We start from the raw sequence: 109,299 nt of genomic DNA, 5'->3' as shown, positions 1-109,299 counted from the left end.
CGCCATCCGCTGGCGGCGCTGATGGCGCGCGCGGCCGCGCCGGTCGGCGCGGTGTTCGCTGCGGTCTGCCTGCTCACCGGCTCGCTGTGGGGCCGGCCGATGTGGGGCACCTACTGGGTGTGGGACGCGCGGCTGACCTCGATGCTGCTGCTGTTCTTCCTCTATCTCGGCCACATTGCGCTCAGCCGCGCCTATGACGATGCCGAGCGCGGCGACCGCGCCGCCGCCATCCTGGCGCTGGTCGGCGTGATCAACCTGCCGGTGATCAAGTTCTCGGTCGATTGGTGGAACACGCTGCACCAGCCGGCGTCGGTGATGAAGCTCGGCGGCCCGTCGATCCATCCCGCGATCCTGACGCCGCTGATGGTGATGGCGGCGGCCTTGCTGCTGCTGTTCGTGGTGCTGGTGATGGTGCGCACCGAGACCGAGATCGATCGCCGCCGCCTCGACGCCGCCGAGCGGGCCCAGTAGGCGGGAAAGATGAGCCACACGCCGTTCATCATCGGCGCCTATGTCGTGGCGCTCCTGGGCTTCGGCGGCCTGCTGGTCGCCTCGCTGCTGGCGCGCCGCCGGATCAAGCGCGAGCTCGGCCACCGCGGGCTGGAGCGGCGATGACCCCGCGTATGTCTCCAAAGCGCAGGCGGCTGTGGCTGCTGGTCGGCTCGCTGGGCGTGCTGGGCGCGGCAGTGGCGCTGGTGCTGACGGTACTCAACGACAACATCGTCTTCTTCTATTCGCCGACCCAGGTCGCCGAGAAGCATCCCGGCCCCGAGCGCCGTTTCCGCCTCGGCGGCCTGGTCGAGCAGGGCAGCGTGAACAAGAACGGGCAGGAGGTGCGCTTCACCGTCACCGACCTGCAGAAGACCGTGCCGGTGGTCTATCGCGGCCTGCTGCCGGACTTGTTCCGCGAAGGCCAGGGTGTGATCGCCGAAGGAACGCTCGGACCGGATGGCACGTTCACCGCCCGCGACGTGCTCGCCAAGCACGACGAGAACTACATGCCTCCCGAGGTCGCGAAGGCCCTGAAGGAGTCGGGCCGCTGGCAGGAAGGAGCGGGAAAGAAATGACTGACTCCGTGGCCGGCCGCACTGTCCTCACGCTGCGCGATATGGTCAGCGCCACCCTGTGGTCCAAGAATCGCGTCCTGCTCCTGATCTATCTCGGCGTCGCGGTTGCGGCCGTCGGCTATTCGCTTCTGTTCGATCCGCCGGGCGCCGGCCTCGTGACGATCATGATCGTGGTGGCCATGACCGTCGGCTTTGTGGCCTTGATGCTGGCCGCTACCAGCTTTCTCTTCTGGCGCCTGAGTGAAAGGCAGCGGGAGATGCACTACGTCGTCGATCGCACGGCCGTCACGCTTCGCGATGCGACGGGCGCGGCGGTCGTCCTGCCCTGGCGCCAGGTGAAGGTGTGCCGCGAGCACGGCTCGGGCTTTGCGCTTTTCGCCAGGCCCTGGGGCGCTCGCTGGCTGGTCAAGCGGGCCTTTGCGGCATCCGATGTCCAGGCGTTCCGGGAGCTTGCGCGATCGACGCTGGGCGGTGCGGTGCGTTTGCAGGACGTGAAATGATCCCCGAGCTCGGCCACTTCGCGCTGATCCTTGCGCTCGCCGTCGCGCTGGTGCAGGGCACGCTGCCGTTCGTCGGCGCGGCGAAGGGCGACATCCGGCTGATGGCGCTCGGCCGTTCGGCGGCGCTGACGCAGGTGCTGCTGATCGCGCTCGCGTTCCTGGCGCTGATGCAGGCGTATGTGGCGTCCGACTTCTCGGTCGCCAACGTCGTCGCCAACTCGCATTCGGCCAAGCCGCTGCTCTACAAGATCTCGGGCGTCTGGGGGAACCACGAGGGCTCGATGCTCCTGTGGTCGCTGATCCTCGCCGTGTTCGGCGCGGCGGTCGCGGTGTTCGGCAACAATCTGCCGGATTCGCTGCGCGCTCGCGTGCTGGGCGTGCAGGCGCTGATCGGCGTGGGCTTCCTCGCCTTCATCCTGTTCACCTCCAATCCGTTCGAGCGCGTCTCGCCCGCGCCTGTTGACGGCAACGGCCTCAACCCGCTGCTGCAGGACCCGGGCCTGGCGTTCCATCCGCCACTGCTCTATCTCGGCTATGTCGGCTTCTCGGTGACCTATGCCTTCGCCATCGCGGCGCTGCTCGAGGGCCGGGTCGATGCGGCGTGGGCGCGCTGGGTGCGGCCGTGGACGCTGGCGGCCTGGTGCTTCCTGACCTGCGGCATCGCGCTCGGCTCGTGGTGGGCCTATTACATCCTGGGCTGGGGCGGCTTCTGGTTCTGGGATCCGGTCGAGAACGCCTCGCTGATGCCCTGGCTGGCCGGCACTGCGTTGCTGCATTCCGCGATCGTCGTCGAGAAGCGCGATGCGCTGAAGAGCTGGACGGTGCTGCTGGCGGTGCTCGCCTTCTCGCTCAGCCTGCTCGGGACGTTCCTGGTGCGCTCGGGCGTGCTCACCTCGGTGCATGCCTTCGCCCAGGACCCGGCGCGCGGCATCTTCATCCTGGGCTTCCTGCTGCTGGTCACCGGCGGTGGGCTCGCGCTCTATGCGTGGCAGGCGCCGAAGCTCTCGGGCGGCGGCCTGTTCCAGCCGATCAGCCGCGAAGGCGCGCTGATCCTGAACAACCTGCTGCTCTGCACGCTCGCCGCGACGGTGCTGCTCGGCACGCTCTATCCGCTGTTCCTTGATTTGCTGACCGGCAACAAGGTCTCGGTCGGGCCGCCCTTCTTCAACGCCACCTTCGTGCCGATCTGTGCGCCGCTGTTTGCCGCGCTCTGCGTTGGCCCATTTCTCAACTGGAAGCGCGCCGAGCTGGGACCGGCGCTGGTCCGCCTGCGCGCCGCCTTCGCCGTGTCGGTGATCGCCGCGATCGTTGCCGCTGTCGCGGTCGACGGTCGCGCGACCCTGGCGGCGGTCGCCTTCGGTTTCGGTGTCTGGTTGATCCTGGGCAGCCTGGTCGAGTTCGCCGGCCGCGTGCGGCGCGGCCGCCTGCGCACCCTGCCGCGCGCCACGGTCGGCATGACCATCAGCCACGCCGCGCTCGGCGTCGTCGTGCTCGGCGCGGTCGCGACCGCGTCCTGGAACGTCGAGCTGATCCGGACCATGAAGCCCGGCGACAGCGCCGAGTTCGCAGGCTTCGGCGTGAAGCTCGAGTCGATCGTGCCCGGGCAGGGGCCGAACTACATCGCCGAGCGCGCCACGCTGGTGCTGACCCGGAACGGCCAGCCCTACACCACGCTGACGCCCGAACGGCGGCTGTTCACCGTGCAGCGCCGGCAGATCTCCGAGACCTCGATCCACACCAACCTGCTGCGCGACCTTTACGCCACGCTGGGCGAGGGCGACGCAGACAAGGGCTGGACCATCCGCCTCTACTGGAACCCGCTCGCCCCGTGGATCTGGCTGGGCGCGGGCCTGTGCGCGCTGGGCGGATTCGTCTCGCTGAGCGACCGGCGGCTCAGGATCGGCGCGCCCAGGGGATCAAAAGGGCGCTCTCGGACAGCCGTGCAGGCGGCAGAATGACTCTCTGTCGTCCTGAGCGTAGCGAAGGACCTAAGGGTCCAGCATCGCGGTGTCGACGCGCCAGGTCCTTCGCTGCGCTCAGGACGACAAGGCCATGAACCGCACGCTCTTCCTCCTCCCCCTGATGATGCTGGTCATCCTGGCGGGCTTCTTCGGCTGGTCGCTGCTGTCGGGCCGCGATCCGGCGTCGATCGGCTCGGTGATGGTCGGCCGCGCCGCGCCGCGGCTCTCTGCCCCGTCATTGCGCGAGGGCGAGCCGGCGCTGACCGAAGCCCTGCTCAGGACCGGCAAGCCGGTGCTGGTGAATTTCTTCGCGAGCTGGTGCGCGCCGTGCCTCGCCGAGCATCCGCTGTTCACGCGGCTCAAGGAACGCGAGGGTGCCACCATCATCGGCATCGCCTGGAAGGACAAGCCCGAGGCGACGCGCGCCTGGCTGGCAAGGCTCGGCGATCCCTTCGCCAAGGCGGGCTACGATACAGACGGCAAGCTGGCGCTCGACTGGGGCCTGTCGGGCGTGCCGGAGACCTACCTGATCGACGGCAACGGCATCGTGCGGCTGCATTTCCGCGGGCCGATCACCGAGCGCGATCTCAGCGTCATCCTGCCGCTGCTGCGGGGCGGGTCATGACCCTCTGTCGTCCTGAGCGCAGCGAAGGACCTAGCGCTTCGACATCGCGGTGTTGGGCCCCTAGGTCCTTCGCTGCGCTCAGGACGACAATCGTGCTGATCCTTTGCCTCGTCACTCCGGCTCTGGCGGTCGAGCCGTCGGAGATGCTGAAGGATCCAGCGCTCGAGGCGCGGGCGCGCGAGATCGGGCGGGCGCTGCGCTGCGTGGTCTGCCAGAACCAGGCGATCGACGATTCCAGCGCCGAGGTGGCGCACGACATGCGCCGCGCCGTGCGCGAGCGGCTCACCGCCGGCGACAGCGACCGCCAGGTGATGGACTTCATGGTGGCGCGCTACGGCGACTACGTGCTGCTGAAGCCGCCGTTCAAGGCGGGCACCTGGCTGCTGTGGCTGGGCGGCCCGCTGGTGCTGCTGCTGGCGGGCGGCGCGTTGCTGCTCGCGGCGCGCAAGCGCCGGACGATCGCGACGGCCCCCGCGCCGCCGCTCAGCGACGAGGAGCGCGCGCGGGTAGCGGCGCTGCTGCGCGAGCCCTCTCAAGGACGATAGGGCCCATGCTCGAATTCCTCCTGGCGCTGTTGACGACGGCCACGGTGGCGGCGTTGCTGGCGCCGCTGCTGCGCCGCCAGATCGTGCGCCGCGACCGGCTGGCGAGCGATACCGCCGTCTATCGCGATCAGCTCGCCGAGGTCGAGCGCGAGCGCGGCCGCGGTGCGCTCTCCGTTGCCGAGGCCGATGCCGCGCGGACCGAGATCGAGCGGCGTCTGCTCGCCGCCGCCGACCGGGACAAGGCCGAGCCCGAGGCTGATGCGTCTTGGCATCGCTTCCTGGTGCCGGCGATGTGCCTGCTGATTCCCTTGTTCGCGCTCGGCCTCTATCTGCGCATCGGCCAGCCCGGCCTGCCGGCGGCGCCGTTCGTTGCCCGCTCGGTGCCGGCGGCAACACCCGACCAGAGCCGCGACGTCGCGCAGGCGGTCGCCGCCCTGCGCGCCCGACTCGCCGAGAAGCCGGACGATGTCGAGGCGCTGTCGGCGCTGGGCGAGGCGCTGACCCATCAGGCGGACGGCGTGGTGACGGCGGAGGCGCAAGGCCTGCTGCGCCGCGCGCTGGAGAAGAATCCCGACGATGCCCGCGCGATGTTCTATCTCGGGCTGGCCGACGCGCAGGGCGGCGACAGCCGGGCCGCGCTCAAGCGCTGGGGCGAGCTGGAGCAGCGCTCGCCGCCCAATGCGCCGTGGCTGGCGACCCTGCGCGAGGAGATGCAGCGCGTCGCCCGCGCCGCCGGCTTGCCGGCGCCGGCTGCGCCGACACCGCCGCCCGGGCCGACACAGGATCAGATGCAGGCGATGCAGAACCTCTCGCCTGCCGACCGCCAGCAGGCGATCCGCGGCATGGTCGAGGGGCTCGAAGCGCGGCTGCGCGCGTCTTCGGGCAAGCCGGAGGATCGTGACGGCTGGCTGCGCCTGGCCAACGCGCGCCGGGTGCTGGGCGAGAACGACAAGGCGGTCGAGGCCTATGCCAAGGCCGACGCCCTCGGCACCCTGGAGCCGCGGCTGCTCGCCGACTGGGCCGAGGTGCATGTCCGCCAATTGCAGCCGGGCACCGCGCCCTCTGCTGCCGCGGTCGCGGTGCTCGAGCGGCTGGAGAAGGCCGAGCCGCGCAATGCGCTGGCGCTGTTCTATCTCGGCGCCGCCGACTTCGCCCGCGGCGACAAGCCGTCCGCGGTGCGGCGCTGGAAGACGCTGCTCGCGTTGCTCCCCGCCGACGCGCCGATCCGCGCCATGCTCGAGGGCAAGATCAAGGAAGCGGAGTAGCACCCCCTGTACCGCCTATTTCGGTGCGCCGGCCAGGATCAGGTGCTCGCCGAACAGCTCGCGTTTGGCGGGGTCGCGGAAGGCGTGGGTGCGGACGAAGGCCTCGGCGCTGAAGCCGGGATCGACGGCCAGCAGCTCGGCCACGGCGGTCTTCGCCGCGTCGAGCTGGCCGGTGGCGGCGAGGCCGGCGACAAGGAACCGGAGGTTCGCGGTGAAGCGCGGATTGAGGGCGTGCGACTTGCGCGCCCATTGCACGGCGTCGGCCCAGTCGCCGGCGGCGTAGCTCGACAAGGCCAGGATGGCGTAGGTGTAGAACACGTGCGCGTCGTACGGCGACAGGCGCAGGCCGATGTCGGCGCGGCGGCGCCCCTCGCGCGTCTCGCCGATATAGCTGAAGGTCGGGCTGGAGCGTAGCCAGGCGATCGCCGAGCTGGGGTTGGCGGCGAGCGCCCGGTCGAACAGCTCGATCGCGTGCTCGTACTCGCGAAACGAGAAGGCCTGCACGTGCCCGCACAGGGAGAGCGCGCGGGGATCGAAGCGGTCGAGGGTCAGCGCGAGCTTGCTGAGCCGCTCGACCTCGCGGAACTCGGCGATGCTGTCGGCCGAGCGGCCCTGGCCGATGCGCACGGTGTGCCAGTCGGCCGCGAGCGCATGCGCGGCGGCGTAGCTCGGATCGAGCGTCATGGCGCGCTCGAACATCGGCAGCGCCTGCATGAACTGGTCGTCGTCGAAGCGGTAATAGAGGTCGAGGCCGCGCAGCACGTACTCGTAGGCGTCGAGGCTCTCCGGCCGCTTGCGCAGCACGCGCCGCAGCTCCGCCTCCTGGACCTGCGGCGTGATGGTGGCGACGATCCGCGCCGACAGCTCGTCCTGCAAATCGAACAGATCGGCCGCCTCGCCGGCGAAGCGGTCGCTCCAGATCGTGCCGCCGGTGTCGCAATCGGCCAGCTCCGCCGACAGCCGCACGCGGTTGCCGGCGCGCCGCACGCTGCCCGACAGCATGTAGCGCACGCCCAACTCGTGCTGCACCTGGCGCGGATCGGGCGCGGTGCCGCGATAGCGCAGCACCGAGCTGCGCGAGATCACCACCAGCTCGGGCAGGCAGGAAAGGGCCGCGATCACGTCCTCGACCAGCCCGTCGCTGAAATAGGTGCTGGGAGGTCCGGCCGACGGCTCGCTCTGAAGCGAGTGATCGGCGAAGGGCATCACCGCGACCGACGGCCGCCGCCGCTCGAAGCTGTCGATCGCGGGCGCGGTGGCCGCGCGCTTGCCGGTGCCGACGATGTAGGCATGCACCGGCCGGCGGATGTTCTTGAGCTGTAGCGTGCCGAGATCCTCGACCGGTGCGTCGATGCGGCCGCCGATCAGGTCGAGCACGGCCGACGACACCAGCACGCCGCCGATCGGCGCATGCTCCTGCAGGCGCGCGGCGACATTGATGCCGTCGCCCAGCAGGTCCTCGTCCTCGACGATGACGTCGCCCATGTGGATGGCGCAGCGCATCTCGAAGCGCACGTCGCGCACCGGCGGCAGCTTGGCGGCCTCCTCCTGGATGTGCAGCGCCGTGCGCGTGGCATCGACCGGGCTGGTGAACTCGACCAGCAGGCCGTCGCCCAACGACTTGAAAATCCGGCCGCCGCCCTGCGCCAGCAGCGGATCGATGTGGCGGCGCAACGCGCGCCAGGCGGCGAGCGCATTCTCCTCGTTGGCCTCGACGGCGGCGCTGAAGCCCACGACATCGAACACCGCGACGACCACCAGCCGGCGTTTGCCGTAGTCGCCGTCATGAACGGCGTCGACGTGTCGCGAAGCCATGCGGCGACAGTAGCCCACGACCCCCGACGCGACACCGAACGAAAGTATGTCGCGCGCGATACGGATTGAAGCGCGCAGCGAACGCGCATCGTCCGGTTGCGGCGCGTCGGCCAAGGGATACTGTTCACAGGCTAATCGTGTACCTGGAGGGCGGGGGGCAGCAGCGCGCGCAATGGCCGATGGGGGCACCATGTCCATTCACAGCGACAACCTGAACCTCAATCTAAATCTCGATCTCGGAGCCTCGGGCGCGGCGGGCGGCGACACCGGCTACGGCCGCGCGCGCTTCAACACCGAGGACATGGACAAGCTGATGCCGGTGCCGCCGCCGGCGACGCTGACGATGCCGCAGAAGCCGTATGCCGAGTACTGGGACGGCGAGCTGCGCGCCTGGGCCTACGTCGCCGAGTTCATCTCGGCGATCGCATGGCCTGCGCCGGCGGCGGTGGCGCCGGCGGCCTGGCCGTTTCCGCTGCCGCCGCCGGTCAACAACGCGCCGATCCTGTACTTCATCGGTCAGATCGCCGCCCAGACCGGTGTGGGCAGCTTCCCGGTGCCCGACCCCACCGCGACCAACAGGCTCGATGCCAACAAGCTCGCCGACCAAGCGGTCGGAGTGGTCAACGCCTCGCTCGACCGGGCCGACCGCGCCCTCGAGATCTGCGATCAGGCGACGGCGCCGGGCGCGCTCAACTACTGGACCGGCCTGATCCGCATCAACCCCAGCCAGGACCGCAGCGCCTGGCTGCTGATGCTGGTGGCGCGCAAGATCGGTGAGTACGTCGCCATGGGGCTGAAGGCGCATTACCGCATGCGGCGGCCCTCGCAGGTCTACCCCTACATCCTGCCGATCATCGATCCGCCGGATACGCCGTCCTTCCCCAGCAGCCATTCGCTGCAGGCGCACCTGATCTCCAACGTGCTGATGGCGGCGCTGACTCCGCCGGCGGCTGGGGCGTCGCAGACCGCGGTCGCCCTGGACCATCTCGCGCACCGCGTGGCGCGCAATCGGGAGATCGCCGGCGTGCACTATCCGATGGACAGCGCCTGTGGCGCGTTCGTCGCCAGGGGGTGCATGGCCCAGCTGCTGACCCTGCCGGCGGGCAGCCTGTTCGCGGACCTGCTGGCCGCCGCCAAGGGCGAGCTCAGCGACCTGCCCTGACCTTCCCGATCCCGAGCACGGGGGCACGCCATGCCGGAATTCCTACCCAACGACTATGACGTGATCGTCGGCTTCGAGGCCAGGCAGTTCGGCGCCGACTTCGACATCTTCGTCAAGCAGGTCCACGACACGATGGCGGACCTCAAGAACCAGGGCGCGGTGAAAGCCGCGACCATGATCTTCCGCCGCGGCAAGCACGGGGCGGCGCTGGGGGCGCTGCTGCTCGATCCGCAGAAGCTCACGCTGGCCCAGCTCCAGGAAGAGCTGCCGACCTGGAACAAGAAGGGCGTTGCCTGGTTTGAAGCCAATGCGGGCCTCGCCCTCACCGACTGCCCCCCGGGAAGCGAGGACCCGCTGCGGCGCGATCAGTGGGCGCTCGATCGCCTCGGCGTGACCGGGACGTGGGACGACGTCCCGACGCCGATGGACAAGACCCTCGTCGCCATCGTCGACTCAGGCCTGCGCCGGCCCGACGGCTCGCTGCCCGAGGATATCGGCGACACCCTGCCGGTGAATCAGTGCCAGCCGGCGTTCGAGTTCGACGGCATGCTGTGGACGATGTTCCCCGACGGCGTCGACATGAACGGCCACGGCACCATGCTGGCCGGCACCATCGCCGCGGTGCCGTGCAACGGCCTTGGCGTCGCCTCGGCGGTGCCGGTCGACTGGAAGATCGTGCTGATGCCGATCAAGTTCTTCGGCGCGGCGCAGTCGCCCACCATCCTGGGCGCCACGATCGCGATCTACTGGGCGGCGGCGATGGGCGCGCGGGTGATCAACGCGAGCTGGCACGTCGCCTATGGCCAGGGCGGCGTCCTCTCAGTGCAGAGTGCGATGCAGTGGGCGACCCTGGTCGGCGCCGTGGTGGTGGCGGCGGCCGGCAACGACGGCACCGACAACGGCACCTACCCGACCTATCCGGCCAATTACGGCCATGGCGTCATGACGATGCCGGGCCTCAGCATCCTGACCGTCGCCGCCACCGACCGCGACGACTGGAAGTCGGGCTTCTCGAACTACAGCCCGGCGCTGGTCGACATTGCCGCCCCGGGCCGCGACATCGTCACCACCGGCGCCTACTGGATCGGCGCGGCACGCTATCCGGACTACAGCGGCACCTCGGCGGCGGCGGCCTTCGCCTCCTCGGCGGCCGCGCTGGTGGCGGCGCTCAACCCGACATGGGGCCCGATCGAGGTGATCCAGCATCTCAAGGACTCGTCGGACAAGCTCGCCTCGCTGGCCCTGGTCTGCAACGACGGCAACCGGCTCAACATCTGCCGCGCCGTCGAGGGCCCGCTCGTGCTCACGGCACCGGCCGCCGGCGCGACGCTCCAGGTCGGCCAGACGACGAAGATCCGCTGGGCCAACGCCTACAAGAGCGCCCGGTTCGACAAAGTCCGGATCGAGCTCTCGCGTGACGACGGCGCGACCTGGCCGGTGACGCTGAAGGCCTCGACCGCCAACGACGGCAAGTGGAACTGGAAACCCACCGCCGCCCAGAAGACGCAAAAGGGCCGGATCCGGGTGACGCCGCTGGCGGGCAACTTTCCGAAGGTGTCGGGGACGTTCAAGGTGGTGTAAGCGGCGGCGCGTTCATTATGTCGTAGACAATCGCCGCTCGCCTCGGTCCGCGCTTACCTCGCGTGCATCGCCAACCTGCACGGAGGAAGCCATGTCCACCCAACCCACCGCCGCCTCGACCGCCGCAGCCGACACCGTCGAGGCCTACGTCGCCACCTGGAACGAGACCGACGCCGGCCGCCGCCAGGTCGGCATCGCCCGCGCCTGGGAGGCCACCGGCCGCTATCGCGATCCGCTGATGGCGAGCGACGGCCATGCCGGCATCGATGCCATGCTGGCGGGCGTCCAGGCCCGCTTCCCGGGCTTCGCCTGCCCTGAGCGCAGTCGAAGGGTGCTCAAGCGCACCTCGGCGGTCGACTGCCACAACGATTGCGCCCGCTTCGCCTGGTCGCTCGGTCCCGCCGCCGGCCCCGCGATCGTCGAGGGCATCGATTTCTGCGCCCTCTCGCCCGAGGGGCGGCTCGTTTCGGTCGTTGGTTTCATCGATCGCATGCCCGCCTCGTCTTGAGGCGGACATCCTCGCCGCCTTGTGGAAGACCCGTGCGAGTCTCGTTATGGGCAATCGACCGCGAATCGGCCCTTGTGTTTGCGCGCCAAAAATCGCGGCCATGGCTTGGCCCTCCAGCGCGTGAAACGGTTTGGGACTCCCCCCGGCACCGGCGGCCTCCGCACGCCCGAATCGTCTCCGCCGTCAGTTGCCCGTCATCTCCTTGCGGTAATGAAAGTTGCGCCGTCGCGGTGTGGGCCGCGGCGGGCGAGACGACACGACAAGCGAACGATCGCCATCCGTCTGGGGCTGGGGGCCGATGTTGCGCGAGTACCATATCCGCGACCCGCGGGGGTCGAGGTCCTTTTACGTCACGGCGTCGACCCGCCTGTGGCTGGCGCTGTTCGGCCCGCTCGTGGTCTGGCACCTGGTCGGCGGGCGGGCCGCGCTGCTGGCCCTGGCGAGCAGCCTCGCCGTCCTGCTGTTGGCCGCGGCCGCCGTGGTCGTCGCCTCCGCCCTGCAGCCCCACCAGCAGTTCGGCGTGATCGTCGCCGGTATCGTGGCCTTCCTCGGCGTGCAATCCTTCGCCGGCATCCGTCTCATCAAGCGCAGGGCGCTGCGCCGCGGCTGGCTGGTCAAGCGACTCTGAGACGGGATCGGCAAAACTAATTGCAGCCTCTCGTCCGCCGCGTCCGGCGCGTCCGCCAGCGTCCGGCCCTGGGGGGTGGTGCCGGATTCCCGGATTCTCGATGAAAACCCTTATGGCATCGGCATCGGGAGTGTCCGGGCTCAGCCGGATTCCGGGCCGGACGCCGGTGGAGCGCCCTGCTGATGTCGGCCGCCCGAGGGCACCGTCCGTCCGGCTGATTCCCGTCGGATGGAATATGCTTTAGCGTCGCCGGCCTTGCCGCCCGATGCCGCCCCTCCTGCTCCCGCCCCGCCGCTGCGCGCGGTCCGGCCGCTGATGGCCTCGCGCAAGGATCTCGCCGCGCTGCTGCTGCTGGCGCTCAGCCTCGGCATGGTCGTCGCCTGGGCCTCGCTCAACCTGCGCGCCGACACCCGCGCCGACACGCTCCACAACCTGCACGCCGTGCTGGACGGCGCGCCCTTCCGCACCGGCGACGACGTGCGCAGCGACCTGCCATTCTACAACCGCGTGCTCTTCCCGCTGCTCCATCGCGGCCTCGCGCGCGCGCTGCCCTTCGCGTCGGAGAGCCAGTGCTACCTGCTGCTGCGCGTCCTGTCCTTCCAGGCCGCGTTCGCTGCCTTCGCGCTGGTCTGCCGGCGGGGCCTCGGAGCGGCGCAGGCGACGGCCGCGCTCGCGACCGCCCTGCTGGCCGTGGCGACCATCGCCAGCTTCAACTTCCCCTGGGAGGAGCCGTCGGATGCGTTCGACCTGGTGGTCCTGGCCCTTGGCGTCGGCGCGGCGGTGCGCCGCCGCTTGCTGTGGGGCCTGGGGCTTGCGATCGTCTTCGCCGCCAACCGCGAATCGGCGGCCTTCCTCGGGCTGATCTGGGCCGCCGTCACCGTGTCGCGCGGCGACGGGTCGCGCAGTGACTGGCGGCGCCGGCTGGTCGAGGGCGGCGCGATCTCCGTGCTGAGCTACGGCACCGCGATCGGGCTCAAGACCGCGCTCGGCCCCGACTTCATCGCCAACTACGGCACGCCGGCGATCAACCTCGCCCGGCTGCACGAAAGCCTCGGCACGCCCGATCCGTTGAACTGGCCGGCGATGCTGGCCACGCTCGTGCTGCTGTTCGTCGCCTGCGCCGATCTGCGGGCGCCGCTGGGCCGGCGCTTCCTGGGGCTGGCCGCGCTGTTCGCCGGCCTCGCTTTGCTGTTCGGCCTGATCAACGAGCTGCGGGTCTTCCTGCCGACCTTCGTCATGCTGGGCTTCGCCGTGGCGACCCCTCGGCGCGCCGCCGAATAGCCGACGAAGCCGCCGTGCGCCTCCGCTCGAGCCCGATCTCGGGTGAGGTGACGGCGACCAGGGTCGAGCGGCGATCGGGCGACTGCGCGTCGATCGCGTGCAGGGTGTCGAGCACCGCGCTATCGGCGATCAGATGGCGGAAGCCGCGCCCGCCCAGGGGATGCGCGAGGTTCACCGCGGCATGTTGCGCCGCCGACGCCACGCCATAGACGCCCGCGCCCGCGACTGCTGCGGCGAGCAGCCGGCGCGGCCATCCGCTGCCGAGCAGCGCCTGGACGATGCCCGCGAACAGCACCAGCGAGACGATGCGCAGATGCCGCTTCTCGGTGCCCAGCGCCGCGCCGCGGGTCGCCGACACCACGATCACCCGCCCGACGCCCAGTCCCAGGAACAGCGCGAAGCGCAGGTACTCGGGGTAGTCGCGGCGCAGCCGCCAGCCGACGAAGGCGAAGGTCGCGAGCGCCGCCGACAGCAGCAGCGCGTACATCGCCAGCGGATCGACCAGCGGCCGCGACGGATGGGCCAGCAGGTACATCGCGAGATCGCCGATCGACAGCGCGCCGCCCCACGCCGCCGCCGTCACGTAGGCCACGGTGCCGGGCAGCGCCGACCAGGCGATCGGGCTGTCCGCCGCCACCGGCGTGCGGCCGAGGGAGAACCAGCCGACATAGAACAGTGTTCCCATCAGTCCGAGCGTGACCCCGGCGACCACGCCGCGGCCGATCCGGTCACGCGAATACCACAGGCCCGGCGGCGCCATCACCGCGGCTGCGATGGCCGAGGCGGCGATCACCAGGCCCGACAGCTTGGCGAACACCATGGCCGCGGCGCCGACCCGCAGGACGGGCACGGCGCAGCTTCGGCTTTCCGGCCGCGACCAGTGCCCCGGCGGTCGCCGCCGTCCACGAAGAACCCCCCAATCGGGGACTGGAGGGCTCCGTGGAGGACTGTCTCGCCCGGCCGCGCGATACGCAGCGCGGCCGGGCTTCACGCTGGCGCCACCGGTATGCGCGGCGCCCCGGACCCCTCAGGGTCCGGACAGTTCGCCTACTGCTTGCCGATGTCCGACGGCGCCGCCGGGGCCGGGGTGGCCGGGGCCGGGGTAGCCGGCGCCGGGATGGCCGGGGTCGTCGTCGCGGCACCCGGGCCAGCACCCGGCATGGTCCGCTCGATCGCCGGACGGTTCGGGGCCTGGGCCACGTTCTCGCCGTCCTTCGGCGCGCCGTTGAAGTACAGCAGGCCGCCGATCAGGCCGATCGCGACCAGCAGGCCGAGCAGGATGTACGGGCCCTTGCCCGTGTCATCCGCCGGCTCGAAGCGGGTATTGCCGTAACGGTCGTAGCCGCGGGGATCGTTGGGACCCAGCGGGTCCTTCGGGATATAGTCGCTCATGGGGGTTCTCCTCGTGCGTGTTCACTGCCGTCCCAACGCACCCCGGAAGCGAGGAGTTGCCCATGGAATGGGGCGGTTTGGTATCGTGCGCGACATAGGGGAGCCGCATTCATGCCCGATTCTGTTCTCGTCCGCCCGGTCGCGGTGCTCTCGCCCGATGACGCCCGCACGCTGGTCGCCTCCTACGCCGCCGTCAGCCCGACCGCCGCGATGAAGGACATCGGCCGACTCGATCCGCATCTCGGCCGCTTCATCGCGATGGCGCCGATCTGCTTCGTCTCGACCGCCGACGCGTCGGGCAAGCAGGACGTCACGCCGCGCGGCGACCCCCCGGGGAGCTTCAAGGTGCTCGACGAGCACACGCTCGCCTTCCCCGACCGGCCGGGCAACAACCGGCTCGATACGCTGAAGAACCTGCTGGAGAACCCGGAGATCGCGCTGATCTTCCTGCTGCCCGGCACCAGCGAGACCGCGCGGTTGGCCGGCACCGCCCGCCTCTCGACCGATCCCGAGCTGCTCGCCTCGATGGCCGTGCAGGGCAAGGAGCCCAAGTGCGCCATCGTCGTGAGCGTGCGCCAGGCCTACTTCCACTGCGCCAAGGCACTGCTGCGCTCCAAGCTGTGGACCGGCGAGTACGCCCAGCCCAAGGGCACCTTCCCCTCGATCAGCCGCATGGTCGGCGACCAGATCGGCCTCAGCGAAGAGGAGAAGCAGAAGCGCGAGGCGCTCACCGAGCGCGCCTACCGGGACGGTCTGTGGGCTCCCCTCTCCTGAGCAAATATGTCGTAACCGGCGAGCGCGCGCGCCAGATGCGGGTGGTGCCCGCGGCGGTGCTGAAGCGGCTTTATGCCCGCTCGAACAAGGCAGGCGCGCAGCAGGCGCTGGCGCATCTCGGCCTGCTGGTGGCGGGCGGCGGGCTGATCCTCGAGACGCGCGGCACCTGGTGGGTGCTGCCGGCGCTGCTGCTGCAGGCGATCTTCGTCAATGCGCTGTTCGGGGCGATGCATGAGTCGGTACACTACGGCTCGTTCCGCACGCGGCGGCTGGCCGATCTGCTGGCCTTCTTCTCGGGCGCGGCGATCCTGAACAATGCCGGCTTCTACCGGCACTATCACATGGCGCATCACCGCTACACCCAGGACCCCGCCCGCGATCCCGAGTTGATCACCTCGGGCACGCCCAGAAGCTGGGGCAACTACCTGCTGCGGGCCAGCGCGCTGCCGTTCTTCGCCGTGCGCTTTCGCGACATCTTCCTGTTCCCGTTCGGCTTCCGCGGCAACGTGAACTACATCCACGAGAAGGCGTGGCCCGAGGTGCGCCGCTGGGGCCGCTGGCTGCTCGCCTTCTATGCCGTGCTGCTGGTGGGCTCGGTCGCGTTGCAGACCGACGTGCTGGTCTGGGTGTGGCTGCTGCCGCTCGCCGTCGGCGCGCCGCTGCTGCGGCTCTATCTCCTCTGTGAGCACACGCTCTGCCCCAACTCCGACGACGGCTTCGCCAACACTCGCACGACGCTGTGCAATCCGCTGCTGCGCTTCCTGATGTGGAACCTGCCGTACCACGCCGAGCATCACCTGCTGCCCAACATCGCCTTCCATCACCTGCCGGAGGCGCACCGGTATCTGAAGCCGCACCTCAAGTTCGTCGCGCGCAGCTACTTCCAGACCAACCGCGAGATCGTGCGCTCCTTCCGATGAGGACGCGGGAGGACGCCTTCGACTGCGGTGACGTGCTGCTGCAGCGCGGCGGCACCCTGCGCAAGGCGCGCATCGTCTACAAGACCTTCGGCATGCTGAACGCCGCGCGCGACAACGTCATCGTCTACCCAACGTCGTACAGCGCCCAGCATCCCGACATCGAATGGCTGGTGAACGTCGAACGCTGCCTCGACCCCAGCCGCTACTTCGTCGTCATCCCCAACATGTTCACCAATGGGCTGAGCACCTCGCCGTCCAACTACGACGGTGAATTCCCGCAAGTGACGACCTACGACAACGTCACCCAGCAGCGCCGGCTGATGAACGAGGTGTTCGGCGTCGAGCGGGTGAAGATGGTCTACGGCTGGTCGATGGGCGCGCAGCAGGCCTATCACTGGGCTGCCCTGTTCGGCGCCTCGGTGGAGCGCATCGTGGTCAATTGCGGCTCGGCCAAGACGGCGCCGCACAACTTCGTCTTCCTCGAGGGCGTGCGCGCGGCGCTGATGGCGGCGCGCACCGAGGAGGAAGCCAAGCGCGCCATGGGCCGCATCTATGCCGGCTGGGCGCTGAGCCAGACCTTCTATCGCCGCGAGCTGTGGCGCGGCCTGGGCTTCGCCTCGCTCGAGGACTTCCTGGTGCGCTCCTGGGAAGCTGGCTTCGTCCGCCGCAACTGCCGCGACCTGCTGGCCCAGCTCTGGACCTGGCAGAATTCCGACATCTCGGCCAACGACCTCTATCGCGGCGACCTCCAGATGGCGCTCGCCGGCATCACGGCCAAGGTGCTGCTGATGCCTTCGGCGACCGACCTCTATTTCCAGACCAACGACAATCTCGAGGAGCTCCCGCACCTCAAGCACGCCCGGTTGATCGAGATCCCGTCGATCTGGGGCCATCGCGCCGGCAACCCGCGCGACAATCCCGAGGATGCCGCCTTCATCGACCAGCAGGTGACGGCGCTGCTCGAGAGCTGACGCGATGAAGCGCCGCCATCCCGTCCTGCACCGCATCGACTGCTGAACATCGAGCCCGGATCCTTCTAGATCGCCCAGGTCAACAATCCCGACAGCCGGCTCACCTGGTCGGACCTGATTACTTCTCCTTCACCGTGCTGACCTCGACCGGGTTCGGCGAGATCACGCCGGTCACCCCGATGGCCCGTAGATCAGCATCACTCGCGCGCGCATTTCGGGCCTGATGGAAGCACTTGCGCTTCCATCAGGCCGGAAATCGCTCTAGCGTCGGGCCATGCCCGATTCACTTCTGCCGCACGACGGTCTGGTGATCGTCGCCAAACGTGACTGCCCGACCTGCGTGCTGGTCGAGCCGGTGATGCAAAGTCTCGACCGCGCCGGCCCGCTGATGGTGCTGAGCCAGGACGACCCGACCTTCCCGTCCGGCGTGCGCTCCGTGGTCTACGACGACAGCCTCGAACGCTCCTTCCATCTCAAGATCGAGGCCGTGCCGACCCTGATCCGCTTCGCAGGCGGCCGCGAGATCGGCCGCGCCGTCGGCTGGGCGCGCGACGAATGGCTGAAGATTGCCGGCGCCGCGGCCAAAGGCGACGGCCTGCCGGCCTGGCAGCCCGGCTGCGGCTCCAAGAGCCTCGATCCCGGCGTGCAGGAGGCGCTGATCGCGCGCTACGGCGAGACCGGCCTGAAGTCGCGCGCCATCTCGGTCGGCAACTGGGACGACCCGATGGAGGCCTGCTTCGAGCGCGGCTGGACCGACGGCCTGCCGGTGGTGCCGCCGACCGACGAGCGCATCCTGCGCATGCTCGCCGGCACCGAGCGCAAGCCCGGCGAGATCGTCGGCAACATCCCGCCGAACCTCGCGCCCTGCACGGTCGAGAAGGTGGCGATCAACGCCGTGATGGCGGGCTGCAAGCCCGAGTACATGCCGGTGGTGCTGGGCGTGCTCGAGGCGGCGCTCGATCCGCTGTTCACCATGCACGGCCTGCTCTGCACCACGCACTTCTCCGGCCCGCTGGTGATCATAAACGGCCCGATCGCCAAGTCGATCGGCATGAATTCCGGCGTCAATGCGCTGGGCCAGGGCAACCGCGCCAACGCCACCATCGGCCGCGCCCTGCAGCTCATCGTGCGCAATGTCGGCGGCGGCATCCCCGGCGCGATCGATCGCGCGACCTTGGGCAATCCCGGCAAGTACACCTTCTGCTTCGCCGAGGACGAGAGCGATCCCGACTGGGAGCCGCTGGCCGAGCGCCGCGGCATCCCTGCGGGCAAGAACGCCGTCACCCTGTTCCATGGCGAGGGCGTGCACGGCTTCATCGACCAGAAGTCGCGCACGCCGGAGGAACTGGTGCGCTCGCTGGCGATGGGTCTCTTTGGAGTGGGTCATCCAAAATTGGTTCGCGCCGGCAATGCCGTGCTGGTGCTGACGCCCGAGCACTACAAGATCTTCAAGGATGGCGGCTGGTCGCGCCGCCAGATCGAGGACGCGCTCTACGAGGCGCTGAGGCGTCCGGGCAAGGACCTGGTGTACGGCGCGCAGGACGTCGCCGAGGGCGTGCCCGAGGCCTACGCCGACAAGATGCTGGACAAGTTCGATCCGCCGCCCGACGGCGTGCTGATCGTTCGCGCCGGCGGCCCGGCCGGGCTATTCTCCGCCATCATCGGCGGCTGGCCCGGCCAGCGCGTGCGCGAGGAATGCCAGGCCGTCACTCGCGAAATCAGGTAAGACTGTCGTCCTTCGCTCAGGATGACATGAATGGGAGTCCATTTATGAGCTCTACGACGAAACTGCGCGATCCCACCGCCGAGACCTCGCCGACCCGCCGCGCCCGGCTCGCGCCGCCATCCTCGCTCGAGGGCAAGACCGTGGCGCTGATGGATATCGGCAAGTCGCGCGGCAAGGAGTTCATCGACCGCCTCGAAGGCCACTTCAGGAAGGCCGGCATCGCCACCAGGCGCTACGCCAAGCCGACCAACACCAAGGTCGCGCCGGTCGCGGTGATGCAGCAGATCGCGGCCGAGGCGCAGCTCGCGGTGATCGCCTTAAGCGATTGAGGGTCCTGCACATCGTGCAGTCTGCACGACCTCTACAATCTCGATAGCCGCGGTCTCCCCGGCGTCAACATCGTCACCACCGAGTTCGTCGACGGCGTCACCGCGCAAAGCGATTCGCTGGGCTTCGAGCCGGCCGTCGTCTACGTCCCGCATCCGATCCAGAACCGTACCACCGCCGAGATCGAGGCGATCGCCGACCAGACGTTCGAGAAGGTGCTGGCGGCGCTGACTGGCTAGTCTTCGGGCCGCCTAGTCCTTCTCCGGGATCACCGCCGGCGCGACCTGCTCGCTGGGCACGGCCGGCGGCGGCGGCGTGGGCATCTGCGGCGGCTCGGTCGGCAGGAAGGCCGCGACCGCGGCCGCGGTGCCCTTGGGGTCCTCTTCCATCGGGTTGTGGCCCGGCTTCTCGAAGACCGCGAGCCTCGAGCCCTTGATGTCGTTCTGCAGCCGGAAGGCGTCGGCGATCGGCACCCAATGATCCTGCGCGCCCCAGATGATCAGCGTCGGCACGTCGAGCCGCTTGAGCGGCGTCGGATCGAGCGGCTCCTGGTTGCGCGTCCGCTGCAGCGTGGCCTTGCGGTCGCCGGGGAAGCGCTGCAGCTCGCTGAAGCGGCGCACCCGCTCGGGCGTCACCATCGCCGGGTCGGCATAGACGTCCTTCAGCGCCCGCCGCGCCATCCACTCCGGCTTGAAATGGATCCCGATGTCGCCGATCACCGGTGCGCGGGCGAGCCGCGTGCGCCATGGCATCTCGCTCTCGCGCGGATAGGCGGCGGCATCGACCAGGATCAGGTGGCTGATCCGCTCCGGCCGCGTCGCGGCGAAGGTCCAGGCGACGGCGCCGCCGATCGAATGGCCGGCGATCGCGAAGCGGTCGAGCTGCAGCGTGTCGGCCAGCACCTCGATGAAGTCGGCATAGGCCTCGATCGAATAGTCGCCGCGCGCCCAGGGACCGGTCAGGCCGTGGCCCGGCAGGTCGACCGAGATCACGCGATAGCGGTCCTTGAGCTCGCCGGCCCAGCCCCGCCACACGTGCAGCGACTCCAGCGAGCCGTGGATCAGCAGCAGCGGCATGGCGTCCGGCTTGCCCTCGTCGCGCACATGCGCCCGCGTGCCGCCGACATCGACGAAGGTCGAGGGCGGCTGGCCGTAGCGGGCGATCAGCACGTCGGGCGGCAGGTCGGGCGCATAGGCCCACAGGACCGCGCCCGCGAGTCCGCCGAGCACGAACAGCAGCACCAAGGGCAGGTGCCGCAGGTGCCGCCAACGCGAGGTGCGCTCCTCAGCGCGACGGCGGCGGGACGCCATGATCGTTCTCGCGGCCGCGCAGGGCGTCGGCCAGCAGGTCGAGGTTGCGCAGCTTGAACTCCGCCGCCGGCGCGGGATCGAGGATCTTCTCCTCGATCAGCCGGGCAAGGATGGTCTTGTTGAGATCGTTGCTGACGACCAGCCGGTCCTCGAGCTGGGCCACGAACACCATCAGCTCGAACTCGAGCCCGCCGGGGCCGACCCGCAAGAAGCGCACGATCGGCTGCGGCACCCGCAGCACCCGGGCATGGTTGAGCGCCGATTCGCGCAGGATGCCCTCGAGCTTCGCCACGTCGGTGCCGATGCCCACGGTCAGCGCGATCTCGAGGCGGCTCGAGGTGTCGGAGTAGGTGCGGTTCACCACCGGGTTCTGCAGGAAGATGCTGTTGGGCACGATCACATGGGTGCGCTGGAAGGTCTCGATCTCGGTGGCGCGGATGTTGATGCGCCGCACGAAGCCTTCGTGGCCGGTGACCGACACCCAGTCGCCCGCCTTGATCGGCCGCTCGAGCAGCAGGACGACGCCCGAGATCACGTTGTTGGCGATGTTCTGCAGGCCGAGGCCGATACCGACCGACAGCGCGCCGAGCACGATCGCCAGATTGGTGAAGTCGATGCCGAGCGCGCCGACGCCGACCAGGATGGCGATGATCACGCCGGCATAGTTGAGGCCGGCATCGATCGATTGGCGCAGCGGCATCGGCGCGTCGACGGTCGGCATCACCCGGTCGCGCACCACCCGGCGCACCAGCCGCGCCAGCAGCATGGCGACGCCGAACGTCACGATCGCCATGCCGATATTGGCGAGCGAGATGGTGACGCCGCCGACCCGGACGCCCTGCAGCAGCTGGTCGAAGCCGCGGGTGATCGAATCGACATCGAAGCTCCACGCCGCCGGGATGGCGACGATCAGCACGACCACGAGCAGGAGGTCGATCAACAGCAGCGCGATGTGCTGGCCGCGCAGCTGGAAGTCGGGCGGCAGGCCGAAGCGGGCACGCACCCAGCGGCCGATCGGCAGGTCGGGGGCGGCCATCGCCTCGAACAGGTCGCCGGCCAGCTGGTGGGCGACCAGCGCCGCCGCCGCCCACATGCAGCTGCGCGCAATGCCGGTATGGATGTGCGCCGCCAGGATCGCGTAGCCCAGCAGCGACATCACGATCGAGGCGAGCAGGGTCGTGCCGATCAGCAGGCGCAGGATCGACCACCAGGTGCCGCCGACCATGGCCGGTGCTGCGGCGCCCGCCGGCCGCGCGGCTTGCCAGCCGCGATTGGACATCACCGGCAGCGCCAGCAGGGCGATCACGGTGGTGAGCACCAGCGATCCCACCGAGGCCGCCGCGTCGCGGTCCGGCCCCTGGATGAGCGCGTGGTAGAGGAAGTCGAGGATCGCGCCGGCGGCGAACAGATGGCGCATCGACAGGGTCAGGTGCTGGGCGCTGCTGTCGGTGAAGGGCAGCACGCGCCACGCCGGCCGGTACGGCGCCAGCATCGTCGTGGTCACGCCGACCACCAGCAGGAAGGTGATCAGCTGCCGCATGAACTCCGCCAGCAGCGCATCGACCGGCGGCGGCGGCAGGGTCGCCGCCAGCAGCTTGCCGACCAGCCAGACCGCGAGGATCGGCACCAGCACCACGCCGATGCCGTCGATCACGGCGGCGAAGGTGCGATCGCGCGGGCCGGGCTCGGTGAGCTCGCCGCGGCCGAAGCGGCGGCGCAGGGCGTGGCCCACCCCCCACAGCGCGACGGTCAGCACCGCCCAGAAGGCGAGCGGCGTCAGGTCCTGGTCGCCCGAGCGCAGCGCGCTCAAGCCCTCGCGACCCCAGGCCGCGAGGGCCGACGAGATCGCCGCCCAGGCTCCGGCGACCTGGGGCCCGAGCTTCCGCCAGACCTCAGGCGACAGCGGCGGCTCGCTCCGCTGCAACAGGTGGCGCAGCACGACCTCGCCGCGCAGCTTGGTCATGCGCTCGAGCAGCTGGTCGGCGCGGGCGATCACGACCTCGGACTGCTTGACCCGGCTTTCGCTGATTGTCGCCTGGTCGGTCAGCCGCTCGCGCTCGGCCTTGACCGCGTCGGTTTCGGCCGGCTGGTCGGTGCCGGGCTTGACCTCGAGCGGGGCGAGCAGGCGGCGGACATCGGCCAGGTCGTTGCGGGCGAGCTGGGCGGCCGCCTGGGCCGCGGCGCGAACGTCGGTGGTCTGCTCGCGCAGCGAATCGATCTCGGAGGCCAGGATGCCCGGCTGGTCGACGCGCGCCGCGATGCGGTCGAGCTGGCGGGTCCACAGCTCGACCAGCTGCGAGAACGGCCGCTGTGGCGGCACGGCCTGGGCCCATGCTGGCGCCGAGGCCGCGAGCGCGCCAACCATCAGCAGCAGAAGCCAGGCGAGACGAAAGGAACCCCGCATGGCGCTGTGGTACCACGTTAGCCCGTTGATAATTGTGGTTAATCCGCGCCTATCCCAAGTGCGCCGGGAGTGCGTCGGGCCGAGTTGACAGGCCGGACGGGCCGGGGAACCTTTCACCCGAAATTAACAATGTGCTGGGAGTAATCAGATGGCCGACGGGCAAGGGGTTGGGGAAGTCAGGGTCGCGCCCGACCGGCTGCACGCCTTCACCATGTCGATCTGCCGGGCCGACGGCAGCTCGGACCAAGAGGCGCGGCTGGTCGCAGACCATCTGGTCCTGGCCAACCTCTACGGCCATGACAGCCATGGCGTCGGCATGATGCCGGCCTATATCCAGAACACCACTACAGGACGTTGTGTCCGTAACCATCATGCAAAGATCGTGAAGGATAATGGCGCGGTCATCGTGATCGACGGGGGAGTCGGCTACGGCCAGGTGATCGCGAAGGAGGCGATGGATTTCGGCATCGAGCGCGCGAAGAAGCACGGCGTCTGCGTCGTCGGCACCACCAACTCGCATCACATCGGGCGCATCGGCCATTGGGCCGAGCAGTGCGCGCGCGCCGGCATGGTCTCGACCCACTGGGTGAACGTGCACGGCCACAAGTCGCTGGTGGCCCCGTTCGGCGGCGCGGAGCCGCGCTATTCGACCAACCCCTATTGCACCGCCGTGCCGCGCCCGGGCAAGGAGCCGATCGTGCTCGACTTCGCCACCAGCCAGGTGGCGATGGGCAAGGTCCGGGTCGCCAACAACAAGAAGGTGCAGATGGAGCCCGGCCTGCTGATCGATGCGGGCGGCGAAGACACCACCGAACCCGGCGTGATGTACAACCCGCCGTTCGGCGCCATCCTGCCGTTCGGCCTGCACAAGGGCGGCGGGCTGGCGGTGATCTGCGATCTGCTGGCCGGCGCGCTGACCGGCGGCAAGACGCATTCGCCGCGCACCATCAAGGACGGCACCGACATCGTGAACAACATGCTGTCGATCATCATCGATCCGTCGGCGATGGGCGGCACCCAGGCGTTCGAGGACGAGGTCGAGACCTTCATCACCTGGGTGAAGTCGGCCAGGCCGCGGCCGGGCGTTGCCGAAGTGCTGGCGCCCGGTGAGCCGGAGCGCGCCCGCAAGATCGACCGCGAGAAGAACGGCGTGCCGATCGACACCACGACCTGGCAGCAGCTCATCGACGTCGCCGCCAAGGTGCGGCTCAACGACACTGAAATACCGAAGATTGCGGCCTAGGGGAGACGATCAATGGCCAAGATGAAGCTCTACTACTCGCCCTCCTCGCCCTACGCGCGCAAGGTCCGCGTCGTGGCGATGGAGACCAAGCTCGACAAGAAGATCGAGTTGGTCAACGTCGCGCTGACGCCGGTCGCGCCCAACGCCGACGTCGACAAGCACAACCCGATCGGCAAGATCCCGGCGCTGTCGGTCAAGGGCATGGACCTCTTCGACTCGCCGGTGATCTGCGAGTACCTCGACACCCAGCACAAGGGCCGCAAGCTCTTCCCGCGCAAGGGCCGCGACCGCTGGGTGGCGCTGCGGCAACAGGCGATGGCCGACGGCCTGCTCGATGCCGCGCTGCTCGCCCGCTACGAAGGCGCGCTCAGGCCCGAAGAGAAGCGCTGGACCGAATGGAGCCAGGGCCAGCTCAAGAAGATCAACGGCGTGCTCGGCCAGCTCGAGGCGGAGGCCAAGGCGCTCAAGGGCAAGCTCACCATCGGCACCATCTCGGTGGCCTGCGCTCTCGGCTATCTCGACCTGCGCTTCGGCGACATGGGCTGGAAGGACAAGTATCCCAAGCTCGCCAAGTGGTTCGCCCAGACCTCGAAGACGCCGTCGATCAAAGCGACCGCTCCGCCGGCGGCGTGAAGACCGCCGACGAGATCATCGCCCGGCTCGGGATGCGTCCGCATCCCGAAGGCGGCCACTATGTCGAGACCTTCCGCGCGCCCGATGGCCCGCGCGGCGCCTCGACTGCGATCTATTTCCTGCTGAGATCGGGCGAGCGCTCGCACTGGCACAAGGTCCTCGATGCCGACGAGCTCTGGCACTACTACGCCGGCGCGCCGCTCGAGCTGGCGCTGAGCGAGGACGGCCGTTCGGTGCGCCGCCTGCGGCTCGGCATCGATTTCGAGGTCGGCGAGCAGCCTCAGGCGGTCGTGCCGCGCGGCGTCTGGCAGGCCGCACGCTCGCTCGGCGCGTGGACGCTGGTCGGCTGCACCGTGGCGCCCGGCTTCCTGTTCGAGAAATTCGAGATGGCGCCGCCGGGCTGGGGGCCGTCAGAGAAATGACGCGAGCACCGCGCCGACGGTGACCAGCACCGCGGCCAGCAGCAACGTGAGAGTAGGCGGCGCGAGCCCGCAAGCGACCAGGAGAGCGGTCGACAGGATCGGTGCGGCGTAGCTCAAGGCGCCGAGCGCGCGGATGTCGCCGCGCTTCACCGCGTGGTCCCAGAGATAGAAGGCGCCGCCGGTCGGCCCCAGGCCGAGCGCCAGCACCGCGAGCCAGGCGACCGGCGTTGCCGGCCACACGGTCGGCTCGAACAGCCAGTGGCAGAGCAGCGACAGGGCAGCGGCGGCGGCGCAGAACGAGGCGATGGCATCGGTCGGCGTCTCGCCGAAACGGCGCGACAGCACCGAGTACAATGACCAGGCGAAGGCGCAACCCAGCGCCAGCGCGTAGCCCAGCGCATAGGTGCCGGCGAAGCTGACGCCGCGGCCGAAGGCCAGCACGGCGACGCCGGCGAAACCCAGCAGGGCGCCGACCAGGTGCGGCCAGCCCAGCCGCCCTCTTTCGTGCTCTGGGGCCAGCGGCGCCGACAGGAGCACGATCAACAGCGGCCACAGGTAGTTCACCAGGTTCGCCTCGGCCGGCGGGGCGAGCTGGAGCGCGGCGAAGTAGAGGGCGTGGTAGCCGAACAGGCCGCCGACCCCCAACAGCCAGACCGCCGCCGGCCAGCGCAGCAGGTCGAGCCAGGCCAGCCCGCGGACGCGGGCCCGCACGATGCCGATCACGGCCCCGATGGCGAAGGTCATGGCGACCATCTGGAAAGGCGGGATCGGGCCGGCGAGGACCGACAGGGTGGCCAGCGCACCCCACAGCGCGATGGCGCCGAGCCCCGCCGCCATCGCCCGGCGTCGCTCGGCGGGGACAACTGTCATCGTGGCCCGCATAGACAACCCGGTCGCTTGTGTCGATAGAGCCGGTTACCATCCTCGCAACAGGATGGGATGTTCCATCGTCCGACCAACCCGGTAAGCCATCGCCTGGCGCGACTGGCGTTCTATCTGGCCTGCCTGGCGGCGCTGACGGTCGCGGCCTGCGGGCCGGCGCATCGTTATCTCCGCATCGATCTCGACATCGTGCTGATCGTCTTCCGCTTCGGCTTCTACCTGGCCGCGGCGTCGGTCGCGCTGGCGCTCGCCACCATCGTGCCGGCCCGGCCGGGCGACCGGCGGCGCGGCTTCGTCGCCGCCATCCTGGCGCTGGGAATCGGCGTGGCCGCCGCCTGGATGCCGGCGCAGTGGCTGCTGCGGGCGCGGGCGGCGCCGCGCATCAACGACGTCACCACCGACACCGCCAACGTCCCCGCCATGGTCGTGACCCAGCAGATGCGTCACGGCTCGCCCAACCCGCCGGCCTATCCCGGCCCGGCGACGGCGACGCTGCAGCGCGCCGCCTATCCCGACATCGTGCCGATCGTGCTCAACGCGCCGCCGGCCGACGCCTTCCGCAAGGTCGACGCGGCCGCCATGGCGCTGGGCTGGGAGGTGGTGGCGCGCGCGCCCGCCGACGGCCGGATCGAGGCGACCGACACCTCGGACTGGTTCGGGCTGACCGACGACATCGTGATCCGCATCCGGCGCGAGGGCGCCGGCGGCAGCCGCATCGACATCCGATCGAAGAGCCGCGTCGGCGAATCAGATTTCGGCGTCAACGCGCGCCGCATCCGCGCCTTCATCGAGCGGGTGCGGCAGGAGGGATGAGCGTCTTTCTCCTCTTCCCCGTTAGGGGGCTTTGCACAATAACCGCCGTTTGCACAAAAACGTAAACCCCTGCACAAATAATCCGAACGGGGGAGCGCATGGAAACGGGCATCGTCGTGGCGGTGATCACTGCCGGGGCCTCCCTACTGGTGGCCCTCGCCAGCATCGTGTTCTCGCTTCGGCGGGAGCAGGCCGGGGACTGGCGCAAGGTCAAGTTTGAGCACTATCGGGAGTTCATGTCCGCATTGTCCGGAATTGTCGGCGCAGACGTGACCCCGGAAGGTCAACGCCGATTCGCTCAAGCCTGTAACACCGTGCAGTTGGTCGCCTCCAAGCAGGTCATTGAGGCGCTGCACGATTTCCGGGATGAGATTTCGGGATCAAATCCTCATCGATCCAAGGAAAGACACGACGCGCTTCTCTCCAGACTGATCCGAGAGATTCGCACGGACCTTGGCCTTTCCCAGAGGTCGAATCCTCCGGGTCTATCGATCCGGCTCTGGCACTCCGGCGTGGACAGCATAGAACCGGCCAAGGAGGCCGACCCGCCCCGATAAATACCGGAATGAACACGATTGACCCCGAAATACGAGCCGATCTGATTGCTTGCGACGCTCGGTTTGGGACCTACTTCGAACTATGCGCGCTTGGCGACAATGGCATCCGGGCTCTATTGGAGGTCGAATGCGACCTCGATGGCTCGAATGCACGTAATGCTCGCTTCACATTTATGGACGAGTCAGGGGTTGAGTGCTCGGCCGACTGCCTGACCGAGCGACTGACACACGTAGTTGTCCGCGATGCCGACTGTCTGGCCCTTTCGTAGGGGCATGTCGGTACAGAATTGAACGAGGTCTGTCGCATCAACGCTGATCTTCAAGGGATCGCGGCTGATCACGTTTACTTCGATTTCGTGCTTACACGTCTCACAGAAGACTTTCATTCGCGCCTCTTCCGACCAATCAATTCAAATCGGGCTGTAGGCTTGTAACCTTTCCGTTCGCGAGGTGAAAGGACACGCCCAGTGGCGATCTGGAATCGTACTTCATGTACACGAACGTCTTCTGGGTGTTCGCCACGCACTGAATGTTGGCCTGCTGCTGTTTGCCGAAGTTGTCGATCTTCTCCGTGATGATGAAGTCCGTGTAGTAGCCGACCAAACGACCATCGGAGTGACGGGTCAGTTCGCCGGACCCGACTTGCTGGTATGAAGTATCAATCGAGGGAGCAAATTGCCCGAGATGATCCCGGTACAGCGAGCGGCACTGGCTGACGTAGGTGGGATCGCCGAACCCGCCGTGCCACCATCGGGGGAGGGGAGATACTGCGATGGCCTATTTCGTGGTCACTTACGATCTCGTGACAGAAGAGGAATTCGACTATCAGCGTTTGTGGGATGCGCTTGCTGCGTTTGATTCCCAGAAGTACCAACTCTCTTGCTATCTGGTGGACGCAAATGCCACGGCCACTGGTCTCTTTAATCACCTGAGACAGTTCATGCACGATGTTGACCGTCTGATGGTGGTAGAGTTCTCGAAGAAGCCCGCATGGAAAAAGGGACTTCCGGGAACAAAAGCGTGGCTCGACGCTCGATTCCCCTAGTGTCAGTCCGGTTCAGATGTGAGGCCATTGTTGCCTCGGCCGAACGGGATGCCATTCACATGTACGAGGATGCCGAGTAACGCTGCCGCTCGGTCGATCAGCCACAGCTTCCATCGGGGCAACGGGATATCGTAAGTCCGCAACATGGCGAGTTCCTTCACAGGGGTGCTCTCCTATTTAGGAATTTCTCGTGGCAAGCGGCTTAGTCCGGTTCTCCTCTGCGGCACGAACAGCGTCGTACTCCTTGACCGCTTCCTGAACCAGTTCGTCAACGTCGACTCGGTCCAGACCGGTGTGCTTGATCCGGCGTGTGCCGACCAAGATACGTTCGCCGTCGATCTCGCCCCATTCCCGCACGTCATCGGTGTGCCGGTTCACGAACACGATGCTCGCCACCACGCCCTCGATCGATGCCGACCGCACCGGTTCGTGCGCGGCTACGCGAATCCGCAAATGGGTACTGCCGGGCCGCGCCAAGTAGCAGGCCTCCGACTGATTTGAGCGGCCGATCTGCACGAATCCGGCCTGCTCCAGCATGTCTCGGGCTAGGAACGTCGCCTTCACTGCATTGATGTACTCGGGGTCGTCCTCGGCCTCGCCAAGGCCAATCCGATATGATCTTGTGGCTTCGAGTAGCGTACACAGGTGCATGCCCTATTTAGGCGACACTCCCGAGGCCCTTGGGTGACCGACGCGACGATTCTTGCGCTGCTCGGCGTAACGATCTCCCTGCTATCTCTGGGCGTCTCCGCGACCACGATGTGGTTCGCATGGTTGCGTCGGGGCCGGTTGGCGATGACCAAGCCGACGCTGGTGTTCTTCGGATACGACGAGGTTCCTAGGACCATTCCCAAGGTCTTCCTGCGCACGCTCCTCTACTCCACCTCACCACAGGGCAAGATGGTGGAGCACATGTACGCGAAGCTGGTTCGGGCCGAGACCGAGAAGGTGTTCGGATTCTGGGGCTACGGACCCGAAAGCAAACTCACAGCGGGCGGCGGCCTGTTCGTGGGCCAGACCGGCGCGTCCCTGTATCACCACTTTGTCCTGTCCGTTCACGATCCCGGATATGAGTTCGTCGCGAGCGAGTACACGATTCAGGTCTACGCGCAGGAGGCCGGGCAGTCGGCTGCGGCTCTCCTGACCGAATTCAAACTGAGCCTCAGTGATGGGCTCGCTTCGGCTCTCGCCCAGCACCAAGGCGTTCTCTTCGAGAGAGACCCGAGCACCCTTGGGTACCTCGGTCATGTCCGGGATCGTCCATAGTGAGTTTTTGTGCAGAATCCTCTCCTGCACAAAAACTCAGGTTCAGGCCGGGGTTAGTGTGCAAAGCCCCGTTAGGGGGAGAGGAACATGAAATCAGTGCGCCGTGGCCGGTAACGTGAAGCGGAAGGTCGTGCCGGTGGGGCCGGTCGCGGTCATGGCGATCTCGCCGCCATGGGCGCGCACCAGGTCGCGGGCGATGGCGAGGCCGAGGCCAGCGCCGCCGGCGCGGCCGCCCTTGGTGAAGGGCTTGAAAAGCTGCGCCGCCACGTCCTTCGGCACGCCGGGCCCGTTGTCGGCGACGTCGACCAGCACGTAGGCGCCGCCGTTCTGCGACCTCACCGTCACGGTGTTGGCGCCGGCATCGAAGGCATTGCGGCCGAGATTGATGAACACGCGATAGAGCAGGTCGCGATCGGCCCGCACCTTGCGCTCGCCGAGCCCGTTCACCCAGTTGCGCAGCAGGTTGGGATCGGCATCCTCGCCCTGCTCCTGCAGGGTGATGCCGACCTCGTCGACCAGGTCGGCGAGGTCGAACTCCTCGAGCCTGGGCGTCGGCCGGTCGCGCACGTACTCGATCGCTTCGCTCGCCATGCGCGTGGCGCGGTCGATGGTGCTCATGATGGTCGGTGCGAACTTGCGCGTGCGCTCGTCGTCCGAGTGCGCCAGCCGGTCGGAGAGCAGCCGCGCGGTCGACAGGATGTTCTTGAGGTCGTGGTTGATCTTGTTCGAAGCGGCGCCGACATCGGCCAGCCGCGACTTCTGGCGCAGCGAGGCGCGCAGCTCGCGTTGCAGGTTCTGGAACTCGCGGTCGACCACGCCGATCTCGTCGTTGCGCGTGCTGCGCGGCCGGTCGATGCCGCCTTCCTCGGGATCGCGGCGGAACGCCACCATGTCGGCCGACAGGTCCTGCAACGGCCGGATCACCAGCCAGCGCAGCGCGAGATAGAGCAGGGCTGCGGTGAACAGCGCGATGATGATCGACAGGATCAGCACGCGGACGCTGTACTCGTACATCGCGAGCCGCATCGGCAGCTCGTCGACCACGATCCACACCATCGCCCGCGGCAGGCGCATCGATTCGCCGCCGACCCGCGTGTAATAGGCGCCGTCGCGCGCCATTGCCGCCAGCGCGTCCCAGATCAGGCCGAGCGCGCCGCGTTCCTTGAGGTTGAAGGTCGGCATGTCCGGCCGCGGCGGGATGTTGAGCAGAGCGCGACGCGGCTTGTTGGGCTCGACCAGCACCACGGCATCGACGCGCGCATGGTTGAGCAGCGAGCGCTTGACGTCCTCGGTCACCATGTTGTCGGGCGTGGCGTCGAGCGCCAGCGCCGCGAGCGTGCCGCTCTCGATCAGCTGCTCGAGATAGACCAGCCGGTAGCGCGCGATCGACGGCAGGAACAGCAGCAGCTCGGCCGTCATCACCGCCACGATCACCAGACCCAGGATGCGCCACGACAGCCCGAAGGTGGGCAAGCGACGACGGCGCGCCACCAAAGGTGCCGCTCCGGCGCGAAGGGTGATGTCGGCGGGCATGGCCTGCGGACTCTACCGGAGCCGGAGGATGGGGCCTAGCCGGGCGTCACCCTCTCTTCATGACGGCTGCGGCAAGCCGGGGTCGGTGACCGCGAAGCTCGGCCGTGTCGAAAGACGCCGCCACCACGCGGCGAGGCGCGGATGCGGGGCCAGCGCCGCCGCCCCTTCGGGCGCGAGCGTGAAGTAGGCCATCATCGCCCCGAGATGCAGGTCGGCCAGGGTGAGGCCGTCGTCGCCGACCAGCGGCCCCATGAGCGGATCGAGGGCTGCCAGCACCTTGGTCGAGGCGGCGAGGCCGCGAGCGATCTCGGCCTCGTCGACCGGCTGGCGGGCGCGGGCGCGGAATACCCGGAGGGCGAAGACCTGCCGGACCATCGGCCAGTAGCCGTAGGAATCGACGATGCCGATCACCTGGTCCATCCGGGCGAGCGCCTGCGGGCCCGCCGGCTGCAGCGCCGGGCCGGGAAACGCCCGGTCGATGTAGCGGGTGATGGCGCCGGTTTCGTACAGGGCGAAGCCGTCATGGACCAGGGTCGGGACCCGGCCGAAGGGATGCAGGGCGAGGTAGGAGGCCGGCACGTCCGGAGCGAAGGGATTCACCTCGACCCGGTCGTAGGGTATCCCCTTCTCGGCCAGGGCCAGCCGGGCGATGCGGTTGTAGACGCTGTAGCGGTAGCCATGCAGGACGAGCGACATGGCGCCATCCTAGCCTTTCATTGACTCTGCCGGCCTGCGCGACTATTACCCACCGCTCACGAATTTCGCCCCCGGCGGCAGCGCTCGGGGGCTTGTGTTTGAAGGAGTTTCGTCGTGAAACGCACTTATCAGCCCAGCAAGCTGGTCCGTAAGCGTCGGCACGGCTTTCGCTCGCGCATGGCCACGGTCGGCGGCCGCAAGGTCATCGCCAACCGCCGCCGCTCGGGCCGCAAGCGCCTGTCGGCCTAGAGCCGGGGCCTTTGCCCGTGGCGCCGGTTCGCCCCGGGCGTTTGCCAAATCGTCGGGATTTCCTGCGTGTCCAGGCCGGGCGGCGCTGCGCCATGCCCGGTTTCGTGCTTCAGGCCGCGCCGGCGCCGGCCGATCAGCCGCCGCCCCTCGTCCGGGTCGGCTTCACCGTCAGCAAGAAGGTCGGCAACGCCGTGGTCCGCAACCGGGTCCGCCGCCGGCTGCGCGAAATCGCCCGCCAGATCATTCCCGAACAGGCCCGGCCGGATCTCGACTATGTCCTGGTCGGCCGCCAGGGCGCCCTCGAGCGCGATTTCGCCGTCATGCGCCAGGAGCTGGTCGAGGCGCTGAAGCGCCTGAAAGCCCTGGCCGTCGCGACGCCATGACCCTCACCTCACGCCTTGCGCCAGCGCCGGTGAATCGCCAGTTTCCGGGCCGCATGCTTGCCCTGCTCCTGCGCGGGTTGGTCCGTCTTTACCAACTGACGCTTGCCTACTTCTTCGTCGGCGCCTGCCGCTTCGAGCCGTCCTGCTCGGCCTACGCGGCCGAGGCGGTGACGCGCCACGGCGCGCTGAAGGGAAGCTTCCTTGCCGCGCACCGTCTGTGCCGCTGCGGTCCGTGGACCCGCGGCGGCTACGACCCGGTGCCGCCGGTGTCTCTGTCCTGCCATTCCGCCGAGCGCCTCTGAAAATGGATCAGAAGAACTTCATCGTCGCCATCGTGCTCTCGGTGATCATCATCATGGGCTGGCAGACTCTGTTCCCGCCCAAGCACACGCCGCCGCAGCAGCAACAGACCACCAGCCAGTCGAGCCAGCCCAACGCCCCGACCTCCGGGCAGGCTGGTAATCAACCCGGCGCGCCGCAGGCGCCGGTCACTCAGGCGCCGGCCCAGCAGACGGTGAGCCGCGAGGAGGCCCTGGCCCGCTCGCCGCGCGTCACCTTCAGCACGCCCGAGCTGATCGGCTCGATCGCGCTCAAGGGCGCGCGCATCGACGACGTCCGCCTGGCCAAGCATCGCGAGGAGCTCGATCCCAAGAGCCCGCCGGTGCCGGTGCTGTCGCCGGTCGGCGGCGATCATCCCTACTACTCCGAGTTCGGCTGGACCTCGTCCGATCCGGGCGTGAAGGTCCCGGGCCCCGATTCGGTATGGACGTCGAGCCGCGAGACGCTGGCGCCGGGCAAGCCGGTGCGCCTTACCTGGGACAACGGCGCAGGCCTGATCTTCGCCCTTGACGTCTCGATCGACGAGAACTTCATGTTCGCGGTCAAGCAGAGCGTCGAGAACAAGACCGACAAGCCGGTGACCCTGTATCCCTGGGCCCTCGTCGTGCGCTTCGGCGAGCACAAGGCTGAGGGCACCTACGTGCTGCACGAGGGCCCGTACGGCGTGTTCAACGGCAGCCTCAAGGAATTCAGCTACTCCGACTTCAAGGACAACAAGAGCCAGAAGCTTTCGACCACCGGCGGCTGGGTCGGCATCACCGACAAGTACTGGATGGCGACCCTGGTGCCCGACCAGAAGAGCAAGGTCGACGTCACCCTGAAGGGCACCGGCGCGGGCAACGACATCAAGTACCAGATCGACTTCGTCGGGCCGGCCGTCACCGCCGCCCCGGGCGCCACGGGCAGCGCCGATGCGGCACACCTCTATGCCGGCGCCAAGATCGTCCGGGTGATCGACGCCTATCGCGAGAACCTCGGCATCGACCGCTTCGACCTGACGATCGACTGGGGCTGGTTCTGGTTCTTCACCAAGCCGATGTTCTGGCTGCTCGAATGGCTGTACGTGCAGATCGGCAACTTCGGCGTCGCCATCCTGATCCTGACCGTGATCGTGAAGGCGGTGTTCTTCCCGCTCGCCAACAAGTCCTATGCGGCGATGAGCAAGATGAAGGCGCTGCAGCCGGAGATGGAGAAGCTCAAGCAGCGCTACGGCGAGGACAAGCAGCGCATGAACCAGGAGCTGATGCAGCTCTATCGCCGCGAGAAGGTCAATCCCGCGGCCGGCTGCCTGCCGATCCTGGTGCAGATCCCGGTGTTCTTCGCGCTCTACAAGGTGCTCTACACCACCATCGAGATGCGCCATCAGCCGTTCTTCGGCTGGATCAAGGATCTGAGTGCGCCCGATCCGCTGACCATCCTGACAGGCTTCGGGCTGTTCCACTGGCAGATCCCGGAGATCCTGCACTTCTTCAACATCGGCATCTGGCCGCTGATCATGGGCGTGACCATGTACCTGCAGCAGAAGCTGAACCCGGCGCCCGCCGATCCGGTGCAGGCGCGCGTGTTCCAGTTCCTGCCGATCATGTTCACCTTCATGCTGGCGCCGTTCTCGGCCGGCCTGGTGATCTATTGGGCGTGGAGCAACACGCTGTCGATCGCGCAGCAGTACTACATCATGCGGAAGCACGGCGCGCCGATCGGCGGCAAGGCTCAGCCGAAGGCCGTGGCCGCGACGCCCGAGCCGGTCCCTGCCAACGGCAACGGTGGCGGCGGCAAGAAGGGCGGCAAGAAGAAGGCCTGATGGAGCGCGCGCCGGAAGCATCTGAGGGCGCGCGCAAGCTCTTCGCGGGCCCTTGCGAGTTCGTCGCCGGTGCGGCGTCCTTCGAGTCGCTGATCCCGATCTCACTGCCCGAGGTGGCGTTCGCCGGCCGCTCCAATGTCGGCAAGTCGAGCCTGGTCAACGCCCTGACCGGCCGCCGCACGCTCGCCCGCACCTCCTCGAGCCCGGGCCACACCCGGCAGATCAATTTCTTCGACCTCGGCGGCCGACTGATGCTGGTCGACCTGCCGGGCTACGGCTTCGCCCAGGTCTCGCGCTCGATGAAGGAGACCTGGCAGGACCTCGCCTCGGCCTACCTGCGCGGCCGCCCGACGCTCAAGCGCGTCTGCCTGCTGATCGATTCGCGCCACGGCGTGAAGGACACCGACCGCGAGACGATGAAGAACCTCGACGCCGCCGCGGTGTCCTACCAGCTCGTCCTGACCAAGGCCGATCACCTCAAGCCGGCGCAGATCCCCAAGGCCGTCGCCGCGGCCGAAGCGGTCGCGCGCAAGCACGGCGCAGCGCATCCGCAAGTGCTGCCGACCAGCAGCGAAACCGGATTCGGCATCCCCGAATTGCGCGCGGAGATCATGGACGTGGCGCTCGGCCATTAGGCCGCTGTCGCGTGCGGGCGCGGCACTCCAGCGGCTTCTGGAAAATTGCAGTCTCTCGTCCGGCGCGTCCGCCGCGTCCGGAGGTGTCCGGGCGTGTCCGGCCTGGGGGGTGGCGCCGGATTCCGGATTCTCGGCTAAAACCCTTATGGAATCGGCATCGGATGTGTCCGGCCGCCGGCCAGATTCCGGGCTGGACGCCTCTGGTGCGCCCTGTCTACGCGGCGTCGTGGAAGATGATGCCCAAGGTGAAGCGCTGACCGCGGCGCAGGCTCGACACGCCGTGGCGCATGGCGGTGCGATGCCAGCCGCGGCTGCCTTTCGCCGGCCGCTCGTTGACCGCGAACAGCACGGCGTCGCCCTGGGCGAGCGGCACGACCTCGCCGCGCGACTGCATGCGCGGCCGCTGCTCGACCAGCATGAACTCGCCGCCGTCGAAGTCGTGCGCGGGCCGGCTCAGCAGGATGGTGGCCTGGATCGGGAAGACCAGGTCGCCGTAGAGGTCGCGGTGCAGGCAGTTGTAGTCGCCCGGCCCGTAGCGCAGCAGCAGCGGCGTCGGCCGCTTTTGGCCGCCGGCATGGCACTCGCGCAGCCAGCCCTTGAGCGTCGGCGGGAAGCGGCGCTCGATGCCCAGCACCTCGTTCCAGCGGTTGGCCACCGCCGCCAGCTCCGGATAGAGCGCCTGGCGCAGCCGCTCGACCGGCTCGGGCAGCGGATAGCGGAAATACTGGTACTCGCCCTGGCCGTAGCCGTGGCGCTGCATGATCACATGGCTGCGGAAACAGTCCTGCTGCGGCCACAGCGCGGCCAGCGCGCGGCAGTCGTCGGGGCCGACCAGCCCGCGTGCCACGGTGAAGCCACGGTCGGCGAGAATGTTGCGGTCGAACATCAGGACATCCTGACGCGCCGTGCGGTCTTCTTCTATCCGCGCCCGGCCTGATATAGGATGCCGTCTTAGCCCTCTCCCGGTCCGGGTAGAGGGCTTTTGCTAACCGCAAGGGTTTTCAGGACATGCCGGATATCGCGGTCCAGACGGACAAGGAGCAGAAGCGGCTCATCCGCATGGCCGAGACCATCTCGAAGGCCCTGCCCTACATGCGCCGGCACAACGACGCGACCTTCGTCGTGAAGTACGGCGGCCATGCCATGACCGATCCCAAGCTGGGCGACCTGGTGGCGCGCGACGTGGTGCTGATGAAACAGGTCGGCATGAACCCGATCGTGGTCCATGGCGGCGGCCCGCAGATCAACAAGATGCTGGAGCGGGTCGGGCTGAAGAGCACCTTCGTCAACGGCCTGCGCGTCACCGACGCGGCGACCATGGAGATCGTCGAGATGGTCCTCGCCGGCTCGATCAACAAGGCGATCGTGGCCGACATCAACGAATGCGGCGGCATCGCCGTCGGCATCTGCGGCAAGGACGGCAACCTGATCCTGGCCCGCAAGGTCAGCGAGATGCGCGATCCCAAGACCGGCGAGCTGCTCAAGGTCGATCTCAAGCAGGTCGGCGAGCCGGCCAAGATCAACGTCATGGTGCTGGAGCAGCTGCGCCGCGCCGACGTCATCCCGGTGGTGGCGCCGATCGGCTTCGGCGTCGACGACGAGCTGACCTACAACATCAATGCCGACACCTCGGCGGGCGCCATCGCCGGCGCCATGAAGGCCAAGCGCCTCCTGTTCCTGACCGACGTGCCGGGCGTGCTCGACAGGGACGGCCAGCTCATTTCGGAAATGACGGTCGAGCGCGCCCGCTCCCTGATCGCCGATGGCACCATCTCGGGCGGCATGATCCCCAAGGTCGAGAACTGCATCGACGCCGTGAACAGCGGCGTCGAGGCCGCCACGATCCTCGACGGCCGGGTGCCCCATGCCCTGCTGCTGGAGGTCTTCACCGAGACTGGCCTCGGCACCATGGTCAGGCGCTCCTGACCGGTCGCAATCGGGGGCCTCCGATCTTGAAATCGTTGATTTCGCTGCATATTTAAACGGTCATGGCCATTCGGACCATCCTCACGGCGCCCGACCCGCGTCTCAAGAAGAAGTCCCAGCCGGTCGCCTCGGTCGATGCCGAGGTGCGCCAGCTGATGGATGACATGCTGGAGACGATGTACGACGCGCCCGGCATCGGCCTCGCCGCGCCGCAGATCGGCGCGCTGAAGCGCGTCATCGTGCTCGACATCGACCGCGAGGACGTCAAGACCGGCCCGATCTTCATGGCCAATCCGGAGATCATCGAGGCCTCCGACGAGGACGCGACCTACGAGGAAGGCTGCCTGTCGGTGCCCGAGCACTATTCCGACGTGGTGCGTCCGGCCAAGGTGACGGTGCGCTACCTCGATCGCGACGGGCAGGCGAAGGAGCTGGCCTGCGAGGGCCTGCTGGCGACCTGCGTGCAGCACGAGATCGACCATCTCGACGGCATTCTGTTCATCGACCATATCTCGTCGCTCAAGCGCAACATGATCCTGCGCAAGCTGCTCAAGGCCCGCAAGGAGCAGGAGCGCGACGAGGCCGAGGGCAAGCCGGCCAAGCCGAAAACCAAGAAAAAGGAATCCGCCGGCGCGATCTGACCGTTAGCCGTGCCCGTAGGTCCAGTTCGCCGCCACGGTCTTCCACTCGGCGTCGGTCACCCAGACGATCGGGCCGGCTTCGATCTCGGCGAGCAGAAGAAGAAGCTGATGGCGATGCTGGGCGCCGCCACAAGGGCTACGGCGTCACCGCCGACCACTATGTTCCGGTCGGACCGAGGCCTACACGGCCCTGGTCGGGGTCATGACGTCGGCCTGACCCGAGACGCCGTGCTAGGCTCGCCTGCGGAGGCGAGCCTTTGGCCGGACTTCCGAGCAAGCCTGCGACGTTCCTCCTGCTGGCGATCGGCTTCGCCGCCCTGCTGGCGTGGTTCGTCGTGCCGTTGCTCATCCGGGAGAAGACCCCGGTTCTCTCCGACTTCCTCGACGGGCTTCACCAGCGGTCGCGGGAACTCGAGCCGGCCGGCCGGCGGCCGGTGACCTTGCCGCGCTTGCATGCCGGCGAGTCGATCGTATTCACGATGGGGCCGTCGGCCACGACACTGCGCCCCGATCTCGACCTGTCGAAGAGCGCCTTGTCGACGATGCGCGCCGACCTCTCGGCCGACGGCGCCGATCTCACCTTCATCTACTTGGTGGTCAAGGGCGAGGTGCGGAGCCGCATCCCCGTGTCGCGCTGCAACCTCTCGATCGCCGGCCGCGAGCCGCTGGTCATCACCTCGGCCCAGCGGACCGCCGTCCTGGAATGCGGTCCGGTCTCGGCCTGGTCGCCGGGCGAATGCCGCGACTTCGCCGGGCTCTGGAACGAGCGCTGCGCGCCGCGGCTGGTGCTGCAGTAGCCTGCGGCGAGACAGTTACTGCGCCGCGATCTTCGCCGCCGGTGAGAAGGCCTGCTCCATCTCGCGGCGCAGCTTCACCGCGGTCAGGCTCTCGTCCATTGCCACGTCGGCATAGGTCAGCGACTGGCCGGCCTTGATCGGCTTCAGAAGCTTGACGTTGTGGGCGAGGCCGAGCGGCAGGCTGCCGAGGCCGGTCGACTTCTCGGCCGGGAACAGCTTGCCGTAGACGGTGTAGCCGCCCTCGCCGTCGAGCATCTCGCCCGCCTTGAGGTCGCGCTTGGCGGTCGCGATCACGTCGGCATGGAAGCCGATCGGGCAGCCGGTCGGCTCCTTGCGCAGGCCGACCGAGGCGACCGAGATGCCGACCTCGAGCCCGATCAGGTGCCAGCGCTTGTACATCACCGAGTGCCGGCCGCTCGGGTCGGTCTGCAGCATGTACTCCTCGAAGCAGTTCTTCTGGTACTCGGTGGAGGCCTCGAACACGACCCACACGCCCTTGCGGATCTCGTAGGGGATGGCGCGGCCGTCGCGCTCCAGCGACGACGCGACCTCGACCTGGCCCTTGTGATGCAGGTGGCCGCCCTCGGAGGCCGGGCGCATCACGAACGGCAGGTCCTCGACCGAGCAGGGCGGGAAGGCGAGACCGTCCGGCGCCGGCGTCAGGCCGGTGGCGTTGGACACGGCCGTCGATTCGATCGCAGGCTTGGAGCCGTCGAGGAAGCTGTTGAACATCTTGGGATTGAGGCCGCCGCGCTTGGCCTGCTCCTCGTTGAGGCCCCAGTACTTCCAGACCGTCTCCGGCGTCGACTGCGCGTAGTGCGGCAGCCATTTGTGGCCGCGGCCCGCCGCCGTCACCGAGAAGCCTGAGGCGCGCGCCCAATCGACCAGTTCGCAGATCAGCGCCGGCTGGTCGCCATAGGCGAGGCTGTAGATCACGCCGGCCTCGGCCGCGCGTCGCGCCAGCAGGGGCCCGCAGAAAGCGTCGGCCTCGACCGTCACCATCACCACGCTCTTGCCGTTGCGGAAGGCTTCGAGCGCATGCTCGACCGCGGCGATCGGATCGCCGGTCGATTCGACCACGACGTCGATCTCGGGATGAGCGACCAGCGCCCGCCAGTCGTCGGTCAGGAAGGTGTTGCCGTGCGCCTTCGCCTCGGCGAACGAACCGGCCGCCGTGACCTCGGGCTTCCAGCCGAGCCGCGCCAGGTTCTCCTTGGCACGCGTCGGCGAGAGATCGGCGATGCCCAGCAGATGGATGCCCGGCGTGGTCGGGATCTGGCTGAGATACATGGCGCCGAACTTGCCGGCGCCGATCAGGCCGATGCGCAGTGGCTTGTTCTGGGCCGCGCGCTCCAGCAGCATGCGATGCAGGTTCATCGTTTCCTCCGAAGGGTTGTTATTCCGCGGCGGCCTTGCGGCGCGCGGCCTGCGCCACGGCATCGTCCTGCCAGGCGTCGATCGGCGTGAAGTCGCGATGCGCGATGTAGGCCGGCCGCTTGTAGCGGCGGATCGCGTTCGAGACGGCGTTGTAGGTCACGTAGATGATCTGGCGGTCCCACGGCGACATATTGGGCGGGCTGCCATGCACCAGCGTGCCGTGGAAGAAGATCGCCGAGCCCGGCCCGCCCTTGGGCGCGACGATGCCGCCCTGATTGACCAGCTTGGCGATGGTGTCGTTGTCGATCACCCACAGCGGATAGGACGTCGTGGTGAGGTCGTGCTTGGCCTCGATCGCGCCCTTCCTGTGGCTTTTCGGGATGAACCACAGCGGGCCGTTGAACTCGTTCACCTCGTCGACGAACACCGCGAGGTTCATGGCGCGCGCCTCGGGCATGTCGTCGTCGGCCTTCCAGGTGCCGTAGTCCTGGTGCCACTGCCAGACGTCGCCGTCGAACGCGGCCTTTCCGTTGATCTTGAACTGGTGGATGTATGTCTTGTCGCGCAGGAGCTGCTCGGCCGGCTCGACGAAGCGCGGGTGGTGGATCAACGCCTCGAACACCGGGTGATAGGTATGCACGGCAAAGGCGGTGCGCACCACGTCGCCGGTCTTCTCGCGCACGTTCTCCTCGCGGCGCTGCTGGAACACGCCGGGGATCTCGCTCTTCAGGATCTCGGTCTCTTCCGGCGAGAAGTAGTCGGGGAAGAAGAGGTAACCCTCCTCGTCGAACTGCCGGAGCTGTTCCTTGGTGAGCTTCATCGTTGCCTCCTACGGTGTCATTCCGAGCGAAGCGAGGAATCTATGAGGCCACCAACATAGATCCCTCGCTTCGCTCGGGATGACACGAATCATGCGCATCAGGCTGCCCGCGAGATCACGACCTTGAGTCGGCCGGTCAGGATGTCGGCCATCTGCTCGGCATGGCCGCGGCAGAGCGCCTCGGCCTCTTCGACCTGGCCCGCTTCCAATGCGCGCAAGATGCCTTCGTGCTCGTCCCACACGCTGACGCGCAGGTCGCCTTCGCTCAGCGCCGCCGCCATCACGCGCCGCAGGTGCTGCCAATGCGGCTGCGCGGTCTCGCCGATCAGCGGATTGCCCGACGCCTCGTAGATGAAGAGATGGAAATCGATATCCGCCTCGATGGAGGCCGGCACGTTGTTGCTGGCGGCGGCGCGGCGACCGACATCGAGCAGCAGCCGGCCGCGATGCGCGAGCTCGCGCGTGTAGTTCGCGGCGGCGAGCCGCGCTGCAGCGCCGTCGAGCGCGGCGCGCACGACGTAGAGGTTCCGCACCTGTTGCATGTCGAGCGGCGCCACCTGCACGCCCTTGCGGCCGGCTTCGATAAGAAAACCCTCGCGCCGCAGCAGCATCATCGCCTGCAGCACCGGTTGTCGGCTGACGCCGAATTTGTTGGCGAGCTCTTCCTGGGTGAGCCGCGTGCCGGCTTTGAGCTCGCCGGAGCAGATGGCTTCGAGGACGGCGTCGTGGATGCGTTCGCTGAGATCGGGTTCGGGGAGGAAGGCGCGCATGGTGGGGTCTGTATACAGAACACCGAGCCGCCGGAGTCAATGAATTAGCGGGTTTTCAGGCCTTTTTCCGCGAGGATCGCCAGGCCCTGCTCGGGGTAATCGGTGATCAGGCCGTCAACTTTGCGATCGATCAGCCGGGCCATGTCGGCCGGTTCGTTGACCGTCCAGGGAATGACCTTCAGGCCGAGCTTGTGGGACTCGGCCAAGGTCTCGGGCGTGAGGTTGCGCCAGAACGGCGACCACACGGCACAGCCCGCCGCCCGAGCGAGCCGCGGCACCGAGCCGCCATGGGCCTTGAGGTCGAGGCCGCCCAGCCACGGCGAGGGCACGGCATCGTTGCGCCGGATGGTGTTGCTGTTGGCCGTCTCGATAGTCAGGCAGGCGGTCGCGATCTTGGGTGCCATCTTGCGAACTTCATGCAACGTGCGCCAATCGAAGGACTGGATCATGGTCCGGTCGGCCGCTTTGGCGGCCTTCACCTGCTCGACCGCGAGGCGCACGAAGGTGACCGGATCGACGGTGTTGCCGGGTCGGGTCGGGTCGATCTTGGTCTCGATGTTGAAGCGCATCGGCGCGGGCGCGATCGCATAGACCTCGGCCAGCGTCGGAAAGCGCTCGCCGTCGGCCGGCCGCTGCAGCGGGAACTGGCGGCCATAGGCCGAGGCCGGATTGAGCCGGCCGATGTCGTAGCGCTTCAGCTCCGCCAGCGGCAGCGAGCGGATGGTCGGCCCGATGCCCTGCAGCCACTGGCCGTCGAGGCGCGCCAGATCGGGATTGAGCCGGGGTTCGTGGCTGACCACCACGACATCGTCCTGCGTGATGGCGAGGTCCAACTCGAGCGTCGTGACGCCGAGCGCGATGGCCTGGCGGAAGGCGGCGAGCGTGTTTTCGGGCGCGAGACCCCGACCGCCGCGATGCGCCTGCAGGTCGAAGGCCGCGGCGACCATGGCGCTAGCCGCCCAGATTGCGCAGGCGAGCGATGCGATCGGCGATGTCGGGATGCGTCGCCATGAGCGCCGAGGATTGGGCGGTGAAGGTCTGGATCGGGTTGACGATGAACAGGTGCTGGGTCGCACGGCTCACTCCGGGAAAGGGCGCGGCGGCGGCCGCGAGCTTGGTCAGCGCGGCGATCAGGCCGTTGGGATTGCGCGTGAACTGGACCGAGGTCGCGTCGGCCAGGTACTCGCGCTGGCGCGACACCGCCATCTGCACCGCCTTGGCGGCGATCGGCGCGACGATCGCCACGACGAGCAGCACGATCACCAGGATGCCGGCGCCGCTGCTCTTCCGGTCGCTGCTGCTGCGCGAGCTGCTGAAGCTGCCCCACCGCAGCCCCCGCAGGGTCATGTCGGCGATCAGGGCGATCAGGCCGACGGTGACGCCCACCACCGTCATGTAGCGGGTGTCGAGGTTGGCGATGTGCGCCATCTCGTGCGCGACCACGCCCTGCAGCTCGTCGCGATTGAGTTGGTCGAGGAGGCCGCGGGTCACGGCGATCGAGGCATTCGACGTCGAGGTTCCGGTTGCGAAGGCATTGAGCGCCTCGGTCTCCATGATGCGCACCCTGGGCATCGGCACGCCGGCGGCGATCGACATCTCCTCGACGACGTTGAAGAGCTGCGGCGCGTCGTCCTTGGCGATCTCGCGGGCCTCGGCCATGGCGTTGACCAGGCGGCTGCCGAAGGCGAGCGACAGCAGGCTCCAGCCGATGCTCGCCGCCGCCAGGGCCCCTGCGGCCGTCACGCCGAAGCTGCTGACGGGGGCGACATCGTCGGTCGCCTGGCTCTGCAGGACCCAGCCGATCAGGTAGCCGAACAGGGCGGCGAGCACGGTCAGCCCGGTCAGCAGCAGCATCGTGTTGCGGCGATTGGCCTGCTGCGCCGCGACGAAATTGGTGGTGGCCATCGCCTAGCGCAGGGCGACCTTCGGCACCTCGCGCTCGCTCTCCGGCATGTTGAACAGCTCCATCCGGCCGAAGCCGAGCGAGCCCGCGGCCAGCACCGCGGGGAAGCTCTGGCGGCGCACGTTATAGGAGGCGACCGAGTCGTTGTAGAACTGGCGCGAGAAAGCGATCTTGTTCTCGGTGGTGGTGAGCTCCTCCTGGAGCTGCTTGACGTTGTCGTTGGCCTTGAGCTGCGGATAGCTTTCGACCAGCCCGAGCAGGCCGCGCGTCGCCAGGGTGAGTGCTGCCTCGGCCGGTGCGGCCTGGGCCGGGCCGGCGGCATTCGCCGCCACCGCCGCGTTGCGCGCCTGGATCACCTTGGTGAGCGTCTCCTGCTCGTAGCCCATGGCGTCCTTCACGACCTGCACCAGGTTGGGAATGAGATCGTGTCGGCGCTTGAGCTGCACGTCGATCTGGCTCCACGCCGTTTGCGCCTGGGTGCGGCCGCCGACCAGGCCGTTGTAGATCATGATCAGCCAGAGCGCGATCAGGACGACGATGCCGAGGACGATCCAGAAAGTCATGCCGACGGCTCCTTGCTGCAGGGCCGGGGAGTCTACTCTGCAGGTCGGTCGGACGGAATTGCCGCCGGGCAGGTCATGGGCCGGTATCCCAGGCTGGCGATCCTCGGGCCGCCGCGGGTGCGGGCCTCGACGGCGACGTCGAGGAAAGAGCAGCCCACAAGTTCATTCATGCCGACATGCACCCGCTTCGTCTGCAACGGGATGCTGTAGCGGCAGCCGGCGACGGCGGCCTCTGCGCAGGCTGTACTGGCCGGCATCCCGGACTGGGCGTTGACGACGGCGCTCGGGATCGAGTCGACGCGCTCCCGGTCGGTGGGCGTCGACAAGGCCCGCGCCAGCGGATTGTCGCGCGGCGGCAGGCTCGTGACCCGGATGGTCGGGCAGCCATACATGCCGCACGGCCCGAACAGCAGCCAGGCGCATCCGGTCGTGGCGACGATGGCCAGCACGCCCGCGGATACCGCAGCGAATATGGCCATCGGGCGCTTCGACCGGTGTCGCTTCGCGGCGATGGGCATTCCGGGCGACTATAGGGCGCGGCACCCGCCGCCGCGACAACCTCCGGCTGCAAAATGGCGGGCGTGCGCGATAGAATGCGGGCTGGAGGAGACCGATGAACGCCACGGAGTTGCTCAAGGAGTTCACCTCGGCGGTCGAGCACCGCGACGGCAAGCGGTTCGCGGCCTTGTTCACCGAGGACGGCGTCTATCACGACGTGTTCTATGGCGCCTTCAAGGGCCGCGAGAAGATCGCCGAGATGATCGACGACTGGTTCCACCGCACCGCACGCGACTTCCGCTGGGAGATGTTCCGGCCGGTCAGCGACGGCACGATGCTCTACGCCTATTACACCTTCAGCTACGTCTCGACCCTGCCCGAGGCGCAGGGCAAGCGGGTCGGCTTCGACGGCGTATCGATCCTGCGGCTCAGCGACGGCAAGATCGCCGAGTACCGCGAGGTCGCCAACGCGGCGATCGGCCTGCTCGACATCGGCTTCGCACCCGAGCGCGTGGCCAGGATCCTCGCCAAGGAAGCGGCGCAGATCAAAGCCCGGCCGGAGTGGCAGCGCCACACGGAGTGATTGGGAAGATCCCTCGATGCGCTCGGGATGACAGCTGTCATCCCGAGGCGAAGCCGAGGGATCTTTAATCGCGCAGCAGCTCGTTGATCGAGGTCTTGGAGCGGGTGCGCTCGTCGACGGTCTTCACGATCACCGCGCAGTAGGTCGACGGGCGATCCGGGCCGCCGCCGATGTTGCCCGGCACGACCACCGAATAGGGCGGCACCTTGCCGATATGGATCTGGCCGGTCGCGCGATCGACCACCTTGGTGGTGGCCGAGATGAACACGCCCATCGACAGCACCGCGCCGGTGCCGACGATCACGCCCTCGACCACTTCCGAGCGCGCGCCGATGAAGCAGTTGTCCTCGATGATCACCGGGTTGGCCTGCAGCGGCTCGAGCACGCCGCCGATGCCGACGCCGCCCGACAGATGGCAGTTCTTGCCGATCTGGGCGCACGATCCGACGGTCGCCCAGGTGTCGACCATGGTGCCCGAATCGACATAGGCGCCAAGATTGACGAACGAGGGCATCAGCACGACCGACGGCGCGATGTAGGAGCCGCGGCGCACCACCGAGCCTGGCACCGATCGGTAGTTGGCCTTGGCGAAGCGGGCGGCATTCCAGCCGGTGGTCTTGAGCGGCACCTTGTCGAACCACGGCGCGGCGCCCATCCCCGGGAAGGCGGCGCCGCCGTCCATCGGGACCGAATCGTAGAGCCGGAAGGAGAGCAGCACGGCCTTCTTCAGCCACTGGTGGACCACCCATTCGTCGCCGAACTTCTCGGCGGTGCGGTAGGTGCCGTCGTCGAGGCCGGCGATCGCCGTCTCGACCGCCTCGCGGACCTCGCCCCTGGTGGCGCTGTTGATGCCGTCGCGCTTCTCCCAGGCCGCGTCGATGGCGGCTTCCAGCTGCTTGCTCATTTGTCCCCTCAAAATAGGCCGGCGGACCTTATATGTTGGGCCCAATGGCGTTCAAGCTCCCCGAATCGGTGCTGGTCGTGGTCCATACCGCCGCACTGGACGTGCTCCTGATCGAACGTGCGGCCAATCCCGGCTTCTGGCAGTCGGTGACCGGCTCGCGCGAGCCGGACGACCCCGACCTCGAGGCGACGGCGCGCCGGGAATTGCTCGAGGAAACCGGCCTTTCTGCAGGTACGCTCACCGACTGGCGGCTGACCAACCGCTACGAGATCTGGCCGCAATGGCGGGCCCGCTACGCGCCGGACGTGACGCACAACACCGAGCACGTGTACGGATTCCTGGTGCCCGAGGTCACCGTCGCCACGCTCGATCCCGCCGAGCACGCCGCCCAGCTCTGGCTGCCCTGGCAGCAGGCGATGGAGAAGGTCTTTTCGCCGACCAATCGCGACGCGGTCCGGCAACTGGCGCAGCGAGCCGGCCGATGAAGAAGCAAGAGGCGTTGCCGCTCGGCCGCTTCGGCTGGGCGCTGTTCGACTGGGCGAACCAGCCGTTCTTCACCGTCGTCACGACGTTCATCTTCGGCCCCTACGTCGCTTCCACGATGATCTCCGACCCGGTCAAGGGCCAGGCGACCTGGGCGGTGACGCAATGGGCCTCCGGCATCGTCATCGCCGTGCTGAGCCCGTTCCTCGGCGCCATGGCCGACGCCGGCGGCCGGCGCAAACCTTATGTCTTCTTCTTCCAGATCCTGGTGGTGCTGGGCTGCGTGCCGCTGTGGTGGGCCTATCCCGGCCGGCCCGAGCTGGTCTGGCCGATCGTCTTCGCGGTCGTGCTGGCCACCATCGGCGCGGAGATGTCGATCGTGTTCAACAACGCGCAGCTCCCCGACATCGTACGGCCGCAGCGCATGGGCCGGCTGAGCGGCTTCGCCTGGGGGCTGGGCTATATCGGCGGCCTGATCGCCTTGGCGATCGTGCTGGTCGCGCAGGCCGTGCTGGGGAACGGCGACAGTCACGCCATCGAGCGCGCGACGGGGCCGGCCTCGGCATTGTGGCTGGTCGTGTTCGTGCTGCCGATGTTCCTGTTCACCCCCGACCTTGCCAAGACGCGGTCGCTGTCGCTCTGGCAGTGCGCGCGGCAGGGTGGCGCCTCGCTGCTGACGACGCTGCGCGAGCTGCGCCATCATCGCAATGCGTTCCTCTATCTGATCGCCTTCATGCTCTACAACGACGGGCTGGCGGCGATCATCGCGTTCGGCGGCGTCTACGCCAAGGCGGCGTTCGGCTGGGATATCCGGACGCTCGGCATCTTCGGCATCATCATCACGTTGCTCGCCATTCCGGGTGCCATGCTGGGCGGCTGGCTGGACGATACGCTGGGCAGCAGGCGGACGGTGCGGCTGGCGACCGCCGGGGTGATCGTGGCGACCATCGGCATCCTCGGCATCACCGCCGACCGCGTGCTGTATGTCGTGACCGCCGGTCCGCTCGACCCGACGCGCGGCCTGTTCGGCTCGGCGCAGGAGCTGGCCTTTATGGGCTTCGCGCTGCTGCTCGGCTTCTGCATGGGGCCGATGCAGGCGGCGAGCCGCACCCTGGTCGGCCGGCTGGCGCCGCCCGGCATGACCGGCGAGTTCTTCGGCCTGTTCGCGCTCAGCGGCCGCGCCACCGCATGGATGGCGCCGCTCGCGGTCGACCTCGTGACCACCCAGACGCAGTCGACCCGCTGGGGCATCGCCTGCGTGCTGGTCTTCCTGGTCGCGGGCTTCGTCCTGCTGGGCCGCGTGCGCGAGGAGCGGTCCTAGAGCGCGACCGTCTTGGCCTTGAAGGTGCAGAGGTCGCTGACCACGCAGCGCGGGCATTCGGGCTTGCGCGCCTTGCAGGTGTAGCGACCGTGCAGGATCAGCCAGTGATGGGCGTGCAGGCGGTATTCCTCGGGCACGCGCTTCAGCAGCTTCAGCTCGACCTCGAGCGGGTTCTTGCCGGGCGCCAGGCCGGTGCGGTTGCCGACCCGGAAGATGTGGGTGTCGACCGCGATGGTCGCCTCGCCGAACGCCACGTTCATCACGACGTTGGCGGTCTTGCGGCCGACGCCGGGCAGGGCCTGCAATTCCTCATGGGTGTGCGGCACCTCGCCGCCGTGGGTGTCGACCAGCAGCTTCGAGAGCCCGATGACGTTCTTTGCCTTGGTACGGAACAGCCCGATGGTCTTGATGAAGCCGATCAGCTTCCTCTCGCCGAGCGCCAGCATCTGCTGCGGCGTCTTGACGATCTTGAACAGCGGCGTGGTGGCGCGGTTGACGCCGACATCGGTCGCCTGGGCCGACAGCACCACGGCGACCAGGAGCTGGTAGACATTGTCGTATTCCAGCTCGGTCTCCGGTTCCGGCATCGCCTGCTTGAGGCGGGCGAAGAACTCGGGGATGACGCTGGGCTTCATCAGGGCCATATAGGTTCATAGCATGGCCGAGACGGTGCACTTTTCCACGCTTTTGCGGCCCCACCGCAGCTTGTCGCCGGTGGGCTTCAAATGGCTGATCCGGGCGGTCCTGCTGGCCAACCTGCTGGTTGCGCTGCCGATGTACTGGCTGGGCGCCTGGCCGATCGCGGGTTTCTGCGGCCTCGATGTGGTGCTGCTGTGGTGGCTGTTCGACCGCAACTATTTCGACGCCCGCCGCAGCGAGACCCTGACCCTGACCGACCGCGAGCTGGTGGTCGAACGCGTGTCGCCCGAGGGCGAGCGCGAGGTGCAGCGGCTGGAGGCCTACTGGCTCAAGATCTATGCCGGCGAGCGCCTGATCCTGACCTCGCGGCGCGACCGCGTGGTGATCGGCCGCTTCCTGGCGCCGGCCGAGCGGGCGAGGGTCGCGGAAGAACTGCAGGTCGCCCTCGCGGCGATGCGCGCGCCGCGCTTCGAGCATCCCTGGGACAACGAGCCCTAAAGCCCCAGCACGTCCTTCATGCCGTAGAGCCCGGGGCTCTTGCCGCGCAGCCACAACGCGCTGCGGACGGCACCCGAGGCATAGGTCTCGCGGCTGAAGGCGCGATGGTTGAGCTCCAGCCGCTCGCCGGCCGCGGCGAACATCACGGTGTGCACGCCGACCTCCTCGCCGCCGCGCAGGGTGGCGAAGCCGATCTCGCCCGACGGCCGCGCGCCGGTATGGCCGTCGCGGCTCTTGCGCCAGACATCCTCGAGCTTGACCTGGCGGCCGGCCGCGGCGGCGCGGCCCAGCGCCAGCGCGGTGCCCGACGGCGCGTCGATCTTGTGGCGGTGGTGCATCTCCAGCACCTCGATGTCGTAGGCAGGATCGAGCATCGACGCGGTCTTCTCGACCAGCGCCAGCAGGATGTTGATGCCGATCGACATGTTGGCCGCCCACAGGATCGGGATCTTCCTGGCCGCCTCGTGGATCGCCGCCGTCTGCTGCGGATCGAGGCCGGTGGTGCCGATCACCATCGACACGCCCTTCTCGACCGCGACTCGGGCATGCTCGACCGTCGCCGCCGGCACGGTGAAGTCGATCACCGCGTCGGCGCCGCCGATCGCGGCGCCGACGTCGGCGACGATCTTCACGCCCTTGAGGCTGCGATGGCTGGTCCCGACGCCCGCCACCTCGCCGGCGTCGCGGCCCAGCAGGTCGCTGCCCGATCCTTCGAGCGCACCGGCCAGGGTGGCGCCCTCGGTGCGGGCGATCTCGCGGATCAGCATCTGGCCCATCCGGCCGGCCGCGCCGGCGACAGCGATCTTCATGTGTTTCCCCGTGGTCTGCTTCGCCTAGACTAGCCTTTCGGACGGGGAGTCGCACATGCTGTTCATGGTGGTCGAGAAGTTCCGCAATCAGGACGGCAAGGCGGTCTATCGCAAGCTGCAGCAGGGCCGCGGCCTGCCCGATGGCCTGAAGTTCGTCGCCAGCTACGTCAGCGCCGACTTGAGCCGCTGCTTCCAGCTCATGGAAGCCGACGACGTCACGCTGTTCCAGCGCTGGATCGCCGACTGGCAGGAGCTGGTCGAGTTCGAGGTCGTGCCGGTGACCGAAGGCAAGACGACGCGCGCCGCGCTGGAGCCGCTGCTGTGACCGACAGCACCGCCGGTTATGCCAACGAAGCGTCGACCCTGCTCAAGACCTACGAGGCGATCGCGGTCGAGGACATCCATCGTCCGGTCTGGCACCTGATTCCCAGGACGCCGGCGCGCCTGCTCGACATCGGCGCCGGCAGCGGCCGCGATGCGGCGGCCTTCGCCGCGATGGGCCATCGCGTCGTGGCCGTCGAGCCGGTCGACGCGTTGCGCGAAGGCGCGCGAAAGCTCCATCCCTCGCCACACATCGAATGGTTGGCTGACGGGCTGCCGGGTCTCGCGGTCGTGCGGGCGCGCGACGAGATGTTCGATGTCGTGGTGGCGACCGCGGTTTGGATGCATCTCGACGCGGCACAGCGCGCCCAAGCCATGCCGGCGGTCGCGTCGCTGGTCGCGCCGGGCGGCGTGCTGATCCTGTCGCTGCGGCACGGGCCGGTGCCTGCCGGACGGCGGATGTTCGATGTGTCGGCCGAGGAGACGATCGCGCTCGCGGCCCGCGAAGGGCTCGCTTGCGTGGTGAACACCGTGACCGGCTCGGTTCAGGCCCAGCCGGACGTCACCTGGACGCGGCTGGCCTTCCGACGCACCTCACCCTGAGGAGCGGCCCGAAGCGCCGCGTCTCGAAGGGTGGGCCACGAGCACGGTGCGCGTTGCCATCCTTCGAGACGCCGCGCTATGCGCGGCTCCTCAGGATGAGGTGGTCCAGGGATCGGCCGTCTTGGGCCAGAACGGCGTCTTGCGCTTGGTGTAGGGCCAGCGCGTGACGTCGGGATCGGCGGCGCCGGGCGAGGCGACGTAGAGGATCTCCTTCGCGAGCCCGACGAAGCCACTATAAAAGTGCTGCGCGCTCTTCACGATCACGACGCGGTAGTCGGCGGGCTCGGCGCCGACCGCGCGGAAGGCGTCGGCATGGAAGGTCTGGTTGCGCCGCGTGCAGATCGCGACGTCGACGTGCTCCGACGACAGCAGCGCCATGTCGCCCAGCGGCGACATCACCGGCCCGTAGGGCTGGAAGACGTCGCGCGCGATCCTCTTCACCGTGACGTCGAGATCGACCGGCGCGCCGCTCACCGCGCCCGACTTGCCGCCGAGTCTCATTCGGATGCGCGCGCCCTCGCCCGCCTCCTCGGCGATCTGGAACGCCATCGGGTCCCACATCACCCCGAACAGCGCCGGACCGATCCGGCGCTCGATGAGAGCCTTCAGCACGAAGGTCGAATCGCCCGGCGCGCCCGAGCCCGGATTGTCGGCGCGGTCGGCCAGCACCAGCGGGCCCTGGTTGTGCGAGGCGGCGCGGTCCATCGCCTCGTCGATGGTGAGGTACTTCGTGGCGTAGCGCTCACGGTTGGCCCACAGCTCCTCGCCGAGCTGCTTCGCCAGTTTCTCCGCCTTGGCGGTGTCGCCGTCGGCGACGACCAGCGTGCGGGTGCCGACATCCTCGACGTCGGCGAAGGAGAAGCCGTGGCTCAGCGACACCGACAGGATGCCGTCCTTGCCCTCGAGCGACTTCATGCGTTCCACGAACTCGCTGATCGGCGGCACCGAGGTGCGGTACTGCGCGATCATGCGGCAGTCGTAGCGCGCCATCACCGGCTTCACCTTACCCGCGACCGTGTCGGCGACGATGGCGAACAGCTCTGCCGCCCGTTCCATCGTGTCGGTGTGCGGGTATTCCTTGTAGCCGACCAACGCGTCGGCGCTGTCGAGCATCAGGGCGCTGAGATGGCAATGCAGGTCGAACTCGGCCCCGATCGCGACCTTGGGCCCGACGATGGCGCGAATCCTCGACAGCAGGTCGCCCTCGCAGTCGTCATAGCCGTCGGCGACCATCGCGCCGTGCACGTTGATCAGCACCGCATCGAGCGGCAGCGCCGCCGTCACGCCGGCGAGGATCTCGTCGCGGAAGCCCTCGTAGACCGAGCGCACGGTCGTGCCGGACGGGGCGGCGAAGGTGCTGAGCCCCTCGATCACGGTCCAGCCGCGCGTCTCGGCCTCGCGCCGCCAGACATGGACCGGGGCGGTGAAGTTGGTCGGCTTGGCCTTGGTCGCGTCGCCGCGCCAGATGCCGTGCTCCTGGTAGCCGCGCAGGCCGGTCGGGAAGGGCACGAACTGGTTGGTCTCGGTGCCCAGCGCACCGATGTAGACGCGGGTCACGGCTTGCTCCGGTGGCAGCCCGCGACATGGTCGTCGACCATACCCGAGGCCTGCATGAAGGCGTAGCAGATGGTCGAGCCGACGAACTTGAAGCCCGCCTTCTGCAGCGCCTTGGACAGGGCGTCCGATTCGGGCGACTTGGCCGGCACGTCCTTCGGGGTCTTGGGGTGGTTCTTCTTCGGCTTGCCGCCGACGAAGCTCCACAGGAACTTCGCGAACGAGCCCTCGCGCTCGACCAGCGCGAGGTAGGCCTTGGCATTGCCGATGCTGGCTTCGATCTTGCCGCGATGGCGGATGATGCCGGGATCGGCCAGCAGCTTCGCGACCTTGGCGGGGGTATAGCGCGCGATCTTCCTGGGATCGAAGCCGTCATAGACCTTGCGATAGTGCTCGCGCTTGCGCAGCACCGTGATCCAGCTCAGGCCGGCCTGGAATCCCTCCAGCGACAAGAGCTCGAACAGCGCCTGGTCGTCCCTGAGCGGCCGGCCCCATTCCGTGTCGTGATACCGCTGATAGAGCGGGTCGGCGCTCGCCCAGCCGCAACGCGCCTTGCCGTCGGTGCCGGTGACCGTATTGTTCTTCCAAGCCATGTGGAGGAACTAATGCCCAAGGATCTCAGCGACCTCAAGGTCTGCATCTTCGACGTGTTCGGCACGGTGGTCGACTGGCGCGGCAGCCTGATCAAGGACCTGCCGAAACTGGGCAAGAAATACGGCCTCGAGACCGACTGGACGAGCTTCGCCGACGACTGGCGCGGCCTCTACCAGCCGCAGATGACCCGCGTGCGCAAGGGCGAGCTGCCGTGGACGCGCATCGACGACCTCCACAAGGAGGCGTTCGAGATGCTGCTGAAGAAGCGCGGGCTCAAGCATCCCGGCGAGGCGGGGTCGTGGGAGTTCACCCACCTCTGGCACAAGCTCCGGCCGTGGCCCGACTCGAACGAGGGCATCGGCATGATGAAGAAGAAGTTCGTCGTCGCCACGCTCTCCAACGGCAACGTCGCGCTCCTGATCAACATGGCAAAGAACAGCGGCATCCCCTGGGATCACTGCTTCTCCGGCGAGACCTTCAAGCACTACAAGCCCGACCCCGAATCCTATCTCGGCGTGGTCGACAGCATGTACCTCAAGCCGCACCAGGTGATGCTGTGCGCCGCCCACAACGGCGACCTGGCGGCGGCGCAGAAGTGCGGCCTGTCGACCGGCTTCGTGATTCGGCCGAACGAGCATGGCCCCGGCCAGAAGCGCGATCTCAAGCCCGAGGGCGAATGGGATGCCGTCGGCAACACCATGATCGAGCTGGCGAAGAAGATCGGCGCCTGAGCCTCATTTCCCCTCCCCGTCTTACGGGGGAGGGTTAGGGAGGGGGAAGGCGATCGTCCAACCGTCCATCCATCTCCGGCCGATTCAATGCCTCGAAGATGGTATCGACGACCGACCCGATCTCGGCCTGTACATCGTCGTTCCAGAACCGCAGGATGCGAAAGCCTTCCGTTCTCAGGAAGTCGTCTCGCCTCATATCATGCGCAACGCGCTCGGCGTGCTGACCGCCGTCCAATTCGACGATCAGCCCCGCCTCCAGGCACACGAAGTCGCAGATATACGGGCCGATCGGTCGTTGCCTGCGAAATTTGAATCCGCTTAGTTGTCTGCGACGCAGGTGATGCCAGAGACGGCGTTCGGCGTTGGTCGCGTTGTTGCGCAGCTCACGAGCAAAGTCGCTCATGCTGCAAGCTTGCGAATTCGATTTGGCGAAATTATGGTGAGGATACAGCTTTTGGTTGCTTACCCCCTCCCTAGCCCTCCCCCGCAAGGCGAGGGAGGGAAAATGAGCTAGACCCCGATCGTCGTCAGGTCCTGGAACCAGTGCTGGGCCTGGACGTACGACTTGATCTTGGGCGACAGCGCATGCGGGTTGGTGTCGTGGACGACCCAGATCAGCACTGCGTCGTCGACCACCTTCTCGTGCACTTTAGCCATCAGGGCGTCCTGCTTGGCCGAGTCGAAGGTGTTCAGCGCCTCGGTGACCAGCGCGTCGACCGCGTCGTTCTTGTAGTAGCTCCAGTTCACGCCGACCGGCGCCGCCTGGTTGGAGGCGAAGAAGCGGGTGATGGCGTAGACCGGGTCCGAGGTGACGTAGGCGATGTTGTTGGCGGTGATGTCCTTGTTCATGTCGGCTTTCGCGCCGGCGCGCCAGGCCGTGTACATCGCCTCGAGCTCCACCACTTTGAACTCGACGTCGATATAGACCTCCTTGAACATCTCCTGGATCGCCTCGTTCATCGGCAGCGACAGCATCTGGCCCGTGCCGCCCGAGGCGACCACGAACCTGGTCTTGAGCGGGCTCGCCTTGCTGAAGCCCGCCGCGGTCATGAGCTTGCGCGCCTCGTCCGGCGCGTACTTGAGCTCGAACGTCGGCTTGCCGAACCACGGATTGGTCTTGTCGACCTGCCCGTAGGCCGGCCGCGCGAGGCCGTTCAGCAGCTTGACGATCGCATCGCGGTCGATCGCCAGGTTGGCCGCCTTGCGCAGGCGGATGTCGGTCCACGGTGAGCCCTCGACCATCGACGGATGGTAGTTCCAGACATGCGGCGTCACGTTCTGCTCGATCTTCATGCCGCCCTGCTTGAGGCGCGCGACGGCATCGGGCGGCGGCGTCTCGATCATGTCGACCGCGTTCGACAGCAGCGCCGCGGTGCGTGACGAGTCTTCCGGCGCGACGATCAGGATCAGGCGATCGGTCTTCGGCACGCGGCCGGGATTCCAGTAGCCCTCGTTCTTCACCAGCTCGGCGCGCTCGCGCGGCACCAGGCGGGCCAGCTTGAACGGGCCGGTGCCTGACGGTTCGGACGCGAACTTGTTCCAGTCCTTGCCGAGCTTCTCCCATTGGGTCGGGCTCGACACCAGAAACCACAGCATCTGATAGGGAAAGAGCGCGTCGACCGCCTTGGTCTTGATCTCGACCTCCCTGTCGCCGGTCTTCTTGTAGGAGGCGATCGAGGGCAGCCGCGGCCGCACCTGCGCGGCCTGGCGCTGATCGAACTGGGCTGAGTCCTTGTTGAACACCTTCTCGAGGTTCCAGATCACGGCATCGGCGGTGAAGGCCGAGCCATCGTGGAACTTCACGCCGTCGCGCAAGGTGAAGGTCCACAGCGTCTTGTCGGTGTCGTTGACCTTCCAGCCGGTGGCGAGGCCGGGGATCAGCTTGCCCGGCCGGTCGGCGACATCGAGCTCCCAGGCGACCAGAGGATCGTAGAGGGTGAGGCCGGTGAACTTGTAGGCACCGGCCCCGCGATCGGGTTGTCCTGTCGTCAACGGCACGTCGGCCATTGAGATGCCGAAGCGCACCACCTTCTCCTGCGCCAGCGCCGGGATCGGCAGGGCCGCGAGGGCGCTGGCGGCCACGAAGGAACGACGGGACAGCGTCATCGAGGACTCCGGGTCAGAGTTTTGGTCGGTGCGAGCGCCACGACGTGGCGCGTTCGTAGGCAGCGCCGGCGGCGAACACCGACGCCTCGTCGAAGGCGCGGCCGGCGAGTTGGAAGCTGAGCGGAAAGCCGTCGCTGCCGAAGCCGCAGCAGATCGTCGCCGCCGGCTGGCCGGTGACGTTGAACGGCATGGTGAGCGACGGCTTGCCGAAGAAGTGGAAGATCGGCTGCGGCTCCTCGAACTTGTCCGGCGCGCCCCAATGGTTGGCGCACATGACGAGGTCGTAGCCGCGCATCGCCGCGCGGGTATCGAGCGTGAGCTGCCGGCGGAAGCGCAGCGCCGAGATGTACTGCTCGGCGGTCAGGAAGGCACCGAGCTGGAAGCGCCGGCGCGTCGTGTAGCCGAACTTCTCCGGCGTCTCGATCACCTCCTGGCGATGGATGGCGTGCGCCTCGACCGTGATGATGGTGCGGCCGCAGATGTGATAGTCCCGGATGTCGGGGAAGGTGACTTCGTCGACCGTCGCGCCGAGGTCCCTCAGCACGCGCACCGCCTCGTCGATGCCCTTCTTCATGTCGGGCGTGACCTGGTCCTTGCCTTCGTACCAGTGCCGCGCCAGCGCGATCCGCATGCCCTTGATCGGACGATGACAGGCCGCGCCGTAATCGACCTTCGCCGCCTTGGCCGAGCCCTGATCGTTGGGATCGTGTCCGGCCAGCACGTCGAGCATCAGCGCGCAGTCTTCCATCGTCCAGGCGAGCGGGCCGGCGGTGTCGAGGCTGAACGAGAGCGGAAAGATCCCGCAGCGGCTGACCAGCCCGTAGGTCGGCTTGATGCCGGCGGTGCCGCAGAAGCCCGCCGGGTTGCGGATCGAGCCGCCGGTGTCGGAGCCCATCGCCCCCATGCAGAGCTGCGCCGCGACCGCCGCGCCCGAGCCGCTCGACGAGCCGCCGGGCTGGTACTTGGTGTTCCACGGATTGAGCACGGCTGGGAACGGCTGGTCCGGCGTCATCGCGCCGTTGGCGAACTCGTGCGTGCCGAGCTTGCCGAGGATGACGGCGCCGGCATCTTTCAGTCGCCGCACGGTCTCGGCGTCGATCGTCGGCACGTAGTCCTTCCTGAGCGCCGAGTGCCCGGTCGTGCGCACACCGGCCGTCTCGTAGATGTCCTTGAGCGCCACAGGTATGCCGTGCATCGGGCCGCGGCGCAGGCCGCCCTTGAGCTCCATGTCGGCCTGGCGTGCCGCACTGCGGGCCAGGTCGGCGGTGACGGTGATGTAGCTCGCGATCTTGTGATCCACGGCGTCGATGCGCTTCAGGAACGACTCGGTGAGCGCCGTTGCGGTGATGTCGCCGCGCGCCAGCAGGCGGCCGGCCTCGGCGATGCCGAGCAGGGTCAGATCGGTCATATCGATCCCCTACTCGTCGGCCCGGAAGACCTGCGGCGGCTCGGCCGCCCAGGCCCAATGGGTGGGGATGCGCTGCATCAACTCGAGCAGCCCGACATAGCCCTTGTGCAGGTGCTCGATGTCCTCCGGCGTCAGGGGAAGCCCGGTCAGCGCGGCGTGCGCCCGGAACTCCTCGAGTGATGGTGCCTTCGGCGACGACATTGTACCCTCCCGGCGCCAGAGCTCATGCAAGCGTTATGCCGCGTAGCTTGGCTTGGCCCTTGCATATCCCGCTCTCGAACAGGGGAGTAGTGAATGTTCAAGCGCCTTCGCCTGGCCGCTGTGGCCGGGCTCTTCGCTGCGACTGCAGCACCTGCCTTCTCACAAGGCACCTTGCGCATCGGCATGACAGCCGCCGACATCCCGCAGACCACCGGTCAGCCCGACCAGGGCTTCGAGGGCTATCGCTTCGCGGGCTACACGATCTACGACGCGTTGGTGAACTGGGACCTCAGCAAGGCCGACGTGCTGGCCGACATCAAGCCGGGCCTCGCCACCGAATGGTCGGCCGTCGAAGGCGGCGACGGCAAGCGCTGGATCTTCAAGCTGCGCCAGGGCGTGAAATTCCAGGACGGCACCGATTTCGACGCCGACGTCGTGGTCTGGAACCTCGAGAAGATCCTGAACGACAAGTCGCCCCAGTTCGATCCCAAGCAGGCCGCGCAGTCGCGCCAGCGCGTGCCGACGCTGGTCGGCTGGAAGGCGATCGACAAGTACACCGTCGAGCTCACCACGCGCATCGCCAACGCGCTGTTCCCCTACGACATGTCCTACATCCTCTATTCGAGCCCGACCCAGTGGGAGAAGCTCGGCAAGGATTGGGTCAAGGTGGCGCTGCAGCCGATCGGCACCGGTCCGTTCAAGGTCGATCGCGTCGTGCCGCGCGAGCGCATGGAGCTGTCGCGCTTCGACGGCTACTGGGACAAGGCGCGCGTGCCGAAGCTCGACAAGATCCTGCTGTTCCCGATGCCGGAGGCGGCGACCCGCACCGCGGCGCTGCTGGCAGGCCAGGTCGACTGGATAGAGGTGCCGGCGCCCGACGCCATCCCGCGGCTCAAGCAGGGCGGCATGTCGATCGTCACCAACAAGTATCCGCACAACTGGGCCTATCAGCCCAGCATGGTCGAGGGCTCGCCGTGGACCGACATCCGCGTGCGCAAGGCCGCCAACCTCGCGATCGACCGCGCCGGCCTCACCAAGCTGCTGGGCGGCCTGATGATTGAGTCCAAGGGCGTGGTCTATCCCGGCCATCCGTGGTTCGGCACGCCGAGCTTCGACATCAAGTACGATCCGGCGGCGGCCAAGAAGCTGCTGGCCGAGGCCGGCTACAGCGCGACCAAGAAGCCCAAGATCAAGATCGCGATCTCGACCTCGGGCTCGGGCCAGATGCTGCCGCTACCGATGAACGAGTACGTGCAGGAGAACCTCAACGCCGTCGGCTTCGACGCCACGTTCGAGGTGATGGAGTGGAACGCGCTGGTGACCTTCTCCTTCCAGCCGGTGACCGGCGACGCCTCGACCAAGGCCGGCACCAACGGCATCAACATCAGTCGCGCCACGGTCGATCCCTACTCGGCGTTCATGCGGCTCTATCACTCCGACTTCGTGCCGCCGCGCGGCGCCAACTGGGGCATCCTCAAGGACCCGAAGCTCGACGCCCTGATCAACACCGCGCACAGCTCGTTCGATAGGGCGGCGCAGACCAAGGCGCTGGCCGACGTCCACACCTACATCGTCGACCAGGCCTATTGGGTCTACATCGCGCACGATCTCAACCCGCGCGCCATGAGCCCCAAGGTGAAGGGCTTCGTGCAGGCCCAGAGCTGGTTCCAGGACTTCACGCCGATCACGATGCAGTAGCGCGATGCTTCTCTACGCGCTGCGCCGCCTGATCTACCTGGTGCCGGTCGCGTTCGGTGTGTCGCTGCTCGTGTTCGCGCTGGTCCATCTGGCGCCGGGCGACCCGATCTCGGCGATCGTGCCGCCCGACGCGCCCAAGGAGGTCGTCGACAAGCTCAAGGAGTATTACGGCTTCGACAAGCCGCTGCCGGTTCAGTACGGCCGCTGGCTACTGGTCACCTTGAGCGGCGACTTCGGCACCTCGATCGGCACCGGCCGGCCGGTCGCGCAGGAGGTCGGCTCGGCCTTCGGCAACACCATCATCCTGGCGATCGCGGCCTGCCTCGTCGCGTTCTCGCTGGCCATCGTCCTCGGCACGGCGGCGGCCTATGCCAAGTCGCGGGTCGTCGATCGGCTGGTGACCTCGATCGCGCTGGTCGGCGTGAGCGTGCCGCACTTCTGGCTGGCGATCGTGCTGGTGATCATCTTCTCGGTCGAGCTGGGCTGGCTGCCGCCGATGGGGCTGGGGCCGGAGAACGCCACCGGCTGGCGGCTCGACTGGCCGCACATCAGGCACATGATCTTGCCGACCATCGCCCTGTCGGTGATCCCGCTCGGGGTGATGACCCGTACCGTGCGCTCGACGATCAAGGAAATCCTCAGCATGGAGTTCGTGACGGCGCTTCAGGCCAAGGGCATGAATGACCGCCAGATCCTGTTCCACGTGCTGAAGAACGCCGCGCCCGTCTGTCTCGCCGTGATGGGCCTGCAGGCCGGCAACCTGATCGGCGGCTCGATTTTGATCGAGACTGTCTTTGCCTGGCCGGGCACGGGCTTCCTGCTGAACAGCGCGATCTTTCGCCGCGACCTGCCGATCCTGCAGGGCACCACGCTGGTGCTCGCCTTCTTCTTCATGATGCTCAATCTCACCGTCGACGTGATCCAGACCTTCGTGGATCCGCGCATCAAGCGGGGCTGACATGGCGATCCAGAGTCCCTCGCTCGATCTCGGAGCCGGCGCCGCGGTGTGCGCCACGCCTGCCGCACACGCGCGCGGCTATTGGCAACAGGTCGCCCGCCGCCTGCGCCGCGATCCGGTGACCCTGGTGTGCGCCGCCATCCTGCTGTTGATCGTGGCCTCGGCGCTGGCGGCGCCATGGCTCGGCCTCGCCGATCCCTACAAGACCTCGATGATCCGCCGGCTCTATCCGATCGGCTCGCCCAACTTCTTGCTCGGCACCGACGAGCTTGGCCGCGACATGTTCGCCCGCCTGATCTATGGCGGGCGGCTCTCGCTGTTCATGGGCGTGACGCCGGTCGCGTTGGCACTGCTGATCGGCGGCACGCTCGGTATCACGGCTGGCTTCCTCGGCGGGCGCGTGAACATGGCGATCATGCGCGTGATGGACGTTTTCTACGCCTTTCCCTCCGTTCTGCTGGCGATCTCTCTGTCGGGCGCAATGGGAGCGGGTGCCGAGAACACGTTGCTGGCGCTGACCATCGTCTTCATCCCGCCGATCTGCCGCGTCTCGGAGAGCGTGACCACGCAGGTGCGCGGCTTCGATTTCGTCGACGCCGCCCGCGCCTCGGGTGCCGGCACGCTCACCATCGTGCGTGTCCACGTGCTGGGCAACGTGCTCGGCCCGATCCTGGTCTATGCGACCTCGCTGATCAGCGTCGCCATCATCCTGGCGGCGGGCCTGTCGTTCCTCGGCCTCGGCGTGAAGCCGCCCGAGCCGGAATGGGGCCTGATGCTCAACACGCTGCGGCAGGCGATCTACGTCAATCCGGTGCTGGCGGCGCTGCCCGGCGTGATGATCTTCATCACCTCGATCTGCTTCAACCTGATGAGCGACGGCCTGCGCGCCGCCATGGACGTGAAGGCCTGACATGGACACGGTGATGAAGGATCGTGGCGGCCCGGCCCAGCCTCTCCTGCTCGCGCGCGACCTGCGCAAGCACTTCCCGATCCCCGGCGGCCTGCTCGGCCGCGCCACGCGCGTGGTGCGGGCCGTCGACGATCTCAGCCTGTCGGTCGAGAAAGGCGAGACCCTGGGCGTGGTCGGCGAATCGGGCTGCGGCAAGTCAACGGTGGCGCGCCTGCTGATGCGGCTGCTCAAGCCCGACCGCGGCACCATGGTGCTCGACGGCGATCCGGTCGACGAGCCGCACGGCATCACCGTCAACGAGTTGCGCCGCCAGGTGCAGATGGTCTTCCAGGACTCCTACGCCTCGCTCAACCCGCGGCTCACCATCGTCGAGACGCTGGCCTTCGCGCCCAAGGCGCACGGCCTGCCCGCGGCCGAGGCCAGGGCGCGCTCGCGCGACCTGCTGGCCAAGGTCGGGCTCGATCCCAACAGTTTCGCCGACCGCTACCCGCACGAGCTGTCGGGCGGCCAGCGCCAGCGGGTCAACATCGCCCGCGCCCTGGCGCTCAGGCCGCGGCTGGTGATCCTCGACGAGGCGGTGTCGGCGCTCGACAAGTCGGTCGAGGCGCAGGTGCTGAACATGCTGGTCGATCTCAAGAACGAGTTCGGCCTGACCTACGTCTTCATCAGCCACGACCTCAACGTCGTGCAGTATCTCAGCGACCGCGTGATGGTCATGTATCTCGGCAAGATCGTCGAGATCGGCTCTGTCGACGCGATCTACGGCGATCCGCAGCATCCCTACACGCAGGCGCTGCTGTCGGCGCGGCCCAGCATGGACCCGCGCAAGCGCACCAGGGAGGCGCCGATTCAGGGCGATCCGCCCAACCCGATCGACCCGCCCTCGGGCTGCCGCTTCCGCACCCGCTGCCCGTTCGCCGAGGATGTGTGCGCCAAGGCCGAACCGCTGCTGAACGCGTCGGGCGCACAGGAGGTGGCCTGCCACATGCGCATCCGTGGCTCGGGCCATACGAAAGCACCCTGACATGAGCGATCTTCTCTCGGTCCAGGATCTGCACGTCACTTTCGTCACGCCCGATCGTACCGTGCATGCGGTGAACGGCGTCAGCTTCAGCGTGAAGCGCGGCGAGACGCTCGGCATCCTGGGCGAATCCGGGTCGGGCAAGAGCGTCACCCTGCGCTCGATCCTGAAGCTCCATCCCGAGCACCGCACGCGCTGGTCGGGCAGCATCAAGCTCGAGGGCGACGAGGTCCTGTCGATGACCGGCGGCGCGCTGGCCGACCTGCGCGGCAACCGCGTGTCGATGATCTTCCAGGAGCCGGCGACCGCCTTCGATCCGGTCTTCACCATCGGCCACCAGATCGCCGAGACCATCAAGCGCCACACCGGCAAGTCCGAGAGCGACGCCTGGAAGCGCGCGAAGGAGCTGCTCGAGCTGGCCCGCATTCCCTCGCCGGCGCAGCGCCTCAAGGCCTATCCGCACGAGATGTCGGGCGGCATGCGCCAGCGCGCCATGATCGCGCTCGCGCTGTCCTGCAATCCCAGCCTGCTGCTGGCCGACGAGCCCACGACCGCGCTCGACGCGACTGTCCAGATTCAGGTCCTCCTGCTGATTCGCGAGCTGCAGCGCGAGCTCGATCTCGGCGTGATCTTCGTCACCCACGATATCGGCGTGGCGGTCGAGGTCTCCGACCGCATCGGCGTGATGTATGCCGGCAAGCTGGTCGAATTGGGCGGCGTCGAGCAGATGGTCGATGCGCCGCGCCATCCCTACACCCGCGGCCTGCTCGCCTCGACGGTGCATGGCGGCATGCGCGGCCAGCGGCTCGAAGCGATCCCCGGCGCGCCGCCCGATCTTGCCGAGGTGCCCGCCGCTTGCAGCTTCGCGCCGCGCTGCAAGTACGCCGAAGCCCAGTGCCTTGCCGCGCCGCCGCCGTTGACGGCGGCCACCGAGGGCCATCTGGTACGCTGCGTCGGAAGGATTGATAGAGCGATTTCCGGCCACTTGGCCGGAAATGCGCGCACGCACATTGTTGATCGCACAGGGCATATTCCGCCCGGCTGATTACAGCCGGACGGAATATGCCTTACCCTCGCGGCGTGATCGTCCGCGAGATCCACGCTGCCCACTACCGCTCCCTGCGCTCGATCCGCTTCCCGACCGGACGGCTGACCGTGTTCGTCGGCGTCAACGGTGTCGGCAAGACCAACCTCTATCGCGCGCTGCAGCTCCTGCAGGCGTCCGCCGCCGGCACGTTGGCGCGCGAGCTGGCGGCCGAGGGCGGCATGCAATCGGCGTCCTGGGCGGGCACGCGCCATGTCGGCGAATCTCCGCGCATCACGCTGGCGGCGGGCTTCGGCGAGCCGGCACTGGAAGGCGTGATCTACACGTACGAGGTCGAGGTCGGCGTGCCGCCGCCGCTCGGCCGGGGCACCTTCCCGCTCGAGCCCGACATGAAGGAGGAGGCGCTGCTGTTCCACCATCGCGGCCGCAACCACAAGCTCCTGGAGCGGCGCGGCGGCTCGGTGATGGCGCGGGACGCGGACGGCAAGCGCACCGAGATCCGCCGCGACCTGCTGCCGTCCGAGACGGCGCTGGGGGCGTTCGACGCGCCCCAGAGCTTCCCCGACGTGCACGCCATCAAGCAGTTGATGCTCGACTGGCGCTTCTATCACGACCTGCGCACCGACCAGGACTCGGCCCTGCGGCGGCCGTGCTTGGCGGTGGCGACGCCGACCATGGCGTCGGATGGCTCGAACCTCGCGGCGGCGCTGGCGACCCTGATCCATATCCGCCGCGACACGATCGACCTCGACCGCGCGATCGAGGATGCCTTTCCCGGCGCCCGCCTCGACGTGCCGATGCCCGGGCAGACGGCATCGTTCGGCATGGTCTTCCCCGATTACCCGAAGCGCGTATTCGAGGCGCGCGAGCTGTCGGACGGCACGCTGCGCTATCTGGCGCTGGCCGGGGCACTGCTGTCGCTGCGCCTGCCGTCGTTCGTCGCCCTGAACGAGCCGGAGAGCAGCCTCCACCCCGATCTGCTCGAGCCGCTGGCGCGGCTGATCGCCAGGGCATCGGAGCGGACGCAGATCTGGCTGGTGACGCATTCGGAGCGCCTGGCGGCGGCGCTGGAGAAGCACTGCGGCGTGGCGCCGCGCACGGTGATCAAGAAGGACGGCGAGACCTGGATCGAAGGCCTCAGGACGATCGGCCGCTTCGACGACGAGGACGATTAGGGACTTCCCACGGACTTTCCGATTCTGGGGACAACTACGGCGGTAGCGTCTTCAGCGTGTCGTTGAGCGTCGCCCCCGGCTCGTGGGCGAGCGCCACCTCGAACGGCGCGTCGAACACGGCGATCAGTACCAAGCAGAAGATGAAGGCCACGGTGAAGAAGCCGACCGAGACGCGCAACGCCCGGCGATTGCCGATATGGACCAGCATGATGGCGATCTGCGTGAGCGCTCCCAGCACCAGCACCGACGCCCATTTGATCGCGGTGGTCTCGTCGTCGGCAAGGTAGAGCCGCCGGTCGCGGGCGCGACGCAGCTCGACCCCGTTGGCGAGCAGGACGTTGCGCGCCGATTCGCCGAGGCCGGGGGCGGCGACCAGAGCGCCCTGCAGCACCTCGTAGGCACGGTCGGTCGCCTCCCGGGGCTTGGAGCCGACGCGGGAGAAGGGGCTTTCCCGGATGGCGGCTGCAATGTAACCCTTGATCGGCGGCGCCACCGTGGTTTCCAACCGATGCACGCGCGCGAGATGCATAAGCGCGCGGAGCGCGTCGTCCTCGGCCTGCACGCTGAGGCGCGCCGCATTGTCCTTCTGCCAGACCTCGGTGAGCATCTGTGCGGTCACCAGCGCGAACAGCAGCGCAACGCCGGTGAAGTAGGGGCCGACGATGCCGGTCGTCTTCTGCAGCGGCGCGGCGAGCGGGCCCCGCACCTCGGCGAGGCACGTCAGAACGGCCACCAGCGCCGGCGTCACCACCGACAGGACGATCTGCCAGGGCGAGAAGGCGAGCCAGCTCATCAGTCGTCGCCGCCGAACATCTCCTTCACCTTCGAGAAGAAGCCCTCGGCCTCGGGGCTGGTCTTGCCCGCCTTCTCGAATTCCTTGAGCAGCTCTTTCTGCTTGGCCGTCAGGTTGGTCGGCGTCTCGACAGTGATCTCGATGTACATGTCGCCGCGCTGGGTCGAGCGCATGATCGGCATGCCCTTGCCGCGCAGGCGGAACTGGTGGCCGCTCTGGGCGCCGGCCGGGATGTTGATGCGCGCCGCCTTGCCGTCGAGCGTCGGCACCTCGATGCCGGCGCCGAGCGTTGCCTGCACCATCGAGATCGGCACACGGCAATGCACGTCGGGACCTTCGCGCTCGAACAGGCCGTGCCGGCGCACCGTCAGGAAGACGTAGAGATCGCCCGCCGGTCCGCCGCGCGTGCCGGCCTCGCCCTCGCCGCTGAGCCGAATGCGGGTGCCGTCCTCGACGCCGGCCGGGATGTTGACCTTGAGCGTCTTCTCGCGCCGCACCCGGCCCTGGCCGGCGCAGACCTTGCACGGCTTGTCGATCACCTGGCCCGCGCCGTGGCAGGTGTGGCAGGCGCGCTCGACCGTGAAGAAGCCCTGCTGCGCGCGGATGCGGCCGCGGCCGTGGCAGGTCGGGCACTGCTGCGGCTTGGAGCCGGGCTCGGCGCCCGCGCCGTGGCAGGCTTCGCAGGAGACCGAGCTCGGCACGCGCACCGTGGCTTCGGTGCCGCCGTAGGCCTGCTCCAGCGTGATCTCGAGATTGAAGCGCAGGTCCTGGCCGCGCATGTCGGCACGGCCGCCGGGGCGCCCGCCGCCGCTGCGGCCGCCGTTGAACATCTCGTCGAAGATCTCGCCGAACACCGAGCCGAAGTCGAAGCCCTGGGCGTTGAAGCCGGCGCCCGGCCCGTTCGGGCCGTTGCCGCCTTCGAAGGCGGCGGCGCCGTAGCGGTCGTAGGCCGCGCGCTTCTCGGGATCCTTCAGGACATCGTGCGCGTGATTGATTTCCTTGAACTTCTTTTCCGCGTCCTTGTTGTCCCGGTTGCGGTCGGGATGATGCTGCATGGCGAGCTTGCGGAATGCCTTCTTGATGTCGTCGGGACTCGCCGTCCGACCGACGCCCAGCAGCTCGTAATAGTCCTGCGCCATGATCCTCTACGCTTCCCCGCTAAAACACATTCCCGGAGGGAATGTGTTTCCTTCAACGACCATCACCTTTTCGCGCATTTCTGGTTGGATGGAACCGCGCGCGGTTCCATCCAACCAGAAATCGCTCTAGCGCCGTACGCTTATGAAACCGGCCTCCCGCAGGTGCGGGAGGCCGGATCGGTCTATCTAGGCCAGGGCGCCCTTAGCTGCCCGAACCCGTCTTCTTGTTCTTGTCGGTGACGTCCTCGAACTCGGCATCGACGACATTCTCGCCGCCAGGCTTGCCGCCTTGGCCTTCGTTCGCGGCCGTCCCCGGACCCGCGGTGCCGCCGGCCGCGCCCGCCCCACCAGCCTGGGCGGCCTCGGCCTGCTGCGCCTTGTACATCGCCTCGCCGAGCTTCATCGCGGCCTGGCTGAGCGTGTTGGTCTTGTTCTTGATCGTCTCGACGTCCTCGCCCTTCAGGGCCTCCTTCAGCCCTTCGAGCGCACCCTCGATCTCGGCCTTCTCGGTGGGGCTCACCTTGTCGCCGAACTCCTTCAGGTGCTTGTCGGTCGAGTGCACCAGCGCCTCGCCCTGGTTGCGGGCGTCGATCAGCTCGCGCTTCTTCTTGTCCTCCTCGGCGTGCAGCTCGGCGTCCTTCACCATCTTCTGGATCTCGGCCTCGCTGAGGCCGCCCGAAGCCTGGATGCGGATCTGCTGCTCCTTGCCGGTGGCCTTGTCCTTGGCCGAGACCTGCACGATGCCGTTGGCGTCGATGTCGAAGGTCACCTCGACCTGCGGCATGCCGCGCGGCGCCGGCGGGATGCCGACCAGATCGAACTGGCCCAAGAGCTTGTTCTGGGCGGCGATCTCGCGCTCGCCCTGGAACACGCGGATGGTCACCGCGGTCTGGTTGTCGTCGGCCGTCGAGAAGGTCTGGCTCTTTTTCGTCGGGATCGTGGTGTTGCGCTCGATCAGGCGGGTGAACACGCCACCCAGCGTCTCGATGCCGAGCGACAGCGGCGTCACGTCGAGCAGCAGGACGTCCTTGACCTCGCCCTTCAGCACGGCGGCCTGGACCGCGGCGCCGACCGCGACGACCTCGTCGGGGTTGACGTTACGCGCCGGCTCCTTGCCGAAGAACTGCTTCACGACCTCGATGACCTTGGGCATGCGGGTCTGGCCGCCGACCAGGATGACCTCGTCGATCTGGCCGGCCTGCAGACCGGCGTCCTTGAGCGCCGCCCGGCAGGGATCGAGCGTCCGCTGCACCAGGTCGTCGACCAGCGACTCGAGCTTGGCGCGCGAGAGCTTGATCACGAGATGCTTCGGGCCGGTCTGGTCGGCCGTGATGAACGGCAGGTTGATCTCGGTCTCCTTGGAGTTGGAGAGCTCGATCTTGGCCTTCTCGGCGGCTTCCTTCAGACGCTGCAGCGCCAGGCGGTCGTTGCGCAGGTCGATGCCCTGCTCCTTCTTGAACTCGTCCGCGAGGTAGCTGATGACGCGCTGGTCGAAGTCCTCGCCGCCCAGGAAGGTGTCGCCGTTGGTCGCCTTCACCTCGAACACGCCGTCGCCGATCTCGAGGATCGACACGTCGAAGGTGCCGCCGCCCAGGTCGTAGACCGCGATGATGCCGCTCTTGCGCTTGTCCATGCCGTAGGCAAGGGCAGCCGCCGTCGGCTCGTTGATGATGCGCAGCACCTCGAGGCCGGCGATGCGGCCGGCGTCCTTGGTGGCCTGGCGCTGGGCGTCGTTGAAGTAGGCCGGGACGGTGATCACCGCCTGCTCGACCTTCTCGCCGAGATAGGACTCGGCGGTCTCCTTCATCTTGCCCAGGATGAACGCCGAGATCTGGCTCGGGCTGTAGTGCTGGCCGTCGACATCGACCCACGCGTCGCCGTTGCTCGCCTTGTCGATCACGAAGGGGACCAGCGACTTCTCCTTCGCGACCATCGGGTCGTCGAAGCGGCGGCCGATCAGGCGCTTGACCGAATAGAGGGTCTTCATCGGATTGGTGACGGCCTGGCGCTTGGCGGACTGGCCGACCAGCCGCTCGCCTGACTCGGTGAACGCGACCATTGATGGCGTCGTCCGGGCGCCCTCTGAATTCTCGATGACCTTGGTGTCGCCACCCTCCATCACTGCGACGCAGGAGTTGGTGGTGCCCAGGTCGATACCAATGACTTTGGCCATGATGCTACTCTTCCTTTTCCCAGCAGGCCGGCCCAGCCCTGAACAGGCACCGGTCCGACCCCCGATAAATGTTACCTGCCGGAAAGACCGGGTCAGGACAGGGGCTATATAGGTCCTAAGGGCCTGCCTGCAATGCCGGCAAACGCCGAGGACACTAAAATCACCCTGGCGGATATCAGATAGGCATTGAAGGGCCTAAAAGCGAGCGTCCATGCGCCTTTTGCCCAACCATCTCGACCCCGACCGGCAGCGCCTGCTGATGGCGGAAGTGCGCCGGATTCTCGACCGCGCGCCGCTCTACAGCCCGGCCATGCCGCGCTCCGGCAACCCTCTGTCGGTCCGCATGTCCAACTGCGGTCCGCTGGGCTGGCTGTCCGAGCGCAGCGGCTACCGCTACAGCCCGACCCATCCCGTCACCGGCGAGCCTTGGCCCGCGATCCCGGACATGGTCCTCGATCTTTGGCGTGCGGCGACCGGCGTCGGCTATCTGCCCGAGGCCTGCCTGATCAACTACTACGGGCCGGACGCCCGTCTCGGCCAGCATCGCGACCAGGACGAGGACGCGCCCGAGGCTCCCATTCTTTCCATCTCGCTGGGCGACACGGCGCTGTTCCGGCTGGGCGGTCCCGAGCGCAAGAGCCCGTCGCGGTCGGTTCGGCTGTCGAGCGGCGACGTGGTCGTGCTCGAGGGACCGTCGCGGCACTGGTACCACGGCGTCGACCGCATCCTGCCCGGCACCAGCCGGCTGTTGCCGGAGGGTGGGCGCTTCAATCTGACGTTGCGGCGGGTGACGAAGCCTTAGCCGTTCTCGTTGCTGGCTTCGGGCGCGGGCGCGCGCGGCGGGCCGCCCTTGGAGACGGCGACCATGGCGGCGCGCAGCAGGCGGCCGGCCAGCAGGTAGCCCGGGATCATCTCCTGCACCACGGTGCCGGCGGGCACGGACGGGTCCTCGATCTCCATCATCGCCTGATGAAGGTTGGCGTCGAACGGCTTGCCCAGCGCGGCGATACGGGTGACGCCGTGGCGCTCCAGCACCGACAGCAACTCGCGCTCGGTCGCCTGCACGCCGACCACAACGTTCTTCATCGCCGGATCGAGATCGGCCGGCACCGCGGTGAGCGCCCGGCCGAGATTGTCCGCCACCGACAGCAGGTCGCGCCCGAAGCGCTCGATGCCGAACTTACGTTCCTTGTCGACGTCCTGCTGGGCGCGGCGGCGCACGTTCTGCGACTCGGCCACGGCCCGCAGGTACTTGTCGTTCAGGTCGGCATTTTCCGTCTGCAGCCCGTCCACGACCCGCTGGAGCGTCTCCACGGTGGGCTCGGGGCCGTCGAACGGCATCTCTTCCGGGGCGCCGTCGGCGTTGTTCTGGCTGGACATCCTTTGTCCCTAACAAAAGTGGTTTCTTTAGGCGGCCTTCACTTAGGGACGAGGCAGCCCCCGGTCAACCCGCCCCGGTCAACCCGCCCGCGAACCGCCTCAGACCGCCTCCAGCGGCGCGTTCAGCCGGGTGCCGCGCACGATGATGCCGCCGCGGTCGCCGATCTCGACGCTGCCGTAGCGCTGGGCATAGACCGGCGGCAGCGGCCGCGCCTTGTCGGCTGCGAGCCACAGGCGCAGCAGATGGCGGCGCTTCTCGGGCTCGGCCCAGTCCTCGAAGCCGGTGCGGTCGTGCAGCAGGGTGTGGTTGTGCACCAGCTGCACGTCGCCCGGCTTGAACTCCATGAACATGTTGAGCGCCGGGTCGTTGGTCAGCGCGTCGAACATGTCGAGCGCCTCGACATGCGCCGGCGTGAGCCGCGGCGCGTCGGGGAAGCGCTGCGCCGAATCGATGTACTGCCGCTGATAGATCGCGCTGAGATGGCCCTGGTACCAGTTGAACAGCGGGATCTCGAAATAGGGCTTCTGGCCTTCCGGCACCTCGCCGCGGCGGTCGGTGGCGGCGGGCTCGAACAGGAGCTTCAGCAGGTCGGGGCGCCGTCGGTGCATCTCGTTGAAGATGGTGGTCGAGCTGACCAGCGCCGACAGGCCGCCCGACTTCGCGGTCTTGAGGCACAGCAGGCCGACGATGTCGCAAGAGTCGGTATGGAACGTCTGGCGCTCGTGCGTCTGGTAGATGCGCACGTTGGGATCGTTCGAGGCGAGGCCGAGATCCTGCACGTGGCCCAGCACATGGCCCTTGCCGTTCTGCGAGCGCGCGCTGCCGAGATGGGCGCCGAGGCCGTAGAACGCCGTCGCCGCTTCGCGCATCGTCCAGCGCTCGACCGGCAGGCCCCGCAGCAGCAGGAAGCCGCGGCCGTTCAGCACCTCGTCCTCGACCCGCGCCTGCAGTTTCGGCGCGAGCGTCGGCAGCGGGAAGTCCGCGGGCGTGATCGCGGCGATGTCGCCTTCGCGCGCGGCGAGCGCCTTGGTGACCTGCTCGACCTCGGCGATCTCGCTCGGGCTGAGCGGCATCTGCCAGTCGGTGCGCTTGGCGATCTCGGGCCCGTACCAGGCGGCGGGGCCGGTCTGCTCCGGCGGCAATTCGAACGACATGATGACTAGGCGGCTTCCCAGGGAAATCGGGGTGCGAAGAGCTGATCATCAGCCACGGAGAGGCGATAGCTCTCGGTGGCGTTGACCAGCGCGGCGCGAATGCCGGGCTCGAGCGCGCTGTGGCCGGCGTCGGGCACGATCACGAAGCGCGCCTCGGGCCACGCCCGCGACAGGGTCTCGGCGGTGACCGGCGGGCAGACGATGTCGTAGCGGCCCTGCACGATGGTGCAGGGCAGGTTGCGCACCCGGTTCAGCTCGTCCCAGGGCCAGCCTTCCGCGAGGAAGGTGTTGTGGCGGAAGTAGTGTGCCTCGACGCGCGACAGCGCGAGCGCGAAGCCGCCGTGATCCGATTCGAACGGTGCGCGCGCCGTCGGGTAGAGCGTCGAGCAGGCCGCCTCGTAGCGGCTCCAGGCGCGCGCCGCCGGACGATGCACGTCCGGATTGCGATCGATCAGGCGGCGATAGTAGTTGCTCAAGAGGTCGGTGCGCTCGCTGGCCGGCAGGTGCTCGGCGAAGTCGCGCCATGCCTCGGGGAAGATCGACCGCATGCCGTGCAGGAACCAGTCGATCTCCGAGCGCGTGCCGAGGAAGATGCCGCGCAGGATGAAGCCCATGGTGCGCTCGGGGTGGCGCAGGCCGTAGGCGAGCGCGAGCGTGCTGCCCCACGAGCCGCCGAACAGCAGCCAGCGTCCGACGCCGAGATGGCTGCGCAGCTTCTCCATGTCGGAGACCAGATGCGCGGTGGTGTTGTCCTGCAGATCGCCCAACGGCATCGAACGGCCACAGCCGCGCTGGTCGAACACCACGATCCTGTAAAACTGCGGGTCGAAGAATCGCCGATGCACGGGCGCCGAGCCGGCGCCCGGCCCGCCATGGAGGAAGACGACCGGCACGCCCTCGGGATTGCCGCTCTGCTCCCAATAGATCGTGTGCCGCCCGTCGACTGCCAGCATTCCGCTGGCGTAGGGCGAGATCTCCGGGAACAGGTCGGAGCGAAGAGGGGTCTCTGAACGCGGCATGCGATTTCCGCCCCTAGGAGTGCCATAGCAGAGCCGCGCATGCCAGCCTCGCGAAGATTTGCCTGTGCGGCGCGCGGGCGCATAAGCTGGTATCGGGCGTTACGGAGGAACAGTGTTTTTTCGCAGTCTTGCCGTTCTCCTCGCGCTGTTGGCCCTGGCCGGCGGTTGCACGCCTTCCAACGCCCCGCAAACCACCGTTGCGGCCGCGGGCGCCCCGGCCGGCGGCGCCCTGCCGAGCGACGTCCAGCGGCTGGTCGGGCCGGTCTATCGCGCTCCCGAGCTCGAGGCGCTGGTCGACCGAGTCGGCCAGCGCCTGGTGACGCGCGGCGGCCTCAACGGCAGCTACCGCTTCTTCATCCTCGACCAGCCGGTCGCCAATGCACATGCCCTGCCCAGCGGCTACGTCTTCGTCACGCGCGGGCTGCTCGCCCTGCTGGACGACGAGGCGGAACTCGCGGCGGCGATGGGCCACGAGCTCGGCCACATCACCGAGCGCCACGCCGCGCAGCGCGAGCAGCAGCGACGCCACATCATGGATCAGGCGATCGACGCGGCGATGAAGAGCGGCTCGGTCTCGGTCGGCCGCTCGGTGGCGCGCGACGGCCTGGTGAAGCTGCGCAGCTACTCGCGCGACCAGGAGCTCGAGGCCGACCGGGTCGGCGTCACCACCCTCACGCGCGCCGGTTTTCGCGGCGACGCGATGATCACCTTGATCGAGAAGCTGCAGCGTCAGACCCGGCTCGAGGAGCAGCTGATGGGCCTGCCGGAAAGCCGCGATCCCAGCGCGCTGTCGACCCATCCGGGCGCCGCCGACCGGCTGGTGGCGCTCAACACCCTGCCGGTCGCGCGCAAGACCGGCGAAAGCGACCGGCGGGCCTACCTGGCGGCGATCGACGGCCTGTCGGTCGACGATTCGCCGGAGGAGGGCTTCGTGCGCGGCCCGGCCTTCCTGCACCCGATCATGCGCATCGCCTTCGCCATGCCGCGCGACTTCCGGCTGTACAACGATCATGACGGCGTGCTCGGCATCGGCTCCGACCGGTCGCTGATGTACTTCTCCTGCAAGGCCGGGACGTTCGAGGGACGGCTCGACGACTGGATGCGCAACCGCATGCAGCCGACGCCGACCGACATCCATTCGACCGAGATCGGCGGCGCCGAGGCCGCGATCGGTGCCCGGCCGCGCGGCTCCGACACCGGCCTGGGCCAGGTGCGCTACGTGCTGATCCGCCGGCCCGACGGCGTCTGCTACTTCAACCTCCTGAGCGACGGTCCCGACCGCGACCGCCGCATCGAGGCCATGGTCCAGGCCGCGAGCGGCTTTCGCGACCTGACGGTGGCCGAGGCAGGCGCGCTCCGGTCCTATCGCCTGAAGATCTTGCCGGGCGGGACACCGGCGGCGACCCTCGCCGCGCGCATGCCCTATCCCGATTTCAGGCTGGAGCGGCTGCTGGCCCTGAACGGCGTCGACAGCGCTGCCGAGCTGGCGCAGCGCGATCAGGTGAAGACGGTGGACCCTTAATCTTGTCGGACCGCGGGCCGGAGGCCCGCTCATGATTCATGAGGCGGGCCTCCGGCCCGCGGTCCCGGAAGAACATGAAAAAAGCGGCCGAAACGGCCGCTTTTTCCTCGAAGTTCTATTCGCTGAAGCTTAGGCGACCTTCGTCAGGACGCTGTTCAGCTTCTGGGTGGCGGAGTCCTTGTCGATCCGCTCCACCGCCGCGAGCTCGCGCGCGAGACGGTCGAGCGCGGCTTCGTAGATCTGCCGCTCGCTGTAGGACTGGTCGGGCTGGCCGGCATTGCGATGCAGGTCGCGCACGACCTCGGCGATCGACACCGGGTCACCCGAGTTGATCTTGGCTTCGTATTCCTGGGCGCGGCGATTCCACATCGCGCGGGAGACGCGGCTGCGGCCCTTCAGGGTCACCAGCGCGTTCTCCATGATCTTGCGCGAGCTGAGCTTGCGCAGACCCGAGATCTTCGCCTTCGCGACCGGCACGCGCAGCATCATGCGCTCCTGCTCGAACGAGATGACGAACAGGTCGAGCTTGTGCCCGGCGATCTCCTTCGCCTCGATGTCGATCACGCGACCCACGCCGTGGGTCGGATAGACGACGAAATCGCCCTTCTCGAAAGCAAATTCCTTCGCCTTCGCCGCTGGCTTCTTCGGCTTGGCCATGTCTAGTTCCTTCACACTCAATCCCCGCAAAAGCGACACCGCGACCCGCCGCGCACGCTTCCCCAACGTGCTTGGCTCGGCAGCCGGTATCCAGTAAGTTGCTTTCGGATACCTGATTCGGCGACCGAGCCAGCGGCAATCCTGATCGGACCGCTCCAGCGGGGAAATTTATATCAGAAAATTGGGCCGGAGTCGCGGCCTATGTTGCATTTTCGCAACGGCACCCCATGCAGAACCTGCATGGCTTGCACAAAAAAGCGCTCAAAAGGACTGTATAGCGCCCAAATCTAGGGGTTAGCGCCCGATCAGCGCTTCCCGGGGTTCTTGCTGAAGTACTTTTCGAACTTGCCAGTCTCTTCCTTGAACTGCTCGGCGTCGGCCGGCGCCTCGCCCTTGCGGGTGATGTTGGGCCATTCGGCGGCGTAGGTCCGGTTCACCTCCAGCCACTGCTCCATGCCCTTCTCGGTGTCGGGCACGATCGCCTTCGGCGGGCATTCCGGCTCGCAGACGCCGCAGTCGATGCATTCGTCCGGATTGATGACCAGCATATTCTCGCCCTCGTAGAAGCAATCCACGGGGCAGACTTCGACACAGTCCATGTACTTGCACTTGATGCAAGCCTCGGTCACGACATAGGTCATCAACGGCTCCAGGCACGAGCGGCGGGCTGCTTAACGCGCGCAGGGGGCGGGCGCAAGGCTGGCATCATGCCGCTTCGATCTCGTCATACAACGCGCGCGCTTCCGGCGCCGGCCCGCGACGCTCGCCCAGGGCCACGATGCGGACCACACGCACCCTGGGCCCGAGCGCGAAGGTCAGCACCATGCCGGGCGAGACGTTGGTGTGCGGCTTGTCGGTCACCCGGCCGTCGATCCGGCAGCGCGCCTTCTCGACATAACGCGCGGCGAGCGATCGGGTTTTGAAGAAGCGAGCGTGCCAGAGCCATTTATCGAGCCGCATGGACTAACGAGGGGCAACCTCATCCTGAGGAGGCCGCGTAGCGGCCGTCTCGAAGGATGGCAACGGGCGATCTGCCGGTTGCCCACCCTTCGAGACGCGGCCCAATGGGCCGCTCCTCAGGGTGAGGTGGGTTCGCTGCATCCGCCTGCGGCCTACTTCTTTCCGCCGAGCTTGAGCTCAAGCAGCTTGGCGAACGGCGAATCGGACACCGCATCGCCCTTCTTCTCGGTCGTGGCATAGAGGCGCAGCGCCGGTCCGTCGGCGTCGCGGCGCGGTCCGCGCGGCCCGCGGCGGTCGTCGCGCGGCGGCCGGTCAGGGCGCGGCCCATCCTGGCGCGGCCCGTCCTGACGCGGCCCGTCCTTGCGTGGCCCATCCTGGCGATCGGGCCGCGGTCCTTGGCCCTGCGGCCGATCGCGCCGCGGCGCGTCGGCGAAGAACTGGCGCTCGTTCGGCCGGTCGGGGCGCTCGCGGCGGCGCTGGTCGCGGCGATCGCGCTCCTGCTGGCGCTGGCGGGCGCGCTGCTCCTCGCGCTCGCGCACGAAGCGCGGCTTGACCGAGAAGGCGTGCAGCGGCCCGTGCTCGTCCGACGGCGGATGCACGCGATAGCCCAGCCCGCGCATCACGTCGGCCATCTCGGGCTCCGAGCAGCCGACCAGGGACATCATCTGCGGCGTGGCGCGGAACCAGCCCGGCGGCAGCGGCCGCGGGCCCGCGGGCCTGGTCTCGTCGGCCGCCGGTTCGGCCACGGGCGCCGGTTCGGAGGCCTCGGCCGCTTCGGCTGTCGACTCTTCGGAGGCCGCTTCCGTCGCGGCGACAGGCGCCTCGTCGGTCGCGGTCTCCTCCGCCGTGCCTTCTTCGATCGGCGCCACTCCGCTCCGGGCCTCTCCGGCCGACTCAGGTTCGGTCGACTGGGGCGGCGTCTCCTCGGCCGCGTAGGCGGTCGGCTCGGCCGGTGCGGTTTCGGGCGCGGCCTCCTCGGCCTTCGCCTCCGGCGCGGGTTCCGGCTCGCTCTCGCCGAACGCCGCGGCGACGATCGCCCATTCGCTGATCTCGTCGGCCGGCGGCGATGTCGAAGCGGCGGGTGTCGCCGTCGCCGCTGCCGGCGGATCGGCCTTCGGCTCGGGCTTGCGCTCCCTCTCCTGCTGCGGCCGGCGCGCGGTCTCGCGGCTTTCGCGCACGGCCTGGCGGGCCATCGCGGCCAGCCGCTCGACCATGTCGGCGCGGATGGCGTGATTGCCGAGCGGCGCGTAGCCGATCGAGGCGTAGAAATCGCGCTCCGCGCCTTGCGGCAGATCCATCGAGGTGCGGCCCTCGGCCGGCAGCGGCGGGATCGAATCGCGACCGTGCGCCACCATCCAGAGGCCGGCGCGCAGCCGGATCGGCACCGGCTTCAGCATGCTCGGGAAGTAGAGCGAATAGACGCCGACCCGGACGCCGAGCTTGGCCAGCGCCTTGCGGTCCTCCTCGCTGAGCTCGGCCATCTGCTGCTCGATCGGCCGCCGCGGCAGGACGCCGAGATGCTCGCAGAGCTGGAAGACGATGCCGCGCGCGCCGGCCGGCAGCTGCTCGAGCGTGGCGCGGGCGTCCATCAGTTCGGAGAGGCCGAGCCGGATGCGCGTCTCGACCCAGGCGGCGGCGCGCTTGCGCACGTCCTCGCGCGCCGGCCCGTCGAGCAGGTCGGACGGCAGCGCCTCGACCTTGGGCGCCAGCACGTCGCCGCTCGGCATCAGGCGCGCGATCGGGCCGCCACCCCAGCAGACGCGCAGCTGCGAATCGAACACCAGCTCGCCGTCGGGCGCGTTCGCGAACGCCTGCAGGCGCGTCGGCAGGTTCTCGCGCAGCGCGCGCAAGGCAGCGCTCAGCACGGCCTTCTGGTCCGTCTGGCCCTCGGTCGCGTCGGGAACGAACCGGAAGCCCTCGATGCGGCCCAGATGCTCGCCCTCGACAATGACCTCGCCGGCTTCGGCGACAGACGTCGTCATTTCACCCTCATCCCGCAATCTTCGTACAAGCAGTGCGGCCCGTCTATCGACAAACCTTTGAGTCAAACGCTGGTGCAGCACATCGGACAACCGGTCCTCGATCGCCCGCGCGCGTTCTTGCCAGTGTTGTGCCCTCTGAATCCAGTCCGCGCGATGCGAAATGTAGGTCCACGTCCGAACATGCGCGATGCGTGTCATCAAGGTGTCGATGTCGCCGTCGAATCGTTCCAGTCTTTTGACGTGACTGTCGATCCAGTCTTCCGGCAGGCGCTCGCCGCCCTGCGTGAGATGCTGGAAGAGCTGGCCGAGCAGCGCGGTGTGCTCCTCGGTCATCGTCTTGCGGAAGTCCGGCACCTGACAGACTTCCCAGAGCAATTTCACGCGCCCGGCGGCATGCAGCCGCGGCAGGAACTCCGAATGCTGCGACAGCGTCTGAAGCGCAAGCTGGTCGTCCTGCTCCCGCACCCGCTGCAGCGCGGCATGCGGCGGCGGCTGGTTGAGCGAGCCGAGCAGCGCCGCGGCCGAGCGGAAGTCCAATTCGGTGTTGCGCCATTGCAGGTCGCGCAGCGGATCGAAACGATGGTTCTCGATCGCCTCGACCGTCTCCTCGTCGAGGCCGCCGATGTCGATGGTGGTGCCGAAGGTGCCGTCGTTCATGTGACGGCCGGCGCGGCCGGCGATCTGCGCGATCTCGACGTTGCGCAGCGGCCGGAGCTGCCGGCCGTCATATTTGCGCAACGAGGCGAACCAGACGTGGTTCACGTCCATGTTGAGGCCCATGCCGATCGCGTCGGTCGCGACCAGGTAGTCGACCTCGCCGGACTGGAACATCTCGACCTGGGCGTTGCGCGTCCGCGGGGAGAGCGCGCCCATCACGATCGCCGTGCCGCCGCGCTGGCGGCGGATCAGCTCGGCGATGGCATAGACCTCGTTGGCCGAGAAGCCGACCACGGCGGAGCGCGCCGGCAGTCGCGTCGCCTTCTTGGGCCCGACATAGGACAGCTTGGAGAAGCGCGGCCGCGCCACGACATCGATGTCGGGCAGCAGGCGATTGAGCACCGGCCGGATGGTGTCGGCGCCCAGCAGCATGGTCTCGTCGCTGCCGCGCGCGTTCAGGATGCGGTCGGTGAAGAAGTGGCCGCGCTCGGGATCGGCCGCCATCTGCACCTCGTCGACGGCGAGGAAGGAGACCGGCCGGTCGAGCGGCATCGATTCGACGGTGCAGACGAAATAGCGCGCGCCGGGCGGCGCGATCTTCTCCTCGCCGGTGATCAGCGCGACCTGGTGGGCGCCCTTGATCTTGACCACGCGATCGTAGTTCTCGCGCGCCAGCAGACGCAGCGGGAAGCCGATCATGCCGGACTCGTGGCCCAGCATGCGTTCGATGGCGAGATAGGTCTTGCCGGTGTTGGTCGGCCCGAGGACGGCGGTCAGGCGGCCGGACGCGCTGGCGAGCGACATTGGCTGAACTTGGCCCGCGCCGCTCGCGGACGCAAGGCTTGCCGGCGCAAGGCTAGCCGGCGATCACCGGCTCGAGCTTGTTGGCGCCCAGGACGGGGCCGTGGTCGGGTTGCTGCACGATCGCTGCCAGCCCCTGCTCGGGCTGGAAGCGGTCGGCCGCCACGGTCCAGTGCGCTTGCGCACCGTCCCATTGGCCCAGTACCTCGAAGTGGCGCACGACATTGAAGTTGTCGAGCCGCCGGCCCTCGTTCTCGCCGCGCTGTATCGGCGTCGCATGACGGCGGTCGTAGACGAACAGCGCGACGTCGGCCGGTCCTTCGATCTTCGCCGCGTCGAGCGCGATCCTGAGCGTGCCGTCGGCCACGCGCTTCAGCATCGGCGTGGTGCGGGCGGTCGCCTGGCGTTTGGCATTGGCCAGCATCGACTCGATCTGGCCGTCGCTGATGCCCGGTTGGTGCACGCGGCCGTCGACGACCATCTCCGGCGTGTAGATGTACTTCTGCCGCAGCGTGCGGGCATAGGCGCGCTGCCGCGCCGTCGTCTCCTTGGTGGCGAAGCGATCCTTCCAGCCGATGTAGTCCCAGTAGTCGACGTGGAAGGAGAGCGCGACGATGTCGGGCCGCTGCGCCAGCCTGCCCAGCATGGCGTCCGCCGGCGGGCAGGAGCTGCAGCCCTGCGAGGTGAACAGCTCGATCGCCCAAGGCCCGCCGTTCTGGCCGGGCCTGCTTTCCGCGGCAGCGTCGGCCCCGACCAGCAAGCCGGCGCCTCCGATCAACACGGAACGTCTACCAAATCCTGACATGGCCCGAACGTGGGCGCGGGCCCCGCTCTCCGCCAAATCAACAAACGGTTAGACTCGCTTTACGTAATATTATAACAATTCGGTGCATGCACGGCTCATCCTCCTCGCCCGGCACGGCCCTTCTGGGCATGGCTGCAACCCAGCGCATCGCCTGGGCGCTCGGCGTCGCGGCGGTGCTGTGGCTCGCCGTGTGGTGGGCGCTGTGAGCGCGGCGCTCAAGCTGGTCGACCTCACGGTCTCGTATGACCGGCACCCCGCCGTGCATCATGTTTCGGCCGAGATTCCCGCTGCGGAGATCACCGCCATCGTTGGCCCCAACGGCGCCGGCAAGAGCACGCTGCTCAAGGCGATGCTGGGCCTGGTGCGGCGGGTCGAAGGCAGCATCGAATGCAGCGCGCGACGGATCGCCTACCTGCCGCAGCAGGCGGAGATCGATCGCTCCTTCCCGATCTCGGTGCTCGATACGGTGCTGCTCGGCCGCTGGTCGCGCTTCGGCGCCTTCGGCAAGGCCGCCAAGGCCGACGTGCACGATGCGCAACACGCCATCGACTCGGTCGGGCTCAGCGGCTTCGAGCGCCGGCCGATCGACACGCTGTCTGTCGGTCAGTTCCAGCGCGTGCTGTTCGCGCGGCTGCTGCTGCAGGACGCGGATCTCGTCTTGCTGGACGAGCCGTTCGCCGCCATCGATTCCAAGACCGTGTCCGACCTGATGGGGGTGATCCATCGTTGGCGCCGTGAGCAGCGCACGGTGGTCGCGGTGCTGCACGATCTCGACCAGGTGCGGCGCGAGTTCCCCAACAGCTTGCTGTTGGCGCGCGAATTGGTCGATTCGGGCCCGACCGGCCGCGTGCTGTCGGCCGAGAACCTCCTGCGCGCCCGCGCCATGGCCGAGGCCTGGGACGAGCGGGCCGGCGCCTGCGAGGTGCCGCTCAGGCAGACCGCGTGATGGCTCGTCGTCCCCGCTCCGCTTCGCTCAAGCGCGGATCAGATCCGCGCGACTCGGGGCGACGGTAGTGTACGACTTTCTCTTCGCGCCGTTCGCCGATTTCGGATTCATGAAGCGCGCGCTGGTGGCGTGCCTCTGTCTCTCGCTCGGCGGCTCGTCGATCGGCGTCTTCCTCATCCTGCGGCGCATGAGCCTGATGGGCGATGCGCTGGCCCATGCCCTGCTGCCCGGCGCGGCGCTGGGCTTCCTGCTGGGCGGCCTGTCGCTGCCGGCGATGAGCCTCGGCGGCTTTCTCGCGGGCATCTCCACGGCGCTGGTCTCGGGCGCGATCGCCCGCTTCACCTCGATGCGCGAGGACGCAAGCTTCGCCGCCGCCTATCTCACGGCGCTGGCGCTCGGCGTGCTGATCGTGTCGCTGCGCGGCTCGGCGGTCGACCTGATGAACATCCTGTTCGGCGCCATCCTCGCCGTCGACAGCCAGGCGCTGCTGCTGGTCGCCGGCACGACGACGCTGACCCTGGTCGGGCTCGCCGCGATCTATCGCCCGCTGGTCGTCGAATGCTTCAATCCGGGCTTCCTGGCCGCCATGGGCGTGCGAGGCGCGCTCTATCACTATCTCTTCCTCGGCCTCGCGGTGCTGAACATGGTCGCGGCCTTCCAGGCGCTCGGCACCCTGATGGCGCTCGGCCTGATGCTGCTGCCGGCGGTGGCGGCCTCCTTCTGGGCGCGCGAGGTCTGGTCGATGACGGCGATTGCCGCGCCGCTGGCCCTGCTGTCGGGCGCGATCGGCCTCTTGGTCTCGTTCCATGCCGGGCTGCCGTCGGGGCCGCTGATCGTGCTGGTGGCGAGCCTGTTCTTCCTCGGCTCCCTGCTGTTCGGTACGCGCGCGTCGGTGCGCGCACGACTCTCGCATCCGGTGCATCTTCGCGGCTAATCTGCCGCGCATGGCATTGGACATGAATACGGAGGTCGCGCTGGCCGGGTTCGCGGTCGGCATCGGCTTCGGCGCTCTGGCGCGCTGGTCGGGATTCTGCTTGCGCGGCGCGGTCGAGGATGTGCTGACCAAGCCCGACGCGCCGCGCGCCCGCGGCTTCCTGCTGGCGATGGTGGTGGCGCTGATCTCGGTGCAGGCGCTGGTGCTGACCGGCCATCTCGATCTCGGCAAGGCGGTGGTGCTGCCGAATCAGCTGTTCTGGGGCGGCGCGCTGCTGGGCGGCCTGATGTTCGGCGTCGGCATGGTGCTGACCGGCGGCTGCGGCACCCGCATGCTGGTGCTGGCGGCTGGCGGCAACCTGCGGTCGGTGGTGGTGTTCATCGTCTTCGGCTTCGTGGCCTACGCCACCATCCGCGGCATCCTGGCGCCGACTCGCGCGGCGATGATGGCCACGACCTCCGTCAACCTCGCGCACCAGACCCTGCCGCCGCTCGTGGGCGGCATCGTGCTGGTCGCCGCGGTGGTGTTCATCGTCTGGCGTCCGATCTCGGCCGAGCACCTGATCGGCGGCGCGCTGATCGGCGCGCTGGTCGCGGCGGGCTATCTCGTCACCGGCGTGCTGGGCCGCGACGAGTTCGAGCCGACCACGGTCGAGAGCATCAACGTCACCCGCGGCGGCGGCGATTCGCTGATCTACCTGCTCACCTGGACCGGCTCTAAGGTCAATTTCGGCATCGCCTTCGTCGGCGGCACGCTGGTCGGCGCGACCCTGGTCGCCGCCCTGCGCGGCGACTTCAAGCTCGAAGGCTTCGAGCGGCCGGCCGACATGCTGCGCTACGCATCGGGCGCGGCGCTGATGGGCGCGGGCGGCGTGCTGGCGCTGGGCTGCACCGTCGGCAACGGGCTGACGGGCATCGCGTCGCTGGCGCCGACCTCGTTCATCGCCCTGCCGGCGATGGTGGTGGCGGCCGGCGCCACCCTGAAATGGCGGTGGAGGAAAAAGACATGACCGAGCTCAAGACGCTTCAGGCCAACCACATCCACATGCGCTACGCCGACGTGGGCAGCGGCCCGCTGGTGCTGTTCTGCCACGGCTGGCCGGAGAGCTGGTACTCGTGGCGCCATCAGCTCGAAGCGGTCGGCGCCGCCGGCTTCCGCTGTGTCGCGCCCGACATGCGCGGCTACGGCGGCACCCAGGCGCCCGAGCCGATCGAGCACTACACGCTCCACCATCTGGTCGGCGACATGGCCGAGCTGGTGAAGGCGCTCGGCGAGACCCAGGCGGTGATCGTCGGCCACGATTGGGGCGCGCCGGTCGCCTGGCATGCAGCACTTTGGCGGCCCGACCTGTTCACCGCGGTGTGCGGCATGAGCGTGCCCTACGCGCCGCCCGGCTACATCGACATCCTGAGCGCGCTGGAGAAGCTCGAGATCAAGGACTTCTATCTGCAGTACTTCCAGAAGCCCGGCGTCGCCGAGGCCGAGCTGCAGCAGGACATCAAGGGCGCGCTGCGGCGGCTCTACTACACCGCCAGCGGCGACCTCGAGGAGAAGGGCAAGGGCTTCGGCCGCCTGCCCACCGGCACGCTGCTCGGCAACACCGTCGATCCGCAGGAGCTGCCGAAGTGGCTGAGCGAGGCCGACCTCGACTATTACGCGGGCGAATTCGCGCGCGCGGGCTTTCGCGGCGGGCTGAACTGGTACCGCAACCTGCGGCGCAACTGGGAGCTGGGCGGCCCGTGGCGCGGCCAGCCGGTCCGCGTGCCGTCGCTGTTCATCGCCGGCAGCAAGGACGGCGTGCTGCGCTTCCCGGCAGCGCAGTCGCAGCTCGACGCCTTCCCGAAGACTCTGCCCGGTCTGCGCGGCAGCCACATCCTCGACGGCGCCGGCCACTGGGTGCAGCAGGAACGCCCGGACGAGGTCAACCGCCTGCTGATCGAGTTCCTGAAGGGCTTTTCATCTTGATGATGACGATCATTCTTCCTATCTTCCATATGTAGGAAGACAGGAAGAATCATGGCTCTCAACATCAAGGATCGCGAGACTGAAGAGGTCGTCCGGCGTCTTGCCCAGCGCACGGGCCTGTCCATTACCGAGGCGGTCAAGCAGGCGGCGGCCGACAAGCTTCGGCGCATGGACGCCGACTATGCCGAGACGGTCGCGCGCCTGACGCCCGAGCAGCTCGTGAAGCTGCGCAAGCTCGAGGAGATCGGCAAGCGCGCGGCGGCGTTGCCGGTCCATGACGACCGACCGGCCGATGAAATTCTCGGATACGACGAGCGCGGCATCTGGAAGTGATCGTCGTCGATAGCTCGGCGATCATCGCCATCCTGTTGGACGAGCCGGACGCCGCCGCATTCCGTGGCGTCTTGGCATCGGCGAGCGATGCGCACATTTCTGCCGTCACCAGCTATGAGATCCGAACGGTTGCCTTTTCTCGCGGGCGCGAGCGTCTGCTCGAGGAATATGAACTGCTCTTCGCGGCGGCAAGTCTGACGATCGCCGCGTTCGACGCGCAGCAGTCGCTGCTCGCATTCGAAGGTTTTCGTCGTTGGGGAAAGGGTATCCATCCCGCCGGCTTGAACTTCGGCGACTGCGCCGCGTACGCGTTGGCAAAAAGTCTGGATGCGCCGCTACTGTTCAAGGGAGAGGATTTTGCGCGCACCGACGTGCGGCGCGCTCTCAGCAGTCCTACTTCTTCTCGTCGAACTTGAGCGCGGCGCCGTTCATGCAGTAGCGCTGGCCGGTCGGGCGCGGGCCGTCGGGGAAGACGTGGCCGAGATGGCCGCCGCACCTGGCGCACGTCACCTCGGTGCGGACCATGCCGTGGCTGGAGTCGCTCGACGTCTCGACCGCGTCGTCCTTGGGCGCCCAGAACGAGGGCCAGCCCGAGCCGCTCTCGTACTTTGTGCTGGAATCGAACAGCGGCTCGCCGCAGCCGGCGCAGCGGAAGACGCCGGCGCGCTTCTCGTTGTTCAGCGGGCTGGTGAAGGGCCGCTCGGTGCCGTGGTTGCGCAGGACGTGGTGCTGCAGCGGATCGAGCTCCTTCTGCCACTCTGCGTCGGATTTCCGGATCTTGTCGCTCATGATGGCCTCCGAGATGGCGATGATCGCCGCTCAGACAAGGGACCGCAACTCGCTGGCCGCGACCGACAGCATGGCCAGATCGATCGGGCCCGCGGTCGCCAGCTCTTCCTTCAGGCGGTCGACCCGCTCGAGCGCCAGCGGCCGGCCCTCGCCCCAGCGCTGCAGCATGGTTTCCGTGTCGCCCTTCGTCCGCAGCACCGAGTTCAGGAGATCGGCGCGCAGTCCCGCCAGCTCGTCGTGCATGGCGACGGCCGCCTGGGCCGGCCACTGGCCCTCGCGCGGCAGCTTGTGCGCGGCCGCCTCCAGCCGCGCCAGCGCCAGCCGCTCGCCCAGCCGGTAGTAGAGCCGCGCCGCCTCCTCGATCGAGCAGCCGTTGGCCTTGGCCGCCAGCATCAGGTCGCCGGCCGAGGCCAAGGCCTCCAGCGCCGAGGCCCGGCGCGCGACGTCCGGCGGCGCGCCCAGCATCTCGAAGGCGGCGGCGCGCTCGTCGAGCGCCGCGCTCTCCGCCTCGCCGATCAGCGACGTCGGCAGGTCGCCGAGCGCGGCGACGGCGGCGCGGAGCTGCTCGGTCGCGGCCAGGGTATCGATGGGCTGCGGCAGGCGGCGCTGGGTCCATTGCACGGTGCGCAGTAGGAAGCGCTGCGAGGCGACCAGCATGCGGATCTGCGCCTCGGCCTTGAGCGTCGAATCGAGCGCCTCGATCTCGGCCCACAGCTCGCGCAGCTTCCAGGCGTCGCGCACCACGGCGAAGGCCCGCGCGATCGTCGCGGCATTGGCGCCGGTGCGCTGGCCGACGGTGCGCACGAAGGTCGGGCCGCAGCGATTGACCAGCGAGTTCACGACCTGCAGCGTCGCGATCTCGCGGCGCAGCCGGTGCGCGCGGATCTGCTGGTCGAAGCGCTGGTGCAGGGTGGTCGGGAAATAGCGCACCAGCTCGCCTTCCAGCAGCGGATCGTCGGGCAGGTCGGAGTCGAGGATCTCGTCGGTGAGGTCGATCTTGGCGTAGGCCAGCAGCACCGACAGCTCGGGCCGGGTCAGGTACTGCTTGTTGTTGCCGCGCGTGCGCATTGCGATGGTGTCGGGCAGGTACTCGACAGCTCGATCGAGTCGGCCTTGCCGTTCCAAGGCGCGCATGAAGCGCTCGAGCCGGTCGTGCTCCTCGGCCGCCTGCTCCTCGGCGACGCTGATCGCCTGGCTTTGCTGGTAGTTGTGGCGCAGCACCAGGGCGGCGACCTCCTCGGTCATGGCGAACAAGAGCGGATCGCGGTCGGCGACCTTGCCGATCGCGATCTTGATGTTGACCTCGTGGTCGGACGTATCGACGCCCGCGGAATTGTCGAGCGCGTCGGTATTGATCTTGCGCCCTGCCAGAGCGGCCTCGACGCGGCCGCGCTGGGTGAAGCCGAGATTGGCGCCCTCGCCGATCACCTTGGCGCGCAGGTCGGGCGCATCGATGCGCACGGCGTCGCTGGCGCGGTCGCCCGCGTCGGCGTTGCTCTCGCTCGACGCCTTCACATAGGTCCCGATGCCGCCGAAATAGAGCAGGTCGGCCGGCGCCTTGAGGATGGCGCGCATCAGGTCGACCGGCGTCAGCGACGGCTGGTCGAGATCGAGCGCCCGCCGCGCCTCTTCCGACAGCGCGATCGACTTGGCGCCGCGGTCGAACACGCCGCCGCCCGCCGAGATCAGGCTCTTGTCGTAGTCCATCCACGACGAGCGCGGCAGGTCGAACAGCCGCTGGCGCTCGGCCCACGAGACGGCCGGATCGGGCGCGGGATCGATGAAGATGTGGCGATGGTCGAAGGCGGCCAGCAGCTTGGTCTCCTTGCTGAGCAGCATGCCGTTGCCGAACACGTCGCCCGACATGTCGCCGACGCCGACCGCGGTGAAGGGCGTGCGCTGGATGTCGGTGCCCAATTCGCGGAAATGCCGCTTCACCGATTCCCACGCGCCGCGGGCGGTGATGCCCATCTTCTTGTGGTCGTAGCCGGCCGAGCCGCCCGAGGCGAAGGCGTCGTCCAGCCAGAAGCCGTACTCGCGCGCCAAGGCGTTGGCGATGTCGGAGAAGGTGGCGGTTCCCTTGTCGGCCGCGACCACGAGATAAGGGTCGTCCGGATCGTGACGCACGCAGTCGGCCGGCACGACCTTACCGTCGTCGCCGATATTGTCGGTGATGTCGAGCAAGCCGCGGATCAGGGTCTGGTAGCAGGCGATGCCCTCGGCCTGGACCTGCTCGCGCGTGCCGCCGAGCGGCGGGCGCTTCACATAGAAGCCGCCCTTGGAGCCGGTCGGCACGATCACCGCGTTCTTCACGATCTGGGTCTTCATCAGGCCCAGGATCTCGGTGCGGAAGTCCTCGCGCCGGTCGGACCAGCGGATGCCGCCGCGCGCCACCCGGCCGCCGCGCAGATGGATGCCCTCCATACGCGGGCTGTAGACGAAGATCTCGAACAGCGGCCGCGGCGCCGGCAATTCGTCGATGGCGCGGCTGTCGACCTTGAAGGAGATCCACTCCCTCTCCTGCCAGTAATTGGTGCGCAGGCTGCAGCGCACCGCGTTGAGGAACCGCCGCAGGATGCGATCCTCGTCGAGCGTCGCCACGCTTTCCAGCGCCTCGGTCAACGTCTGCTCGACCCGCTCCAGCGCGGCCTGCCGTCCCGCGCCCAGCGCCGGATCGAAGCGCGCCTTGAACAGCTCGACCGTGCCGCGGGCGATCGCCGGGTAGGCGACCAGCGCGCGCTCCATGTAGTCCTGGCTGAACGGGATGCCGGCCTGGCGCAGGTACTTGGCGTAGCCACGCAGCAGCGCGACCTCGCGCCAGGCGAGCCCAGCCTTCAGCACCAGCTTGTTCAGCCCATCATTCTCGAGCGTGCCGGCCCACAGATGCTCCAGCGTCTCGACGAAGCGCGGCCCGGCCTCGCCCAGGTCGACCGGCGACTTGTCGGCGGTCTCGACCCGCAGCACCTGCAGCGCCACGCCCTCGCTGCCCTTCTCTGTGCCCTGGGCCTGGAGCTGGAACGGCGCCTCGCTCAGCACCCTCAGGCCGAGATTCTCGGCGAGCGGCAGGATGTCGCTGAGCGCGATCGGCTTCTTCGGATGGAACAGCCGCACCGTGAATCGATGGGGCGGCATGCCGGTGCGCCGGCCCAGACGCACGCCGAAATCGCGGCCCTCCAGCGTCCGCTGCAAGAGCGGGATGTCCTCGACCGCCTGCGACGTCTCGACGACATCGCGATAGACCGGCGGGAACCACGCCCGCCAGCGACGCGCCCGCTGCCGCCCTTCGGCTTCGCCGAACCGGGTCTCGAGCGCGGTGCGCAGCCGGTCGCTCCACGAGGTCGCGGCATCGGCGAGCGCGCGTTCCAGCGCGGCGATGTCGGGTGTCGGGCTGTCGGGGGCGTCGAGCTTCAGGGTGTAGAGCGCCTGGGCGAGCGCCGAATCGGTGCTGCCTGAGCCGGCGATCGACGTCACCGTACCGTGCCAGGCTTCCTGCAGCAGGTCGCGGAAGCGGTCGTTCAGGACGGCGTCGAAGCGCTCGCGCGGCGCGAACACCAGGCAGCTCGCGAAGCGGCCGACCGGATCGCGGCGCACGAACAGCGCGACGCGATGGCGCTCCTGAAGCTGCAGGATGCCGAGCGCGTGCTCGTACAGCGTGTTGGTGTCGATCTGGAACAGCTCGTCGCGCGGATAGGAATCGAGGATGGCGAGCAGCGCCTTGCCGTCGTGGCCGTTGGGATCGAGGCCGGCTCGCACCAGCACCGATTCGACGCGGCCGCGCAGCAGCGGCACTTCCAGCGCCGGGGCGTGATAGGCGCCCGAGGTGAAGAGGCCCGCGAAGCGGCGCTCGCCGGTGACCCGGCCGTCGGCGTCGTGGGTCTTGACGATGATGCAGTCCATCGCGCCGCGGCGATGGACCAGCGCCTCGCGGTCGGTCTTGACGATCAGCAGCGGCTCGGGGCCGCGGGCGAAGCGCGACATCGCCTCGCCGCCGCCCAGCCCGGCGTCGAACAGGCGGACCTCGTCGCGCCGCAGGTTGCCCAGCGCCGAGCCCGGGATGACCTCGTAGCGCAGGCCGCCGGGGACGCTCGAATCCTCGAGGTAGCGGTAGCGGCGATGGCCGAGGAAGGTGAAGTGGCTGTCCTCGAGCCAGCGCAGGAACTCCTGCTCCTCGATCGCGTGCCCTCCTCTTGCAAGAAGGGGTTTGAGATCCTCGACGGCGTCGAGCGCGGCCTGGCGCATCGTCCGCCAGTCGCTCACCGCGAGCCGCACCTCGGCCAGCACGCGGCCGAGCGCCGCCGCCGTTTCGTCGAGCTGCGCGGGCTCGGCCTGGCGATCGATCTCGATGGACATCATCGATTCGGCGTGGCCGCCCTGGTTGCCTGGGCCATTGGGCTCGACCTGCAGCAGGTCGCCATCGACGTCGCGCCGCACGGTCATCACCGGATGGGCGAGCAGGTGGACGCCGAGCTCGCGGCGGCCGAGCTCGTTGGTGATCGAATCGACCAGGAACGGCATGTCGTCATTGACGATCTGCACGATGGTGTGCCGGCTCTCGAAGCCGTGCTCGGCGAGGCTCGGGTTGAACACCCGCACCTTGGCGACCGTGGGCAGCCGGCGGCGGGCGAAGGCGAGCAGGGACAGGGCGGCTCCGGCGCGCTGCTCGGCGGTAGCGCCGGCCAGGTCCTGGTCGGCGACGCGTTCATAGAGGCGGCGGGCGAAGGCTTGCGCTTCCTCCGTACCGGCCGCGGCGCCGATCGCCTCCAGCCCATGAGCCCGCGTCGCCAGCGATGTCGTCATGGTCCTGTCCTTCCTGCGCAGCCCCCAAAAGATGGTAGCGCCGGGTATGACAATCTGACGACGAAAGAAGTGCCCTCCGGACGGGCGGTTTGGGGGAGTCCTCCGACGCGGGTCGGCCGAATCGCTGCTGATTCCGTCTGACGGCGCGGAATCCTGCGGGAAAGCGCGTTTTGTTCTCCATCCATGCTGCAATGCGAAGGTCTCTGCAGGGTTCGAAAAACAAAATTTCAAACCCGGATTTTTCGTTGAAGAACAATCTATTAGTAGTGGTTTCTTCAGATTCACAAGTGGGGCATAAATTTGGCAATGACAGCACCGCCGCCCTGCGTATCATCAAGGGATAGCGGGGCTGACCGAACCGGCCCCTACATCTAGGCATCTTCCACAACCTGTCTTATCCACAGGTGTGGACAAGAAGAAAAAGGGAGCCGCAAGTGTTTGATGTTGTTCAAGTTCGAAGCGGTGCGCGCGTTGTTACCGAACCCTCCCGGGACGACCGCCTGACGGCCTTCGGCAAGGCCACCCTCGCCGACCGGTATTTGATGCCGGGCGAATCCTACCAGGACATGTTTGCGCGGGTCGCGTCGGCTTATGCCGATGACGATGCGCATGCCCAGCGGCTCTACGATTACATCTCCAATCTGTGGTTCATGCCGGCGACGCCTGTTCTGTCGAACGGCGGCACGCAGCGCGGCCTGCCGATCTCCTGCTTCCTCAACGAGGCCAACGATTCGCTCGAAGGCATCGTCGGCCTGTGGAACGAGAATGTCTGGCTGGCGGCGCGCGGCGGCGGCATCGGCTCCTACTGGGGCAACCTGCGCTCGATCGGCGAAAAGGTCGGCATGAACGGCAAGACCTCCGGTGTCGTGCCCTTCATCCGCGTCATGGACTCGCTGACCTTGGCGATCTCCCAGGGCTCGCTGCGCCGCGGCTCGGCGGCGGTCTACCTGCCGGTCAACCATCCCGAGATCGAGGAGTTCATCGAGATCCGCCGGCCGACCGGCGGCGACCCCAACCGCAAGGCGCTGAACCTGCACCACGGGCTGCTGATCTCCGACGCCTTCATGCGCGCGGTCGAGAACGACGAGGAATGGGCGCTGCTGTCGCCCAAGGACAAGACGGTGCAGCGCAAGATCTCGGCGCGCTCGCTGTGGATCCGCATCCTGACGGCGCGCATCGAGACCGGCGAGCCGTACCTGATCTTCGTCGATCACGTGAACAAGGCGCGGCCCGAGCACCACAAGCTCGCCGGCCTCGAGATCAAGACCTCGAACCTGTGCAGCGAGATCACGCTGCCGACCGGCGTCGACCGCGACGGCAAGCAGCGCACCGCGGTGTGCTGCCTCAGCTCGCTCAATCTCGAGAGCTATCTCGAATGGCACGAGCATCCGACCTTCATCGAGGACGTGATGCGCTTCCTCGACAACGTGCTGCAGGGCTTCATCGATACCGCCGGCACCGACTTCGCCAAGGCGACCTACGCGGCGATGCGCGAGCGCTCGGTCGGCCTCGGCGTGATGGGCTTCCACTCCTTCCTGCAGCAGAACAACATCCCGATCGAAGCGGTGATGGCGAAGGTGTGGAACAAGAAGATGTTCAAGCACATCCGCAGCCAGTGCGACGCCGCCTCCAAGGCGCTCGCCAAGGAGCGCGGCGCGTGCCCGGATGCCGCCGACTTCGGCATCGAGGAGCGCTTCAGCCACAAGCTCGCGATCGCGCCGACCGCGTCGATCTCGATCATCTGCGGCGGCGCCTCGCCCGGCATCGAGCCGTCGGCGGCCAACGTCTACAATCACAAGACGCTGTCGGGCAGCCACGTCGTGCGCAACCCGTACCTCGAGAAGGTGCTGGCGCAGAAGGGCAAGAACGACGAGGACACCTGGACCTCGATCATGACCGACAAGGGCTCGGTGCAGCATCTCGACTGCCTCGACGACCACGAGAAGGCGGTGTTCAAGACCGCGTTCGAGATCGACCAGCGCTGGCTGGTCGAGCATGCGGCCGACCGCACGCCCTACATCTGCCAGAGCCAGTCGCTCAACCTCTTCTTGCCGGCCGACGTGCACAAGCGCGACCTGCACCAGATCCATATGATGGCGTGGAAGCGCGGCGTGAAGACGCTCTACTACTGCCGCTCGCTCTCCATCCAGCGCGCCGACGTGGTGTCCAACGACGCCGTCGTCTCGCCGCTCGGCGACCAGGCTCTTTCAGCCCCCCCGTTGTCTCCTGGCCTCGACGCCCCCGCGACGCCCCTGCCGGTCGGCACGCCGACCGGCGGGGCCAACAACAACGACTACGAGGAGTGTCTGAGCTGTCAGTGAGCTCACGGGGGGCAGGCTGATGTCGGACATGCCACGCACCTTGTCACCCGCCGGCGATGTCGCGCTGGGCTCGACCGATCGGATCGGTTCGTTCCTGCACCGGCTGATTGCCGCCTGGCTCAGGCCGGCCGCCGAGACGGCGCGGCTGTCGAGCCGGTCGCTCGCCTTCGAGGTCCAGCCGCTCGGCACGCGGCTGACCCTGCCGGGCGCGCTCTACGCCTTCGCCTATCGCCACGGCCGCGGCTGGCGCGTGCTCTATGTCGGCGCGCAGGCGCAGCACAAGATCGGCACGGCGATCGGCTACGGCGCGACCCACGTCCTGGTGCGGCGGGGGGCGGTGGCCGACGAGGCCTGGCTGATCGAGGCGCTCAAGCCGCCGTTGAACGAAGGCTGGCGCTGAGATGCCGAAGCCGGCCGCCGTGTCATCCCGAGCGTAGCGAGGGATCTATGCTGACCCACATAGATCCCTCGCTACGCTCGGGATGACATGGGATGTCCCCGAAATCCACGTAGTCAGCCCATACCCATCCCGCCCCGCCGCGAGTAGCTAGAAGCCATGTCCCTCCTCGACGCCAAGCCGATCTACAAGCCGTTCCACTATCCCTGGGCCTACGATGCGTGGCTGACGCAGCAGCGCATCCACTGGCTGCCGGAGGAGGTGCCGCTGGCCGACGACGTCAAGGACTGGCGCAACAAGCTCTCCGACAGCGAGCGCCACCTGCTGACGCAGATCTTCCGCTTCTTCACCCAGGCCGACGTCGAGGTGAACAACTGCTACATGCGGCACTACAGCCGCGTCTTCAAGCCGACCGAGGTGCAGATGATGCTGGCCGCCTTCTCCGCCATGGAGACGGTGCACGTCGCGGCCTACAGCCACCTGCTCGACACGATCGGCATGCCCGAGACCGAGTACTCGGCCTTCCTCACCGTCAAGGAGATGAAGGACAAGTACGACTACATGCAGGAGTTCAACGTCTCCTCGAAGGCCGACATCGCCAAGACGCTGGCGGTGTTCGGCGCCTTCACCGAGGGCCTGCAGCTCTTCGCCTCGTTCGCGATGCTGATGAACTTCCCGCGCTTCAACAAGATGAAGGGCATGGGCCAGATCGTGTCGTGGTCGGTGCGCGACGAGACGCTGCACTGCAACTCGATCGTCAAGCTGTTCCGCACCTTCGTGCAGGAGAACCCGGAGATCTGGACCGAGCCGCTGCAGCGCGAGATCTACGTCGCCTGCTCGACCATCGTCGACCACGAGGACGCCTTCATCGACCTCGCCTTCGAGCTCGGCGGCATCGAGGGCATGACCGCGACCGACGTGAAGCGCTACATCCGCTTCATCGCCGACCGCCGCCTTATCCAGCTCGGCCTGCAGCCGATCTACGCCAAGGACGCGAAGAACCCGCTGCCCTGGATGGACCAGATGCTGAACGCCGTCGAGCACACCAACTTCTTCGAGAACCGCTCGACCGAATACTCCAAGGCCTCGACGCGGGGGTCGTGGGAAGAGGCGTTCAGCTAGCACTCGCCGTCCGAAGCCGGTGATCCGCAAACCGGGTCGGATGTCATCGCGGCGATGACCGCGTTCGCCGCTGATCTCGAAGCCCATACAGCAGGCTTCGAGCCGGCCACATAGCTCAATGCGGTTTCGATTCCTGTACGCTCCGCGATCCAGTCGCCGAGTTCGAGCAAGTCGCGGCGCGCCTCCGACGCGAACGCGACGGTGCGCCGTTTCAACGACGACTCTTGCGCTTCGTGTATCGAGCGCGTGCCTCCGCAAAGACGGATTTGGCCGGAAGGGCACGCTTGGGGTTCGCCTTCATCGCGTCATAGACAGGAGCGACCTCTTCGATCAGCCACCGTTCGGCGGCCGCGTTTCTCTCCTGCAAGGCATGCAGGCCGTCGCGGACGACTTCGGAGCCGGAGGCATACGCGCCGGCCTCGACCTTGGAGTCGGCGGTCTGCTCGGCCGGCAGACTGAACGTACGCTTGGTGGCCTTGGGCATGATGTTCTCGCGGTATGAAGGCAATCATATCGGACCGCCCAGATACATTGCCAGCATTGCCCGTGGCGTCGGATTCGCCTAAGCGAAAGGCCATGATTCGGCGGGCCGTTTTCCTGCTGGCGATGGTGTTGGGTCCCGCCGCTGAGGCCGGGGTGACGAGCCACGCGGTGTCCTACGAGGTCAAGCTGCCGGCCGATGCCGAGAAGGGCGTCTACGCCGAAGGGACGGGCACCTACAGCCTGACGAAGAGCTGCCAGGGCTGGACCCTGGGCGAGGTCTACCAGTTCGGTATCGACAAGAGCCCGGGCGCTTCCAAGCAGCTCGGCGACAAGGCCGACCGGATCGAGGAACGGCTGACCGCGACCGAGCCGCTCGACGGCGCGCAGCTCGCCTACCAGGCGCGCACGCGGCTGAACGCGCGCAACACGTCGGCCACGATCAAGGCGACGATCGGCCCTGACGGCGGCAGGCTGCGCGCCGATCTCGGCACCTACAAGCAGACCAGCGACCTGCCGGCCGGCACCCTGCCGCCGGCCGCGGCGCGGGCCGCGCTGGTCGATGCGCTGCTCGCCAACCAGCCCGACCCGATCGAGATCAAGACCGTCGAGATGCTGCGCTTCCACAAGCCGATCGTGGAGCGCTTCCAGCGCCTGCCGCCGGAGCAGGGGATCCCGACCGCTCTCCCGAAGGACCTCAAGACCTCCGACAAGGACTTCGCCAAGGGCCGCGTCTTCGCGGTGCGCCGCCGGGTCGGCGACTTCAACGAGTTCGGCGACGAGTTCTGGCTGCTGCACGAATCGGGCGCGATCCTGCGCCGGCTGATCAAGCGGCAGAATGTCGGCCTGCTGCTCGAGGCCCGCGAGGTCACCCTGTTCCCGGCGCCGAAGTGCGACTGAGGAGATGATATCAATGCTATCACTGATATCATTGATATCGGGGGGTGGCGGGATTTCCGGACGAATCGCCTGAAACCCAAGCGGGCCGGCGTTTTGTTCGTCCGGCGAGTCCGGAATACGGGACCGGACTCGGGGCGGACGGTGTCAGCGCGCGAGCTGCGCCTTGGCCCGTTCGAAGGCGACCAGGCGCTCGGCGAATTTGCCCTTGGCCGGGCCGGCCCGGGCGGCGATCGCGGGCATCGGCAGGCTCTCGAAGAAGTGGCAGGCGACGCGATGACCCGGCTTGGCCTCGCGCAGCTTGGGCTCCTCGGTCTTGCAGCGCGCTTGCGCGTGCGCGCAGCGGGTGTGGAAGCGGCAGCCCGAGGGCGGCATGAACGGGCTCGGCACGTCGCCTGTCAGCACGATGCGCTCGACACAGGCCGAGGGATCGGGCCGCGGGATCGCCGACAGCAGGGCCTGGGTGTAGGGGTGCAAGGGCCGGGCGTAGAGCGTCTTCTTGTCGGCGATCTCGACCAGCTTGCCGAGATACATCACCGCCACGCGGTCGCTGATGTGCTTCACCACCGCGAGATCGTGGGCGATGAACAGGTAGGAGAGGCCGAAGCGCTGTTGCAGGTTCTGCAGGAGGTTGACGATCTGCGCCTGGATCGAGACGTCGAGCGCCGACACCGGCTCGTCGCACACGATCAGGTCGGGATTGACCGCGAGCGCGCGGGCGATGCCGATGCGCTGGCGCTGGCCGCCGGAGAACTGGTGCGGGTAGCGACGGGCATGCTCGGGCAGCAGGCCCACGACCTCGAGCAGCTCGCTGACCCGCCGGCGCCGCGAGACCTCGTCGCCGATCGCGTGCACGTTCAGCGGCTCGGCCAGGATCTCGCCCACCGTCATGCGCGGATTGAGCGAGGCGTAGGGGTCCTGGAAGATGATCTGCATGTGGCGGCGCAGGCGGCGCAGCGCGCCCTTGTCGAGGGTCGCGATCTCTTCGCCCTTGAAGCGCACCGAGCCCGCGGTCGGGTCCATCAGGCGCAGGACCAGCCGGCCGGTCGTCGACTTGCCGCAGCCCGATTCGCCCACCAGGGCGAGCGTCTCGCCGCGGCCGATCTCGAAGCTCACATCTTCGACCGCGCGCACCAGCCCGACCAGCTTGCGACGCACCACGCCGCGCGTGACCGGGAAATGCTTGACCAGGCCGTCGACCTGGAGGACGGGCGCATCGGTCATGGCGCGAGCTCCAACTCCACGGGTGCCTTCCAGCAGGCGACCCGGTGGTCGGGGCCGATGTCGCGCAACGGCGGCGGCGACTGGGCGCAGCGCGCGTCGGCGAACGGGCAGCGCGGCGAGAAGCGGCAGCCGGCGGGCAGGCGGTCGGCGCCGGGCACCGTGCCCTCGATGGTCGACAGCCGCTCGCGGTCGACGTCGAGCCGTGGGATCGAGCCGAGCAGGCCGATCGTGTAGGGGTGCTGCGGATCGGCGAACAGCGCGCCCACCGGCCCGCTTTCGACGATCTTGCCGGCATACATCACGACCACGTCGTCGGCGACCTCGGCGATCACGCCGAGATCGTGGGTGATGATCAGGATCGCCATGCCGAGGCGGCGCTGCAGGTCCTGCAGCAGTTCGAGGATCTGCGCCTGGATGGTGACGTCGAGCGCCGTGGTCGGCTCGTCGGCGATCAGCAGCGTCGGCTCGCAGGAGAGCGCCATGGCGATCATCACGCGCTGGCGCATGCCGCCCGAGAGCCGGTGCGGGAAATCGTCGAAGCGCGCCGCCGCCGAGGGGATGCGCACCAGCTCCAGCATCTCGATCGCCCGAGCCCGCGCCTCGGCGGGCGAGAGCCGGGTGTGGGCCAGGATGCCCTCGACGATCTGCGCGCCGATCGTGTGGACCGGGTTGAGCGAGGTCATCGGCTCCTGGAAGATCATCGACATCTTGCCGCCGCGCAGGCGCCGGCGCTCGTCGGCCGAGAGGCCGAGCAGGTCGCGGCCGTCGAAGCGGATCGCCTCGCCCTCGACCGTGCCGGGCGCGGCGACCAGGCCCATCACCGAGAGCGAGGTCACGCTCTTGCCGCAGCCCGATTCGCCGACCAGGCCGACGGTGCGGCCGCGGCCGACGGTGAGGTCGATGCCGTCGACCGCCTTGAACAGGCCGCGGTCGGTGCGGAAGTGCGTGCGGAGACCGCGGACCTCGAGCAGCGCGTCCATCAGAAGGAGTAGTCCAGGCCCTTGTAGAAGGTGTTCTGGTAGAGCATGTGCGGCCGCACGCCCTTCAGCTTCTTGTTGCTGGTGACGTACATGCCGACGTTCATCACCGGCATCCAGAGATGCTCCGACGTCACCCGCTCCTGGGCGAGGCCGTAGTATTTGGCGCGGTCGGCCTCGCCCAGCGCCGCCTTGCCCTTGTGCAGCAGCTCGTCGGTCTGCGGGTCGTTCCAGTTCATGCGGTTGGGCGCCGGCATGTTGCGCGAGTCGAAGTAGAAGTTGAGCAGGTCGCCGGCCGACATGTAGGGGAAGGTGACGGTCCACAGCTCGTAGTCCTGCTTGGCCATCTCGGCCGGCGCGATGGTCGAATCGAAGCCGACGATCTTCCAGTCGACGCCGATCTTGCGCATGTAGCCCTGGATCGCCTCGGAGATGCGGGGGAACAGGCCGACCTGGGTGAACAGCACGCGCGGCGCCAGCTTCACCCCGTCCTTCTCGCGGATGCCGTCGGCGCCGACCTTCCAGCCGGCCTCGTCGAGCAGCTTCCTGGCCCGCTCGACGTCCTCCTTGATCATGCCCTTGGTCCCGGCGGCGAAGTCGAGCGCCTTGTCGTCGATGTAGGTGTAGGCGGGCTCGGCGTTGCCCAGCGCGATGCCCTTGACGATCTCGGCGCGGTTGATGGCGATGTTCATCGCCTCGCGCACCCGCTTGTCGGCGACCATCGGGCGGTTGGACTTGTAGCCGTAGTACAGGAGCTGGAAGTTGGGCTTGGCCTCCTGCACGGTCAGCATCGGCGCCGCCTTGACCTGCTGCAGGAACTGCAACGGCATCTGGTGGGTGACGTCGAACTGGCCGGCCATCATGGCGGCGAGGCGGCTCGAATCCTCGGGCACGATCTTGATCGACAGCTTCTCGAACTTCACCGGGCCCTTGTTCTGGTACAGCGACGGGCCCCATTTGTAGGCGTCGTGGCGCTTCAGCACGATCTCGGTGCGCGGCTGCCAGCTGTCGAAGCACCACGGGCCGGTGCCGTCGATCGCCTTGACGCCGTAGTCCTTGCCCAGCGCCTCGACGCTCTCCTTGTTGTGGATCGCGGTGGTGAACATGGTGAGGTTGAGCAGCAGGTCGGAGAACGGCTCCTTGAGCTCGTACTCGACGGTGTAGGGGTCGAGGCTGCGGATATCCTCGAGCTCGCCGGCGCGCCAGGCGAGCGGCGCCTTGAGCTCGGGGCTGACCAGCCGCTTGAAGGAGTAGACGACATCGTCGGCGGTGAACTTCTTGCCGCTGCAGAAGCTCACGTCGTCGCGCAGCTTGAAGGTGTAGAGCTTGCCGTCGGGGCTGACGGTCCACGACTTGGCGAGGTAGGGGACGGCGGTCTTGCCGTCCCAGTCCATCGCCACCAGCGTGTCCTGGATCATGTTGACGATGTCGGACGACGGCGACCAGGTCGTGCGCGCGCCGTCATAGTGCGGCGCATCGAGCGACTTCATCATGCGCAGGGTCTGCGCCTCGGCTGTGGCTCCCAACGCACAGGCGCCAAGCAACGCGACCGCACTCCGTACAACTCGCAACATGGTCGTTCTCCCGGTCAGAAGGAGGCGTCCAGCCCCTTGTAGAAAGTGTTCTGGTAGATCATGTGCGGGCGCATGCCCTTCAGCTTCTTGTTCGAGACCTCGTACATGGCGATGTTGAGCACCGGCATCCACAGATGCTCTGTCATCACCTTCTGCTGCACCTGGGCGTAAAAGCGCGTGCGCTCCTCGGCGGTCAGCGCGGCACGGCCCTGCTTCAGCCACTGGTCGGTCTCGGCGTCCTTCCAGTTCATGCGGTTGGGCGTCGGGATGTTCGCCGAGTCGAAGTAGATGTTCATCAGGTCGCCGGCCGAGAGATACGGCACGGTGACCGACCAGATCTCGTAGTCCTGCTCGGCCATCTTCACCGGCGCGATGGTCGAGTCCCAGGGCTGCAGCTTCCAGTCGACGCCGACCTTGCGCAGGTAACCCTGGATCGCCTCGGCGACGCGGGCGGAGTTGGCGTTGGCCGTGTAGTAGACCTTGGGCGCCAGCTTCACGCCGTCCTTCTCGCGGATGCCGTCGGCGCCGGGCTTCCAGCCGGCCTCGTCGAGCAGCTTCTTGGCCCGCTCGGGGTCCTGCTTGACGATGCCGGCGGTCTTCGGGTCGTGGTCTTGCGCCCCGGGGTCGACGATGGTGAAAGCTGCTTCGGCGTTGCCCAGCAGGATGCTCTTGGCGATGGCGGCGCGGTCGATGGCGATGCTCATCGCCTCGCGCACCCGCTTGTCGGCGACCATCGGCCGGGTCGTCTTGAAGCCGAAATAGAGGAGCTGGAAGTTGGGCTTGGCCTCGTTGACGGTCAGCATCGGCGCGGTCTTGGCCTGGGCGATGAACTGCGTCGGGAACTGGTGGGTGGTGTCGAACTGCCCGGCCATCATCGCCGCGACGCGGCTCGAGTCCTTCGGCACGATCTTGATCACCAGCTTCTCGAACTTCACCGGGCCCTTGTTCTGGTACATCGAGGGGCCCCAGCGGTAGGCGTCGTGGCGCTTCAGCGTGATGTGCGTGCGCGGCTGCCAGGACTCCAGGCACCACGGCCCGGTGCCGTCGGCGCCCTTGACGCCGTAGTCCTTGCCCAGCGCCTCGACATTGTCCTTGTTGAGGATGGCGTTGGTGAACATGGTGAGCTGCAGCAGCAGCTCGGAGAACGGCTCGGCCAGCTCGTACGCGACGGTGTAGGGATCGGCGGCCCGCACATCCTTGAGGGTGCCGGCGCGCCAGGCGAAGGGGCCCTTGATCTCCGGGCTCTTCAGCCGCTTGAAGGTGAAGACCACGTCCTCGGCGGTCAGCTTCTTGCCGCTGCAGAAGGTGACGTCGTCGCGCAGCTTGAAGGTGTAGAGCTTGCCGTCGGGGCTGACCGTCCACGACTTGGCGAGATAGGGGATCGGCGTCTTGCCGTCCCAGTCGAGCGCCACCAGCGTGTCCTGGATCATGTTGACGATGTCGGAGGTCGGACCCCAGGTCGTGCGCTGCGCATCGTAGTGCGGCGCGTCGACGCCCTTCATCATGTTGAGGGTCTGTGCCGTTGCGGACGTGGCGATACCCAAGGCGAACGCGGCACCCAACAAGGCTTTGATCATTGCTGCAGCCTCGGATCGAGGACGTCGCGCAGCGCGTCGCCCAGAAGGTTGGCCGCCAGCACGATGACGAAGATCGCAAGACTCGGGATCGTCGCGATGTGCGGCGCCATGAACAGGAAGTCGCGGCCTTGCGCGGCCATCATGCCGAGCTCGGCGGTCGGCGGCTGCGCGCCCATGCCGAGGAAGCCCAGCGCCGAGCCGATCAGGATGATCTGGCCGAAGCGCAAGGTCAGGAACACGAAGATGGTCGAGATGCAGTTGAGCGTCAGGTAGCGCCAGATCAGCGTCGAGTCCGAGACGCCGACTGCGCGGCCGGCCTCGATGAATTCCTGGCCCATCACGCCGACCGCAGCGCCGCGGGCGACGCGGGCCACGTCGGGCACCGTCGCCACCACCAGCGCGATCACCACGGCGGTGAGGCCGGCGCCGAAGATCGCCGCGACCGCGAGGCCGATCAGGATCGCGGGGAACGCCAGCATGATGTCGACCAGCCGCATGATCCAGCCGTCGAGCCTCGGGTAGAACGCCGCCAGGATGCCGAGCACGCCGCCCAGCAGGCCGCCGACGATCACGCCGATCAGGCCCAGCATCAGCGTGCTGCGCGTGCCGTAGAGGACGCGGCTCAGGATGTCGCGGCCGGTATTGTCGGTGCCGAACCAGTTGGTCTCGTTCGGCGGCTGCATCACCTTGGTGAGGTCGGTGAAGTAGGGATCGTACGGCGCGATCAGCGGTGCTGCGATCGCGGCCAGCACGATCAGGGTCAGCGCGATCGCGGCGATGGCGGCGACCTTGTCGCGCATCAGCCGGCGCAGCACGCCGGCGCGGCCGGCCGGTGCGGGGGCTTGCGCGGTGCCGAGGGCTTCGACGCTCATGACCGCTGCGCCCTCATGTTCGTTGAACTCGGGGATCCAGATAGACGTAGAGCACGTCGACCAGCAGGTTGATCAGCAGGAAGGCCAGCGCGAGGATCATGATCGCGCCCTGCGCCGTCGGGAAATCGCTCGACACGATGGCGCCGACCGCGAGCCGCCCGACGCCCGGCCAGGAGAACATGGTCTCGGTGACGACCGCGCCGCCCAGCAGGAACGCCGCCTGCAGGCCGATCAGGGTCACCACCGGGATCAGCGCGTTACGCAGCGCGTGATGGACGATCACCACCGTCTCGCGCAGGCCCTTGGCGCGGGCGGTGCGCACGAAGTCGGCACCCAGCACCTCGAGCACGGCGGTGCGGGTCAGCCGCGAGATCGGGCCGATCAGCACCGCGCCCAGCGTGACCGCCGGCAGGATCAGGCTGGGCAGGCCGCCGGCCCAGACCGGTCCGGTGCGTCCGGTGAAGGGCAGCAGCGCCCACTTGAAGCCGACATATTGGATCAGGATCAGGCCGATGAAGAACACCGGCATCGACACGCCGGCGACCGAGAAGGCCATGATGAGCCGGTCGGTCAGCCGGCCGCGATTGACGGCGGCCAGCGTCCCGAGCGCCAGCCCGACCGGCACGGCCATGATCATCGCCCCCAGCATCAGCTCGACGGTGGGACCGATGGTGAGGCCGAGCTCCTCGCTCACCATCTTGTTGGAGATGATCGAACGGCCGAGATCGCCGCGCAGCACCCGCAGGATATAGTCGAGGAACTGGATCGGGATCGGCCGGTCGAGGCCGAGCTCCAGGCGGATCGCCGCGATGGTGTCGGCCTTGGCATCGGGCCCGGCGATGATCATCGCCGGATCGGCCGGCACGACCTGCAGCAGGCAGAAGCACAGGAACAGCACCCCGAGCAGCGCGGGGAACGAGATCAACAGGCGATGGACAATCTGTCGTGCCATGCGCTGCCTCCGGACGAAGGTCGGCCAAGAGGTAGCGCGCGAGCAATGGCTGCCCGCGTCCCAGCGTTACTCCCTAGCCGGCCGCGCTTCGTCCGACGTGCGCGGCATTTCGTTATGTGTGAAGTGTGGCACGCGCCGAACGGCCCGTCACGCGCAACCGCCGACCGCTCTCCGAAACGTGCGGCTACGCCCAGCCGCCGGCATGCGGCAGGACGTGGCCGGTGATGAAGCCGGCGCCGTCCGAGCACAGGAAACAGATGGCGGCGCCGAGCTCGGCACTCTTGCCCAGGCGCCCGAGTGGGATCTGCGCCGTCATCTTGGCCATCGCTTCGGCGTTGGCGAGGAGCTGCGGCGGGAAGTAGTCGGGGTTCTCGACATAGTTCGAGCCGACCGCGTTGACGGTGATGCCGTCGCGCCCGAGCTCCTTGGCGAGCGACGAGACCAGCCCGTTGGCCGCCGCGCGGGCGGCGACATAGGGCGCGTAGTTGGCGAGGCCGCGCAAGGGCGCCGCCGACGACACGAACACGATGCGGCCCGACTTGCGCTGGCGCATCGACGGCGCCACCAGCTGCGTGAGCCGCAAGGGCTGCACCGCCATTGCCTCGAGGGCGGACCGGAAGTCCTCCATGCGCGCCTCGGCGAGCGGCGCGCGCAGGGCGGGGAAGGCGTCGTTGTTCACCAGCGCGTCGATGTGGCCATGGCGCTTCAGGGCCAGCTCGACCAGCGCCGCGGGCTCGACGGCGGAGAGCGCATGGGCGCCGGGGTAGTGGCTTTCGTACTTGCGCCGTGCACTCGGCTCCTGGAACGAGGGATCGTGCGCCAGGACGGTCGCCCCCTGCGCCAAAGCGACCTCCGTCGTGCCGTGGCCGGCGAACTTTTCGACGTTGGTGATCAGAATCACCCGGTCTTTCAGCAGCATGGCGATTCCTTTAGGTTGGTTCCATGACAGAGCCCGCCGACGATCCAGCCGATCGGGCATCCTTCGGCTATCGCGACGTACCCGCAAGCGAGAAAGCGGGCATGGTCGCGCGCGTCTTCGAATCGGTGGCGCCGCGCTACGACCTGATGAACGACCTGATGTCCGGCGGCGTGCACCGGCTCTGGAAGAATGCGCTGATCGACGTGCTCGCCCCGCGCAGGAACGAGAAGTTCCTCGACGTGGCCGGCGGCACCGGCGACATCGCCTTCCGCATCGCCCGACGGGTGGAAAACGCCGACATCACGATCTGCGACATCAACCCGGCGATGCTCGAGGTCGGCCGCGACCGTGCCGCCGACAAAGGTCTGCTGCGCGGCCTGACCTGGACGACCGGCGATGCCGAAACCCTGCCGTTCCCGGATCGTTCGTTCGACGCCTACACCATCGCTTTCGGCCTGCGTAACGTCACCGACATCGACAAGGCGCTGCGCGAGGCCTATCGCGTGCTGAAGCCTGGCGGCCGCTACCTCTGCCTCGAGTTCAGCAAGGTGACCTCGGCGCCGGTCGGCAAGATCTACGACGCCTACTCGGAGCGTGCCCTGCCGCTGCTCGGCCGGCTGGTGGCGCAGGATGCCGAGTCCTACCGCTATCTGCACGAAAGCATCCGCCGCTTCCCATCGCAGCGCGACCTGGCGCGGCGCATGCGCGAGTCGGGCTTCGAGCGCGTGGCCTGGCGCAACATGACGCTCGGCGTCGTCGCCCTGCATTCGGGTTGGCGGATCTAGGCATGCTGCGCGCCCTTCGGAACAGCTGGCGCCTGTTGCGCGTGGCGCTGAGCTTCGCGCGCCACGACGCGCTGTTCCCGCTCGAAACCCTCGGCATCGCGCCGGCGCTGATCGCCTGGGCGCGGCTCTTCGCCTGGCGGCGCGACGGGCGGCGGCCGGGCGAGCGGCTGGCGGCGGCGCTGCAGGAGATGGGCCCGAGCTTCATCAAGCTCGGCCAGGCCCTGTCGACGCGAGCCGACCTGTTGAGCGAGGAGGTCGCGGCCGATCTCGCCAGGCTGCAGGATCATCTGCCGGCGTTTCCCGGCGCCGAGGCGCGGCGCACCATCGAGATGCAGCTCGGCAAGCCGATCGACGCGCTGTTCGCGAGTTTCGACGACACGCCGATCGCCGCCGCCTCGATCGCGCAGGTGCATTTCGCGATCACCACCGATGGCCGGCCGGTCGCGGTCAAGGTCCTGCGGCCCGGCATCGAGGCGGCGTTCGCGCGCGATCTCGACCTCTTCTACTGGATCGCCGAGCTGGTCGAGCGCACCCAGCCACGCTTCCGCCGCCTGCGGCCGGTCGAATCGGTCAAGGCCTTCGCCGACGTGGTGCGGGTCGAGATGGACCTCCGCATGGAGGCTGCGGCGGCGCAGGAGCTGGGCGAGAATTTCCGCGACGATCCCAGCTATCGTACGCCCGAGATCGACTGGGACCGCACGGCGCAGCGGGTGATGACCCAGGAGCAGGTCGACGGCATCCCGATCGGCGACCGCGAGGCGATCCTCGCCGCTGGCCATGACCCCGACGCCATCATGCGCAAGAGTGCCGAGGCCTTCTTCTACCAGGTATTCCGCGACGGCTTCTTCCACGCCGACATGCATGGCGGCAACGCCTTCGTCGACCGCCAGGGCCGCATCGTGCCGGTCGATTTCGGCATCATGGGCCGGGTCGATCACGACACCCGCGGCTATCTCGCCGAGCTGCTGGTCGCCTTCCTGCGGCGCGACTATCGCGCGGTGGCCGAGGTGCAGTTCCGGGCGGGTTACGTGCCGGCCGACCAGTCGCTCGAGATGTTCGCCCAGGCCTGCCGCTCGATCGGCGAGCCGATCTTCGGCAAGCCGAGCCACGAGATCTCGATCGCGAAGCTGCTGGCGCACCTGCTGCGCGTCACCGAGCAGTTCGAGATGACGGTGCAGCCGCAGCTTCTGCTTCTGCAGAAAACCATGCTGATGGCCGAGGGGATGGGCACGCGGCTCAATCCCAGGGTCAATATCTGGGAGCTGGCGCAGCCCCTGATCGAGGACTGGATGCGCGGCCATTTCGGCCCGCGCGCCACGATCCAGCGCGGCGTCGAGGACCTGATGCAGGGCCTGCGCCGCGTGCCCCGACTGATCGACAGCCTGCACCTGATCGCCGAGCGCGAGCGCCACCAGGCCGAGCGTGAGGCGGCTCCGCGCCCGCCCGAGCCGGGCCGCTCCTGGCTGCGGCCGGGCTTCGCCGAGATCGTCGCCGTCCTCGCCCTGATCGCCGCCATCGTCGCCTGGTGGCACTAAGGGCCGCCAAGGCGCCCCCGTCGTCCCGACTCGCGCGGGGTAACCCCCGCGCTTTAGCGAAGCGGAGTGGAGGGACCTGTTCATCGCGGCGCCGAAGGCATGAACAGGTCCCTCGGCTTCGCTCGGGACGACGCTTAGTCGATCTCGCCGCTCAAATCCCGCCACTCACGATTCGACCGATTGATCAGGACGAGCTTCTTCTCGCGCCGCCAGTTCTTCAGCTGCTTTTCCGCGCAATTGCATCAGAGGCCGTGTCATGGGGCTCGAAGTAGACCAGCTGGTGAATATGGTACCGCGCGGTATGCTCTACGAGCCCTCGTCGATGCTCCTCGATCCGACGGACCAGGTTGGTCGTGACGCCGATATACAACGCACGGCGATTCTCGCTGCACAGGATGTAGACGGTCGGATTGCGATCCATCGACGCGACCATACCCGGATTTGCCGTTGGCGAGGCCCTATGAACAGGTCCCTCCACTCCGGGCCTTCGGCCCTCCGGTCGGGACGACGGTGTATGCTTGCTGCCGGTGTGCTAGGCTCAAGGTCATGCTCAAGGGCAAGCGTATCCTGCTGGTCGTCGCGGGCGGCATCGCGGCCTTCAAGTCGCAGGAATTGATCCGCCTCCTGCGCAAGCACGAGGCGTCGGTGCGCTGCGTGCTGACCGAGGCCGGCGCGAAGTTCGTGACGCCGCTGTCGCTGCAGGCGCTGACCGAGGACAAGGTCTACAGCGACATGTTCTCGCTGACCGACGAAAGCGAGATGGGCCATATCCAGCTCTCGCGCGATGCCGACCTGCTGGTCGTGGCGCCGGCGACCGCCAACATCCTGGGCCGCATGGCGGCAGGCCTGGCCGACGATCTCGCCACCACCGTGCTGCTCGCCACCGACAAGCCGGTGCTCGCGGCGCCGGCGATGAACGTGCGCATGTGGACGCACGCCGCCACCGTCGCCAACGTCGAGACGCTGCGCCAGCGCGGCATCCATTTCGTCGGGCCCAACGACGGCGTGATGGCCTGCAACGAATACGGCCCCGGCCGCATGTCGGAGCCGGCGGAGATCGTTGCGGCGATCGAATCGCTGCTCTCGGCCGAGAAGCCGCCCCTCGAGAAACCGCCCCTCGAAAAGCCGATGGCCGGCAAGCGCGCCCTGGTGACCTCGGGTCCGACGCGCGAGGCGATCGATCCGGTGCGCTACATTTCCAATCATTCCTCGGGCAAGCAGGGCCACGCCATCGCCGCGGCGCTGGCGCAGCTCGGCGCCGAGGTCACGCTGGTCAGCGGGCCGGTCAACGTGCCCGATCCGGCCGGCGTGAAGGTGGTGAAGATCGAATCGGCGGACCAGATGCTCGATGCCTGCCTCGCGGCGGGCAAAGTCGATGTCGCGGTCTGCGCTGCCGCCGTCGCCGACTGGAAGATGGCCGTGCCTGCTGGGTCCAAGCTCAAGAAGAAGCCCGGTGCCGCGCCGCCGGCGCTGGAGCTGACGCCCAATCCCGACATCCTGGCGGCGCTCAGCAAGCCCGGCGCGAAGCGACCGACCCTGGTCGTGGGCTTCGCCGCCGAGACCGAGAACGTGGTCGCCAACGCCGTCGAGAAGCGGACCCGGAAGGGCTGCGACTGGATCGTCGCCAACGACGTCTCGCCGGCCACGGGCACCTTCGGCGGCGAGCGCAACACCGTGCATCTGATCAGTGCGCAGGGCGTGCAGGATTGGCCGACCCTGTCCAAGGACCGGGTCGCCATGCAGCTCGCCGGCGCGATCGCGCTGCATCTGACCCGGCCGCGGCCTGCCGAGGCGGCAGAGTGACCGAAATCGTCGAAATACAGATCGTTCGCCTGCCCCACGGTCGCGATCTAAACCTCCCCGACTACGCCACCGCGGCGGCGGCCGGCGCCGATCTGCTGGCCGCCATCGAGGGCGAGATCGAGCTGAAACCCCTGGAGCGGAAGATCGTGCCCACCGGCATCGCGATCGCCCTGCCGGTGGGCTTCGAGGCCCAGGTCCGCCCGCGATCCGGGCTGGCCGCCAAGAATGGCATCACCGTTGCCAATGCACCGGGCACCGTCGATGCCGACTATCGCGGCGAAGTGGGCGTAATCCTCATCAATTTGAGCCAGGAGCCGTTCCGAATCAGCCGCGGCATGCGAATTGCACAGCTCGTCGTGGCGCGGCATGCCCGGGCCGTCTGGCAGGAGGTTTCGCAGCTCGACCAGACGGCGCGGGGCGCCGGCGGGTTCGGATCCACCGGTGTGAAAGCGGAGGCGCCGCAACGCAAGTGAGGGCTCAGAGGACCGGTCCATGCCTCGGCTCAGCAAGAAGACGATGTTCGCGATCGAAGCCGTGCTCGACGTGGCTTTTCACGTGGGCGAGCACCCGGTGCGCAGCGGTGACATCACCGAGCGCCAGCGCATTCCCAAGCGCTACCTCGAGCAGGTCCTGCAGCACCTGGTGCGCGCCGGCATCCTCGCCGGCAAGCGCGGCCCGCGCGGCGGCTATCGCCTGGGCCGCGACCGAAGTTTGATTTCCCTGGGCGAGGTGGTGCGGGTGGTGCGCAAGCTCGAGGCCGAGACCGAGCTCAACGACCTGTCGGTCGGCTCGCCGCTCGCCCACGAGATCGTCTGGCCGGCCTGGGAGAAGCTGCGCGAGGAGATGATGACGCAGCTCGACACCATCACCATCGAGGAGCTGTGCAAGCGCGCCCGCGCCAAGGGCCTCGACCGTCCGCCTGCGAAAGCGGCACAGCCAACGCCCGCTGCCGCCTGACGCTTTCTGATCTATGCTCCGCCGCTTTTTAATGGAGGAGCATGATGGCCAAGGCCAAAGCCGCAGCGAAGAAAGCCAAGCCCAACCCGCGCAACAAGAAGCTCTACGACGAGGGCATGAAGGTTCGCAAAGCCGTGCTCGGCGCGGCTTACGTCGACAACTCGCTGGCGGGCGCCGCCAACGACGACTTCATGATGTCCTTCCAGGACATCACCACCGAGTATTGCTGGGGCTATGCCTGGACGCGGCCGGGCCTCTCCAAGAAGACCCGCTCGATGCTGAATCTCGCCATGCTGGCGGCGCTCAATCGCGGCCCCGAGCTCAAGCTGCACGTCAACGGCGCGCTGAACAACGGCCTGACCAAGGAGGAGATCAAGGAGATCTTCCTGCAGGTCGCGATCTATTGCGGCATTCCGGCCAGCCTCGACGCCTTCAAGACCGCCAGCGGCGTCTTCAAGGAACGTGGCATCTGACGTCACCGTCCGCGCGGCGCGCCCCGGCGAAGCCGAGGCGCTGACCGCGCTCGCCGTGCGTTCCAAGGCGCACTGGGGATACGACGCCGAGTTCATGCGGCTGAGCCAGGCGTCGCTCACCGTGAGCGACGCCGACATCGCCTCCGGCCTCGTGCTGGTGGCCGAGCGGCAGGGGCTGCTGTTCGGCCTGGCAAAGGTCGAGCCCGACGGCGAGCTCGACATGATGTTCGTCGATCCGTTGGCGATGAACCGCGGCGTCGGCCGCCTCCTGTTCGAGGCGGCGGTGGCGCTGGCCCGCCGGATGGGCGCCCGGCGCATGGCGATCCTCGCCGATCCCAACGCCGCGCCGTTCTACGAACGGATGGGCGCGCGCTTCGTTTCGCAAGCGCCGTCCGACGCCATTCCCGGCCGCACCTTGCCGCTCTATGAATACGATCTCACCCGTTAAGGAAACGCCATGACCGCGCTCGCCCCACCCGCCACCATCGCCTTCATCGGCCTCGGCATGATGGGCCGGCCGATGGCGTCGCGGCTCGCCGGCGCGGGCTTCAAGCTGCGCGTGTTCGACCTGTCGCAGAAGGCCGTCTCCGATTTCGTCGGCGCCCATCCGACGGCGCTTGCGACGGCGTCGGCCAAGGCTGCGGCGCACGGCGCCAATGCGCTGATCGCCATGCTGCCCGACGGCAGGGCGGTGCGTGCTGCCGTGCTCGAAGGCCGCGACGCCGCGGCCGACGGCCTGGGCGCCGGCGCGCTGGTCATGGACATGAGCTCGTCCAACCCGGTCGACACCCAGAAGCTGGCGCGCGATCTCGCGGCGAAAGGCATGGCGCTGCTCGACGCGCCGGTTTCGGGCGGCGTGAAGCGCGCGGTCGACGGCTCGCTGTCGATCATGGTCGGGGGCGCCGCGGCCGATCTCGAGCGCGCCCGGCCGGTGTTCGGCGCCATGGGCAAGACCATCACCCTGTGCGGGCCTGCCGGTGCCGGCCATGCGCTGAAGGCGCTGAACAACTACCTGTCGGCGGCGGGCGTGGTGGCGATGTGCGAGGCGCTGATCGTCGGCGAGAATTTCGGCCTCGATCCCGGCACCATGGTCGATGTCTTCAACACCTCGACCGGCAAGAGCAACGCCACCGAGGTGAAAGGCCACCAGTTCGTCGTGCCGCGCAATTTCGCCGCCGGCTTCTCGATGGCGCTGATGGCCAAGGACCTGCGCACCGCGGGCGATGTCGCCTCGCACCTGAAGCTGCACGTGCCCAACCTCGAGCAGGCGGTCGCCTACTGGGCCGCTGCCGACGGCAAGCTCGGCAAGGGCGCCGACCATACCGAGATCTTCCGCTACGCCGAGATGCTGGCGGAAGAGGACTAGCCTGCATTTCTCACCGAGAGGTAGATTGGCAGGCGGCGCGAGAGCGGTATGCGGAGGTTGAGCAGGCGTGCCGAAGGCGTCTGTCGGAAGCTGGTTTTGGCCGTGCGCCGTTGGCCGCGGGATGGCGGTGCGGAGGGCAATCGCG

The 109,299-nt window shown here is 68.1% G+C and carries 118 protein-coding genes (1 of these 118 only partly in view); 68 read left to right on the top strand and 50 right to left on the bottom strand.

Annotation, left to right across the window (positions count from 1 at the left end; translation table 11 throughout):
- From ccmC to ccmI, 8 genes are all read left to right on the top strand, one after another.
- Positions 1-471, top strand: the 3' portion of a protein-coding gene (gene ccmC, locus J0J01_RS10815) for a heme ABC transporter permease CcmC (protein WP_296380405.1). Its footprint begins 249 nt before the window's first position; only the last 471 of its 720 coding nucleotides appear in the window; its start codon lies off the left edge, out of view; the stop codon is at positions 469-471.
- A gap of 9 nt (positions 472-480) precedes the next feature.
- Entirely contained in the window at positions 481-615 is a 135-nt protein-coding gene (gene ccmD, locus J0J01_RS10810; protein ID WP_296380404.1) for a heme exporter protein CcmD, read from the top strand.
- 8 nt (positions 616-623) lie between these two features.
- Complete coding sequence (gene ccmE, locus J0J01_RS10805) at positions 624-1,067, top strand: cytochrome c maturation protein CcmE (protein ID WP_296380403.1); 444 nt, start codon at positions 624-626, stop codon at positions 1,065-1,067.
- Positions 1,064-1,567, top strand: a complete 504-nt coding sequence (locus tag J0J01_RS10800; protein WP_296380402.1) for a YcxB family protein — start codon at positions 1,064-1,066, stop codon at positions 1,565-1,567. The genes ccmE and J0J01_RS10800 overlap by 4 nt, the downstream gene beginning before the upstream one ends.
- The gene (locus J0J01_RS10795) at positions 1,564-3,525 is read left to right on the top strand and encodes a heme lyase CcmF/NrfE family subunit (protein WP_296380401.1); all 1,962 of its coding nucleotides are present in this window, start codon (positions 1,564-1,566) and stop codon (positions 3,523-3,525) included. The genes J0J01_RS10800 and J0J01_RS10795 overlap by 4 nt, the downstream gene beginning before the upstream one ends.
- Before the next feature lie 94 nt (positions 3,526-3,619).
- Positions 3,620-4,153 carry a DsbE family thiol:disulfide interchange protein gene (locus J0J01_RS10790; RefSeq protein ID WP_296380399.1) on the top strand — a complete coding sequence of 178 codons (534 nt, stop codon included), beginning with the start codon at positions 3,620-3,622 and terminating at the stop codon, positions 4,151-4,153.
- Positions 4,154-4,242: 89 nt separating this feature from the next.
- Positions 4,243-4,698, top strand: a complete 456-nt coding sequence (locus J0J01_RS10785; protein ID WP_296380557.1) for a cytochrome c-type biogenesis protein — start codon at positions 4,243-4,245, stop codon at positions 4,696-4,698.
- Positions 4,699-4,703: 5 nt separating this feature from the next.
- Entirely contained in the window at positions 4,704-5,963 is a 1,260-nt protein-coding gene (ccmI, locus tag J0J01_RS10780) for a c-type cytochrome biogenesis protein CcmI (protein ID WP_296380398.1), read from the top strand.
- A 15-nt stretch (positions 5,964-5,978) separates the two neighbouring features.
- Here the strand turns inward: ccmI and J0J01_RS10775 are convergent, their stop codons facing one another.
- Positions 5,979-7,778, bottom strand: a complete 1,800-nt coding sequence (locus J0J01_RS10775) for an adenylate/guanylate cyclase domain-containing protein (protein WP_296380397.1) — start codon at positions 7,776-7,778, stop codon at positions 5,979-5,981.
- 190 nt (positions 7,779-7,968) lie between these two features.
- On the opposite strand from J0J01_RS10775, the gene J0J01_RS10770 reads away from it, so the two are divergent.
- The 5 genes from J0J01_RS10770 to J0J01_RS10750 all read left to right on the top strand — a co-directional run bounded on the left by J0J01_RS10770 (position 7,969) and on the right by J0J01_RS10750 (position 12,938).
- Complete coding sequence (locus tag J0J01_RS10770) at positions 7,969-8,940, top strand: phosphatase PAP2 family protein (RefSeq protein WP_296380396.1); 972 nt, start codon at positions 7,969-7,971, stop codon at positions 8,938-8,940.
- Positions 8,941-8,970: 30 nt separating this feature from the next.
- A complete protein-coding gene (locus tag J0J01_RS10765; RefSeq protein ID WP_296380395.1) occupies positions 8,971-10,521 on the top strand; it encodes a S8 family serine peptidase in 1,551 nt (516 codons plus the stop codon).
- A 91-nt stretch (positions 10,522-10,612) separates the two neighbouring features.
- Positions 10,613-11,029 carry a nuclear transport factor 2 family protein gene (locus tag J0J01_RS10760; protein ID WP_296380394.1) on the top strand — a complete coding sequence of 139 codons (417 nt, stop codon included), beginning with the start codon at positions 10,613-10,615 and terminating at the stop codon, positions 11,027-11,029.
- A 298-nt stretch (positions 11,030-11,327) separates the two neighbouring features.
- Positions 11,328-11,657, top strand: coding sequence for a hypothetical protein (locus J0J01_RS10755; RefSeq protein WP_296380393.1), 330 nt, complete (start codon positions 11,328-11,330; stop codon positions 11,655-11,657).
- A gap of 228 nt (positions 11,658-11,885) precedes the next feature.
- Positions 11,886-12,938: a hypothetical protein gene (locus J0J01_RS10750; protein ID WP_296380392.1), complete on the top strand. Its 1,053-nt coding sequence runs from the start codon at positions 11,886-11,888 to the stop codon at positions 12,936-12,938.
- On the opposite strand, the gene J0J01_RS10745 is transcribed toward J0J01_RS10750, so the two are convergent.
- Both J0J01_RS10745 and J0J01_RS10740 read right to left on the bottom strand, forming a co-directional pair.
- Positions 12,892-13,788 (bottom strand): hypothetical protein, encoded by an 897-nt coding sequence (locus J0J01_RS10745; RefSeq protein ID WP_296380391.1) that lies wholly within the window; start codon positions 13,786-13,788, stop codon positions 12,892-12,894. The two genes, J0J01_RS10750 and J0J01_RS10745, sit on opposite strands and share 47 nt — an antisense overlap.
- A gap of 197 nt (positions 13,789-13,985) precedes the next feature.
- A complete protein-coding gene (locus J0J01_RS10740; protein ID WP_296380390.1) occupies positions 13,986-14,330 on the bottom strand; it encodes a hypothetical protein in 345 nt (114 codons plus the stop codon).
- A 111-nt stretch (positions 14,331-14,441) separates the two neighbouring features.
- On the opposite strand from J0J01_RS10740, the gene J0J01_RS10735 reads away from it, so the two are divergent.
- The 6 genes from J0J01_RS10735 to J0J01_RS10715 are packed head-to-tail and all read left to right on the top strand — an operon-like array spanning position 14,442 to position 19,287.
- Entirely contained in the window at positions 14,442-15,104 is a 663-nt protein-coding gene (locus J0J01_RS10735; RefSeq protein WP_296380389.1) for an MSMEG_1061 family FMN-dependent PPOX-type flavoprotein, read from the top strand.
- A complete protein-coding gene (locus tag J0J01_RS10730) occupies positions 15,086-16,024 on the top strand; it encodes a fatty acid desaturase (RefSeq protein WP_296380388.1) in 939 nt (312 codons plus the stop codon). Before J0J01_RS10735 ends, J0J01_RS10730 begins: the two co-directional genes overlap by 19 nt.
- A complete protein-coding gene (locus tag J0J01_RS10725) occupies positions 16,021-16,995 on the top strand; it encodes an alpha/beta fold hydrolase (protein WP_296380387.1) in 975 nt (324 codons plus the stop codon). The genes J0J01_RS10730 and J0J01_RS10725 overlap by 4 nt, the downstream gene beginning before the upstream one ends.
- A gap of 17 nt (positions 16,996-17,012) precedes the next feature.
- The gene (locus tag J0J01_RS32695) at positions 17,013-17,219 is read left to right on the top strand and encodes a potassium channel family protein (protein WP_365736704.1); all 207 of its coding nucleotides are present in this window, start codon (positions 17,013-17,015) and stop codon (positions 17,217-17,219) included.
- Between the two features lie 50 nt (positions 17,220-17,269).
- A complete protein-coding gene (locus J0J01_RS10720) occupies positions 17,270-18,721 on the top strand; it encodes a thioredoxin family protein (RefSeq protein ID WP_296380385.1) in 1,452 nt (483 codons plus the stop codon).
- A gap of 44 nt (positions 18,722-18,765) precedes the next feature.
- Positions 18,766-19,287, top strand: a complete 522-nt coding sequence (locus J0J01_RS10715) for a UGSC family (seleno)protein (RefSeq protein ID WP_296380383.1) — start codon at positions 18,766-18,768, stop codon at positions 19,285-19,287.
- 12 nt (positions 19,288-19,299) lie between these two features.
- On the opposite strand, the gene J0J01_RS10710 is transcribed toward J0J01_RS10715, so the two are convergent.
- Together J0J01_RS10710 and J0J01_RS10705 are read right to left on the bottom strand one after the other, a co-directional pair.
- Complete coding sequence (locus tag J0J01_RS10710; protein WP_296380382.1) at positions 19,300-20,358, bottom strand: alpha/beta hydrolase; 1,059 nt, start codon at positions 20,356-20,358, stop codon at positions 19,300-19,302.
- Positions 20,333-22,762: a DUF3772 domain-containing protein gene (locus J0J01_RS10705; RefSeq protein ID WP_296380381.1), complete on the bottom strand. Its 2,430-nt coding sequence runs from the start codon at positions 22,760-22,762 to the stop codon at positions 20,333-20,335. The genes J0J01_RS10710 and J0J01_RS10705 overlap by 26 nt, the downstream gene beginning before the upstream one ends.
- A 148-nt stretch (positions 22,763-22,910) precedes the next feature.
- Here J0J01_RS10705 and J0J01_RS10700 point away from each other — a divergent pair, with 148 nt between their 5' ends.
- From J0J01_RS10700 to J0J01_RS10690, 3 genes are read left to right on the top strand one after another with little or no spacing between them, the layout of a single operon-like run.
- Positions 22,911-24,005 (top strand): malate/lactate/ureidoglycolate dehydrogenase, encoded by a 1,095-nt coding sequence (locus J0J01_RS10700; RefSeq protein ID WP_296380380.1) that lies wholly within the window; start codon positions 22,911-22,913, stop codon positions 24,003-24,005.
- A 12-nt stretch (positions 24,006-24,017) separates the two neighbouring features.
- Positions 24,018-24,638: a glutathione S-transferase gene (locus J0J01_RS10695; RefSeq protein ID WP_296380378.1), complete on the top strand. Its 621-nt coding sequence runs from the start codon at positions 24,018-24,020 to the stop codon at positions 24,636-24,638.
- A complete protein-coding gene (locus tag J0J01_RS10690) occupies positions 24,635-25,060 on the top strand; it encodes a cupin domain-containing protein (RefSeq protein ID WP_296380377.1) in 426 nt (141 codons plus the stop codon). Before J0J01_RS10695 ends, J0J01_RS10690 begins: the two co-directional genes overlap by 4 nt.
- Here the strand turns inward: J0J01_RS10690 and J0J01_RS10685 are convergent.
- Positions 25,049-25,930 (bottom strand): EamA family transporter, encoded by an 882-nt coding sequence (locus J0J01_RS10685; protein WP_296380376.1) that lies wholly within the window; start codon positions 25,928-25,930, stop codon positions 25,049-25,051. The two genes, J0J01_RS10690 and J0J01_RS10685, sit on opposite strands and share 12 nt — an antisense overlap.
- A 69-nt stretch (positions 25,931-25,999) precedes the next feature.
- Between J0J01_RS10685 and J0J01_RS10680 the strand changes: the two genes are divergently transcribed.
- The 3 genes from J0J01_RS10680 (at position 26,000) to J0J01_RS10670 (ending at position 27,581) form a co-directional block, all read left to right on the top strand.
- Positions 26,000-26,755: a DUF1499 domain-containing protein gene (locus J0J01_RS10680; RefSeq protein ID WP_296380375.1), complete on the top strand. Its 756-nt coding sequence runs from the start codon at positions 26,000-26,002 to the stop codon at positions 26,753-26,755.
- A gap of 98 nt (positions 26,756-26,853) precedes the next feature.
- The gene (locus J0J01_RS10675; RefSeq protein ID WP_296380373.1) at positions 26,854-27,312 is read left to right on the top strand and encodes a hypothetical protein; all 459 of its coding nucleotides are present in this window, start codon (positions 26,854-26,856) and stop codon (positions 27,310-27,312) included.
- An 8-nt stretch (positions 27,313-27,320) separates the two neighbouring features.
- Entirely contained in the window at positions 27,321-27,581 is a 261-nt protein-coding gene (locus J0J01_RS10670; protein WP_296380371.1) for a hypothetical protein, read from the top strand.
- Between the two features lie 136 nt (positions 27,582-27,717).
- Here J0J01_RS10670 and J0J01_RS10665 read toward each other — a convergent pair whose 3' ends face one another.
- The gene (locus J0J01_RS10665; protein ID WP_296380369.1) at positions 27,718-27,915 is read right to left on the bottom strand and encodes a hypothetical protein; all 198 of its coding nucleotides are present in this window, start codon (positions 27,913-27,915) and stop codon (positions 27,718-27,720) included.
- 169 nt (positions 27,916-28,084) lie between these two features.
- Here J0J01_RS10665 and J0J01_RS10660 point away from each other — a divergent pair, with 169 nt between their 5' ends.
- A complete protein-coding gene (locus J0J01_RS10660) occupies positions 28,085-28,357 on the top strand; it encodes a hypothetical protein (protein ID WP_296380367.1) in 273 nt (90 codons plus the stop codon).
- A 177-nt stretch (positions 28,358-28,534) separates the two neighbouring features.
- Here J0J01_RS10660 and J0J01_RS10655 read toward each other — a convergent pair whose 3' ends face one another.
- Positions 28,535-28,894 (bottom strand): hypothetical protein, encoded by a 360-nt coding sequence (locus tag J0J01_RS10655; RefSeq protein ID WP_296380365.1) that lies wholly within the window; start codon positions 28,892-28,894, stop codon positions 28,535-28,537.
- Between the two features lie 147 nt (positions 28,895-29,041).
- Here J0J01_RS10655 and J0J01_RS10650 point away from each other — a divergent pair, with 147 nt between their 5' ends.
- On the top strand, positions 29,042-29,623 hold the full coding sequence (locus tag J0J01_RS10650; RefSeq protein ID WP_296380363.1) for a hypothetical protein: 582 nt from the start codon (positions 29,042-29,044) through the stop codon (positions 29,621-29,623).
- A gap of 93 nt (positions 29,624-29,716) precedes the next feature.
- Here J0J01_RS10650 and J0J01_RS10645 read toward each other — a convergent pair whose 3' ends face one another.
- Both J0J01_RS10645 and J0J01_RS10640 read right to left on the bottom strand, forming a co-directional pair.
- On the bottom strand, positions 29,717-31,156 hold the full coding sequence (locus J0J01_RS10645) for a HAMP domain-containing sensor histidine kinase (RefSeq protein ID WP_296380361.1): 1,440 nt from the start codon (positions 31,154-31,156) through the stop codon (positions 29,717-29,719).
- 57 nt (positions 31,157-31,213) lie between these two features.
- The gene (locus J0J01_RS10640) at positions 31,214-31,852 is read right to left on the bottom strand and encodes a glutathione S-transferase family protein (RefSeq protein ID WP_296380360.1); all 639 of its coding nucleotides are present in this window, start codon (positions 31,850-31,852) and stop codon (positions 31,214-31,216) included.
- Positions 31,853-31,966: 114 nt separating this feature from the next.
- Here J0J01_RS10640 and rpmH point away from each other — a divergent pair, with 114 nt between their 5' ends.
- From rpmH to yihA, 5 genes are read left to right on the top strand one after another with little or no spacing between them, the layout of a single operon-like run.
- Complete coding sequence (gene rpmH, locus J0J01_RS10635; RefSeq protein WP_020698875.1) at positions 31,967-32,101, top strand: 50S ribosomal protein L34; 135 nt, start codon at positions 31,967-31,969, stop codon at positions 32,099-32,101.
- A 17-nt stretch (positions 32,102-32,118) separates the two neighbouring features.
- Positions 32,119-32,484: a ribonuclease P protein component gene (rnpA, locus tag J0J01_RS10630; RefSeq protein WP_296380358.1), complete on the top strand. Its 366-nt coding sequence runs from the start codon at positions 32,119-32,121 to the stop codon at positions 32,482-32,484.
- Positions 32,485-32,537: 53 nt separating this feature from the next.
- Positions 32,538-32,786 (top strand): membrane protein insertion efficiency factor YidD, encoded by a 249-nt coding sequence (gene yidD / locus J0J01_RS10625; protein WP_296380357.1) that lies wholly within the window; start codon positions 32,538-32,540, stop codon positions 32,784-32,786.
- A 2-nt stretch (positions 32,787-32,788) separates the two neighbouring features.
- Complete coding sequence (gene yidC / locus J0J01_RS10620; RefSeq protein ID WP_296380356.1) at positions 32,789-34,624, top strand: membrane protein insertase YidC; 1,836 nt, start codon at positions 32,789-32,791, stop codon at positions 34,622-34,624.
- Complete coding sequence (yihA, locus tag J0J01_RS10615) at positions 34,624-35,259, top strand: ribosome biogenesis GTP-binding protein YihA/YsxC (RefSeq protein WP_296380355.1); 636 nt, start codon at positions 34,624-34,626, stop codon at positions 35,257-35,259. The genes yidC and yihA overlap by 1 nt, the downstream gene beginning before the upstream one ends.
- A gap of 214 nt (positions 35,260-35,473) precedes the next feature.
- Here the strand turns inward: yihA and J0J01_RS10610 are convergent, their stop codons facing one another.
- Positions 35,474-36,145 (bottom strand): 2OG-Fe(II) oxygenase, encoded by a 672-nt coding sequence (locus J0J01_RS10610; protein WP_296380354.1) that lies wholly within the window; start codon positions 36,143-36,145, stop codon positions 35,474-35,476.
- A 173-nt stretch (positions 36,146-36,318) separates the two neighbouring features.
- Here J0J01_RS10610 and argB point away from each other — a divergent pair, with 173 nt between their 5' ends.
- From argB to J0J01_RS10595, 3 genes are all read left to right on the top strand, one after another.
- Positions 36,319-37,185, top strand: coding sequence for an acetylglutamate kinase (gene argB, locus J0J01_RS10605; RefSeq protein WP_296380555.1), 867 nt, complete (start codon positions 36,319-36,321; stop codon positions 37,183-37,185).
- A 62-nt stretch (positions 37,186-37,247) separates the two neighbouring features.
- A complete protein-coding gene (gene def / locus J0J01_RS10600) occupies positions 37,248-37,826 on the top strand; it encodes a peptide deformylase (protein WP_296380353.1) in 579 nt (192 codons plus the stop codon).
- Positions 37,827-38,083: 257 nt separating this feature from the next.
- A complete protein-coding gene (locus tag J0J01_RS10595) occupies positions 38,084-38,623 on the top strand; it encodes a hypothetical protein (RefSeq protein WP_296380351.1) in 540 nt (179 codons plus the stop codon).
- 15 nt (positions 38,624-38,638) lie between these two features.
- Here the strand turns inward: J0J01_RS10595 and J0J01_RS10590 are convergent, their stop codons facing one another.
- The 7 genes from J0J01_RS10590 to J0J01_RS10560 form a co-directional block, all read right to left on the bottom strand.
- Positions 38,639-40,000 (bottom strand): Gfo/Idh/MocA family oxidoreductase, encoded by a 1,362-nt coding sequence (locus tag J0J01_RS10590; RefSeq protein WP_296380350.1) that lies wholly within the window; start codon positions 39,998-40,000, stop codon positions 38,639-38,641.
- 19 nt (positions 40,001-40,019) lie between these two features.
- Positions 40,020-40,820, bottom strand: a complete 801-nt coding sequence (locus J0J01_RS10585; protein WP_296380347.1) for a phytanoyl-CoA dioxygenase family protein — start codon at positions 40,818-40,820, stop codon at positions 40,020-40,022.
- Positions 40,821-40,918: 98 nt separating this feature from the next.
- Positions 40,919-41,590 (bottom strand): GntR family transcriptional regulator, encoded by a 672-nt coding sequence (locus J0J01_RS10580; protein WP_296380346.1) that lies wholly within the window; start codon positions 41,588-41,590, stop codon positions 40,919-40,921.
- A 44-nt stretch (positions 41,591-41,634) separates the two neighbouring features.
- On the bottom strand, positions 41,635-42,537 hold the full coding sequence (locus J0J01_RS10575) for a glycerophosphodiester phosphodiesterase (RefSeq protein ID WP_296380344.1): 903 nt from the start codon (positions 42,535-42,537) through the stop codon (positions 41,635-41,637).
- A 4-nt stretch (positions 42,538-42,541) separates the two neighbouring features.
- Entirely contained in the window at positions 42,542-43,495 is a 954-nt protein-coding gene (locus J0J01_RS10570; protein ID WP_296380343.1) for a M48 family metallopeptidase, read from the bottom strand.
- Between the two features lie 3 nt (positions 43,496-43,498).
- Entirely contained in the window at positions 43,499-44,056 is a 558-nt protein-coding gene (locus J0J01_RS10565) for a LemA family protein (protein WP_296380342.1), read from the bottom strand.
- A gap of 32 nt (positions 44,057-44,088) precedes the next feature.
- Positions 44,089-44,574 (bottom strand): hypothetical protein, encoded by a 486-nt coding sequence (locus J0J01_RS10560; protein WP_296380340.1) that lies wholly within the window; start codon positions 44,572-44,574, stop codon positions 44,089-44,091.
- 95 nt (positions 44,575-44,669) lie between these two features.
- Between J0J01_RS10560 and J0J01_RS10555 the strand changes: the two genes are divergently transcribed.
- Entirely contained in the window at positions 44,670-45,137 is a 468-nt protein-coding gene (locus J0J01_RS10555) for a nuclear transport factor 2 family protein (RefSeq protein ID WP_296380338.1), read from the top strand.
- Positions 45,138-45,201: 64 nt separating this feature from the next.
- Here J0J01_RS10555 and dapD read toward each other — a convergent pair whose 3' ends face one another.
- Complete coding sequence (gene dapD, locus J0J01_RS10550) at positions 45,202-46,041, bottom strand: 2,3,4,5-tetrahydropyridine-2,6-dicarboxylate N-succinyltransferase (protein ID WP_296380337.1); 840 nt, start codon at positions 46,039-46,041, stop codon at positions 45,202-45,204.
- A 44-nt stretch (positions 46,042-46,085) separates the two neighbouring features.
- On the opposite strand from dapD, the gene nudB reads away from it, so the two are divergent.
- Positions 46,086-46,526: a dihydroneopterin triphosphate diphosphatase gene (gene nudB, locus J0J01_RS10545; RefSeq protein WP_296380335.1), complete on the top strand. Its 441-nt coding sequence runs from the start codon at positions 46,086-46,088 to the stop codon at positions 46,524-46,526.
- Positions 46,523-47,845, top strand: coding sequence for an MFS transporter (locus tag J0J01_RS10540; RefSeq protein WP_296380333.1), 1,323 nt, complete (start codon positions 46,523-46,525; stop codon positions 47,843-47,845). Before nudB ends, J0J01_RS10540 begins: the two co-directional genes overlap by 4 nt.
- On the opposite strand, the gene nth is transcribed toward J0J01_RS10540, so the two are convergent.
- Positions 47,842-48,480, bottom strand: coding sequence for an endonuclease III (gene nth, locus J0J01_RS10535; protein ID WP_365736604.1), 639 nt, complete (start codon positions 48,478-48,480; stop codon positions 47,842-47,844). The genes J0J01_RS10540 and nth overlap by 4 nt on opposite strands.
- Before the next feature lie 22 nt (positions 48,481-48,502).
- On the opposite strand from nth, the gene J0J01_RS10530 reads away from it, so the two are divergent.
- Positions 48,503-48,982 carry a DUF2244 domain-containing protein gene (locus J0J01_RS10530; RefSeq protein WP_296380329.1) on the top strand — a complete coding sequence of 160 codons (480 nt, stop codon included), beginning with the start codon at positions 48,503-48,505 and terminating at the stop codon, positions 48,980-48,982.
- Here the strand turns inward: J0J01_RS10530 and dapB are convergent.
- Positions 48,979-49,791, bottom strand: a complete 813-nt coding sequence (gene dapB, locus J0J01_RS10525; protein ID WP_296380327.1) for a 4-hydroxy-tetrahydrodipicolinate reductase — start codon at positions 49,789-49,791, stop codon at positions 48,979-48,981. The genes J0J01_RS10530 and dapB overlap by 4 nt on opposite strands.
- Positions 49,792-49,846: 55 nt before the next feature.
- Between dapB and J0J01_RS10520 the strand changes: the two genes are divergently transcribed.
- The gene (locus tag J0J01_RS10520; RefSeq protein ID WP_296380326.1) at positions 49,847-50,116 is read left to right on the top strand and encodes a DUF3303 family protein; all 270 of its coding nucleotides are present in this window, start codon (positions 49,847-49,849) and stop codon (positions 50,114-50,116) included.
- The gene (locus tag J0J01_RS10515; RefSeq protein ID WP_296380324.1) at positions 50,113-50,715 is read left to right on the top strand and encodes a class I SAM-dependent methyltransferase; all 603 of its coding nucleotides are present in this window, start codon (positions 50,113-50,115) and stop codon (positions 50,713-50,715) included. The genes J0J01_RS10520 and J0J01_RS10515 overlap by 4 nt, the downstream gene beginning before the upstream one ends.
- Positions 50,716-50,805: 90 nt before the next feature.
- Here J0J01_RS10515 and J0J01_RS10510 read toward each other — a convergent pair whose 3' ends face one another.
- Positions 50,806-52,272 (bottom strand): M81 family metallopeptidase, encoded by a 1,467-nt coding sequence (locus J0J01_RS10510; RefSeq protein WP_296380322.1) that lies wholly within the window; start codon positions 52,270-52,272, stop codon positions 50,806-50,808.
- Positions 52,269-52,862 (bottom strand): DNA-3-methyladenine glycosylase I, encoded by a 594-nt coding sequence (locus J0J01_RS10505; RefSeq protein ID WP_296380320.1) that lies wholly within the window; start codon positions 52,860-52,862, stop codon positions 52,269-52,271. The genes J0J01_RS10510 and J0J01_RS10505 overlap by 4 nt, the downstream gene beginning before the upstream one ends.
- A gap of 12 nt (positions 52,863-52,874) precedes the next feature.
- On the opposite strand from J0J01_RS10505, the gene J0J01_RS10500 reads away from it, so the two are divergent.
- Positions 52,875-53,594, top strand: a complete 720-nt coding sequence (locus tag J0J01_RS10500; protein WP_296380318.1) for a haloacid dehalogenase type II — start codon at positions 52,875-52,877, stop codon at positions 53,592-53,594.
- A 34-nt stretch (positions 53,595-53,628) separates the two neighbouring features.
- Here the strand turns inward: J0J01_RS10500 and J0J01_RS10495 are convergent, their stop codons facing one another.
- From J0J01_RS10495 to J0J01_RS10480, 4 genes are all read right to left on the bottom strand, one after another.
- A complete protein-coding gene (locus J0J01_RS10495) occupies positions 53,629-53,997 on the bottom strand; it encodes a DUF559 domain-containing protein (RefSeq protein ID WP_296380317.1) in 369 nt (122 codons plus the stop codon).
- Between the two features lie 107 nt (positions 53,998-54,104).
- Positions 54,105-55,700 (bottom strand): ABC transporter substrate-binding protein, encoded by a 1,596-nt coding sequence (locus J0J01_RS10490; protein WP_296380315.1) that lies wholly within the window; start codon positions 55,698-55,700, stop codon positions 54,105-54,107.
- 13 nt (positions 55,701-55,713) lie between these two features.
- Positions 55,714-57,108, bottom strand: coding sequence for an amidase (locus J0J01_RS10485; RefSeq protein ID WP_296380314.1), 1,395 nt, complete (start codon positions 57,106-57,108; stop codon positions 55,714-55,716).
- A gap of 9 nt (positions 57,109-57,117) precedes the next feature.
- A complete protein-coding gene (locus tag J0J01_RS10480) occupies positions 57,118-57,309 on the bottom strand; it encodes a hypothetical protein (RefSeq protein WP_296380312.1) in 192 nt (63 codons plus the stop codon).
- A gap of 93 nt (positions 57,310-57,402) precedes the next feature.
- On the opposite strand from J0J01_RS10480, the gene J0J01_RS10475 reads away from it, so the two are divergent.
- The 6 genes from J0J01_RS10475 to J0J01_RS10450 are packed head-to-tail and all read left to right on the top strand — an operon-like array spanning position 57,403 to position 64,116.
- On the top strand, positions 57,403-59,007 hold the full coding sequence (locus J0J01_RS10475) for an ABC transporter substrate-binding protein (RefSeq protein WP_296380311.1): 1,605 nt from the start codon (positions 57,403-57,405) through the stop codon (positions 59,005-59,007).
- Between the two features lie 4 nt (positions 59,008-59,011).
- Complete coding sequence (locus J0J01_RS10470) at positions 59,012-59,965, top strand: ABC transporter permease (RefSeq protein ID WP_296380309.1); 954 nt, start codon at positions 59,012-59,014, stop codon at positions 59,963-59,965.
- Position 59,966: 1 nt separating this feature from the next.
- Positions 59,967-60,875, top strand: a complete 909-nt coding sequence (locus J0J01_RS10465) for an ABC transporter permease (protein WP_296380307.1) — start codon at positions 59,967-59,969, stop codon at positions 60,873-60,875.
- Between the two features lies 1 nt (position 60,876).
- Entirely contained in the window at positions 60,877-61,899 is a 1,023-nt protein-coding gene (locus tag J0J01_RS10460; RefSeq protein ID WP_296380304.1) for an oligopeptide/dipeptide ABC transporter ATP-binding protein, read from the top strand.
- A gap of 1 nt (position 61,900) precedes the next feature.
- Positions 61,901-62,941 carry an ABC transporter ATP-binding protein gene (locus J0J01_RS10455; RefSeq protein ID WP_296380302.1) on the top strand — a complete coding sequence of 347 codons (1,041 nt, stop codon included), beginning with the start codon at positions 61,901-61,903 and terminating at the stop codon, positions 62,939-62,941.
- A gap of 17 nt (positions 62,942-62,958) precedes the next feature.
- On the top strand, positions 62,959-64,116 hold the full coding sequence (locus J0J01_RS10450; RefSeq protein ID WP_296380300.1) for an AAA family ATPase: 1,158 nt from the start codon (positions 62,959-62,961) through the stop codon (positions 64,114-64,116).
- A 34-nt stretch (positions 64,117-64,150) separates the two neighbouring features.
- Here J0J01_RS10450 and J0J01_RS10445 read toward each other — a convergent pair whose 3' ends face one another.
- From J0J01_RS10445 to dnaK, 3 genes are all read right to left on the bottom strand, one after another.
- Complete coding sequence (locus J0J01_RS10445) at positions 64,151-64,909, bottom strand: hypothetical protein (RefSeq protein ID WP_296380299.1); 759 nt, start codon at positions 64,907-64,909, stop codon at positions 64,151-64,153.
- Complete coding sequence (dnaJ, locus tag J0J01_RS10440) at positions 64,909-66,048, bottom strand: molecular chaperone DnaJ (RefSeq protein ID WP_296380297.1); 1,140 nt, start codon at positions 66,046-66,048, stop codon at positions 64,909-64,911. The genes J0J01_RS10445 and dnaJ overlap by 1 nt, the downstream gene beginning before the upstream one ends.
- A gap of 202 nt (positions 66,049-66,250) precedes the next feature.
- Positions 66,251-68,221: a molecular chaperone DnaK gene (gene dnaK / locus J0J01_RS10435; RefSeq protein ID WP_296380295.1), complete on the bottom strand. Its 1,971-nt coding sequence runs from the start codon at positions 68,219-68,221 to the stop codon at positions 66,251-66,253.
- A gap of 211 nt (positions 68,222-68,432) precedes the next feature.
- Between dnaK and J0J01_RS10430 the strand changes: the two genes are divergently transcribed.
- Positions 68,433-69,023: an alpha-ketoglutarate-dependent dioxygenase AlkB gene (locus tag J0J01_RS10430; protein WP_296380293.1), complete on the top strand. Its 591-nt coding sequence runs from the start codon at positions 68,433-68,435 to the stop codon at positions 69,021-69,023.
- Here the strand turns inward: J0J01_RS10430 and grpE are convergent.
- The 3 genes from grpE to pip all read right to left on the bottom strand — a co-directional run bounded on the left by grpE (position 69,020) and on the right by pip (position 71,775).
- Entirely contained in the window at positions 69,020-69,601 is a 582-nt protein-coding gene (gene grpE / locus J0J01_RS10425; RefSeq protein ID WP_296380291.1) for a nucleotide exchange factor GrpE, read from the bottom strand. The two genes, J0J01_RS10430 and grpE, sit on opposite strands and share 4 nt — an antisense overlap.
- 99 nt (positions 69,602-69,700) lie before the next feature.
- Positions 69,701-70,756 carry a TauD/TfdA family dioxygenase gene (locus tag J0J01_RS10420; RefSeq protein WP_296380289.1) on the bottom strand — a complete coding sequence of 352 codons (1,056 nt, stop codon included), beginning with the start codon at positions 70,754-70,756 and terminating at the stop codon, positions 69,701-69,703.
- Positions 70,757-70,761: 5 nt separating this feature from the next.
- Positions 70,762-71,775 (bottom strand): prolyl aminopeptidase, encoded by a 1,014-nt coding sequence (pip, locus tag J0J01_RS10415; RefSeq protein ID WP_296380287.1) that lies wholly within the window; start codon positions 71,773-71,775, stop codon positions 70,762-70,764.
- A 112-nt stretch (positions 71,776-71,887) separates the two neighbouring features.
- Here pip and J0J01_RS10410 point away from each other — a divergent pair, with 112 nt between their 5' ends.
- Positions 71,888-73,297, top strand: coding sequence for a M48 family metalloprotease (locus J0J01_RS10410; RefSeq protein ID WP_296380285.1), 1,410 nt, complete (start codon positions 71,888-71,890; stop codon positions 73,295-73,297).
- Positions 73,298-73,426: 129 nt separating this feature from the next.
- On the opposite strand, the gene J0J01_RS10405 is transcribed toward J0J01_RS10410, so the two are convergent.
- From J0J01_RS10405 to J0J01_RS10385, 5 genes are all read right to left on the bottom strand, one after another.
- Entirely contained in the window at positions 73,427-73,954 is a 528-nt protein-coding gene (locus tag J0J01_RS10405; RefSeq protein ID WP_296380283.1) for a CarD family transcriptional regulator, read from the bottom strand.
- A 305-nt stretch (positions 73,955-74,259) separates the two neighbouring features.
- Positions 74,260-74,595: a ferredoxin FdxA gene (fdxA, locus tag J0J01_RS10400; protein WP_296380281.1), complete on the bottom strand. Its 336-nt coding sequence runs from the start codon at positions 74,593-74,595 to the stop codon at positions 74,260-74,262.
- A gap of 64 nt (positions 74,596-74,659) precedes the next feature.
- Positions 74,660-74,914, bottom strand: coding sequence for an RNA-binding S4 domain-containing protein (locus tag J0J01_RS10395; RefSeq protein WP_296380277.1), 255 nt, complete (start codon positions 74,912-74,914; stop codon positions 74,660-74,662).
- 152 nt (positions 74,915-75,066) lie between these two features.
- A complete protein-coding gene (locus tag J0J01_RS10390) occupies positions 75,067-78,357 on the bottom strand; it encodes a helicase-related protein (RefSeq protein ID WP_296380275.1) in 3,291 nt (1,096 codons plus the stop codon).
- Positions 78,358-78,409: 52 nt separating this feature from the next.
- A complete protein-coding gene (locus J0J01_RS10385; RefSeq protein ID WP_296380274.1) occupies positions 78,410-79,135 on the bottom strand; it encodes a DUF1223 domain-containing protein in 726 nt (241 codons plus the stop codon).
- Between the two features lie 226 nt (positions 79,136-79,361).
- On the opposite strand from J0J01_RS10385, the gene J0J01_RS10380 reads away from it, so the two are divergent.
- The 6 genes from J0J01_RS10380 to J0J01_RS10355 all read left to right on the top strand — a co-directional run bounded on the left by J0J01_RS10380 (position 79,362) and on the right by J0J01_RS10355 (position 83,753).
- Positions 79,362-80,105, top strand: a complete 744-nt coding sequence (locus J0J01_RS10380; protein ID WP_296380272.1) for a metal ABC transporter ATP-binding protein — start codon at positions 79,362-79,364, stop codon at positions 80,103-80,105.
- Between the two features lie 109 nt (positions 80,106-80,214).
- Complete coding sequence (locus tag J0J01_RS10375) at positions 80,215-81,039, top strand: metal ABC transporter permease (RefSeq protein WP_296380553.1); 825 nt, start codon at positions 80,215-80,217, stop codon at positions 81,037-81,039.
- Between the two features lie 22 nt (positions 81,040-81,061).
- Entirely contained in the window at positions 81,062-82,048 is a 987-nt protein-coding gene (locus tag J0J01_RS10370) for a YeeE/YedE family protein (RefSeq protein WP_296380270.1), read from the top strand.
- Positions 82,045-83,004, top strand: a complete 960-nt coding sequence (locus tag J0J01_RS10365) for an alpha/beta hydrolase (RefSeq protein WP_296380268.1) — start codon at positions 82,045-82,047, stop codon at positions 83,002-83,004. The genes J0J01_RS10370 and J0J01_RS10365 overlap by 4 nt, the downstream gene beginning before the upstream one ends.
- Before the next feature lie 51 nt (positions 83,005-83,055).
- Complete coding sequence (locus J0J01_RS10360; RefSeq protein WP_296380266.1) at positions 83,056-83,337, top strand: type II toxin-antitoxin system VapB family antitoxin; 282 nt, start codon at positions 83,056-83,058, stop codon at positions 83,335-83,337.
- Positions 83,334-83,753, top strand: coding sequence for a type II toxin-antitoxin system VapC family toxin (locus tag J0J01_RS10355; protein WP_296380264.1), 420 nt, complete (start codon positions 83,334-83,336; stop codon positions 83,751-83,753). The genes J0J01_RS10360 and J0J01_RS10355 overlap by 4 nt, the downstream gene beginning before the upstream one ends.
- Here J0J01_RS10355 and msrB read toward each other — a convergent pair.
- A complete protein-coding gene (gene msrB, locus J0J01_RS10350) occupies positions 83,731-84,126 on the bottom strand; it encodes a peptide-methionine (R)-S-oxide reductase MsrB (protein WP_296380263.1) in 396 nt (131 codons plus the stop codon). The two genes, J0J01_RS10355 and msrB, sit on opposite strands and share 23 nt — an antisense overlap.
- A 30-nt stretch (positions 84,127-84,156) precedes the next feature.
- Positions 84,157-88,923, bottom strand: coding sequence for an NAD-glutamate dehydrogenase domain-containing protein (locus J0J01_RS10345; protein WP_296380261.1), 4,767 nt, complete (start codon positions 88,921-88,923; stop codon positions 84,157-84,159).
- A 404-nt stretch (positions 88,924-89,327) separates the two neighbouring features.
- Between J0J01_RS10345 and J0J01_RS10340 the strand changes: the two genes are divergently transcribed.
- The 3 genes from J0J01_RS10340 (at position 89,328) to J0J01_RS10330 (ending at position 92,763) form a co-directional block, all read left to right on the top strand.
- Positions 89,328-91,244 (top strand): ribonucleoside-diphosphate reductase subunit alpha, encoded by a 1,917-nt coding sequence (locus J0J01_RS10340; protein WP_365736585.1) that lies wholly within the window; start codon positions 89,328-89,330, stop codon positions 91,242-91,244.
- 19 nt (positions 91,245-91,263) lie between these two features.
- A complete protein-coding gene (locus J0J01_RS10335; RefSeq protein ID WP_296380257.1) occupies positions 91,264-91,644 on the top strand; it encodes a hypothetical protein in 381 nt (126 codons plus the stop codon).
- Positions 91,645-91,800: 156 nt separating this feature from the next.
- Complete coding sequence (locus J0J01_RS10330) at positions 91,801-92,763, top strand: ribonucleotide-diphosphate reductase subunit beta (protein WP_296380256.1); 963 nt, start codon at positions 91,801-91,803, stop codon at positions 92,761-92,763.
- Here the strand turns inward: J0J01_RS10330 and J0J01_RS10325 are convergent.
- A complete protein-coding gene (locus J0J01_RS10325; RefSeq protein WP_296380254.1) occupies positions 92,760-92,978 on the bottom strand; it encodes a hypothetical protein in 219 nt (72 codons plus the stop codon). The genes J0J01_RS10330 and J0J01_RS10325 overlap by 4 nt on opposite strands.
- Positions 92,975-93,247, bottom strand: coding sequence for a type II toxin-antitoxin system ParD family antitoxin (locus J0J01_RS10320; protein ID WP_296380251.1), 273 nt, complete (start codon positions 93,245-93,247; stop codon positions 92,975-92,977). The genes J0J01_RS10325 and J0J01_RS10320 overlap by 4 nt, the downstream gene beginning before the upstream one ends.
- A 92-nt stretch (positions 93,248-93,339) precedes the next feature.
- Between J0J01_RS10320 and J0J01_RS10315 the strand changes: the two genes are divergently transcribed.
- Positions 93,340-94,143, top strand: coding sequence for a DUF1849 family protein (locus J0J01_RS10315; protein ID WP_296380249.1), 804 nt, complete (start codon positions 93,340-93,342; stop codon positions 94,141-94,143).
- A gap of 144 nt (positions 94,144-94,287) precedes the next feature.
- Here J0J01_RS10315 and J0J01_RS10310 read toward each other — a convergent pair whose 3' ends face one another.
- The 7 genes from J0J01_RS10310 to J0J01_RS10280 form a co-directional block, all read right to left on the bottom strand.
- A complete protein-coding gene (locus J0J01_RS10310; protein WP_296380247.1) occupies positions 94,288-95,364 on the bottom strand; it encodes a dipeptide ABC transporter ATP-binding protein in 1,077 nt (358 codons plus the stop codon).
- Entirely contained in the window at positions 95,361-96,344 is a 984-nt protein-coding gene (locus tag J0J01_RS10305) for an ABC transporter ATP-binding protein (protein ID WP_296380245.1), read from the bottom strand. Before J0J01_RS10305 ends, J0J01_RS10310 begins: the two co-directional genes overlap by 4 nt.
- Entirely contained in the window at positions 96,344-97,915 is a 1,572-nt protein-coding gene (locus J0J01_RS10300) for an ABC transporter substrate-binding protein (protein WP_296380243.1), read from the bottom strand. Before J0J01_RS10300 ends, J0J01_RS10305 begins: the two co-directional genes overlap by 1 nt.
- Before the next feature lie 14 nt (positions 97,916-97,929).
- On the bottom strand, positions 97,930-99,492 hold the full coding sequence (locus J0J01_RS10295) for an ABC transporter substrate-binding protein (RefSeq protein WP_296380241.1): 1,563 nt from the start codon (positions 99,490-99,492) through the stop codon (positions 97,930-97,932).
- Positions 99,489-100,364: an ABC transporter permease gene (locus tag J0J01_RS10290; RefSeq protein ID WP_296380239.1), complete on the bottom strand. Its 876-nt coding sequence runs from the start codon at positions 100,362-100,364 to the stop codon at positions 99,489-99,491. The genes J0J01_RS10295 and J0J01_RS10290 overlap by 4 nt, the downstream gene beginning before the upstream one ends.
- Positions 100,365-100,377: 13 nt before the next feature.
- Positions 100,378-101,316 carry an ABC transporter permease gene (locus J0J01_RS10285; protein ID WP_296380238.1) on the bottom strand — a complete coding sequence of 313 codons (939 nt, stop codon included), beginning with the start codon at positions 101,314-101,316 and terminating at the stop codon, positions 100,378-100,380.
- A 184-nt stretch (positions 101,317-101,500) separates the two neighbouring features.
- Positions 101,501-102,235 carry an SDR family oxidoreductase gene (locus J0J01_RS10280; RefSeq protein WP_296380236.1) on the bottom strand — a complete coding sequence of 245 codons (735 nt, stop codon included), beginning with the start codon at positions 102,233-102,235 and terminating at the stop codon, positions 101,501-101,503.
- A 23-nt stretch (positions 102,236-102,258) separates the two neighbouring features.
- Between J0J01_RS10280 and ubiE the strand changes: the two genes are divergently transcribed.
- A complete protein-coding gene (gene ubiE, locus J0J01_RS10275; RefSeq protein ID WP_296380234.1) occupies positions 102,259-103,020 on the top strand; it encodes a bifunctional demethylmenaquinone methyltransferase/2-methoxy-6-polyprenyl-1,4-benzoquinol methylase UbiE in 762 nt (253 codons plus the stop codon).
- Between the two features lie 2 nt (positions 103,021-103,022).
- The gene (gene ubiB / locus J0J01_RS10270; RefSeq protein ID WP_296380232.1) at positions 103,023-104,555 is read left to right on the top strand and encodes a 2-polyprenylphenol 6-hydroxylase; all 1,533 of its coding nucleotides are present in this window, start codon (positions 103,023-103,025) and stop codon (positions 104,553-104,555) included.
- A 217-nt stretch (positions 104,556-104,772) separates the two neighbouring features.
- Here ubiB and J0J01_RS10265 read toward each other — a convergent pair whose 3' ends face one another.
- Positions 104,773-104,976, bottom strand: a complete 204-nt coding sequence (locus J0J01_RS10265) for a GIY-YIG nuclease family protein (protein WP_365736574.1) — start codon at positions 104,974-104,976, stop codon at positions 104,773-104,775.
- Positions 104,977-105,101: 125 nt separating this feature from the next.
- Between J0J01_RS10265 and coaBC the strand changes: the two genes are divergently transcribed.
- Genes coaBC through J0J01_RS10235 form a run of 6 tightly spaced genes read left to right on the top strand, consistent with a single transcriptional unit; the run spans position 105,102 to position 109,154 of the window.
- Complete coding sequence (coaBC, locus tag J0J01_RS10260; protein ID WP_296380231.1) at positions 105,102-106,358, top strand: bifunctional phosphopantothenoylcysteine decarboxylase/phosphopantothenate--cysteine ligase CoaBC; 1,257 nt, start codon at positions 105,102-105,104, stop codon at positions 106,356-106,358.
- Positions 106,355-106,831: a dUTP diphosphatase gene (gene dut / locus J0J01_RS10255; RefSeq protein WP_296380229.1), complete on the top strand. Its 477-nt coding sequence runs from the start codon at positions 106,355-106,357 to the stop codon at positions 106,829-106,831. The genes coaBC and dut overlap by 4 nt, the downstream gene beginning before the upstream one ends.
- A gap of 19 nt (positions 106,832-106,850) precedes the next feature.
- Positions 106,851-107,315 carry an Rrf2 family transcriptional regulator gene (locus J0J01_RS10250; protein WP_296380227.1) on the top strand — a complete coding sequence of 155 codons (465 nt, stop codon included), beginning with the start codon at positions 106,851-106,853 and terminating at the stop codon, positions 107,313-107,315.
- 44 nt (positions 107,316-107,359) lie between these two features.
- On the top strand, positions 107,360-107,788 hold the full coding sequence (locus J0J01_RS10245; RefSeq protein WP_296380225.1) for a carboxymuconolactone decarboxylase family protein: 429 nt from the start codon (positions 107,360-107,362) through the stop codon (positions 107,786-107,788).
- Positions 107,778-108,236, top strand: a complete 459-nt coding sequence (locus J0J01_RS10240; protein WP_296380223.1) for a GNAT family N-acetyltransferase — start codon at positions 107,778-107,780, stop codon at positions 108,234-108,236. Before J0J01_RS10245 ends, J0J01_RS10240 begins: the two co-directional genes overlap by 11 nt.
- Before the next feature lie 9 nt (positions 108,237-108,245).
- A complete protein-coding gene (locus J0J01_RS10235; RefSeq protein ID WP_296380221.1) occupies positions 108,246-109,154 on the top strand; it encodes an NAD(P)-dependent oxidoreductase in 909 nt (302 codons plus the stop codon).
- Positions 109,155-109,299: the final 145 nt, after the last annotated feature.

The sequence above is a fragment of the Reyranella sp. genome, assembly GCF_017305915.1.
GTDB lineage: Bacteria > Pseudomonadota > Alphaproteobacteria > Reyranellales > Reyranellaceae > Reyranella.
The sequence above is the reverse complement of the archived record's forward strand: the minus strand, read 5'-3'. Positions and strand labels throughout refer to the sequence as shown.

What these genes read in the sequence shown, in the direction of transcription:
- ccmD (WP_296380404.1), top strand. Translation starts at nt 481, where the DNA reads ATGAGCCACACGCCGTTCATCATCGGCGCCTATGTCGTGGCGCTCCTG.
- ccmE (WP_296380403.1), top strand. Translation starts at nt 624, where the DNA reads ATGTCTCCAAAGCGCAGGCGGCTGTGGCTGCTGGTCGGCTCGCTGGGC.
- J0J01_RS10800 (WP_296380402.1), top strand. Translation starts at nt 1,064, where the DNA reads ATGACTGACTCCGTGGCCGGCCGCACTGTCCTCACGCTGCGCGATATG.
- J0J01_RS10795 (WP_296380401.1), top strand. Translation starts at nt 1,564, where the DNA reads ATGATCCCCGAGCTCGGCCACTTCGCGCTGATCCTTGCGCTCGCCGTC.
- J0J01_RS10790 (WP_296380399.1), top strand. Translation starts at nt 3,620, where the DNA reads ATGAACCGCACGCTCTTCCTCCTCCCCCTGATGATGCTGGTCATCCTG.
- ccmI (WP_296380398.1), top strand. Translation starts at nt 4,704, where the DNA reads ATGCTCGAATTCCTCCTGGCGCTGTTGACGACGGCCACGGTGGCGGCG.
- J0J01_RS10775 (WP_296380397.1), bottom strand. Translation starts at nt 7,778, where the DNA reads ATGGCTTCGCGACACGTCGACGCCGTTCATGACGGCGACTACGGCAAA.
- J0J01_RS10770 (WP_296380396.1), top strand. Translation starts at nt 7,969, where the DNA reads ATGTCCATTCACAGCGACAACCTGAACCTCAATCTAAATCTCGATCTC.
- J0J01_RS10765 (WP_296380395.1), top strand. Translation starts at nt 8,971, where the DNA reads ATGCCGGAATTCCTACCCAACGACTATGACGTGATCGTCGGCTTCGAG.
- J0J01_RS10760 (WP_296380394.1), top strand. Translation starts at nt 10,613, where the DNA reads ATGTCCACCCAACCCACCGCCGCCTCGACCGCCGCAGCCGACACCGTC.
- J0J01_RS10755 (WP_296380393.1), top strand. Translation starts at nt 11,328, where the DNA reads ATGTTGCGCGAGTACCATATCCGCGACCCGCGGGGGTCGAGGTCCTTT.
- J0J01_RS10750 (WP_296380392.1), top strand. Translation starts at nt 11,886, where the DNA reads ATGGAATATGCTTTAGCGTCGCCGGCCTTGCCGCCCGATGCCGCCCCT.
- J0J01_RS10740 (WP_296380390.1), bottom strand. Translation starts at nt 14,330, where the DNA reads ATGAGCGACTATATCCCGAAGGACCCGCTGGGTCCCAACGATCCCCGC.
- J0J01_RS10735 (WP_296380389.1), top strand. Translation starts at nt 14,442, where the DNA reads ATGCCCGATTCTGTTCTCGTCCGCCCGGTCGCGGTGCTCTCGCCCGAT.
- J0J01_RS10725 (WP_296380387.1), top strand. Translation starts at nt 16,021, where the DNA reads ATGAGGACGCGGGAGGACGCCTTCGACTGCGGTGACGTGCTGCTGCAG.
- J0J01_RS10720 (WP_296380385.1), top strand. Translation starts at nt 17,270, where the DNA reads ATGCCCGATTCACTTCTGCCGCACGACGGTCTGGTGATCGTCGCCAAA.
- J0J01_RS10710 (WP_296380382.1), bottom strand. Translation starts at nt 20,358, where the DNA reads ATGGCGTCCCGCCGCCGTCGCGCTGAGGAGCGCACCTCGCGTTGGCGG.
- J0J01_RS10705 (WP_296380381.1), bottom strand. Translation starts at nt 22,762, where the DNA reads ATGCGGGGTTCCTTTCGTCTCGCCTGGCTTCTGCTGCTGATGGTTGGC.
- J0J01_RS10700 (WP_296380380.1), top strand. Translation starts at nt 22,911, where the DNA reads ATGGCCGACGGGCAAGGGGTTGGGGAAGTCAGGGTCGCGCCCGACCGG.
- J0J01_RS10695 (WP_296380378.1), top strand. Translation starts at nt 24,018, where the DNA reads ATGGCCAAGATGAAGCTCTACTACTCGCCCTCCTCGCCCTACGCGCGC.
- J0J01_RS10685 (WP_296380376.1), bottom strand. Translation starts at nt 25,930, where the DNA reads ATGACAGTTGTCCCCGCCGAGCGACGCCGGGCGATGGCGGCGGGGCTC.
- J0J01_RS10680 (WP_296380375.1), top strand. Translation starts at nt 26,000, where the DNA reads ATGTTCCATCGTCCGACCAACCCGGTAAGCCATCGCCTGGCGCGACTG.
- J0J01_RS10675 (WP_296380373.1), top strand. Translation starts at nt 26,854, where the DNA reads ATGGAAACGGGCATCGTCGTGGCGGTGATCACTGCCGGGGCCTCCCTA.
- J0J01_RS10670 (WP_296380371.1), top strand. Translation starts at nt 27,321, where the DNA reads ATGAACACGATTGACCCCGAAATACGAGCCGATCTGATTGCTTGCGAC.
- J0J01_RS10660 (WP_296380367.1), top strand. Translation starts at nt 28,085, where the DNA reads ATGGCCTATTTCGTGGTCACTTACGATCTCGTGACAGAAGAGGAATTC.
- J0J01_RS10655 (WP_296380365.1), bottom strand. Translation starts at nt 28,894, where the DNA reads ATGCTGGAGCAGGCCGGATTCGTGCAGATCGGCCGCTCAAATCAGTCG.
- J0J01_RS10645 (WP_296380361.1), bottom strand. Translation starts at nt 31,156, where the DNA reads ATGCCCGCCGACATCACCCTTCGCGCCGGAGCGGCACCTTTGGTGGCG.
- J0J01_RS10640 (WP_296380360.1), bottom strand. Translation starts at nt 31,852, where the DNA reads ATGTCGCTCGTCCTGCATGGCTACCGCTACAGCGTCTACAACCGCATC.
- yidD (WP_296380357.1), top strand. Translation starts at nt 32,538, where the DNA reads ATGCTTGCCCTGCTCCTGCGCGGGTTGGTCCGTCTTTACCAACTGACG.
- yidC (WP_296380356.1), top strand. Translation starts at nt 32,789, where the DNA reads ATGGATCAGAAGAACTTCATCGTCGCCATCGTGCTCTCGGTGATCATC.
- yihA (WP_296380355.1), top strand. Translation starts at nt 34,624, where the DNA reads ATGGAGCGCGCGCCGGAAGCATCTGAGGGCGCGCGCAAGCTCTTCGCG.
- J0J01_RS10610 (WP_296380354.1), bottom strand. Translation starts at nt 36,145, where the DNA reads ATGTTCGACCGCAACATTCTCGCCGACCGTGGCTTCACCGTGGCACGC.
- argB (WP_296380555.1), top strand. Translation starts at nt 36,319, where the DNA reads ATGGCCGAGACCATCTCGAAGGCCCTGCCCTACATGCGCCGGCACAAC.
- def (WP_296380353.1), top strand. Translation starts at nt 37,248, where the DNA reads ATGGCCATTCGGACCATCCTCACGGCGCCCGACCCGCGTCTCAAGAAG.
- J0J01_RS10590 (WP_296380350.1), bottom strand. Translation starts at nt 40,000, where the DNA reads ATGAACCTGCATCGCATGCTGCTGGAGCGCGCGGCCCAGAACAAGCCA.
- J0J01_RS10585 (WP_296380347.1), bottom strand. Translation starts at nt 40,820, where the DNA reads ATGAAGCTCACCAAGGAACAGCTCCGGCAGTTCGACGAGGAGGGTTAC.
- J0J01_RS10580 (WP_296380346.1), bottom strand. Translation starts at nt 41,590, where the DNA reads ATGCGCGCCTTCCTCCCCGAACCCGATCTCAGCGAACGCATCCACGAC.
- J0J01_RS10575 (WP_296380344.1), bottom strand. Translation starts at nt 42,537, where the DNA reads ATGGTCGCCGCGGCCTTCGACCTGCAGGCGCATCGCGGCGGTCGGGGT.
- J0J01_RS10570 (WP_296380343.1), bottom strand. Translation starts at nt 43,495, where the DNA reads ATGGCCACCACCAATTTCGTCGCGGCGCAGCAGGCCAATCGCCGCAAC.
- J0J01_RS10565 (WP_296380342.1), bottom strand. Translation starts at nt 44,056, where the DNA reads ATGACTTTCTGGATCGTCCTCGGCATCGTCGTCCTGATCGCGCTCTGG.
- J0J01_RS10560 (WP_296380340.1), bottom strand. Translation starts at nt 44,574, where the DNA reads ATGCCCATCGCCGCGAAGCGACACCGGTCGAAGCGCCCGATGGCCATA.
- J0J01_RS10555 (WP_296380338.1), top strand. Translation starts at nt 44,670, where the DNA reads ATGAACGCCACGGAGTTGCTCAAGGAGTTCACCTCGGCGGTCGAGCAC.
- dapD (WP_296380337.1), bottom strand. Translation starts at nt 46,041, where the DNA reads ATGAGCAAGCAGCTGGAAGCCGCCATCGACGCGGCCTGGGAGAAGCGC.
- nudB (WP_296380335.1), top strand. Translation starts at nt 46,086, where the DNA reads ATGGCGTTCAAGCTCCCCGAATCGGTGCTGGTCGTGGTCCATACCGCC.
- J0J01_RS10540 (WP_296380333.1), top strand. Translation starts at nt 46,523, where the DNA reads ATGAAGAAGCAAGAGGCGTTGCCGCTCGGCCGCTTCGGCTGGGCGCTG.
- nth (WP_365736604.1), bottom strand. Translation starts at nt 48,480, where the DNA reads ATGAAGCCCAGCGTCATCCCCGAGTTCTTCGCCCGCCTCAAGCAGGCG.
- J0J01_RS10530 (WP_296380329.1), top strand. Translation starts at nt 48,503, where the DNA reads ATGGCCGAGACGGTGCACTTTTCCACGCTTTTGCGGCCCCACCGCAGC.
- dapB (WP_296380327.1), bottom strand. Translation starts at nt 49,791, where the DNA reads ATGAAGATCGCTGTCGCCGGCGCGGCCGGCCGGATGGGCCAGATGCTG.
- J0J01_RS10520 (WP_296380326.1), top strand. Translation starts at nt 49,847, where the DNA reads ATGCTGTTCATGGTGGTCGAGAAGTTCCGCAATCAGGACGGCAAGGCG.
- J0J01_RS10505 (WP_296380320.1), bottom strand. Translation starts at nt 52,862, where the DNA reads ATGGCTTGGAAGAACAATACGGTCACCGGCACCGACGGCAAGGCGCGT.
- J0J01_RS10500 (WP_296380318.1), top strand. Translation starts at nt 52,875, where the DNA reads ATGCCCAAGGATCTCAGCGACCTCAAGGTCTGCATCTTCGACGTGTTC.
- J0J01_RS10495 (WP_296380317.1), bottom strand. Translation starts at nt 53,997, where the DNA reads ATGAGCGACTTTGCTCGTGAGCTGCGCAACAACGCGACCAACGCCGAA.
- J0J01_RS10490 (WP_296380315.1), bottom strand. Translation starts at nt 55,700, where the DNA reads ATGACGCTGTCCCGTCGTTCCTTCGTGGCCGCCAGCGCCCTCGCGGCC.
- J0J01_RS10485 (WP_296380314.1), bottom strand. Translation starts at nt 57,108, where the DNA reads ATGACCGATCTGACCCTGCTCGGCATCGCCGAGGCCGGCCGCCTGCTG.
- J0J01_RS10480 (WP_296380312.1), bottom strand. Translation starts at nt 57,309, where the DNA reads ATGTCGTCGCCGAAGGCACCATCACTCGAGGAGTTCCGGGCGCACGCC.
- J0J01_RS10475 (WP_296380311.1), top strand. Translation starts at nt 57,403, where the DNA reads ATGTTCAAGCGCCTTCGCCTGGCCGCTGTGGCCGGGCTCTTCGCTGCG.
- J0J01_RS10470 (WP_296380309.1), top strand. Translation starts at nt 59,012, where the DNA reads ATGCTTCTCTACGCGCTGCGCCGCCTGATCTACCTGGTGCCGGTCGCG.
- J0J01_RS10465 (WP_296380307.1), top strand. Translation starts at nt 59,967, where the DNA reads ATGGCGATCCAGAGTCCCTCGCTCGATCTCGGAGCCGGCGCCGCGGTG.
- J0J01_RS10460 (WP_296380304.1), top strand. Translation starts at nt 60,877, where the DNA reads ATGGACACGGTGATGAAGGATCGTGGCGGCCCGGCCCAGCCTCTCCTG.
- J0J01_RS10455 (WP_296380302.1), top strand. Translation starts at nt 61,901, where the DNA reads ATGAGCGATCTTCTCTCGGTCCAGGATCTGCACGTCACTTTCGTCACG.
- J0J01_RS10450 (WP_296380300.1), top strand. Translation starts at nt 62,959, where the DNA reads ATGCCTTACCCTCGCGGCGTGATCGTCCGCGAGATCCACGCTGCCCAC.
- J0J01_RS10445 (WP_296380299.1), bottom strand. Translation starts at nt 64,909, where the DNA reads ATGAGCTGGCTCGCCTTCTCGCCCTGGCAGATCGTCCTGTCGGTGGTG.
- dnaJ (WP_296380297.1), bottom strand. Translation starts at nt 66,048, where the DNA reads ATGGCGCAGGACTATTACGAGCTGCTGGGCGTCGGTCGGACGGCGAGT.
- dnaK (WP_296380295.1), bottom strand. Translation starts at nt 68,221, where the DNA reads ATGGCCAAAGTCATTGGTATCGACCTGGGCACCACCAACTCCTGCGTC.
- J0J01_RS10430 (WP_296380293.1), top strand. Translation starts at nt 68,433, where the DNA reads ATGCGCCTTTTGCCCAACCATCTCGACCCCGACCGGCAGCGCCTGCTG.
- grpE (WP_296380291.1), bottom strand. Translation starts at nt 69,601, where the DNA reads ATGTCCAGCCAGAACAACGCCGACGGCGCCCCGGAAGAGATGCCGTTC.
- J0J01_RS10420 (WP_296380289.1), bottom strand. Translation starts at nt 70,756, where the DNA reads ATGTCGTTCGAATTGCCGCCGGAGCAGACCGGCCCCGCCGCCTGGTAC.
- pip (WP_296380287.1), bottom strand. Translation starts at nt 71,775, where the DNA reads ATGCCGCGTTCAGAGACCCCTCTTCGCTCCGACCTGTTCCCGGAGATC.
- J0J01_RS10405 (WP_296380283.1), bottom strand. Translation starts at nt 73,954, where the DNA reads ATGGCCAAGCCGAAGAAGCCAGCGGCGAAGGCGAAGGAATTTGCTTTC.
- fdxA (WP_296380281.1), bottom strand. Translation starts at nt 74,595, where the DNA reads ATGACCTATGTCGTGACCGAGGCTTGCATCAAGTGCAAGTACATGGAC.
- J0J01_RS10395 (WP_296380277.1), bottom strand. Translation starts at nt 74,914, where the DNA reads ATGCGGCTCGATAAATGGCTCTGGCACGCTCGCTTCTTCAAAACCCGA.
- J0J01_RS10390 (WP_296380275.1), bottom strand. Translation starts at nt 78,357, where the DNA reads ATGTCGCTCGCCAGCGCGTCCGGCCGCCTGACCGCCGTCCTCGGGCCG.
- J0J01_RS10375 (WP_296380553.1), top strand. Translation starts at nt 80,215, where the DNA reads ATGAAGCGCGCGCTGGTGGCGTGCCTCTGTCTCTCGCTCGGCGGCTCG.
- J0J01_RS10370 (WP_296380270.1), top strand. Translation starts at nt 81,062, where the DNA reads ATGAATACGGAGGTCGCGCTGGCCGGGTTCGCGGTCGGCATCGGCTTC.
- J0J01_RS10365 (WP_296380268.1), top strand. Translation starts at nt 82,045, where the DNA reads ATGACCGAGCTCAAGACGCTTCAGGCCAACCACATCCACATGCGCTAC.
- J0J01_RS10360 (WP_296380266.1), top strand. Translation starts at nt 83,056, where the DNA reads ATGGCTCTCAACATCAAGGATCGCGAGACTGAAGAGGTCGTCCGGCGT.
- msrB (WP_296380263.1), bottom strand. Translation starts at nt 84,126, where the DNA reads ATGAGCGACAAGATCCGGAAATCCGACGCAGAGTGGCAGAAGGAGCTC.
- J0J01_RS10345 (WP_296380261.1), bottom strand. Translation starts at nt 88,923, where the DNA reads ATGACGACATCGCTGGCGACGCGGGCTCATGGGCTGGAGGCGATCGGC.
- J0J01_RS10335 (WP_296380257.1), top strand. Translation starts at nt 91,264, where the DNA reads ATGTCGGACATGCCACGCACCTTGTCACCCGCCGGCGATGTCGCGCTG.
- J0J01_RS10330 (WP_296380256.1), top strand. Translation starts at nt 91,801, where the DNA reads ATGTCCCTCCTCGACGCCAAGCCGATCTACAAGCCGTTCCACTATCCC.
- J0J01_RS10320 (WP_296380251.1), bottom strand. Translation starts at nt 93,247, where the DNA reads ATGCCCAAGGCCACCAAGCGTACGTTCAGTCTGCCGGCCGAGCAGACC.
- J0J01_RS10315 (WP_296380249.1), top strand. Translation starts at nt 93,340, where the DNA reads ATGATTCGGCGGGCCGTTTTCCTGCTGGCGATGGTGTTGGGTCCCGCC.
- J0J01_RS10310 (WP_296380247.1), bottom strand. Translation starts at nt 95,364, where the DNA reads ATGACCGATGCGCCCGTCCTCCAGGTCGACGGCCTGGTCAAGCATTTC.
- J0J01_RS10305 (WP_296380245.1), bottom strand. Translation starts at nt 96,344, where the DNA reads ATGGACGCGCTGCTCGAGGTCCGCGGTCTCCGCACGCACTTCCGCACC.
- J0J01_RS10300 (WP_296380243.1), bottom strand. Translation starts at nt 97,915, where the DNA reads ATGTTGCGAGTTGTACGGAGTGCGGTCGCGTTGCTTGGCGCCTGTGCG.
- J0J01_RS10295 (WP_296380241.1), bottom strand. Translation starts at nt 99,492, where the DNA reads ATGATCAAAGCCTTGTTGGGTGCCGCGTTCGCCTTGGGTATCGCCACG.
- J0J01_RS10290 (WP_296380239.1), bottom strand. Translation starts at nt 100,364, where the DNA reads ATGAGCGTCGAAGCCCTCGGCACCGCGCAAGCCCCCGCACCGGCCGGC.
- J0J01_RS10285 (WP_296380238.1), bottom strand. Translation starts at nt 101,316, where the DNA reads ATGGCACGACAGATTGTCCATCGCCTGTTGATCTCGTTCCCCGCGCTG.
- J0J01_RS10280 (WP_296380236.1), bottom strand. Translation starts at nt 102,235, where the DNA reads ATGCTGCTGAAAGACCGGGTGATTCTGATCACCAACGTCGAAAAGTTC.
- ubiE (WP_296380234.1), top strand. Translation starts at nt 102,259, where the DNA reads ATGACAGAGCCCGCCGACGATCCAGCCGATCGGGCATCCTTCGGCTAT.
- ubiB (WP_296380232.1), top strand. Translation starts at nt 103,023, where the DNA reads ATGCTGCGCGCCCTTCGGAACAGCTGGCGCCTGTTGCGCGTGGCGCTG.
- J0J01_RS10265 (WP_365736574.1), bottom strand. Translation starts at nt 104,976, where the DNA reads ATGGATCGCAATCCGACCGTCTACATCCTGTGCAGCGAGAATCGCCGT.
- coaBC (WP_296380231.1), top strand. Translation starts at nt 105,102, where the DNA reads ATGCTCAAGGGCAAGCGTATCCTGCTGGTCGTCGCGGGCGGCATCGCG.
- J0J01_RS10250 (WP_296380227.1), top strand. Translation starts at nt 106,851, where the DNA reads ATGCCTCGGCTCAGCAAGAAGACGATGTTCGCGATCGAAGCCGTGCTC.
- J0J01_RS10245 (WP_296380225.1), top strand. Translation starts at nt 107,360, where the DNA reads ATGGCCAAGGCCAAAGCCGCAGCGAAGAAAGCCAAGCCCAACCCGCGC.
- J0J01_RS10235 (WP_296380221.1), top strand. Translation starts at nt 108,246, where the DNA reads ATGACCGCGCTCGCCCCACCCGCCACCATCGCCTTCATCGGCCTCGGC.